We start from the raw sequence: 113601 nt of genomic DNA on the forward strand, positions 1-113601 counted from the left end.
CGGGGTATCTGGTACCCCGACGTGCGCCTGGGGATTGGGGGTACACACACCAACCCAGCGCCCACCTTCCTGCCGTCTCCGATTTCGGTGCTGATAGTGACCAGTCGGCCAGGGATACATATACTTAGGGGATCGTGAGTTTCTCATAGGCTGATAACGATTTCAGACCTGATAATCAGCAGGGCGCAGAACGTATACAGCGGCCACTTGAAGCAGTGCCGTCTGGCGATTTCGTTCAGCCAAAACCGGGGCAATAACGATTATGGCCACAGAATCGGACGGACACGTGCGGGAGATGGGGTCTCGCTCGGCGACGATCGTCGACCCGCGCGCACGTTCGACGGAGGCTACTACACCGACACCTGGGAAATGGGAGCGCAGTATCGACGCGCGATCGTGGCCAGCGCGCGCAACGATTGTGACTCAGGCGAGTCGATCTCGTTCGATCCCGAGCGCCCACGCCGCGTCGGCGGAGATCGTGACCGATCGATCGCCGACCGTGACCGGCGCACCGGCGGCGTCTTCGAGCAACGCCGCCAGTGACTCCCGATAGGACTGTGGGCGGTCCTCGATAATCTGTACTTGTGCGCTCTCTCGATCGCCGTACCCACGGTTTGCGATGTAGGAATGGGCGAACATCTCGCGGACGTCTTCCGGTGCGCCGTCCAGGTACCAGGGGAGCGTGATGTCGTCGAGTTCCGACTTCTTGCCGATCGGCGCGCCCAAGACACTTGCTCGTCGGTTGCGTGATGGGCTGGATGGGCTATGGACGTCCGAGTCTCGACGTCGTACAGCCGACTCGCCGGCACGAACAGCCCGTCACGCATCGGCCTCACCTCACAGCGGTGGGCCTGATCGCGATCGTCGCCGAAGACCCGGCGGAATCGATCGGTGACGTGGGCCCCGCAGTGGAGGCACGTCCTGACGGTAGAGCCCGGTTGGAACTCTACCGACATCACGAACACCCCCGGAGAGCGACCGCTGGTCGGTGTGAGAACGGCGGACGCAAAACGGCAAAATCGGCCGCTTTACGTATGTACCGTATGGGATCGCCCGGATTTGAACCGGGGTCACGGGCACCCAAGGCCCGAAGTATACCAGGCTAACCCACGATCCCGTACCCACCGTTTCGCCCGGACGCCATAAAGGGTTTCGTTACGCCGGAGCTACAGTGGGCAACCCTTTACCCGCCCAGACCGTACAGTCCAGTATGGTTACCGGAATCGAAATCCTTCTGCTGGTTCTGGTCCTCGCGTTCGTGCTCGGGGCCTCGACCATCATCGAGACCGTCCGCCCCTTCATCGTCAACGCGGTCGTCGGCCTGCTGGTGCTGTTTCTCGCACAGGTGGTCTTCGGCCTCTCGGTCGCCGTCACCCCGATCGCGCTCGTGATCGTCGCGATCGGTGGCGTCCCCGGCTCGGTGCTGGTGATCCTCCTGTCGCTGTTCGGGATCGCGTTCGTCCCCTGAGACGGTCTGCTGTACCGATGTGCCGGTGCAACCGCAAGGCGGTCGCGGTCGCACTGGAACTGACGTACAGTAGTCCGTACGACGCGATCGATCGGCCGGGGACCGCGATCGCCGGCGGCGTCCCCGCGCGACGACGTACTGTTAAGACGATCGAGTGCAGTGTCGGTGATATGAACGCCGACGGACAGGTCCCGCGGAACGAATCGCTGTCGCCGGCCGACTGGCCCACGGCGGCGGAACGACGCTACGCCGAGTTACAGATCGCGCTGGCGGACGAGTACGGCGTCGAGATCGAGTCGCGGGTCGTCGACACCGACGACGCCGGTCGCGTGCACTATCTCGAGGCCGGGGATCCCGCCGGCGAACCGGTCCTGTTGCTTCACGGCAGTTCCACGTCCGGTGCGACGTGGCTGCCGATGGTGCCCGCGCTCGCCGACGAGTATCGCCTCCTCCTCCCCGACAGGCCGGGCCGCGGGCTGTCCGCCGCGCCGAGCTATCGCGATCGGGAGCTCCGATCGTTCCTCGCGACGTACCTGGTCGACCTCCTCGACGACCTGGACGTGGAGCGACCGCACGTCGTCGGCAATTCGCTCGGCGGACTGCAGGCGTTCCTGCTCGCGCTCGATCACGACCGCGTCGATCGGCTCTGTCTCGTCGGGGGACCCGGCGGCGTGACCCGCGAGTTCCCCCTGAGCTTCCGACTGCTGACGGTCCGGGGGGTCAACCGCCTCCTCTTCTGGCTGGCGGGGCGCGGCGATCCGGTCGAGACCACGAGAGAGCGGATCGCGAACGGCATCGTCGGGGATCCGTCGGCGATCACGGAGACCGACTACGAACTCTGGGCGGCCAACGACGAGATTCCGGGGAACGCGACGAGCCAGCGCTCGTACTCCACGACGGCCGGGTCGTTCACCCGCATGCACCCGATCTTCGACATCAGCGACGAGATCGTCACCATCGATCGGCCGACGTGTTTCGTCTGGGGGAGTGCGGACGCGTTGTTCGCTCCCGAGATCGGCCGACCGATCGCCGAACGGATGGCCGACGCGTCGGTTCACGTCCTCGACGGCCACGGCCACGTCCCGTTCCTGGAACCCGGTGACGAGACCGGGACGATCGTTCGGGCGTTCCTCGACGGCGAGTAACCTCATTCGCCGAGCAGGTCCGCGATGTCCTCGTCGGTCGCCTCGGTGATCGAGCCGGGATCGGTCTCGATCGCGGGTTCGTCGTCCCACGCGGAGAGGATGTCGGCCACCTCTTCGTCGGTCGCCTCGGGCAGTGATTCCTCGGCCGTCTCGTCGGCGACGACGGCGTCGAAAATCGTCCCGAACGTCGAGACGATCCGGTCCTCGTGGTGGGTCGGGTCGAAGTGAAAGTGCGCGTAGGCGTCGACGCTCGAGAGCCGCTTCGTGAGGACGTGGGCGAACTGGAACACCTTCTTCGGCGAGGTGTGACGCAGGAGGGCGTCGAGCGAGTCGAAACAGACCGCGATGTCTTCGCCGTCGTCGTCCCAGTGCTTGCAGAAGCGACTGACGGCGACGCCGATCTCCGAGAGATCGGTCGGATCGGCCACCGAGTCGGTCACGATCGGCCGGGAGAAGTCGGGGCCGTCCGCCCCCTCCATGAATACGTCGCCGACCACCAGAAAGCCGATCTGCTCGTCCTCGTTCGGGTAGGGCTGTTTGGGATCGTCGTCGGCGAACGAGACCTTGAGCCGGGCGGAGCCGTCGTCGTGACACAACTCCGCACAGGCGTCCGGCTCCTGGTGGCTGGGGTGGACGAGCAAGACGTTCGCTGGGGGATCGATCGTTCCGGGGGTACTCGGCTCCATGCTGGTCTGAGGGGATTCGCGCCCGCGTTGTCCCGAGAATGTCGGGTCTCGGCCTTTATCCTTCCGGCCACGATCGGGTCACGGAACGCGGTTCCGGGCCGGACTCGCGACGGCACCCGCGATCACGGGCCAGCCGGCTACAGCTCTTCGTCGCGCAGCTCCAGGTCCGCGATCAGGTCGTAGGGGTGGGCGTCCTTCCGGATGCCGTCCAGCAGGGTGAACGCCTCGCCCGGATCGAGGAAGTGTTCGGTGACGACGCGCCCGAGCGGCGTCGGCTCGAAGCCGTCGATGAAGTCGTACTGGAGCAGTTTTCCGATCGCGTGTTTCGTCGGGACGTCGCCGAGCATCCGATCGTTGAGCGCCTTGGCCGCCTTGCCGGCGACGGTGACGTTCGCGAGGGTCTCCTCGACCGCGGCGTCCTCGTCGTAGTGGGTCATCACCGACTCCATGTCCCCCTTGAGGAGTTTGAACGCGACCTCGTCCTCGGTCATCTCCATCGAGTTGTGGTAGGCGCAGTCGGGTTCGACGAGGACGTACACTTTGCCCTCGTCGTGGTAGTCGGGTCGGCCCGCGCGGCCGAGCATCTGCTCGAACTCCTGGACGGAGAGCCACTCGATCCCCATCGCCAGCGAGTCGAAGACGACCTGCGACGCCGGGAAGTCGACCCCGGCCGCGAGCGCGGCGGTGGTCACGACGGCCGCCAGGTCCTGGTTCCCGAACTGGCGTTCGACCGTCTTCCGGCGCCCGTAGTCCAGCCCGGCGTGGTACGGTGCGGAGGAGTACTCGAGTTTCCGGGAAATCTCGTGACAGCGCCTGCGGGAGTTCGTGAAGATGATCGTCTGGCCGCGATACCCCTTCGAGGACTCGGTGTCGAACTCGCGCTTGACGAGTTTGTTCTCGATCCGCATCTTCTCCTGCCCGTCGGCGAACGTGACATGGCGCTCGATCGGAACCGGGCGCTCCTCGAACTCGATGAGTTTCGACTCGAGGGCCCCGGCCAGCTGTTCGGGGTTGCCGACGGTCGCCGAGAGGTAGACCCACTGGGCCCCGCCGTAGTCGTCCCGGCGGCTGGCCCGTTGCTCACGGGTCGCTTCGCTCCCCGATCGCTCGTTCCGCGGCTCTCCCTTCGCTCGTGCCGCGCGCTGCTCGCAGGTGTACTTGAGCCGCGAGATGAGCCCGTCGAGGCGGTGGCCCCGCTCCTCCTCTTTGAGCGTGTGGACCTCGTCGATGACGACGGTTCCGATGTCGCCCATATCCTTGCCCGTCCGCAGGGCGTGGTCGATCCCCTCGTAGGTGCCGACGATCACGTCGGCGCTGGGATCGAACTGGTTGCCGTTGTCCGAGATTCGGCTCGCACCCACGCGGATGGAGACGTCGACGAGGTGGCCGTACTCGTCCTGGAAATCCTCGTACTTCTGGTTCGCGAGCGCGACCAGCGGCACGAGAAAGAGCATCTTCCCCTTGCCGTTCAGCACGCGATCGATCCCGGCCATCTCGCCGACCAGCGTCTTCCCGGTCGCCGTCGCCGACACCACCATCTGGTCGTCGCCCTCGAAGAGGCCGTTCTCGACGGCGAGACTCTGGACCGGAAGCAGGGTCTCGAACCGGTCCTCCAGCAAATTCTGGAGTCCCGGGTGCAGGTTCAGCGAGTCCACCCGGACGGGGTCGACCTCGTCGGTCGTCGCCGAGATGGTATCGAACTTCGTGAGGTCGGGATCGAGCTGTCCTTTCAGGAGGTTGACGATCCGATCGAGGTCCTGGACCTCGAGCATGAGTTCTTCGAGGCGCTCCTTGGCCGCGCCGGTGACCTGTCCGCTGCCGGAGTAGGTCAGCTGTCGCTCGAGTTCCTGGCGCGCGCAGTCCCGGCAGATCCAGTCCTCGTCGTCCTTGACGGCGGTCTCGGTGGTGATCGGCGAGTACCGGCCCGCGGAGGCGCAGTAGCGGCAGGTCCGGACCGCCTTGGCCTTGTCCTCGAGCTGGTAGCCGGCGAGCATCTCCCGCAGTTCCCGTCGCCCGGCGGGCGAGGTCTGTTCGGAGATGCGGATCCGCTTCGCCCGGCGGGCGAGTTCCACGAACTCGTCGGGCTGGCGGGGCTCCTCGCTCGAGCCCTGTTTCAGCCGGAACTTCGCTGGCCGCGGTCCGGCCGAGGTCTCCGAAAGCCCGAGTTTCGCACGGAACAGCCGCTGTCCGTCACGTTCGACGACGACGAGGTAGTCGTCACCCGTCTCGTGACAGAAAATCGTCTCGACCTCCTGGACCTGCTTCGACACGGCGACGAGTATGGCGGGACGGTATTTCAGCGATTCGGACTCCCGCGACGATCGGCCGACGATCATCGGCGAACCGCTGATCGCCCGTTCGCCCGTCGCGATCGTGGACCGATCGACGGCACCGATCGTCCGCAGCCGGTCGGCGATTTCGCCACCGCGGCGTCGCCGGTCTCGTCGTCACTCCCGGAGGCGATCTCGAGGTCGGACGTTCGACCGGAGCTGGCGCGAGACGAACTCATCGTCGAGCAGCGTTTCCGGCCCCGTCAGGTGAACGATCGGGCAGTTCTCGATTCGAAGCCATTCGTCGCTCCGGTCGCCCGCCGCGGTCACGGTCTGACGCGTTCGCGGGAGCCCGTTCGCCCGCCGCTGATCGGTCGACTCGCGCACGGTCGAGCACTCGAGCGAGTCCGTGAACCGTTCGGACGGGACGAGGTCGTACCGTGTGAGCGATCGATCGAGTTCCCTGAGCGTCTCCCGGTACTGCCGTGCGGCCTCGCACGCCCGGTCCGCCGCCTCGTACGATGCGAAGCTCGTGTCCGTGACCGGTTCCGGAACGACGCCGGTGTCCTTGCAGGTGACCTCGAAGTCGCCGTCCGGCACCGATAGCTCCTCGATCAGTTCGTGCGTCCGCTGTAGCGTTTCACCGACGTCGGCTTCGTCGGCGGTCCCCGTTTCGGTTCGCTCCATCGATCAGAAGTCGCCGGTGACGATCTCGGCGACGGCCTGCGGGTCGAACAGTTGCTCGTCGACGTCGTAGACCTGTTCGGCCGCGCGCTGGGTGACGACGAGGTTCGTGATCGGTCCCTGGTAGAGCGGACCGCCGCGGTAGACGTCGCCGTTCTGGACGGCGGTCAACTCGCTGGCGACGTCGTCGGCTTCCATCTGCGAGACGATGTCGTCCTGGAACTCCGTCGCGGTCTTCGCTTCCAGTCCGCGGAACAGGACGACGTCTGGATCGATGTCGAAGAGGGTCTCGTAGTCGACCGCGCCGCGCGTGGTGTGAAAGTCCCGCACGTCGGTTTCGGCGAACGCGTCGCGGACGCCGAGGTCTCGCCACTGCTTGAAACTCGTCCCCTCGCCGATCAGGTACGGGGAGAACGATCCCATGTCGCCCTCGGTGGCCCACATGATGGCCACGCTCGGTCGGTCGCCCTCCGGCGGCACGACGTCGGCGACGTTCGACTGGAACTCCTCGTGGAGGCTTTCGAAGGCCTCGTACCGCGCCTGTTCCTGGAAGACCGCCGCCAGCTTCTCGAAGGCCTCGTACAGCGAGAGGTAGTCGTAGTCGTGCCAGTCGTAGCCGGTCGAGAAGATGCTGTTGCCGAAGAACGGCGTCCCCGTCGCTTCGATCCGGTCGATGTCCTCCTGACTCCAGCTATCGGTCCGGCCGATGACGAAGTTCGGGTCGATGACGAACACGTCCGCGTCCGCGCTCAGTTCCATGAACTCCTCGGGGCTCAGTTCGCCCTCCCAGAGCGACGTCATCCCACTCTTGTCGACGCTCACGCCCGGGATGTCGTCGTAGTACTGGGTGTGATAGCGCGAGGTCAGGTACACGCCCTCGGGTGGCTCCTGTCCCAGCGCGATCCCCATATCGGCCCAGCTGCCGTTGTTGGCGACCCACGTCTCCGGGACGGCGGGGAACTCGACCTCTCCCACCGGCTCCATCGTCACGGTGTACGGTCCGGCGTCCGACGACCCGTCGTCGCCGTCGGTGTCGTCGGTACCGTCGTCGCTGATACAGCCGGCCAGCGCAGTGACGCCGGCGATCGCGCTCCCCGTCCGAAGGACGGTCCGTCTCGTCCAGGTCCGTTCGTCGGTCATCAGGTTTTAGGCTGACCTAAAAGTTTAAAATCCTTCCGAATTCCGTCGGTCAGATCACCGATCGGGCAACGCTCGCCTGGGGAGGACCTGTAGTTCGGGTTCGTACTGGACGGTGGCCTCGACGCCGAACACGTCGGCCAGTAGCTGTTCGGTGACGACGTCCTCGGGCGGCCCCCAGTCGTACAGTTCGCCGTCGCACATCGCAACCAGGTAGTCGGCGAACCGGGCGGCCTGCGCGATGTCGTGGAGGACGACGGCCACGGTGACGCCTTTCTGCTCGTTCAGCTGGCGGATCGTCTCGAGGACGCGGAACTGGTGATGTACGTCGAGAAACGTCGTCGGCTCGTCGAGCAACAGGACGTCCGTGTCCTGGGCCAGAACCATCGCGATCCAGGCCAGCTGCTTCTGTCCGCCACTGAGCTGGCCGAGTTCGGCGTCCCGGATCCCGTCGATTCCCGCCAGTTCGATCGCGCGTTCGACCGCCCGGTGGTCCTCGTCGTCGACGCCGTCGAAAAAGCTCCGGTGGGGATAGCGGCCGTGATAGACGAGGTCCTCGACGGTGATCGAGCCGAGCGAGTCGTTCTCCTGGGAGAGGACGCCGAGTTCGCGCGCCAGTTCCTTCCGATCGAAGTTCCGGAGGTCGTCGCCGTGGATCCGGACGGTCCCCGCGTCCGGATCGAGGTGGTTCGAGAGCGCCTTCAGGAGCGTGCTCTTCCCGCTCCCGTTCGGGCCCACGAGCGCGGTCACCGCTTCCTCGGGGACGTCGAGGCGCGCGCAGTCGACGATCGTCTCGTCGCTCGTCGGGTAGCTGAGTTCGAGCCCGTCGCCGACGAGCGCGCTCTCGACCGCGACGCCGTCGCCGTCGGTGATCCGTTCTCGCGTCGTTCGTCGCTGGTTGCCGGACATCAGAGTTCACCCATCGACTGCTGTTTGCGCATCAGGTAGAGGAAGTACGGACCGCCGATCAGGCCGGTGACGACGCCGACCGGCATCTGGGTGCCGGACAGCGCGAGCCGCGCGCCGACGTCGGCCGTGACCATCAGCGCCGGGCCGGCGAAGACGCAGCCGACCAGCAGCCGCCGGTAGTCACCGCCCACCGTGTTCCGGACGATGTGCGGGACGACGAGTCCGAAGAAGCTGACGACGCCCGCGACGGCGATCGCCGCGCTGGCCGCCAGAATTGCGACGCCGGAGAGGAAAAACCGGATCCGTTCAACGCGCATCCCGAGCGATCGGGCGGTGCTCTCGCCGAGCATGAGGACGTTCAACTGGCGCGCGCCGGCGAGCGCGATGGCGACCGACACGATCGCCGGCAGGATCGCGATCCGGACCTCCCCCCAGCCAGTCCCCGTGAGCGATCCGGTGAGCCAGGCGATCGCCGTCTGCACGACGCCCAGGTCGTCCGCGAAGAAGAACAGTCCCTGCTGGAGCGACTGGAAGACCATGTTGACGATGACGCCCGCGAGCACGAGTCGGACGGGACTCGTCCCGCCCTTCCAGGCGATCGTGTACACGATCACGAACGCGATCGTGCCGCCGAGGGCCGCGATCAGCGGCAGAAACGGCGAGAGGCCGCTGAAGACGATGAGCGTCGCGAGAACGGCGAAGCCGGCCCCCGAGCTAACGCCGAGCACGAAGGGGCTCGCCAGTTCGTTGCGCGTCACGGCCTGGAAGATTGCGCCGGAGACCGCCAGCGTCGTGCCGGTGATGACCCCCACGAACACCCGCGGCAGCCGGAGGTGCCAGACGACGACGCTCCCCGGGTCCATCTGGGGCGATTCAGTCCCGAAGAGGAACGCCGACCAGGCGTCGAGATTGAACACCACTGCGGGATCGAACACCGCCGCCCAGGTCTCGGCGATCGTCATCGAGTACTCCCCGAAACTCACCTGCACGAGACCGGCGAGAACGGTGACGATCGTGCTCGCCAGACAGAAGAGGACGAGCCTCGCGGTCACCCATCCGTTCCGCCCCCGGACGGACGCGTGCTCGCCGACCGACTTCGCTTCGACCATCTTCGTTTAGGTATCCCTAAAACGCATAAAGTAGTTGCGGTCCCAGGGCACTGCGACAACGAATAGCGAGGATCGATCGGCCGCGACGGTGCCGGTCACGCGCGTCGCGAGGGGTCGGGACACCACCGGTGTATGCGACACGCCGTTCGGACGGTCGTCACTCGAGCAGTTCGATCGCGTCGTCCCCGTTCGGCACGGCACAGAGGAACGCGCCTCTCTCGTCGCCCTCGTTGCGGTACCAGTGGACCGTGTCCGCCGGAATGAGCAGGGAATCGCCCGCTTCGACCGTCCGCTCTTCGTCTCCGATTCCGACGGTGTACTCGCCCTCGAGCACGTACTGCTCGTGTTCGACGGCGTTCGTGTGCTTCGGGACTTCGGCGCCGGCCTCGAGGACGAACCGCCGGATCGCGAAGTTCGGCGCGCCGTGTTCGTCGGCGATCAGGACGCCCTTCTCGAGTCCGTCGGCAGCGTCGACCGTCTCGTACTCGATCTCGTCGCTCGATCGGATCAGTGGTTCGGACATACCTGTCCGTGGGTGACGCGGCTACTAAACGTTGTACGGCTCCCGCCGGCGCCGTCGCTCGGGAGCGTAAAATACTGCAGTCAAGTGCCGATACCGTTACGAATTCCGCCTTACAGGCGCTCGACGTTCGTCGCGCGCGGGCCCTTGGGGGCCTGCTCGATGTCGAACTCGAGCTCCTGTCCTTCTTCCAGGTCCGGGCCGCCGATGTCTTCCATGTGGAAGAACACGTCGTCGTCCGCGTCCTCAGTTTCGATGAATCCGTAGCCGCCAGTGTCGTTGAAGAAATCAACGGTTCCTTTCGCCATTGCTTCTAAAGGGAACAGCCGGACACTGATAAACCCACCGACTCGGCTCAGACTCCCTATTCGGGAATCTGACGCCTCGTTACGCCGTTTTCATCGAAAATCGATCGTTCGCGTGTGGAGTCAGACTCCGTCGCCACCCTCCAGCCGATGGACCGTCACCGAGACGAAATAGACCAGCATGAAGAGGACGAAGCCGCCGACGAGACCGGCGAGTTCGCGCGACCCGACCCCGTCGGGATTGACGATCGCCAGGGCCGCGAGTCCGACGCAAAACACCGCGATCGTGAAGACGCCGATCGCGTAGTAAAACCCCGTATCCGACTCGAGAAACTCCCTCATACCGCATTCTATCGGCGGCGGCGTCAAAACGGTACCGACCGCGCGCCGACGATCGAGTGGGTCGTCCCGATCGTCGGCCCGGGGTATTATATCACTGCGCCCCGGTACCGAATGTCATGGATGGCGTTCTGAACGAAGCCACGAACGAGGTTCACAAACACGAAGCCGGCGAGTCGGACTTTCGGACGCGCTGTGGCTCGGCGGCACACGTGTCTCACGATTCCCTGCGGCTGATCTCGATCGAGCGAGCGACGCGCGAGTCCGCCGCCAGCAGGTGCAGCCAGTGTTTCGGTGACGGGACCCAGCCCTGAAGCCGACGCCGGGTGATCGTTCCGACGCCGGGTGACCGGATCGAATCCGATGAACGGACCGCCGTACCTCAGTTTCGACACGACCGCGAACCGCTCTGCGGTCGTGTCGGGGAACTCGATCCAGTAGATCGTCTCAGGAACGAAGCCTGCGAACCGCCGGCTCGTACGCTTCGGGGAGTCGATCGGCGATCCGATCGGGGTCCGTCTCGCCGTTCAGGTTGACGAGGTACGCCCGGCCGTACTCGTCGTCGTAGACGCCCTGGAAGTCGTAGACGAAGCCGTAGACGTCGACGTTTGCCGGGACGTCCTCGGCGTCCCGGAGGAACTCGATCTGCCGATCGACGTTGTACTCGACGAGTCGGTTGATCACCGTCTCGTCGTCCGCGTCGGTATCGATCGTGCCGCTCTCTATGGCGTCCTCGACGACCGGAACGAGCAGGTCGACCCACTTGTCGACGCCCTGCGGTCCGGGACGATCGCTCCCGGTCGCGACCCCATAGGCGGCGGTCACCGCGCCGCAGCCGGTGTGGCCGACGACGGCGACCGTCTCCGTTCCGGCGTGGTGGATCGGGTACAGCAGGCCGCCGTTGACGACCGTTTCGCCGTCGATCTCGTCCCAGACCTGGTTCCCGATGTTGCTCGGCGTGAACACCGTACCCGGTTCGTCGGCGTCCCACATGCCTACCTGCGGGACCCGCGAGTCGGAACAGCAGATCGACACGACTTCGGGTTCCTGCCCGTCCTGAACCGCCGCGAAGTGGTCTTCCGGGAGCCCGTCGGCGTGGCGCTCGTTCCCGGCGAGCAACTCGTGCAAGACGCTCTCCTCGTGGTCCGTGCCCATACGGGACTCTCCACGCACCGGATTCAAAGGCGTTACTTTTCACTCACGTTTCGCGACGGTTCCCGATCGTCGCGGCCGTGATCCGATCGAACCGCCGCCCCGTCCCATGGGTCGCCCGAGGCGATCGGGTTCCGGGATACCAATCTTCACCTGTGCGGGACGCGACGACCGAGTATGGCGACCACCAGACAGTGGCGACTCGAGAGCCGTCCCGTCGGCGAACCCACCCACGAGAACTTCGACCTCGTCACGATCGATCGGCCCGAGCCCGGACCGGGCGAGGTGCTCGTCAGGACGCTCTACCAGTCGGTCGATCCGTACATGCGCGGGCGGATGCGCGACGCGGAGTCCTACGCGGAGCCGTGGGACGTCGGCGACCCGATGAAGGCGGGCGTCGTGGGCGAGGTCGTCGAGTCGCGCTACGACGGTCTCGAGGCGGGCGACGTCGTCACGGGCGAACTCCTGTGGGCCGAACACGCAGTCGCACACGGCGACGACCTCCGGCAGGTGAACCCCGATCACGGCCCCGTCTCGACGGCGCTCGGCGTGCTCGGAATGCCGGGCGTGACGGCCTACTTCGGCCTGCTCGACGTCGCGGAACCGACGCCCGGCGACACGGTCGTCGTCTCCGCCGCGGCCGGCGCGGTCGGCTCTGTCGTCGGCCAGCTCGCCCGACTCAACGGCGCGCGCGTGGTCGGCACGGCCGGGAGCGACGAGAAGATCGCGTGGCTCACCGACGACCTCGGCTTCGACGCCGCGATCAACTACAAAGATACGGACGACCTCGCGGGGGCGGTGGCCGAGGCCTGTCCCGACGGGATCGACGTCTACTTCGACAACGTCGGCGGGCCGATCACCGACGCCGTCTGGCCCCTGCTGAACGTCCGCTCGCGCGTGGCGGTCTGTGGCCAGATCTCGATCTACAACGCGACCGAGGTGCCGACCGGTCCCCGCAAACTCGGCAAACTCATCGAGTCCCGCGCCCGCGTGGAAGGGTTCCTCGTGCGCGATTACGAGGGCCGCTGGGGCGAGGCCCTCGATCGGCTCTCGACGTTCGTCCGCGAGGGCGACCTCCACTACCGCGAGAACGTCGTCGAGGGCTTCGAGAACGCGCCCGACGCGTTCATGGGCCTGTTCGAGGGCGAGAACGTCGGGAAGCAACTGGTCGAGGTCGCCGAGTACGAGGACTGACCGGAACGGGAACTATTTCAGGGGCCCGACACGACGTCCGTCACTGGTGAGTGGTGTTCTCGATGACTGGGACTGACGTTGAGACGATCACGGTCGTAGACGATCGAACGGTCGCGTACGCGACGTACGGCGATCCCGACGGCGCTCCGCTCGTCTTTCACCATGGGTGCCCCGGTTCGTCCCGACTCGGCGCGTTGCTCGGGGAACCCGCCCGAAAACGGGGCGTTCGCGTGATCGCACCGAGTCGGCCAGGATACGGACGGTCAGATCCGGACCCGGACGGGACGCCGGCGACCTGGGCGGCCGATTGCGAAGCGCTGGTGAAGGCGCTCGGCCTCGAGTCCGTCGCCGTCGCCGGCTTCTCCGGAGGCGGTCCCTACGCACTGGCAGCGGCCGATCGGCTCTCCGAGCGGGTGACTGCCGTCGGCGTGGTTGGAGCACCGGTCCCGGGGTCCGGCGAGGGTCCGTTCGGGAGGCTCGTCGACTTTCCCAGACTCCTCGGGGTCGCGTTTCGCGTCGGTACGTTCGTCGCTCGGGTCCGCGGCGACGGCTTCGTCGTCGACCAACTGACCGACGAGTCCGTCGACGACGGCGTCGCGCGCGTCGTCGGTGGCGACTTCCGTGCCGGACTGGCGTCCGGCCCCTCCGGCGCGGTCCGCGAGAGTCGATCGCTGGCCGGCGACTGGACGCTGCCGTCACCCGACGTCGATGGTCCGGTACGGGTCTGGCACGGGAGCGCAGACGAGAACGTCCCGATCGGTCCGGTTCGAACGGCGTACGAGGATCGTGCCGGCGTCGCGTTCCACGGCGTCGACGCCGACCATCTCGCGTCGCTGCTCTCGGTTCGCGACGACGTCGTCCGACTGGCCGGCTGACCGGACCGCCCTTCAGTCGGTCAGTCCGTACCCGGTCTGGAACAGGTAGACGTCGATCGCGAGCACGATGACGGTACATGCCGTGAGTACGCCGAGCGAGACCAGCGGCGCGAACTCGGTGTAGGGACCGGGCAGGATGCCGACAGCGATCAGGTCCGAGTAGCCCAGCAGGCCGTACCGGACGCTGTCGACCATGTAGACCATCGGATTCAGCAGGGAGAGGTTCACCTGCCAGGCCTGCTCGAACGTCTCGAGCGAGTAGAAGACCGCGCCGAAGAACACCAGCGGCCGGAGGATGAACTGGTTCATCACGGTCAGGTCGTCGAAGTCCCTGGCGACGAGGCCGCCGACGATACCGAACCCGGCGAACAGGGCCGTGACGACGACCATTGTGGCGACGAGGTAGAGGCCGTGCTCGATGCTGATCGGTACGAACAGCCGCCCGACGGCGGCAATGATGACGCCGACGACGAGTCCCCGCACCGCGCTGGCACCGACGTAGGCGACGACCATCTCGGCGTACGACAGCGGCGAGGTCAGGGTCTCGTGGATGTACTCGTTCCACCGGCCGTGAAAGATCGAGAACGAGGCGTTCTCGAAGGCGTTGGAGATCGCCCCCAGTACGATGAGCCCGGGGACGATAAAGAGGATGTAGTCGTAACCCGCGATCTGATCGATCCGGTTGCCGAGGATCACCCCGAAGACGGCGAAGTACAGCACGTTCGTGATCGCCGGCGGCATGAACGTGTTCTTGGGCCGACGGACGAACCGCAGGACTTCGCGCCGGAAGAGCGCGCGGAAGCCGACCGACAGCATCAGGCGACCCCCTCCTGTTCTCGCGTCCGTTCTTCGCCGCTCGTCGCGGTGTCACGACCGCCGTCCCCGTCGCTATCGTCCCCGCTCTCCACCGAGGACCGGGTGACGGTCCGATCGTCACGCTCGGTCAGATCGACGAAGATTTCCTCGAGCGACGTTCGAGAGATCTCGAGGTCGGCGATCTCGTATCCGCTCGCCTCGAGGTCGTTGAGCAGTCGCGGCGCGGTCGAACCGCCGTCGTCGACGCGGACCTCGAGCCGATCGCCCGAGAGCGTCGTTTCGTGTGCGTACGGGCCGAGGTCGGGTGCGGTCGCCGGCGGGGACTCGAGGCGGACGTCGACGGTGTCGGTCCCGCGTCCTTTCAGTTCGTCCGGGGTCGCGACGGTCACCTTCCGACCCTCGTTCACGATCGCGACGCGATCGCAGAGCCGTTCGGCCTCCTCGATGTAGTGCGTAGTGAGAAGAATCGTCGTCCCTTCCTCGTTGAGTTCGGTCACCAGTTCCCAGAGGTCGTGACGAAGCTGGACGTCGACGCCCGCAGTCGGCTCGTCGAGAATGAGCAGATCGGGGTCCGTAACGAGCGCCCGCGCGAGCAGGAGTCGGCGCTTCATCCCGCCGGAGAGCCAGTCGAACCGCTCGTGGCGCTTGTCGTAGATCCCGACGCGTTTGAGGGCCTCGTCGGCGCGATCGGCGGCCTCCGCCGTCGGAATCCCGTGGTAGCCGGCCTTGTGCATCAGCACCTCCTTGATCGGGAAGAAGCGATCGACGTTGAACTCCTGTGGCGCGAGCCCGATGGCGTCGCGGGCCTGCTGGTACTCGTCCTCGACGTCGTAGCCGAAGACCCGCGCCTCGCCGCCGGTCTTGCGGACGAGACCCACCAGCGTGTTGATGAACGTCGTCTTCCCAGCCCCGTTTGGGCCGAGCAGGCCGAAGAACTCGCCTTCCTCGACGGTCAACGATAGCTCCTGGAGGGCGCGGAGATCGCCGTACTCCTTCACCAGATCGACGGTCTCGATGGCCGGTGGCATCGGCCGGGAGTCGGCCCCGCCCGCGGTTAACGATGTCGGACTCGGAACTCGCGGTGTGGGTCGTGGCGAGCGTGTACAGTTCCGGGGGCGACGACGCTCGTACGGACTGCCGTCCGTCAGTTCCGACGCACCCGCGACGCGTCTGCGGTTGCGCCGGTATCTCGGTCCAGCAATCCGTCTCAGTCCGCGGCCCGCGGTCGTCCGGTCAGGTTCTCGGCACCGCTCTCCTGGACGATGTTCAGGGCCGTCATCAGGTCCGATCGCGAGATCAGCCCGACGAGGTCGCCGTCCTCGTTGGCCTGCGAACCGAACCGATCGTCCCCCCGATCGACGACCAGCAGTCGTCCGATGTTGTCCCTTTGCATGCGCTCGATCGCGGTCATCGCGTCCGAGTCGGCGGTGATCGTCTTCAGGTCGGTCGTCATCACGTCCGCGACGGTGAAAGCGTCGCGCTCGACGGGGTCGATCTCGCGGGCGTCGGTCAGCGTCACGAGGCCGACGAGTCGTTCGTCGCCCATCGAGGTGTCGATGACCGGGTAGCCGGTGTGACGCTCGGTGAACATCCGCTGGATCAGGTCCGCGACCGTCGTGTCCGGTTCGACGGTGTGGAGATCGACCGCGGGCGTCATAATGTCGCTGACGGTGACGTCCTGGAAGGCGGCTTTCATCGTCACCTGCTGGGCCTCGCTCGAGGCGGCGATGTAGACGAAGAAGGCGACGCCGATGAGGATGATGTTGAACGCGAGCAGGCCGAACAGGCCCATGAAGATCGCGAACAGTTTCCCGATGCTGGCGGCCTGCTGGGTCGCCTTGGCGTAGGGCTGTCCGCGGGCGAGCAGCGCCCGGAGGATCCGGCCGCCGTCCATCGGGAACGCGGGGATCATGTTGAAGATCGCGAGCGCGACGTTCAGGACGGCGAGATAGCCGAGCACGAACCGCGGACCGCCGAGTGACTCGGGCGTCACCGAAAAGAGCGCGAACGATCCGATCCCGACCAGCACGGAGACGATCGGGCCCGCGATGGCGATGGTGAACTCCTTTCGCCAGTCCTCGGGCATCTCCGAGAGGGCGGCGATTCCGCCGAACAGCCAGAGGGTGATGGAGTCGATCGGGAACCCGTACCGCTGGGCGGTCAGCGAGTGGCCGAGTTCGTGGAGGACGACCCCGACGAACAGGCCGACCGCGGCGGCGAACCCGAGGACCCACGGCATCGATCCGGCCGTGATGGATCCGACGTCGATCCCCGCGGCGAGGAACTCGTTTAGAATCTCGGCGACGTCTTCGATCTGGGCCCCGATGAGGTACGCGAACAGCGGGAGGACCAGCAAGAACGTGAGGTCGAGTTTGATCGGGATGCCGAACAGGGACCCGATCCGGAAACTCTTCATCATGTCGAATGCTATCGGTGGCGGAACCTTAAACACGCTGCTGCCACGGCCGGGGACGCCACTCCGTACGCCGCCAGTACCGCCGGTCAGTATCGTAGTCGCTATCACGCCGTTTCCCGTTCCGCTCGTTCTCGAAACGTCTGGGGCCGTCACCACGCTGCGATCGCCACGATCGCCGATCGGGGGGCGTGGCCGACCGCTGTCGGGCGATTTCCGCCCGTTCGTTCTCGAAAACGATCGTGATGTTTCAAATCGTGTAATAATATTCTTTATATGCTCTCGAAACGCCGTATCCATCACGATCGTTACTGATTGTTATCGCCGATACTCGGCTCCGAACTGCCTCCGGATGATCGCTCCCCTCGATCGTGTTGCCGATACGTAACGATGGAAAGGGCGATAGCTAAAGCCTTTACAGCTATAATACTCCTTCCTCATGCCGTGCGGTGTCCTGTCACGAGCCTGTGATAATTGCTCTCAATGCATATTAACACAATTATATCCTCTAGCCAATATCCACGTGATGCTACATAGATTTATACGGTAGATCGTGGTCGATGCGGGTACGATGATGGAACAAGAACTCGCAACTGACCACCTCGACCGCCTTCCCACCGAACTCGACTCGCCGCAGGCGAAACTCGTCTACCTCTATCTCGACGCGACCGGGGGCTCGACCGTCGCCGACCTGAAGGAGACGCTGGCGATGCAAAAGATCGCGATCCTGAGTGTTCTCGCGTCGCTCTCGAAGCAGGGCCTCGTCGCGAAAGAGGGCGAGACGTACGTCCCGATCGAGTGAATCGATCGCGGCTCCCGGCTGGAGACCGCCGGTCGGCGATCGACCGTGACCCCGATCCGATCGCGGCCCGGTTCGGCCCCCTGTCGACGCCCCACACGGCGACGCGGCGCTTCGAAGCCTTTATCCGAACGGTAGGCCTCCGTTTTCGTAAGTAACCACAACCATGTCCGACAAACCCGCCTCAATGTACCGGGAGATCAGTAAGCCGGCCTACACGCGCCGCGAATACATTACTGGAATCCCCGGATCGAAGATCGCACAGCACAAGATGGGCGACATCGGGGCCGACCCCGAGGACTACCCCGTCCAGATCAGCCTCGTCACCGAAGAGGAGGTCCAGATCCGTCACGGATCGCTCGAGGCCTCCCGTCTCTCGGCCAACCGGCACATGCTCAAGAACGCCGGCGAGGGCAACTACAAGATGATCCTGCGCAAGTTCCCCCACCACGTCATCCGGGAGAACAAGCAGGCGACGGGTGCGGGTGCGGACCGTGTTTCCGACGGGATGCGCCAGGCCTTCGGGAAGATCGTGGGCACCGCGGCCCGCATCGACGCCGGCGATCGCATCTTCACTGTCTGGTGTGACGTCGACGACGCCGAACACGCCAAGGAAGCGTTCCGCCGCGCCTACAACAAGATCACGCCGCCGTGCCGCGTCGTCGTCGAGAAGGGCGAAGAGAAACTGATCGCATAAAACGAAGTTTTGCTCTGTGGGCGCGGCGAAGCCGCGCCCTCGGCAAAAATTCGATTAAAAGCCTCTTTCCGCTCACTCGTTCCTGGTAGTCACTCGTTCACATCAGTCGTCGGCCCGCTCGCTCTCTGCGATCGCTCGCGATCGGTGACGGTATGATCGCCTGCCTTTCCCCGGATCGCGCGCCTCTCGCGTCTGCTCGAGCCGTGCTCCCGGCCGTTGTCCTGCGCTGTCTCCACGCGTCTCGACTATAGTAGCCACTGAAACGATTTACACACTGATCGCAAAGCTGTCCTGCGATCAGGTGTGCATTGACTTTCAGTGGCTACTATAGCTTTTTGCCCCTCCCATCCCGAGTCCCGGGTATGATCGATCTCGCGGTCGCGAACGACCAGGAGACGTTCCAGCGAATGCGCGAGCCGCTGTCCGATCGGGGCATCCGGGCCCACCACGTCCCCCTGAGCGAGCGGACGGTGCCGCTGGGCGAGGACGCCCCGTGGTCGGCGGACGACTACGACGTCGGGTTCGTCTACCCGGGTCGCATGATGGAGGGTGGCGTGGGCGACGCGATTCTCGACGTGCCGTGGCTCAACGATCGCGACGCCGTACTCACGTCGCGGAACAAGGCCGAAGTGATCGCGCGACTCGATCGGGCCGGGCTTCCGGTGCCGGAGTCGGTGTACGTCTCGAACGACGTCGGCGAGGACGAACTCGCGCGGGTCTTCGATCGGTTCGACCCGCCGGTCGTCGTCAAACCGAACTCGACGACTCGCGGGGTGGGCGTGGCGAAGGCCCACGACCTCGATTCCTTTCTGGGCATCTGTGATTACCTCTCGCTGGTGCACGACTACCGGGCCACCGGCGATCGATCGTTTCTCGTCCAGGAGTACCTCCCCGACGCGACCGACTACCGGGTGATGCTGGTCGAGGGCGAGTACGTCGGGGCGGTCGAGCGTCGCCTCCCCGAGGACGCGGTACGGGAGGGCCAGTGGAAACACAACGTCCACCGCGGGGCCGAGGCGACCGGCGTCGACCTCCCCGCGGCGTGGCGCGAAATCGCCGCGGCCGTCGCGGCCGAACTCGAGATTCCGTTCCTCGGCGTCGACCTCCTCGTGACGGACGACGCCGTCGTGGTCAACGAGACGAACGCCCGGCCGACGATCGATACCGCCACGAAGTACGAACCGGACTTCTACGATCGGCTGGCAGGGGCGATACGCACGGCTTCGGAGCGGTAGTTGGAGTCGAAACGACGGGACTGCGACCGCGACGCGACTGCGTTACTCGAGACTGATTCCGGAGGACTGTTCGGCCGGGTCGAAGACGACTTCGAGGACGCCGTTGTTGTAGGTCGCGGCGGCGGTGTGTTCGTTGACGCGTTTCGGGAGCGAGACGCGTTCGTCGTACTGGCGGTGGCTACTTTCCGCGGAGATGGTCAGGGTCTTACCGTCGCACTCGAGTTCGATGTTGTCCTTCTCGACGCCCGGGAGGTCCGCCACCACACGGACCTCGTCGTCGGTCTCGTGGATCGAGACGTGGGTGTCCATCCCGAAGCCGTTGTCCACGTTGCTCGAGGACTCGAAGTCGACGTTGTCGGCCCCGTTCATCATCTCGTTCATCATCCGCTCGATCTCGCGAAACAGATCGTCGAAGGGTTCGTCGCGGTCGTCTCGGCGCATGCTCGTCACTAGTGGACCGTGGTGCAAAAACTTTCTGTCGTCGCTAGTTGTTATCGGCGGGTCCGATCGACGACTCCGTCACGGATTTCGTCGGCGGGATCGATTCCGTTCGATCGCGAGTCTCGTCGGCGGGATCGATTCCGGTCCGCCGGAATCCGTGACAGGATCCTGGCAGTTCAGAGTCCGACGCCGAGGGTCTCGTTCGTCGTCTCGATACTCTCCGCGGCGTCGGCCGCGCCGAGGACGGCCCGGATCGCGTCCACGTTCTCCGGCACGACGTCGCTCTCCTGGTGGATGCCCTGGAACAGGTACAGGTCCCGGCCGACGGTCGAGATCGACTCCTCCCAGATCGCGTTCTCCCAGATGTCTCCCCGCGGGCGACCCGCGTCAAGCGCGTACTCCTTGAGTTTGCCGCTGCCGTCGATCGACATCCGCTCGGGGATCAGGAACAGGCGCGATTCCTCGGCGAACAACTCGCGGACGTCAGCGGCGTCGACCTCCTCTTCGAGGGTGACGTTCAGGCTGTGCATGTGCATCAGCGTCGCGGGCACCTTCATCCCCAGCGTGTCGATGTCGAGGTCCGGGAAGATGGTCTCGACGTCGGGCCCGTGGTGGGAGGGGATCGTCACCGGGTTCGGCAGGATGTCGTTGATCGGGCCCCGGGAGGTCTGGCCGGGGTCGCCGCCGCGACGGACGAGCGTCGCGCGGACCTTCTCGACGCCGTAGGCCTCCCGCAGGGGAGCGACCACCCGCGAGAGCCCGGTCGTGTTACAGGAGACGACACGGACGTGGTCGGCCCCGGTCGCGTCCTCGTAGTTCGATCGGGCGTTGAAGCTGACGTCCGCGACGTCGGCGTCTTCGCCGCCCTGGTAGAGCGCGGGCGTGTCGTACTCCTCGTAGAGCGATTTGTTCTCGGCACCGATCCCCGACGGCGTGGCGTCGACGACGACGTCGGCCTCGGCCACGAGGTCCTCGACCGGGCCGGCGATCTCGAGCCCCGCCTCGGCGAACAGTTCCGCACGTTCCTCGACGGCCGCGTAGAGCGGGAACCCCTTCTCGACGGCCGTTTCGGCCTCGAAGTTGGGGCGGGTCTTCGCGACGCCGAGGGCCTCCATGTCGGGCTGTTGTCGCACGGCGTCCGCGACGCGTTTGCCGATCGTCCCGTAGCCGTTGACGGCGACCTGAATCATGTATCGGGGAGTCCACTACCGAGGGGGATAACCGTTTCGAGGCTTCGCGATCGATTTTAACTCGCAGGAGAGTTTTACGCGGGTTCTCGTACACGTTCGGCCGCTCTCGAATCGCCGGTACCGGTGTTGAACTTTATACGATATCGCGCCCAGAAAGACGGGCATGGTCGAGGTCGACTGGGAAACGGACAGGCGTGAGGGGGTGACGTTCGTGACTGCCACCGTCACGAACACGCAGACGACGCCACAGCGCGTCCGTCTCGAGAGCCGTCTCGACGGGCCGACGTGGCCGCCCCGACGGGACGGGGTCACGGCACCCGAGTGGCGCGACGACGTCTGGGAAGCGACCGTCGAACCGGGGCACCGTCGCGGCGTCGGCTTCGCGAGTCCGGCAGCGCCGACGGACCCGCCGGTCGAGATCGTCGACGTGGCCCGCGAATCGGACGATACGGAGCGGACGGCCGACGAGGTGCTCGCCACGCTGGACGAGTGGGCGCCGACCAGCGACGTGCTCACGCCGGGGCCATGATCGTCGCCGTCACCGGCGGGAAGGGCGGCGTCGGCAAGTCGACGGTCTCACTGAACCTCGGACGGGAACTCGACGCCGTGGTCGTCGACGCCGACCTCGCGACGGCCGATCTTCCTCGGGGGAACGGCCCCGACCTCCACGACGTCCTCGCGGGACGTGCGAACCCGCTCGCGGCCGTCGAGCGGATCGGCCCGGTCCGATTTCTCCCCTGCGGTCGCACCCTCGCCGGTGCCCGCGCGGCCGATCTGACGGAACTGACACGCGTCGTCGATCGCCTCGAGCGGGAGTGTGGCCGCGTCGTCGTCGACTGTCCGGCGGGGCTGGCACGCGACGTCGGCATCCAGCTCGAGAGTGCCCACGTCGCGGTGCTCGTGACGACGCCCACCGAACCCGCGCTCGTGGACGCACTCCGGGTCCGAGAGGTCGCCCTCGATCTCGACACGCCGATCGCGTCGGTCGTCCTCAACAGGGCCAGTTCGGGCGAGAACGAGTCGCTCGCGGCCCGCGTCGAACGGGAACTCGGGGCCACGACGGCCGTGATCGAGGAGCGCCCGGCCGTCGACGAGGCCATGGCACAGTGGCGACCGGTCCGTGACGTCCACCCCGACTGTGCGGCGATCGAAGCCTTCGAGACCGTCGCCCGCGCGATCGAACGGTGCGAACGACGGCTCTCCGGCCGGATCGGCGTGCTCTAACTCCGTTGCCCCCGTTTCGATCGACCTGCCGATCGTCGGACCGGTCGCTCAGTCCGACTCGGCTCCCGTTTCGATCGACCTGCCGATCGTCGGACCGGTCGCTCAGTCCGACTCGGCTCCCGTTTCGATCGACCTGCCGATCGTCGGACCGGTCGCTCAGTCCGACTCGGCTCCCGTTTCGATCGGTACCGGTTTCGGTCCCTCGAAGTCGAGTTCGATCGTCTCCGTGAACGTACTGTCGGCGCGGAACTTCGGGATCGAGAGGTAGTGTTCGACGTCCGTCCCGAGCCCCGGCGCGACCGTATGCAGGTCGAAGACGGCGTCGACGGCGTGGACCGTCGCCGATCGGTTCGCGGGCCGATCGGACCCGTTCAAGCAGTGTAGCAGGGCGACGCTACCGGTCTCGACCATTCGTTCTTTCAGTTCGTTCAGGAAGCTGACGTACTCGAACCGGTCGTGGCGCTCCAGCGGGTCGACCGGGTCGACGACGAGCGTCGCGCCGTCGGGGAGCTTCTCGATCATTTCCGTCGCGTCCTCGAGCGCCGTCGCCCCGCCGACGTGACGGATCGTCGGATTCCCGGTCTCGACCGACGCCGACTCGATCGCTCGGCTGACGTTCGCCGCCGTCCGCTCGGTCGAGAGGTACAGCGTCCCGCGCGGCGCGGTCGCCTCGTAGCAGAACTGCTCCGACTGGCTCGCCGGTTCGGCGGTCAGCCCCACGACGGAACCGGGTGCCAGACCGCCGCCCAGTCGCCGATCGAGGGCGTCGGTTCCGATCTGGAGCAGGTCGTCGTCGTACTCCGGCGGCGTCCGATCGGTCGCGTTTCGCGTCTGGAGCGTCTCGACGATCGTCTCGTAGGCCGTCGTCGCGTCCCCGTCCGTCAGCGGCGATTCGGTCTCCGGGACGACGCCCAGAACGGGGACGTCGACCCACGACTCGACCGCCGCTGGCACCTCGTCGCACCTGTTCAGCACCGCCCCGAGTACCGGCACGCCGAGTCGACGCGCCATCTCGACCGTCGTTTCGGCGGCGGTGAGGCTCCGGTCGCTATCGGTCGTGACGACGATCACGCCGTCCGCCGCCGACAGCGGTTCGACCACGTCCGGCCCCGCTCCCGACGGACAGTCGACGATCGTCTGTACCGAGTCGACCTCCGCTCGTTCGAACGCCGCCTCGAAGTCGAGATCGTCGGACGATTTCGGTGCCGGGACGATCCCCGCACTCGACGTGCGCGGGCTCGTCTGTGCGACCGCTCGAACGGACGTGTCGGCCGTCAACGCGGCGAGCGTCGGCTCGCGGTCGACGCCCCCCATCACGTGCAGGTTCGGCAGTTGCCGATCGGCGTCGATCGCGACGGCTGGCGTCCCCGTTCGCGCGAACCCCTCGGTGAGGCCGAGCGTCGTTACCGTCTTCCCACACCCGCCTTTCGCACCGGCGATGGCGATCATGTCGGGATTGGTGCGCCCTCCTTTTTGAACCTGTACACGCCGCTGTCGCGATCGCCAGCGCTGTCGCTCGTGATCGATCGATGGCGGATTCTACGGGTTCCGCTCACCGGTCCGGCGATCTACCTGCCCCTGCGGTACCTCCGGTCCGGCGTCCCCTTCAGCCGTAGTTCTTCAGTTCCGTCGCCGTCGATCGGATCGCCATCCGGGAGACGTTCGCGAGGTCGGCGACGTCCGTCTGGGTGACGTCGACCCCGTGATCGTAGGCTGCCCGGTAGATACAGGCGGCCGCGACCCCGCTCGGATTCTTCCCGCCCATGCGCCCGCTCTCGAGCAACCACGTCGCGTACTCCCGGGCACGGTTCTCGACGTCAGCCTCGAGATCGAGTCTGGAGGTGTACCGCGGCAGGTACTCGACCGGCGAGATCGGGCCCACCGGCAGTCCGAGCTCCCGGTTCAGCGCGTCGTAGGCCGCTTTGAGTTCGTTCTTCTCCGCGCGTGCCCGTTCGACGACCTCGTCCATCGTCCGTGCGATCGACTGGACGCGACAGGTCGCGTACACCGCCGCCGCCGAGAACCCCTCGAGCGATCGTCCACAGAGGAGGTTCTCGTGCTGTGCCGACTCGAAGAGCGTACAGGACTGTTCGCGAACGGCGGTCGGCAGCGACAGCGAGGAGACCAGCCGACGGATCTCGGTGAACCCGTAGGCCTTGTTTCGTTCCGCTTTCGACGAGAACCGCGCCCTGTTGTGCTGGCGGCGCATCCGGACCAGCTGTCGCTGGCGGTTCCCCGTCACCTCCGTTCCCGTTCCGAACCCGATCTCGGTCGACAGGCCCCTGTCGTGGCGCGACCGCTCCAGCGGGGCCCCGGTCCGGCGTCGATCGGACTCCTCGTCCGCGTTGTGCCACTCCGGGCCCCGATCGAGACTGTCCTCGTCGACGACGAGCCCGCAGTCCTCACAGACGATCTCGGTTTCCGACACGCGAATGCGTCCACCACACTCGTCACAGCCGTTCGCACGTGTTCGACCTTCCATAGCTCCCCCCCAACAGTTTCTGTTAGCTATCATACCTTTCTCTTCTTAAATCTTGTTGGAGAAGACAAAAGATAACATATTAGGACAATTATATTCTCTCACACGTTACGGTGGTACAGTTACGGACGTGTTCCGACATTTTACCGTCCCGAGTGGTCCCCGTGGGCGAGTTCGAACCGGGTCGCTTCGCCTCGTCCCCGGATCCGTCCACCGGCCGAGTGATCCCCGTCGTTACAGCGCGATCTCGATGATGCTGACGGTGAGGGCGTACAGCACCATCGACGAGACGAGCGCTCGACCGATGTGGTAGCCAAAGAGCGCCCGGTCCATCCCGTACCGGAGCGCGAGCGAGAGCGGGACCAGGATGAAACACAGGAGAACGAGGTAGACGCCGACGACGATGCCGAGTGACTCGGCCGGGAACGCCGCGGCATCGATGTCGGCGGCCCCCATCATATCTTCGGTCGAGATCATCGCGGCCATTCCGACGGTCGCCCCGGCGACCAGCGGCCCGAAGTACGCCGCCGTGTTGTCGAGCGTGCTCGTGACCTGTTCGAGGCTCCGTTTGGTCTTGCCCTCGACCTCCTCGAGTTCTTCGAGGTGGTCGGCCATCGAGACGATCGCCCGTCCCGCCGGTTTCCCCTCGTTGGAGGCGATCGCGAGCAGGGCGGCCGTCCCCCGGGACCGGGGGCTCGGGACGTCCCTGAGCGCCCCGTACTCGCCGAGGAACGCTTCTTCGACGCCCGTGTGGAGTCGCCGCTGGACGCCGGCGGCGTGGGCGAACACCTCGCCCGTCTCGGCGGGGACCCGTTCGGCCGCGAGTTCGATCGCCGATTCGACGGACTCGCCCTCGGCGACCTGGCGGCCGACGATGTAGAGCGCGTCCGTGAGGTGTTCCTCGACGTCGCGGACGTAGTGTCGAACCTCGAGGATCGGCCCGAAGATCGCGAGCAGGCCGGCGCCGAGGCCGAGGCCGAGGCCGACGATCGGCGCGAGATGAGTGGGACCGACCATCGTCACGACGGCGTAGCCGCTTCCACCCGCGACGATGCCCCACAGGCCACGGAGCCAGAGCCGATCGGGAACGTCGGGGTGGTCGTGGCTCACCTTCGGCGGCGGGAACGCGACCGGTCGCCGGACGAGTATCCAGAGGCTTGCGACGACGAGACTTCCGGGGAGGACGACGTTGTAGAGGAAGACGAAGATCCAGATATTGACCGAAAAGCCGACCACCGGAACGGCGGGAACGAGTGCGATCAGCGCCAGCGGGATCATGATCCCGAACGCGAACAGTCCGGTCGTCGGGGCCCGAATCGAGGCGGTGAAGTCCGCCATCTGGTTGCGCGTACCGGTGAGGACGGCCGAGAGCGATCGATCGAGCGTTCGGACTCGCTCGGCCTCCGGCGCGTCCTGGGCGGTCGCGAGCAGATGCGCCGACCGGCGCAGTGCGGGGAACCACTCGGCCCACTCCTCGGCGAACGACAACAGCCCCGCGTCCGAGGTCCCCATCGCGCGATCGATGTGCGCGTCGAGGCTGTCCGACAGCGGTCCGTCGCCCGTCTCCGCGGCGAACCGGACCGCACTCTCGAGTGCCGGCTGGACCTGCATTCGCAACACGGCTCGCCCGATCAGGTTCGGCGTGTCGCCCAGCGCCTCCGTCCGGCGGAACGCCGCCTGCAGGTGTGGGAGCGAGTGGATCGCCTGGATCGCCGCGACCGGCGTCACGAGCACGAAAAACAGGACGAACGAGAGCGGGGCGGGCGTCAGCAACAGCGGGAGCGGTACCAGCGCACCGACGATGCCGGCCCCGTACCCCGCGCGAACGATCGTCTCGTCGTCGTGTGGCGAGTCGACGAACGAGAGCGAGTCCACGAGGTCGTCGCTCCCCTCGACGTCGTCGGGATACAGCGCGGCCAGGTTCCGGATCAGGGCGGTCGACAGGGTCATCGATCACTCGCGCCCCCGATCGGCGTACACCGCGGCGACTTCCCGCGGACTCGTTCGCCCGTCGTCGGCCAGTCTCGACAGCACATCGGCGCGTTCGGCGACCGCCGCCCGGACGTCGGCGTACTCCTCCTCGGGCCCGGTGAGTCGTTCGACGATCCGGCTCTCCCCGCGATCGATCCGGCCGGTCGGGGCGGCCGCGTCGCCGTCGAGTTCGTACAGCGACTCGAACCAGATATCGTCGCCGTTGGCGATCACCTCCTCGATCCTGGCGACCCGCCGCTCGCGACCGGTCGGCGTCCGGTAGGCCTGGACGGTCACGACGAGGTCCGTGGCTCCGAACGAGGACGGTTCGACCCGAAGATCGGAGACGACGCGCTCGTAGACCTCGTCCGCGCCGTCGCCGTGGATCGTGCCGAGCACGGCGTTCGCGTTCGCACCCACCCGCATCGCCTCGTAGAGGACGCGGGCTTCCTCACCCCGGATCTCCCCGACGACCAGGGCCCCGTCGCCGAGACGGAGCGCGGTCCGGAGCGCCTCGGCGGGCGAGATCTCCGGGCCGTCGCCGGACCCGGTCCGGAGCGCCTGGACGTCCCGATCGACCGACTGGAGCGGGTCGACCGGAAGTTCGGGCGTGTCCTCGATCAGGACGGTCCGGGTGTCCGGCGTCAGTTCGTACAGCAGGGTGCCCAGCAGCGTCGTCTTCCCCGACCCGCGGGTGCCGGCGATCAGCGCGGCGGCGTTGCGCTCGATCGCCACCGAAAGGAACGCCGCGACCGCCGCGGGCATGGTGCCGTTCGCGACGAGGCCGGGCAGCGTGAACCTGTCGTCGGCCTCCTCGCGGAACGCGAAGGCGACCCCCTCCGCGACGGGATCGGTGACGCCGGCGACGCGGACCCCGGTGCCGTTCTCGAGGGCGGCCGTCGCGTCGACCGTCGGGTTCGCCCGCGAAAAGGCCCGCCCGCTGGTCCGGCGGACCCGGGAGGCGAGCGCTCGTGCCCCGTCCGGCGTCAGGTGGACGTTCGTCGTCATCGACTCCCCGTCGACGACGACCCGGATCGGGTTCCGCGATACGGGGGAGGTCACGTAGACGTCCGTCACCCGCGGATCCGCGAACAGATCCTCGAGGATTCCGTAGCCGCTCGTGTGTTTCGAGAGGATCTTCGTCAACAGCGGATCGGCAGATTCGTCGGTCGCGTGCTCGATCGCCCGGGACGCCGCGCGATCGCCCTCGACGTATCCCTCCGCGATGGCCTCGTACCCCTCGACGAGATACCCTCGCTCGGTCTCCGAGAGCGTCCTGTCTACCACGTCGAGCGCGTACAGCGGCACGCTGTCCGTCCGAGCGTAGATCCGCGCCTCGCTCCCCGTTTCGAGCGACTGCACGTCCCGGAGCCTGGCGTCCTCGTCGATCCCCTGGTCGATGAAGTAGTGACCGATGGTGAGGCCGACGGTCGAGGTCAGGGCCGATCCGTAGCCGTCGATCCCGCGCGCGACCGCGTCGAGCCCCGACTCGACTGCGATGTCCGCGACCGGCCCGATCTGGGTCTCCAGTTCCGCGGCCACCTCCAGGGGATCCTGCGCGGCGGCCGCGGCGAGTCGCTCGTCGCGATCACCCAGCAGTTCGACGAACCGACCGGCCGCACCGAGAAGTTCGACGCCTCGTTCGCCGTACCGTCGTTCGATGCCGTTCGATCGCGTGACGATGCCCGTCGCCTCGCGGTCCGTGAGCGCGTCGACGACGGTGTGCCGACACACCGCCGCCGTCGCGAGGTCACCATCGCACTCGCCCGCGTCGACGACGAGCAGCCCGTCCTCGAAGGAGACACGGCAGGCACACGGCCCGTCGGGTTCGTCGTCGTCCAGAAGATAGCCGAGCCCGAGTTCGTCGATGACCGATCGAAGGGTACTCGCCACCCCGTCCTGAGACATGTCGATACTGGCAGCCCGTTCCGGTTTAAAATTATACACGCCGGGCGACGACGATCGGGTCGCCGTCCTCGTCTTCCAGCAGGAGCAATGCGAGGCGCTGCTCCCCGGTCCCGCCGAGTTCGGTCGTCTCGTTACCCTCGGGATCGTTCCAGACGATTTTCTCGTCGACGACCTCCTCCCGGGTCGTCCCGTCTTCGAGCACGTAGCGCGCGTGCGTGTAACTCCCGTTCTCGTGCGGCACGAGTTCGAAGTGGTCGACCCCTTTCGTGGTCAGCGTACTCTCGGGGAACGTCACCTCGACGACGCGCTGCGGATCGGGATGGCCCTGGGGGGTCACCTCCTCGTTGTCCGCCAGCGAGGTCGCGGCGTCGTCGATGGCCGCGATCCCCGCGTCGAGCTGGCGCTCGCTGTTCATCCTGGCTCCACTGTCGACGGCAGGCATCGCGACCGCCAGGAGCGCCACCGTCAGCATCGCGGCGAGGACGTATCGGATCACGGCAACCGGGCGCGAAGTGAGGCGAACAGGCCGGACGAGTCGTCCTCGTCACCGTCTCCCGCCTCGGTCGCGTCGTCACTGGCCGGGTCGCGGTCCTCGGTCACCTCCTCCGCGTCCGATCCCGACAGCCGTCGTTCGATCGCCTGCTGGACGGCCGGCCCGCTGGCCGTCCCGTCCGCCGTGTCGCCGCTCCCGGACGCCGACTCGTCGGTCGCCCCCTCGAGGAGTCTCCCGGCAGTCCCCTCCGCGTCCGCCGTCTCGCCGAAGGGGCCGTCGTCCGCCGCGGCACTCTCTGGCCCCGCTCGGCGCGTGCCGATCCCCCGCGCCTGCTCCGTTCCGCCGGTACTGCCGCCCGAGGGGTGGTCGTCACCGGCGCGTTCCAGTGCCGGCGGGTCCGTCTCCGTGCGGTCCACCCCGGCTGTCCCGTCGTCACCGCCGAGATCGACGGTCTCACGGCCCTCGAGCGCCCGTTCGAGGTCGTCGATCCGGTACTCGAGTCGATCGACGGCGGCGATCGCGGCGTCGGCCTGCTTTTCGACCCCCTCGTTGACCGACTCGACGTTCCCGACGAAGCCGTCGACCGCGTCGACCGATCCCTCGAGTTCTGCGATCCGCCGCTCGTGTTCCTCGAGCCGGGTCTCGAGCCGTTCGAGATCCCGGGTGAGGGCCGCGAGATCGGCGAGTTCGTCGAGTGCGACGTCACCGTCGACGACCGCCCGCTCGACCGCCGAGAGTCGCTGCTCGATCCGCTCGATGTCGCTCATGCCGGGTGTGGCCGACTCATCGTATTTAAACATCACCTCCGGTGGTGCCGCCCGTCCAGGCCCCGGATCCGGTGCGATCGCAGGACGGTCGCGGTTGCACGGTACCTCGGTTCGGCAGATCCTCTCATACGGATCGTTGTACCGTGTTACCGGTGACCGCCGCCCCGGTCGGGCGATCACCGGTAACGAATCACAACAGACCGTATCAATCGTCCGCGACGACGACGTCGCTCGCACTCGGGCTGTCACCGCCGTGGGGCGTGTCCCGCGGTCTGACCTGTGCCGAGTGGATCGTCTCGGTCGCGTCGTCGATGATGACGACTTCGCCGGGCTCGTCCGGTAGCCGATCGGCGTCCGACAGCGAGACGTTCATGTACGTCGGCTGGGCCGCCTGGAGCGCGTCGAGGTCGTCCTGGGAGGTCAGCCGGTGGGAGAGCAGGACGTCGGACTGGGAGATGCCCACCTCCGGGACCGCACTCGGGCGCTGGGTCGCGGAGACGAGGCTCACGCCGGGGGCACGCCCCCGGGTCAGGATCGTCCGGAGCGCGGGTGCGGCAACCCCCCCGAAGAACGTGTGGGCCTCGTCCAGCAACAGCCACGGCAGCCGATCCATCGTCTCGTCTACGCGTGCGCGGTACAGGGCTTCCCCGACGCCGCGACAGACGGCGTTCATCGGCGCAGAATCGAGCCCGGAGACGTCGACGATCGTCACCTCTCCCCCGCCGAGTTCGGCCGCGTCGATCCCGTCCGCGTCGAAGACGCCCCACGCCTCCGCGAGCCGCAGGTGGTTGTCCGCCGCGCGTTTGTCGGTATCGGGGGCGTCGCTCGATTCGACGTGATCGCGCATCCCGTCCATCGTCGATTCGTTCTGTGCGGCCCCCCAGACCAGGCTCCCGGCACCGCTCTCCGGGGAGAGCCCGAGCAGGGAACACCACGATCGCGGATCCAGCGACGACGGCGTGACCGCCGGGTCGTCGATCACCGTCGCCGGAACGCCCTCGCCGGGCGTCGTCTCCGCGAGCGTGTCGAACACGCCCATCGGATCGACGATCACCGGCGCCACGCCGTGGGCCCGCGCGAGGTCTTCGGCGAGTACGCCCATCGTGTAGGACTTCCCGTATCCCCGCTTCCCGACTATCAGCATCGCGTGCGGCCCGTCGAAGTCGAGGTGCAGGTCCGCCCCCTCGCTCCCGTCGCGGGCCCGGTAGGCACCGAGGTGGCCGACGGGCCCGCTCTCTACGTCGTCACCGCGTCCGATTACGAAGCTCACACCGACCTTCGACCCGCCTTCGTTTTTGAACCTTTGGTCCAACATTTAAGTCAGAAGGCGGGACCAAGGAGGGGCATGGTGCCGAACACACTGCTGTCGGACGACTCCGACAGGCCGGCCCGTTCGCGATCGTTCACCGAGGACGATCGCGCGATCGAAGGCTTGCCGATCCGGCTGGTGATCGCGCTCGTGGTCGGCGTGGCCGCGCTGGCATTGATGTTGAATATGCTGGGGACGATCGGGACTGTCGGTGATACCGAGGTGACGGCTGAAATCGACGATACCGATCAGGTAATCGAAGCTGGCCAAAAGCAGGACGTCACTATTGACGTTATCGACGAGAACGGAAACGAGGTTGAAGATGCGACAATCATCGTGACTGCTGGTTCAGCCCAACTCAATGGACCTGCAGATGAGTACACTGGTAGTAGTTCTAATTCGGCAGATGTGACTATCGACCCTGACCTCCGTGCTGATCAAGACAAGGGTACGCTCGAGATAGATGTCGTTCCTCCCTCCGATAGCAATTACATTGACGAACAGCCTAATGCCGAAATCGTCGTCGTCGATCGTTAATACGGATCTAAAAACATATAGTGAAAATAATAACTTAATATGAAAAAACAAACATCAGTGCGGATTCTACTCTGCTTCGGATTGATCGTAATTGCAGGTACAGTTTTCTTCGCAGGTTCTGCCGCTGCTACGGCATCACTCGAAGAAATGAACGGTGATGGGACGGAGGATGATCCGTATATAATCACTGATGTCGAAGAACTACAAGCAATGAATGAGAACCCGGACGCCCACTACGTTCTCGGGAATGATGTTGACGCGAGTGAAACCGAGACGTGGGACGCAGGTGCCGGGTTCGAACCGATCGGTGACGAGTCACCTTTCGACGGTTCGTTCGACGGTCAAAATCATACAATTACTGGACTGACGATTGATCGACCATCGGATAATAACGTTGGATTGTTCGGCCGGACGACTGGAACAATCAAGAACGTCTATCTCGAAGATATCGACGTTCGCGGTGGTGAACGGAATACGGGTACGCTCGTCGGAGAAAATGCAGGTGATGTCAAAGAGGTTTCTGTAACTGGTAGCGTCAAAGGAGAAGGTCGAGAGGTCGGTGGTTTAATTGGTTTCCTGGAGGATGGGGATGGAACAGTTGAGCGCTCAGGAGCAGATGTGGACGTTTCTGGAGAGAACGCCGTTGGTGGACTGATCGGTGGGATATCCTCTTGGAAGGACTATACGATTACAAATACGTACGCAAAGGGAGACATCGAAGCATCTGACGGGAGGGCTGGTGGTCTTGTCGGGTTCATGAGAGAAGGTGATACCATTCGGATAGCATATGCTACGGGAGACGTGACTGGAACTGAAGCGGGCGGCATCGCGGGTGCCAATGGCGGATTTGGGCACGACGGCGGTACGATCAGTACAGCATTTGCTACTGGTGAGTTGAGTGGTGATGAAATAGGCGCAATCAATGGAACTGGTCGATCCTGGCACTCTGGAACGTATTCAGATACGTTCTGGGACAGGCAAACTACTGGTGTTATTGATGGACAAGGCACTGGTTCTGGTCTCACAACTGCCGAAATGACCGGTACTAAGGCCGAAACAAACCTAAATGGCTTTGGCTTCGGGACCTTCTGGACTCTGACGGACGAGTATCCTGTTCTCGAGTGGCAGGTCGAAGCTGTCTCCGTGTCACTCTCAGATGATACTGTTGGAGCTGGTGAACAGACAAGCGTGACGGTGACGCTGACACTGGACGATGGTTCGACCGTCACCGCCTCCGAGGTCGCCGATTACGACGCTGGTGGCATCGTTGACGTCGATGCTGGCGTCGTCGATGCCCAGCAGCAGGGAACGGCTGAGATAACTGCCACGATCGCTGGTGAAAGCGATACTGCCGAACTCGAGATCACAGAACCTCCAAAGATCGAACTCGCCGAGTCCGAATTCGACGCCGACGCGATCGTCGAGGGAAGTACCGTGACAGCGTCAGCGACCTATAAGAACGACGGCGGGCCTGGAAGTCACACCGCCGAACTGATCGCCGATGGCGAGGCCGTCGACACACAGACCGTCTCACTCGACGCCGACGAGGAGACGACGATCGAGTTCGAGTGGACGCCCCACGGTGCGATCGGCACGGAGTACGACCTCGCGATCGACGACACCGACGTCGGTTCGATCAGTGTCGTCGAACCTGGAACCGTGACGCTCGAGGATGCTCGATTCCCCGATCGGGTCGGCTCCGGGTCACCCTACGAGTTCACGGTCGACCTGGAGAACGAGGCCGACGAGACGGTGATCGACACCATCACCTACGAACTCGATGACGAAGTCGTCGCTACGGAGTCGGTTACAGTTGAACCGGACGGCTCGGAAGCGATCCTCGGTCACGAGACCGATACCGACGTCGGGTTGACGATCGCCCACGCCGTGACGGGTCACAACGAGACGATCGAAGGCACGAGCGACGTCACCGACCCACCGGAGTTCGAAATCTCCGACATCGAGACGCCCGACGAGCTCGAAGCCGGCGAAGAGTTCGACCTGACGGTGACGGTGGAGAACACCGGCGGCGTCGAGGGGACCCAGACGGTCACCGTATCGGATGCCGAGGGTGAAGTCGCCAGCGAAGAACTGACAATCGAATCGGCCGCGAGTGAGACGATTACGGTGTCGCTGAGCGACGACGGGACTGGCGGGTCCGAGTTCAGGGTCGCCACTGAGGACGACGAAATGACCGAAGCCGTGACGATTACGGAGGCCGACGACGGGACGGACGAGCCGGACGACTCGAACGATTCGGACGGGCTCCCTGGCTTCGGAGCTCTGACGGCCACGCTGGCTCTCGTCGCCGTACTCGCGCTACTCGGCGATCGACGCCCGGACCAATGACGGTGCTCTTCGTGACGCCAGTCGAGATACTCACCGGGGTGTCGGTCGGCCTGCTGTTCGGGGTCGTCGTCGCGCTACTCGTCGGCGGGACCAGTTTCGCGAGCAAGTATTTCGCCGACGAGGGGCCGCCGCCGATCGCCGGCGGTACGGTCACCGCGGTGGTCACTGCGGGCGCGCTGTACGCGGTGGACGTCGTCGACCCGAGTACGGCCCAGTTAGGGCTGTATCTCGGCCTCGGACTCGTACTCGTGCTCGGACTGTACGCCACGACCTGTGGAACACGGCTCGCCGCCGACCTGCCGCGTGATGCCGCCGGCCCGATCGAGCGGACCAAGCCGCTCGCCGCGGAGGCGATCGACGCCGTCGACGCGATGGGACAGGTGACGATCCGATCGAGCGGTGGCGTCCGCGAGTTCGAGGGGTATCCGCCGCTGGGACCGGACCTCCGGGCAACGCTGGAGGATGGCGCGTGGCGATTCCCCGCGGATCTGCCGCTCTCGGAACTGGAGACGCGACTCGAGGACAGGCTCCGGACGACGTACGACCTGGAGGCGGTGTCCGTCTCGGTGGACGGCCGGGGTCGGGCGACGATCACTGCGGCACCGCCCGCCAGCGGCGTCGCGAAGGAGGTGCCCGACGGCTGGCGTGCCGTCTCGATTCGCGCGTTGCTCCCGACGGGGCTTGCCCCGGGCGACGACGTCCTCGCAGTCACCGACTCGGGGGCCGTCTCCGGGACGGTCCTCAGTGCCACCGTCGACGCGTCCGCGGCCGACCACGAGTCGCCCGTGGGAGCCGACTCGGACGACCCTCGTGCCGATCGGTCCGGGGCTGACGGGGCGTCACACGCAGCCGATACCGTGGCGAGCGGGGGCGACGGACGCGTGACCGTCGCCGTTCGGACGACTGACGCGGAGGTCCTGCTTTCCGCCGAGCGGGCGCGGATCGCCGTCACGCCGCGGGGGACGACCCACGAGTTCGACGCGATTTCGCTGCTCGACCGCGGCGATCCCGTGATCGGGAAGGTGACGCTGACCGATCCGATCCTGGATGCGGTGGCCGACGACGAGACGTCGCTCGAGGTGTTCGCAGTTCGCCGGACGGACGCGAGCGACGACGAGTCGATCCACGAGCACGAGTGGCAGTTCGAACCCGATCGGGAGGCAGTCGCCGTCGGTGCGGAGGCGTTCCTCCTCGGTACCGACGCGACCGCGTTCGGCCCTCGGTCGGATGGACGGGATCCGGCGGCGCTGGAGGTGAGTCACTGAGATGTCGACCACGATCGCAGCGATGGCAGTCGAACCGCTACAGAACGGGGCAGGGATCGCCGATCCGACCACGATCGAATGGACTCGAACTGCCCTGCTCGGCATCCTCGGCTACGGCTTGCTGGCCGGCGTCGGTGCGCTCTCGCTCGCGTTCGGCTACCGGGCACTGACCGTCCGACAACTGCCGATCGGGCCGGCCGTCCTCGTCGGGCTCGCGCTGCCGGCGGGCTGGCTCACGGGCGAAGCACTTCGTCACGGGACGGTCATCGCCGACTCGCCGCTGGTCCACTACGCGACCGGTTCCTACGTCCTCGGCGTACTGGTCGCCGGGGGCGTCGTCGCCGGCCTCGGCCACCGGCTGGGGGATCACCTCGCGCGCGGGACCTACGAGATCACGGCGGTAGACGCGAGCGGGCCGGTCGCGGATCTCGTCCAGTCGGCCGGCCTCGCCGTCGCCGTCACGCTACCCGCGTCGATCGACGACGCGGAGGGGTATCCGGCCGTCGACGAGGCGGTCAAACGGGACCTCGCGGACCGTGACCTCCAGTTCCCGAGCGGCCTGTCGACGTCGGCGCTCCGGTCGCGACTGGAGCGCCGGCTCGAATCCGATTACGACCTCGGGTACGTCCGCGCCGAACTCGCGGCGGACGGCGGCGTGGCCGCGCTCACGATCGGCGCTCGACGGGCCGGCATCGGACCAACGCTGGGGCCGGACCGGGTCGCCGTCGCGATCGCGGGCGATCCGTCCTCGCGGGCGAGCGCTGGCGATCCGGTCGAAGTCTGGACGGACGACGACGGCTCGAATCGGCTCGTCACGACGGGGACGCTCCGGGCGAGCGCCGACCCGGTCACGACGCTGATCGTCGACGCGGACGACGCGGAGGCCTTCGAACCGGGCGATCGCTACCGGCTCACGACCCGTCCCGAGACGCCGGGTGACGCCCACGCGCTCGTCTCGGCGATCCGGACTGCGGACGAGACGGTCACGGCGACCACGGTGGCGGCCGACGGGCCGCTCGAGAGCGAGTTCGCCGGCTGGGTGTCGGGGACCGTCCTCGCGATCGATCGGGAGGGCGAGGAACTGTCGCTGCCGGCGGACAACGAGCCGCTGGAAGCCGGCGACACGATCTACGTCTTCGGGACGCCGGCCGAACTCGCGGACCGCGACGGAAGTGGGGAGTCGTCGGCAGGTCCCGAGACACCGGAAGCGACGCCCGGGGCGGCCGACTGACCGATCGACCGCCGGAAGGCAAAGCATTTCGGCCCACTGGGGCCACTGTACGTGTATGTCCGAACTCCGACCCGCCGCCGAGACGGCCCTGGGCCAGTGTCTGAATCTCGAGTCCGGCGAATCCTGTGCGATCGTCACCGACGACGAACGGGAGCCGATCGGCGAGGCGCTGTACGAGGTGGCGGCCGAGATCACCGACGACGCAGTCGTCGTCCGCTATCCGCCGGGCGAGACCCACGGGGCGGAGCCGCCGGCCCCGGTCGCGGCGGCAATGGCCGACGCCGACGTCGTCCTCGCGCCGACGACGAAGAGCCTGAGTCACACCCGAGCGCGCACCGAGGCCAACGAGGCGGGTGCGCGCGTCGCCACGCTGCCGGGGATCACCGAGGACGTCTTCACGACGGGTCTGGAGGCCGACTACGAGTCGATCGAGGCCCACTGTACGGACGTCCGAGAGCAGGTCGCCGACGCCGACGACGTCCGCGTCACTGCGCCCGCGGGCACGGACATCACCTTCGACGTCGCCGACCGGGAGTGGCTCGCGGACACCGGCATCGTCCACGAGGCGGGGATGATGTCGAACCTGCCCGCGGGCGAGGTGTTCGTCAGCCCCGAATCGGCCGACGGCCGGTTCGTCGTCGACGGGACGATGATGCCCCACGGTCTGCTCGACGAGGGCGAGACGCTCTCGTTCGAGGTTGAAGACGGACTCGTTACCGACGTCTCGGACGACGACATCCGCGAGACGATCGAGGCCGCCGCGGACGAGGTGGGCGACGCCGCGTTCAACCTCGCGGAACTCGGGATCGGGACGAACGTCGCCGTCACGGCCCTCGTCGGCTCCGTCCTGCTCGACGAGAAGGCCGGCGGGACGGTCCACATCGCGATCGGCGACGACGCGGGGATCGGCGGCGACGTCGAGGCGCCGATCCACCTCGACGGGATCGTGCGGGAGCCGACGGTCTACGCGGACGGGGACGAAGTGGCGCTTCCGCGTGCGGAGTGATCCCGAAGACGGGTTCAATCGCCTTTTTAGTGCGTGGCGTGTACGACGTCCCATGACCGACATTCCGGATCGCGTTCCGACGTCCTGTCCGTCGTGTTCGCCGGACCTCGAGACCGTTCACGAGGTCCTGACGGCCACGGAAGGCGGCGGCACCGTAACCGTCCGCTGTAGCGAGTGTGGCCACGTCCACAAAATCCAGCCCGAACGAGAGCGCGAGGTCACACTCGACGTGGTCGTCTCCCAGGAGGGCGAGTCCTTCACCGCGAACGTCACCACGCCCGAAGACGAGACGATCGAAACCGGCGACGAGTTCATCCTGGAGACCGAGGAGGTGCTCTCGACGGTTCGCGTGACGAGCGTCGAACTCGACGAGCACCGGCGGACCGAGGAGGCCGTCGCCGAGGACGTCGAGACCGTCTGGACCCGCGAGGTGGACAACGTCGCGGTCAACGTCACGGTCCACCCGAAGGACGGGTCGCGGGACGACAGCCGATCCATTACGGTTCGGGTCCCCGGCGACTACGAGTTCGAGGTCGGCGAGATCGAGACGTTCGGCGACGACGAGTTCGAGATCGACGCGTTCGTCGTCCGCGACGACGCCTCGGGCTACGATCGCGATCGGTACGAGATGGAGGGCGATACCGTCCTCGCGAAGGATGCGAAGCGGGTCTACGCCTACGATCAGACGACCAGCGCCTGGTCGGCCTGGTAACCGAGAATCGTTTCGTACTCTCGCCGGCACTCGCGCCCCACAGCCTATTGTACTCGAGCGACTAGCTGTAGCGACGCTATGTTCGGCTTCGGCGACTCCGATCCCGACCCCGGCGACTACGAGGCCGCCCGGAAGCGGATGGTCCGGTCCGTCGCCTCGCGCGTGGCGGACGATCGCGTTCTTGAGGCCCTCGAGTCGGCCCCGCGCCACGAGTTCGTCTCCGAGGATCGCCGTGGCGAGGCCTACGCGGACCGCCCGTTACCGATCGGGGACGGGCAGACGATCAGCGCACCGCACATGGTCGCGGTCATGGCCGACAAACTGGCGCTCGATCCCGGCGAAAACGTGCTCGAGATCGGGACGGGCTGTGGCTACCACGCCGCGGTGACGGCCGAACTCGTCGGTCCGGATCACGTCTACAGCGTCGAGTACAGCGAGGACCTCGCCGCGGACGCCCGGGAGACGCTCGCCGAGACGGGGTACGACGACGTCTCCGTCCGGGTCGGCGACGGAGCGGACGGCTGGCCCGAGCGCGCCCCCTACGACGCCGCGTACCTCACGTGTGCGGCCCCGGAGTTTCCCGCTCCCGTCGTCGAGCAGGTTCGATCGGGCGGTCGGCTGCTCGCCCCGATCGGGACCGGGTTCCAGTCGCTGGTGCTGGCCGAGAAACTCCCGGACGGCTCGCTCGCTCGGAGCGAACACGGGGGCGTGCGGTTCGTTCGGATGCGCTGACGATTGCGCAAGCGCGCCATTGATTACGGCCGGCGCGATAGCTGGCGTATGGACCCCGCGGTACTGCGCGAGGACCTGATCGACGGCCTCGCCGCACCCCCCCAAGAACGTCCTGACGGACGACGGCGTCGCCGTTGCGATGCGGGACGTGCCACGCCACGCTTTCGTCGACGACGAGCGGACGGCCTACGCCGATCGGGACCACGAGATCCTCGGCACCCGCGTCCTCGCCCCGAGTACGGTCGCCCGCTTGCTCCAGGCGCTCTCCCTGGACGGTGACGAGGAGGTGCTGATCGTCGGCGCTGGCGTCGGATACACGGCGGCCGTGGCAGCCGAACTCGTCGGCGAAACGAGCGTCCACGCCGTCGACATCTCCCGCCCGCTCGTGATCGAGGCACGGAATAACCTCGCGGAGGCGGGCTACGACGGCGTCCTCGTCGACTGTCGCGACGGGGCCGCGGGTCTCCCCGAGTACGCGCCCTTCGATCGAATACTGCTCGAGGCCGCGGCGGTCGAGCCACCGCGGGCCCTGCTCGACCAACTGCGCGAGGGCGGTCGACTCGTCTTTCCTCGTGGAACGCAGACCCAACGGCTCGAAGCCGTCACTGCGGACGGCGAGACCGAATCGTTCGCCGCCGTTTCCTTCGATCCGTTGCTCGTGGAGGGCGAACAGTCGGGCGCCGTCGAACGCAACCGGATGGCTCGCGAAGATCGCGAACACGCGACGCGTCGCGCCGAAACCCGCCGCGGCTGGGAACACGAGTGGATCGAGTGGGACGACGCGATCGATTCGGCGTCGCGCCCGCGCTGACGACGCGGTACTGTCGTACCCTTGTTCCGGTCTCTCGTCGACGGCGCGACCGATCGCGACGGCTGTCGTTCCGAACCAGTGAGACCGACGAACAGCCGCGTCGCTGGCGAACTTGTGTCGGGGGGAAAGTGGGGGTGGGGGATTGGGGGGTGGCGACAGTCTATCTCAGATCGCCAGTTACTGGTATGCGGTGATGGGGGTTAAATATAATCTCTAACTGTTTGGGTGGCCAGTGCGTGTCGTACTAATTAATTAGAACCGCCGTCGAACGCCAGCGTCACCAGCTTTCGTTCGGCGGCCCGCAGGTGATAGTGGTACGTCGGCGGGGACACGTCGAGGGCGTCCGCGAGATCCTCCCCGGTACTCTCGCGGGGCCACTCGAAAAAGCCGCTGTAGTGGGCCGCCTGTAGCGCCTCGAACTGTTTGTCGGTAAGCCGCTCCTCGAGATAGGTGTCGAGCTGGCGGGCCGAGCGCGTCCCGGTCGTCTCGCGCCTGGCGTCGAGTTCGGTATCCGGATAGCTGTTCTGGAATCCCTCGATCAGCGATCGGGTCTCGACGTGCTGGGGAACCTCGAGGACGAGCGTCGTCGTGCCGTCCTCGGCCGTGGCTTCGCGCAACTGCACGTCGTACGTCCGCAACACGTCGAGAAACGGCGTCGACGAGAGCGTCAGTTCGAACAGCGTCTCGTCCTCGCCCTCGGAGACGGCCGAGAGCGTCTCGACCGACGCCCACTCCGCCATGACCGGCCCGAGTTCCGCCGTCGACGGAACGCTCACGAAGACGACGACCTCGTCGTCGGCCCGATCGATCACGCCCTCGAGCGTGATGGGGCCGCTGATCCGCTCGGAGAGGCGGTTGACGAGCAAGCGCTCGTCGTAACTCGTCAGTTCGAGTTCGACGCGGCTGTCGGTGAGCATCGCCCGCGTCTGCTCGACCGATCGGATCGCGTGGCCGATCGTCTCTCCGAGTTCGCCGAGCACCTCGCGCTCGCTGTCGGTGATCGCGTCGACGCCCGGCACGTGGACGAGCAGGGCCCCGTACCGCCGTTCGTCGTCGACGAGCGGCACCGAAAGCACCGTCTGGTAGCCGTACGTGAGCGCGTCCTTCCGCCGGGGGCTCCAGTCGTCGGCCTCGAGGACGTTGCGGACCACCTGGACCTGCTCCGTGGCGAGCGTCTCCTTGACCAGTCCGACCTCGGGAGCGCACTCCCCGTCGTCGCGGATCCGATCGACGTAGGCCGCGTCGACCCCCGCCCAGGCCGTCGGCGTCGGCGGGTCGTCGTCGTTCGTCGCGATCCAGGCGAACAGGTACCGATCGGTATCGGCGAGTCGATCACACACCCGCCGCTCGATCTCGTCGCGCGTCGAGGCCTGGGCGACGCCGTGGTTGATCTCGCGGACGATCTCGTTCGTGTGGTTGAGCCGAGTCAGCTCCTCGTTCTGGGCGGTCAGGGTCCGATCGTGCTCGCGGAGCAACTGCTCGCGCTCGGCCCGATCGAGCGCGGCCTCCGTGTTGGCCGCCAGGATGTGCAACAGTTCGGTCATCGTCTCGTCGAAGCCGTCGACGTCCTCGGTGCCCGCGACCAGCACGCCGTGAGTCCCGAGGGGGGCGATCAACTCGCTCCGGCTCAGCGTCTGGGCGCGCTCGACGCCCGTTCGCTGGACGTCCTCGTAGTACGCGCTCTCTCCTTCCGAGAACACCTCCCAGACGAGTCCCTCGCCGCGCTCGAACGTCATTTCGGGATCGACGAGTTCGCGCGACTCCCGCATCGACGCGGCGTGGGCGAGCACCCCGTCGGTCGGCTCGAACGCGTAGGCCGCAGCGACCGCCACGTCGAGGATGTCGCCCGCGGTGTCGACGGCCGACTGGTAGATCTCGTCTTTCGTCTCCGCCCGCATCAGGTCCCGCGTCGTCTCGTGGAGCGTCGTCAGCGTCCGTTCGTACCGGCGCTCGCTCTCGCGCAGTTCCGTCTCCGCGCGGTACTGCGAGACCGCGTTCGTGATCTGGTTCGCCAGCAACGCGTACTGCTCCTCGCCCGACTCCTTCTGGAAGTACTGCGTGACGCCCGCGGCGATCGCCTCGCTGGCGAGTTCCTCCGATCCCCGGCCCGTGTACAGGATGAAGGGCAGGTCCGGATCGTCCTCCCGGATCCGCTCTAACAACTCGAGACCCGACAGGGACGGCATCTCGTAGTCACTGACGATACAGTCGACGTCGCGCCGGTCGAGCACCGCGAGCGCGTCGTCGGCACTCGTTGCGGCGACGGCCTCGATCGCGTCGTGTTCGCGTTCGAGCATCGATCCAGCGAGATCGGCGTATCCCGGTTCGTTGTCGACGACGAGAACGGTGATCGGCTGTGACATGGGTTTCGTGTCGATGGTCACCGATCGGAACCGCCGATCGGTGAGGCGTCGATATCGGTACCAGTCCGATCGGGATACTAATATGTTAGTACTCGATCGTGCTGAATCGAGAGTGGCGTCGAACGAGAGAGGGATCGACAACTGGCAGTTCGATCGGCCACCGTTCCGCGGTTGCGGTTCTCGTTATCGCTCCGGGATTTTGCCGTCGAATTCGTAGTCGGGTGCCCAGTTGATCGATGGATGGTCGATACTGGCTTCGAACCGGAGTTCCATCTTCTGCTCTGTCGCGTCCTCGATCGGGATCCAGTACAACTGCTCTCGATCCGGACATCGGACGATGAACGCGTCGATCACGTCGTCGTACGTCTGTTCGTGATACCTACCGTCTCTCGTCGTTTGCGAGTGCGTATTGAAGCGAATCGTCTCGGCTTTGTTCTGCCACGCCGTTTTACACTGGATACGATAGAGGCGATCGCTATCGTCGACGACGAGATCGTATTTGTCGTTGTCACCGAACGGTACCGAGACGGTGTATCCGTCCGCAATGAGTGTCGCCACGATCTTCGCTTCCGTTTCGTCACCGAGGGTCTTCGGATTAGCCATACAACTCCCGACGATCTGGGACCGTGCTGTGTCAAAAACCCGTGGACGCGGCGGCACACTCGTACCGTCGATGGACGACTGCTGACGTGCTGTCGCTTGCGAGCCGAGTGGGCGGACAAACGTCAGGACGAAAACCCATCCGTGTTGGTTTTCGAGACACAGCGACTCGCTTCGCTCGTCGGACACTCCTCGCTCACGAATCGGCGTCGGCAGAAAGCGCCCGGAGCGGGATTTGAACCCGCGTCACAACCGTGACAGGGTTGTATGATGGGCCACTACACCATCCGGGCTTGCAACTCCTGCTTTCCCGGTGACGGTATTAAGGGTTTTGTTCCAGTGACGCGCTCGTGTTCTTCCAGTCATTTCTCGTCATCGGTACTATTCGATCGCAGTCATAACCCCGACGTGAGGAATCCGACACGTTTCGGAATACCCGCTGCCAGTATACCGATCGCTCGTGAGTATCGGAATCTGAAAAGCGCCCGGAGCGGGATTTGAACCCGCGTCACAACCGTGACAGGGTTGTATGATGGGCCACTACACCATCCGGGCTTGCAACTCCTGCTTTCCCGGTGACGGTATTAAGACTTTCCAATCGATCCCTCCGTGGTACGGTGAATCGGGCCACGATCGATTCCCTGACGCACCCGAAAACCGTGTCATCAGTCCGCACGACCCACAAGGAATTTAACCGATAGCCGGCTACCGTAGAACGTGACAGTCGATTCCGGTCAGGTTTGCCCGGCCGGATAGCCACGCTTCCCGGTCGAGTTAGTAACCCTTAACTGCCTGCCACCGATACCTGCCTGTAGTATCTCGTGACAGCCGCTTCTCTCCCGATAGCCGACACGCACACCGACACAACATGGTAGACGTAAGCCAACACGAACTCGTCCCGGAGCACACCGTTCTCGAGGAGGACGCGCTCGAGGAGGTGCTCTCCGAGTACGACATCGACCGTACAGACCTGCCCAAAATCAAGCGCAACGATCCCGCCCTCCCGGACGAGGCGGAGATCGGCGACGTCATCAAGATCGTCCGGAACTCACGGACAACCGATCAGGCAGTCGTATACCGACTCGTGGTGGAATAAATGGCAATGGAACTCGATCGAGCGAAACGACGGGACATCTCGCGGGAGTACTTCTCGAAGGAACGACTCGCCGAACACCACTATCGATCGTTCAACGCCTTCCTCAACCGCGGCATGCAGGAGGTCGTCGACGAGAAGGCGACGATCGACACGGACATCGGCGACAAGGAAGGCGAGGAACCGGTGCACGTCGAACTGGGCGACGTCCGCGTGGTGACGCCGCGCGTTCGGGAGGCCGACGGCTCCGAAGAGTTGCTCTACCCGCAGGAGGCGCGCCTTCGAAACATCACCTACTCCGCGCCGGTCTTCATGGAGATGTCGATCGTCAAGGGCGAGGAGGGCGACCAGCGGGTCGTCGACTCGACCGAGACGAAGATCGGGCGGATGCCGATCATGGTCGGCTCCGAAAAGTGTAACATCGCCGGCTTCTCCGACGAGGAACTGATCGAGATCGGCGAGGACCCCGCCGACCCCGGCGGCTACTTCATCGTCAACGGTTCCGAGCGGGTGCTGATGACGAGCGAGGACCTCGCGCCGAACAAGATCCTCGCGGAGTACGACACCAAGTACGGCGACGAGATCCAGGTCGCGAAGACCTTCTCCCAGCGTCGCGGGTATCGGGCGCTCGTGCTCTGCGAGCGGACTCGAAACGGACTGCTCGAGGTCTCGTTCCCGTCGGTCTCGGGATCGATCAACTTCGTGACGCTCGTGCGCGCGCTCGGCCTCGAATCGGACGAGGAGATCGTCCACAAGGTCTCGAACGACCCCGAGGTCGTCAAGTACATGCTGGAGAACTTAGAGGAGGCCGAGGTCCAGACCGAGGAGGAGGCGATCGAGGCCCTCGGGAAACGGGTCGCCTCGGGCCAGGGGAAGAACTACCAGCTCAAGCGCGCGAACTACGTGATCGACCGCTACCTCCTGCCGCACCTCCACGAGGAGGGCGTCGACGAGGAGGACGTCCGGATCAACAAGGCCCACTACCTCTGTCGGATGGCCGAAGCGTGTTTCGAACTCGCGCTCGGGCGACGCGAGGCCGACGACAAGGACCACTACGCGAACAAGCGCCTGAAGGTCTCCGGCGACCTGATGAAAGACCTGTTCCGGACCGCGCTCAACAAACTGGCCCGGGACGTCAAGTACCAGCTCGAGCGCGCCAACATGCGCAACCGACAGCTCTCGGTGAACACGGTCGTCCGATCGGACGTCCTGACCGAGCGACTCGAGCACCCGATCGCGACCGGAAACTGGGTCGGTGGCCGATCGGGCGTCTCGCAGCTGGTCGACCGTACCGACTTCATGGGCGTGCTCTCGCACCTGCGCCGGCTTCGATCGCCGCTCTCGCGGTCCCAGCCTCACTTCGAGGCGCGGGACCTGCACGCGACCCAGTGGGGTCGCATCTGTCCCTCCGAGACGCCGGAGGGGCCCAACTGTGGGCTGGTGAAGAACTTCGCGCAGGCGATGGAACTCTCCCAGAACGTCGAGGACGAACAGGAACTCAAGCGGGAACTGGCATCGATGGGGGTCCAGGGCATTCCGGGCCTCGAAGGCATCGAACGATCGACGGCGGACGACTGATACACCATGAGCAGCCAAGAACGAGAAGCCAAGGTATACGTCAACGGGTCGCTGGTGGGGACACACCCCGATCCGCACGAACTGGCCGAACAGATCCGGGAAGCACGACGCATCGGCGACGTCAGCGAGATGGTCAACGTCTCGGTGAAAGAGCGCACGCGCGAAGTGATCGTCAACGCCGACGCCGGTCGCGCACGGCGACCGCTGCTGGTCGTCGAGGACGGCGAACCGCGCATCTCCGACCAGGAGATCGAGGCGCTCCGCGAGGGTGACCTCGAGTTCGAGGACCTCGTCGACCACGGCTACATCGAGTTCATCGACGCCGAGGAGGAGGAGGACATCTACGTCGCCGTCGACGAGGACGACCTGAACGAGGATCACACGCACCTCGAGATCGACCCGCAGCTGATCTTCGGGATCGGTGCGGGGATGATCCCCTACCCCGAGCACAACGCCAGCCCGCGCATTACGATGGGTGCGGGGATGGTCAAGCAGTCGCTCGGTCTGCCGAGCGCGAACTACCGCATCCGGCCGGACACGCGCCAGCACCTCCTGCACTACCCGCAGCTCTCGATGGTCAAGACCCAGACCACCGAGCAGATCGGCTTCGACGATCGACCCGCCGCCCAGAACTTCGTCGTCGCCGTGATGAGCTACGAGGGGTTCAACATCGAGGACGCGCTCGTCATGAACAAGGCCTCGGTCGAGCGGGCCCTGGCTCGATCGCACTTCTTCCGCACCTACGAGGGCGAGGAACGGCGGTATCCGGGCGGTCAGGAGGACCGCTTCGAGATCCCCAGCCAGGACGTCCGCGGGGCTCGCGGCGAGGAGGCGTACACCCACCTCGACGAGGACGGTCTCGTCAACCCCGAGACGACGGTCGACGAGAACAGCGTCCTGCTCGGGAAGACGTCCCCGCCCCGGTTCCTCGAGGAACCGGACGACATGGGCGGGCTCTCGCCACAGAAGCGCCGCGAGACGTCGGTAACGATGCGCTCCGGGGAGAGCGGCGTCGTCGACACCGTCACGCTGATGGAGGGCGAGGACGGCTCGAAGCTCTCGAAGGTCTCGGTGCGCGACGAGCGGATCCCCGAACTCGGGGACAAGTTCGCGTCCCGGCACGGCCAGAAGGGGGTCGTCGGCCACCTCGCACCCCAGGAGGACATGCCGTTCACCGAGGAGGGCGTCGTGCCCGACCTCGTCCTGAACCCACACGCCCTGCCGTCGCGCATGACGGTCGGGCACATCCTCGAGATGATCGGCGGTAAACTCGGCGCGATGGAGGGCCGTCGCGTCGACGGGACGCCGTTCCTCGGCGAGGACGAGTCCGCGCTCCGCGAGGGACTCGAGGATGCCGGCTTCGACTCCGCCGGCAAGGAGACCATGTACTCCGGGATCACCGGCGAGAAGATCGAGGCCGAGATCTTCGTCGGGATCATCTTCTACCAGAAACTCTACCACATGGTCTCGAACAAGCTCCACGCCCGATCGCGCGGGCCGGTGCAGGTGCTGACCCGCCAGCCGACGGAGGGTCGCGCCCGCGAGGGCGGGCTCCGGATCGGGGAGATGGAACGCGACGTATTCATCGGCCACGGAGCCGCGATGACGCTGAAAGAACGACTGCTCGACGAGTCGGACCGCGAGTTCATCCACATCTGTGGCCAGTGTGGGATGAGCGCGGTCGAGAACGTCGAACAACGACGGGTCTACTGTCCGAACTGCGACGAGGAGACCGACATCCACGAGATCGAGATGAGCTACGCGTTCAAGCTCCTCCTCGACGAGATGAAGGCCCTCGGTATCGCACCGCGACTCGAACTCGAAGACGCCGTCTAGAACTATGCAAAACGGGACACCAAAAGACATCGGCAAGATCAACTTCGGGCTCATGGAGCCCGAGGAGTACCGGGAGATGAGTGCGACGAAGATCATCACCGCCGACACCTACGACGACGACGGCTTCCCGATCGACATGGGGCTGATGGACCCCCGGCTGGGCGTCATCGACCCCGGCCTCGAGTGCAAGACCTGCGGGAAGCACTCGGGTTCGTGTAACGGCCACTTCGGCCACATCGAACTCGCCGCGCCGGTCATCCACGTCGGCTTCACGAAGCTCATCCGGCGCCTCCTGCGGGGGACCTGCCGCGAGTGTTCGCGGCTCCTGCTGACGGAGGACGAACGCGACGAGTTCCACGACCAGATTACGGAATCCCGGAAGCTGAGTCGCGACCTCAACGACGTGACCAAGGCCGCGATCCGGCAGGCCCGCAAGAAGGATCGCTGTCCGTTCTGTGGCGAGATCCAGTACGACATCGACCACGAGAAACCGACCACGTACTACGAGGTCCAGCAGGTTCTCACGAGCGAGTACTCCCAGCGCATCGCCGGCGCGATGCAGGGCGACGAGGAGGAAGGCGTCGAGCGAACGACGCCTGACGAACTCGCCGAACAGACCGAGATCGACCTCACGCGGATCAACGAGATCCTCTCGGGGTCGTTCCGGCCGCGCGAGAGCCAGCGCAAGGCGATCGAGAAGGCCCTGGACATCGACCTCACCGAGGAGGACACGAACAAGTTGATGCCCTCCGACATCCGCGACTGGTTCGAGGACATCCCGGACGAGGACATGGAAGTGCTGGGGATCGATCCCGAGCGCTCCCGGCCCGAGTGGATGATCCTCACCGTCCTTCCCGTCCCGCCGGTCACTGCGCGGCCGTCGATCACGCTCGACAACGGCCAGCGTAGCGAGGACGACCTCACGCACAAACTGGTCGACATCATCCGGATCAACCAGCGGTTCATGGAGAACCGAGAGGCCGGCGCGCCGCAGCTGATCATCGAGGACCTGTGGGAACTGCTCCAGTACCACGTCACGACGTTCATGGACAACGAGATCTCGGGTACGCCGCCGGCGCGACACCGTTCCGGCCGCCCGCTCAAGACCCTCTCCCAGCGGCTGAAGGGCAAGGAGGGCCGCTTCCGTGGCTCGCTGTCCGGGAAACGCGTGAACTTCTCCGCCCGAACCGTCATCTCGCCGGACCCGACCCTCTCGCTGAACGAGGTCGGCGTTCCGGACCGGGTCGCCAAGGAGATGACCCAGACGATGAACGTCACCGAGCGTAACCTGGAGGACGCCCGGCGGTTCGTCGCGAACGGTCCCGAAGGCCACCCGGGCGCGAACTACGTGCGCCGACCCGACGGCCGCCGGCTGAAGGTGACCGAAAAGAACTGCGAACAGCTCGCAGAGAAGGTCGAGGCCGGCTGGGAGGTCAACCGACACCTCATCGACGGCGACATCGTCATCTTCAACCGTCAGCCGTCTTTGCACCGGATGTCGATCATGGCCCACGAGGTCGTGGTCATGCCGTACAAGACGTTCCGGCTGAACACCGTCGTCTGTCCGCCGTACAACGCCGACTTCGACGGCGACGAGATGAACATGCACGCCCTCCAGAACGAGGAGGCTCGCGCGGAAGCGCGCGTGCTCATGCGTGTCCAGGAACAGATCCTGAGTCCCCGCTTCGGGGAGAACATCATCGGGGCCATCCAGGACCACATCTCGGGGATGTACCTCCTGACCCACGACAACCCCCGGTTCAACGAAACGCAGGCACTCGATCTGCTGCGTGCCACTCGGATCGACGAACTGCCGGAGCCGAGCGGCATCGACGACGAAGGAGTCCCGTTCTGGACCGGCTACGACGTCTTCTCCGAACTCCTGCCCGACGACCTCAATCTCGAGTTCACGGGCACAGTCGGCGACAAAGTGGTCATCGAGGACGGCCAACTCGTCGAGGGGACGATCGCCGAGGACGAGGTCGGCGAGTTCGGCGGCGAGATCGTCGACCAGATCACGAAGGTCTACGGCAACACCCGCTCGCGGATCTTCATCAACGAGGTCTCGACGCTCGCCATGCGGGCGATCATGCACTTCGGGTTCTCGATCGGGATCGACGACGAGACCATCCCGGAAGAGGCCCAGGCTCGCATCGACGAGACGATCGAGGACGCCAACGATCGCGTCGAGGAACTGATCGAGGCCTACGAGCGGGGCGAACTCGAGTCCCTGCCGGGCCGAACGATCGACGAGACCCTCGAGATGAAGATCATGCAGACGCTCTCGCGTGCGCGTGACAATGCCGGTAACATCGCGGAAGAGCACTTCGAAGAGGACAACCCGGCGGTCGTCATGGCCTCCTCGGGGGCGCGTGGCTCGATGCTGAACCTGACGCAGATGGCCGGCTCGGTCGGTCAGCAGGCAGTCCGCGGGGAGCGGATCAATCGCGGCTACGAGGACCGGACCCTCTCTCACTACAAGCCGAACGACCTCTCGGCGGAGGCCCACGGCTTCGTCGAGAACTCCTACACCGGCGGCCTCACCCCGCGGGAGTTCTTCTTCCACGCGATGGGTGGTCGCGAGGGGCTGGTCGACACCGCAGTCCGAACCTCGAAGTCCGGCTACCTCCAGCGCCGTCTGATCAACGCGCTCTCCGAACTCGAGACCCAGTACGACGGCACCGTTCGCGACACCAGCGACACGATCGTCCAGTTCGAGTTCGGCGAGGACGGCACCTCGCCGGTCAAGGTCTCCTCCGGCGACGACAACGATATCGACGTCGAACGGATCGCCGATCGCGTGCTCGACTCCGAGTTCGCGTCCGAAGAGGAGCGAGCGGAGTTCCTCGGCACCACACAGGAGCCGACCAACCTCTCGGAGAAGGCGGACGATCGTCGCTTCTACGAGGGTCCGGAGGTGACCTCCGATGACTGAGGTCGACTACGACGTCGACGACGACACGATCGCGGTCGTGGAGGACACCAATCTCCCCCGGCGACTCAAAGACGAGGTCTACGAGACGCTCGAGGGCCGGGGCGACGCCACCGTCGAAGACGCCGACGAACTCGCGAAGGCCGTCGAGGCCCGGTACGTGGACACTCGCGTCGATCCGCTCGACCCCGTCGGTACCGTCTCCGCCCAGTCGATCGGGGAACCGGGGACCCAGCTGACGATGAACACGTTCCACTACGCGGGGGTCGCGGAGATCGACGTGACCCAGGGGCTTCCCCGACTCATCGAACTGGTCGACGCCCGGAAGACCCCGGACACGCCGATGATGACCGTCCACCTGGAGGACGAGTACGCCACCGAGCGCGAGCGGGCCCACGAGGTCGTCTGGAAGATCGAGGCCACCAAGATCCTCGCGCTGGGTGACGTCTCGACGAACGTCGCGGACATGCGCGTCCAGATCTCGCTCAACGACGACACCCTCCGCGAGCGGATGATCACGCCGGAAGAGGTCGCCGAGATCATCGAGGACCACCTCGGCGTGAGCACGGTCCAGCAGGGGACCCAGATCCAGTTCGGCCCCGAGGAGCCGTCGTATCGCGACCTGCTCCAGCTGGTCGAGGAACTGCGCGACATCACGTTCAAGGGGATCGAGGAGGTTTCGCGGGTCGTCATCCGCCGCGAGGAGATGGACGACGGCAGCGAGGAGTTCGTCCTCTACACCGAGGGGTCGGCCTTCGGCGACGTCCTCGAGATCGAGGGCGTCGACGCCTCCCGGACGACGTGTAACAACATCCACGAGATCCACCGCAACCTCGGTATCGAGGCCGCCCGCGAGGCGATCATCGAGGAGACGAACAACACGCTGGCCGAGCAGGGGCTGGACGACGTCAACGTCCGGCACCTGATGCTCGTCGCGGACATCATGACGAATCGTGGTGAGATCGAGTCGATCGGCCGTCACGGCATCTCGGGCTCGAAGGAGTCCGTACTCGCCCGTGCCGCGTTCGAGGTTACGGTCAACCACCTGCTCAACGCCGCGATTCACGGCGAAATCGACGACCTGGACGGCGTTACCGAGAACGTCATCGTCGGCAAACCGATCAAGCTCGGGACCGGCGACGTCGACCTCCGGATGGGCTCGACGAGTTCCGGCGGCGGACAGGCCGACTGATCGATGGGCGTCCGGCTCACCGACGACGCTCGCCAGTATCTCGCGGCGTTCGAGGACGCGACGGGCGTCGGCGGAACGGACTGCATCGTCGACGACGCGGCTGGCGACGGGACGACCCGGCTCCTGATCGTCGTCGCGAGCGACCGAATGGCCGACGCGATCGGACCCGGCGGTCGCACGATCCAGCAGTTCGAGGAGCGCGTCGACGCACAGGTCCGTCTCGTCGAGGCTGCCGACGACCCCGAAACCTTCGTCGCGAACACGCTCGCGCCGGCGGCCGTCTACAACGTGACGATCAGCGAAAACGACGACACCGTCGCCTACGTCGAAGTGGCCGAGGAGGATCACGGCGTGGCGATCGGACAGGGCGGCCGCACGATCGACGCCGCACGCACGCTGGCGGCTCGTCACTTCGGGATCGACGACGTGCAGTTGATCTGAGCGGTCGATCGCTCTCCCGGTTCTTCGTTCGGAAACCTCAGGGCGTCCGAGCGTCGCTAACGTCCGCTGTGACCGTTATTTGATCGAGCGAGACGCCCGCAGAATCGGCGAGCGAGGTATCTAAAGCGCTCTCGTGCCGTAACGCCCGACTCGAAACGGGCCGCTTAAGTGGCTTCGACGGATAACGACGCTCATGGCAAACGGCAAGTACGCCGCGCGCAAGCTCAAGAAGGACCGCCAGGAGCAGCGGTGGTCCGACTCGGACTACGCGCGCCGCGCCCGTGGACTTCGCGAGAAGTCCGACCCACTCGAGGGCGCCCCGCAGGGACGAGGTATCGTACTCGAAAAGGTCGGCATCGAAGCCAAACAGCCCAACTCGGCGATCCGAAAGTGCGTCCGGGTGCAGCTGATCAAGAACGGCAAACAGGTCACCGCGTTCTGTCCCGGTGACGGCGCCATCTCGTTCATCGACGAACACGACGAAGTCACCATCGCCGGTATCGGTGGGGCGAAGGGTCGTGCGATGGGCGACCTCTCCGGCGTCAACTACAAGGTCGACAAGGTCAACGGCGTCGCGCTCAAGGAACTGGTCCGCGGTAACGCAGAGAAACCGGTGCGATAACTATGGCTGCAGAAGACCAACCGGATCCTGACGCCCCGGCAGGCGGTGCCGACGTCTCCGCGAAGCTGTTCGGCACGTGGGAGATCGGCGAGATCGAGTACGGCGATCCCTCCACCGAACGCTATATCACGGTGACGCCGATCGCTCACACCGCCGGCCGCCACGCCAGCAAGCAGTTCAAGAAGTCCCAGGTCTCGATCGTCGAGCGGTTCATCAATCGCTTGATGCAGACCGAGGAGAACACGGGCAAGAAACAGCAGTCGCTCAACCACGTCCGCGAGGCGTTCGAACTCGTCCACGAGCGCACCGAGGAGAACCCCGTTCAGGTGCTCGTGACCGCCGTCGAGAACGCCGCCCCGCGCGAGGAGACCGTCCGCCTGAAGTACGGTGGCATCTCGGTCCCCAAGGCCGTCGACGTCGCCCCCCAGCGACGCGTCGACCAGGCCCTGAAGTTCCTCGCCGAAGGCGTCTACAACGACTCGTTCAAGACGACCACGCCCGCAGCGGAAGCGATCGCCAACCAGCTCGTCGGCGCGGCCAACTACGACGTCCAGACGTACGCGATCAGCCAGAAAGAAGAGAAAGAGCGCGTCGCGGCGGCTGCACGCTAACGCGGTTCTTATTTCATTTTCTGATGATCGATAGTGAGCGACTGCTCCAGTTCACAATTCGGTCGTTTTTATCTCCTTGCTCCACCGCAGTTCACTGTCCAAGAGGACCGGGAAATCACCGCTCTCAAGGAAGTCTACGAGTTGACGTTTCGTGACGGGAGTTTCTCCAGCGTTGCCCGGAAATAGATGATACGCGTCGACCGGTTCGATGCGAGGGCGGTGTATCCCACCGAGGGTGGATAGCTCCGTTATGTATGTGTGGCAGTCGATCGTTCTCTTACCTAATTTTCGTTTGATGATTCCCAGCAATGGTGATCCGGATTCTGGTTGTGAAACTGTTGTTTTCCCTGCCCCGATAATTTGATACTGCTGTCCACCAGTGCGGACCGTTCGTGTGATATCCATTGTCGCATACATCGGAAAGCCGTGACTCAGGAGTTGAGCAACGATACTCCCCACCTCGACAGCCTCCCGATTTTTCACATCATCGAGCGTTACGATCCCTGCCTGGCTACCCAATTCGATGAGTTGGCGGCCTTGACGATAGGATTGACATGCGTTGAGGAAGAAAGCTGTCGCGCCAACGGTATCGATCTTCGATGCGTCTATCTTTCCATTTGAACACCGAAAGCCCTCTCGATCGATGTGCCCGATATAGTGAAGGAAGTCGCTGTTTTTCGCCAGAATATCTCCGAATTCGTCCTTCGTCAGGTTGTGATGGAGCGTAACCTCTAACGGGAACCGATCTCGTTCTTCGTATTTGCTGTGTACGCTCACGAATTCGCTGTTCATTTTTGGATCGTTACAAACGACCTCTATTTTGATCGGCCCCGATCGGGGAGATCGGTCGAGGCTGTGTCGGAATGCCGATAACGGCGACCGACCCATAACCGTTGAGGACCTGACCGTGTTCCAGCGTTGATGAGCAGTCGCGCGAGTTTCCTCGTGCAAAACGTGGGAAGCAGATTTGTTCGAGAAGGTGTCGTCTTGGGTGGTATAAATCACCGATAGTTCTTCGACGAGGTGGGGAAGAAATTTCACGTTCTTCTCATTTTCTTCCAGTTTAGTTGTAACAGGCCAGGTTGGGAGATACGACATGACCGTCTCGAACGGTTCTTTGAGGTAGATCTCTGTTCGAGAGGCCAGTGATTCATTATATGTTTCCTCGATATCAAATTCGAGGTGTGGTTCCACAACCTGTCGCTCGTACAATGGTCCTGGACCTTCGCCCTCGGTTCGAACGATACAATCCAAGAAAAACACCTGTCTCAGTACCCGTTCGACTGTTGATTCGAATTCGTCCCCATTCCCGAGTCGGAACGAATATCCTGTTGGCGTTCTGAGTAGGGGTTCTGCTCCGGGAACCACTTTCGCCCCGAGATAGTATGCAAGCGGCGCAACGACGAGTACGTGCCTGACATCTGACGGTATCTCGATCGTGATGCCCGTTTCCGGACGCTCGAATTGATCCGGAATATTTAGTTTGTTGCCGAGTTCGATAATCGGTGGATGGCCCCTGAGCGTGGCGTACGATCGTTCGACTGACGTCGTTTTAAGTGCGGAACTGAATAACGATACTGCCTTCATCAAATCTGATGGATCCGTCGTGGTTTTGATCGTCCCTGCTGGGTTCGTATGAAACGATCGGGCACCGATAACTACCTCGGTAGCACTTCCGAACGAGATTTCGCTGTCTTCGCTTCCAAAGTCAATATCCATAGAACTATCGACAGCAAAGTACACCTTCATCCCTGAAGAAATGTCCAGAACGTATCTATCGTCGGGGAGGGAGAGTGATTGGTTTGGGTTTACTTCCGCAATTAATACCCCCTCATCGTTGTGTACGTAGATCGACTCCTTCGTCAGTACCGTCAATGAGTTCGTAATAATCTGTCTCGTTGTATCCACTGGATACGGTATCTTACGGCCCCTGGACGGTACAGGTTCTACCTTTTTTGGTGTCAGGAGTCGTTGTCTGATCCGTTCGATCGGATCGATAATTTCTAACCCATCTGAAGTATTTTCAATCGTGGCCTTCATATTCTAACACCTATTGTCAATAAGATTATTAAACACGAGTCATATGTTAGTATTATGCTCTCCGATAGTGGTTATATTGTTGGAAATCAAACCGGTTGGTTGCAGTTACTCGATCACATTTAATAGCACCTGCCGACCAGTACTGGTACGAGACGTGGTGCTGGAATCTACTATCCATCTATTCGTCGTCCATCCGGACTTGACACTTGAGGATCCAGATGTGCTCGATCGTCGTATGGATTTCGAAATTTCCGACGCTGAGTTCGACAAATCGATCCTAGACCAGATCGACGAGAGTTACGATGTCGTACTCCTTGATTGGAATCTCGAGATACCCGATGCACGTGGTGTACTGGATATCGTTCGACAACGTACTCCCGACACACGGATTCTTGCATTGATGTCGGACGTCCCCTCAGAAGACCCGATCGATCGCGGTGCCGACGAATTCCTTGTCCAGCCGGTCTCGGACGAAACGCTATACAGGACGATCGAGCGACTGGCTCTGGAAAAGGAATACGAGGAATCGATGAACGAACTCTTCCGACTGGCGACCGAGCGAGCCCTGCTCCAGACGGAGCGAGATTCGGACGCCGACGTAACCGATCAGTACGTGTCCGTTACTCAGGAACTGCAGGAGTGTAGAGACCGTGCAGCATCGATCCGGGAGGAACTCTCGCTTGAGGAGTTCGATCGGGCACTGCGCCAACTGCTCGACGAGTGAAAGGCCGTAATTTACGAATTCCCTTTCTGAGGTCTGGATTTCCGTGTCTAAGGGGCTGTTCTATTATCTCATACGTTTCGATCGGTTAACACACGGAATAATACTATTATTGCTATATATGATATATTAAAATAAATTGATTACGGGCGCGTTCCATGGGTAGAACGTACCATGACGGACTTAACTCAGTACCTGAAGAATCACCCGCGAATGATCGGTGTGCTGTTCACCATGATGTTAGTCTTGTCCCAGGCAGGGACTGTTGCAGCAATTAATAGTTCTTATCACGGTCCCTAATCGATTCAACTGTTTTTATAAACATATCGCTCCAGATCATTTCGCCATTATACACGACAGGTACATCATCGACAGATAATAAATCAAGTACTTGACTAGTTGCAATAGAGAGGTTTTTTGTATTACCCGGGTTTATATAATGTGTGTTTATTGACTCTATATGTGGTACGAACACTCCTCCCTTTCCAGAACTAGGTGTAAGGTACGTATCCATTTCGACTTTCCACATGTTATTCTCCCGAGAAACTAAACAAATCGCTGGTTCTCCCCTTCTTGATTGGGCTATCCTTGTAGCCCCACTGCCTACAATGTGATATTGTTCCGCCATCACGTTCTTCCTCCGAGCAATATCTAAAGATGCATAAATAGGAAACCCTTGATTTAACAGCCGTGCGATTGTCTTGCCGACACTAATGGCCCCGCTATTAACAACATCAGTGAGTGTTACGATTCCTCCGATACTCCCTTTTTCTATAAGGGTTAGCCCCTGATCATGTGATTGGCATGCGTTGAGTAAGAACGCTTTTAGGCCGACGCTGTCGAGTGATTTGGCGTCGAACTTTCCGTTCGAACACTGAAATCCATCTGTGTCGATGTGGCCGATGTAGTGGCAAAAATCGCTCTCCTGGGTGAGAATCCGTTCAAATGCGTTCTTCGTTAGATTGTGATGAATAGTCACATCAAACGGAAGTTCTTTGTGATTACCATAGAATTTGTTTACCGTCTCGAGTTCTTCGTTCATCTTCGAGTCGTTACAGACCACATCGATCGAGATGGGATCGTCTTTCGGCGTTCGCCCGATATCGTTCTGGAATGCTGTCAAGGGAGTCGTACTCGAGATCGGTGACGAATTCGTTCCGTTCCACCGCTGTTGCACCGTTGAAGTTTCCGATCCCCCGTGAGGGTGGGCTAGTGTGTCTGTTCCTCTGGTCGAGTGGCGAGTTTGACTCCCACTACCTCGTGTAAACGCTTCGATCGCCTGATTCTGGGCCTCGACCCGTGGCTTCTTGTCCCGAGTTTCGTCTCTCCCGTCCAGTTTTACGATCGAGAGATCGTCAGCGATGAACGGAAGAAATTCGATCGTTTCGCTCGGGGAATCGACCCGCGTCTCGAGTTGCCACTTCGGAAGGTGTGGTTCTAGGGAGGACACAGGTTCGTCGAGATACATCGCAACCTGTTCCGAAAGCGACTTCTCGTACGCAATTCCGGGGTCGAAGTCGAGAATCGGTTCGACGGCTTCCCGTTCATGGAGGGACAGCGGCGTCATCCCCTCGGTTCGAACGATGCAATCAAGCAAGAACAGTTGCTTGAGCGTTCGTTCTACGGTTGATTCGAATTTACCATCGGTCTTGAGCGAATGCGTGTACCCCGTTTCGGTGATGAGCTTCGGCTCCGGGCCGGGCGTGACGGTCGCTCCGAGATAGTATGCGAGTGGAGTAACGACGAACACGTAGCCCAGTTCCGGTGGTACTTCGATACGAATCCCCGTCTGTGGCCGGTCTATCGTAGCAGGAATGTGCAATTCCTCTCCCTGTTCGAGTTTCGGCGGATGTCCTCGAAGCGTCGGGTACGATCGCTCCGGCGTCGTCGTTTTGAGAGCCGATCCGAACGCAGACACTGCTTTCATTACGTCCGTGGGCTCTCTCGTCGTGGTAATCGTCTCCGCAGGGCGCGTGTGATACGATCGGGCACCGATGATCGCGTGGGTCCGATCTTCGAAGGAGATGTACGTTCGATTGGTATCGGAATAGATGTGAAGTCCGCACGTTATATTCACATACACTTTCATCGAGGCGGAAAGGTCGAGCGTATATTCCCCCTGACGAAACGATCGCTGTTCGTTAGGTTGGACTTCGCCAACCATGGATCCGTCCGCGCTGCGAATATAGATGGTCTCCTTCGTCGATAGCGTGAGCATTTCCGTCGTAATTCCGACCGCTGCATCGATCGGATACTGGATTCGATCGCAATCGACAGCAGTCGGTGTCACCGGCTCGTGGGTCGTGAGCCGGTACCGGTGGCGTTCGATCGGGTCGATAATTTCGAGGCCGTCCTCGATCGGTTCGAATTTCGGGTTCATTGGAGTGGGGAGTGAGAGCGCAGAGTCGCAGTCACGAACCGGCCGTCGAGATAGTGAACTCGCATGACCGCTGGTGAGATAGCTGTTACGTCTCGGGTGCGGTGAGCCACCCGGAACAGTGGCCACTGTCCGGGAGGGACCATCGCTCCTGGAGGCAGTTGTTCCGATCCTGGAGTTCGACGAGGACGTCGAACAGCGGTTTCAGGACCGGGACGACGTCGGCGTCCGGCTCGACGGGGAGCAGGTAGTGGACCATTCCATCGACGTCTGTCACGCGGCCGTTGATCAGGTGAACGAACTTGAACACCTGTTCGGTGCTGTAGTCCTCGAGCAGCGGGAGCAGGGAGTCGACGCCGACCCGGAGTTCGCTCGGTTCGAAGCCGTCGGCGTCGGTTTCGAAGTCCTCGATCGCGCTCGAGATGGCGATGCCGAGGTCGCCAAGGGTGTCCGCGGTGGTTCCGTCGTCGTCGATCGCCGGCGGGGTGTGGTCGTCGATCGGTTCGGAGGCGACGGCGCTACGCGTCTGGCTCCCGTAGGTGACGAACCGGAGTCCGTCCGAAATCGAGGGCTCACTCACGAGCGAGTGATGATCACCGCTGCTCGTCGAGACGAGCACGCGGCGGCGGTCACGTTCGGACGCGTGTCCCAGCAGGCGTCGGGAGGCGCTCCGCTGATGCTCGGGGCGGACGGAGCCGACGACCAGGACGCTCGCACCCCGTCGTTTCAACTGTGACAACTCTTCGGTGAACGAATCGTCGGTCGGCTCTTCCTCGCGATCCTTGGCCGAGAACATCAATTGTATGTTCCACTCGTTAGCCGTGTCAAACATTAAACGTTCGGGTCGAGGGGGACGGCGGACCGATCGGGCAACGGACCGCTTCGAGGGTTCGAGCGTGGGCTTCGGTCCTAATCGGCCGCGGACTCCACACCGCCGACGTAGGATCGGGTCGCCTCGACGAGCACCTGCCGGTAGCTGCTCGTGTCGGGGTCGCGCGCGAGTTCCCGGAAGCGGCGGTTGAACTCCCCGAACGGGACCTCCGGAGCGTCCATCGCGGCCGCGTGTGCGATGTCGTACAGTCGGTGGCCGTCGTCGACGAGGTCGTGACGTTCCGCGAGTGCCAGCGCGAACGCCGCGTTGACGGCCGTAATCTCGGGATCGGCACCCGGGGAGATCCGTTCGAGGCCCGGCCGCGGCGGCGTTCCGGGCCGATCGGCGACGGCCGCCGCGAGACTCGATTCGAGAAAGGAGAGGAGCTTCTTTCCGGGGCCCACCGAGAGGGTGATGTCGTCGGCGTAGATGTCTTTCATGTGGTTGGCGATCTGGTAGCAGTGGGTGAGCTTTCGCCGTTCGACGGATTTGCCGGCGAGCGCGAGATAGAGGACCTCTTCGGTCGACTGGGTGTGGGAGGGATGTTCCTGTTCGTACCTGGCCATGTGGGCGAACTCGTGGAGGACGAGTTCCGGGGCCATCGCGGAGGAGGCGGCCTGCCGCGAGATGTTCAGGACGTGGTGGTCGTCGTAGTGGCCGGCCCAGGTGCGTTCGTCGGGGTCGTCCCGCAACTGGATCTCGACCGGGAGCGTCAGATCGTGTTCGGTTTCGAATCGGTCCCGGGCGCTGAGAAACGGCGCGGTCGGGCCCGGTCCCTGGACGTGGACATCCATGCGTACCAATACCAAGTTCCCTCGAAGTATGTCTCTTACGCCCGGTATCGGTGGCCGCAACTGGCCCGGCGAGCCGTCGCCTATCGGACCCCGTCGAGAACCGTCTCGGTGCGTGGCATTCACTCACGTAAACTGGACATTCCGACGCCCCAACGGGGAAATTCGCTGAATTCGACCGGAGACGAAACACTACCCTTTTGACCCCGCTACCGGTATTGGGGGGTATATGGGCCGACGCAAGAAGATCGTCCAAGAGTGTGAACGGCTGATGGACGAACCGGAGAACATCCGGAACATCGCCATCGCCGCTCACGTCGACCACGGGAAAACGACGCTTTCTGACAACCTGCTGGCCGGTGCCGGCATGATCTCCGACGAGACTGCCGGCGAGCAGCTGGCGATGGACACGGAGGAGGACGAACAGGAACGCGGGATCACGATCGACGCGGCGAACGTGTCGATGACCCACGAGTACGAGGAGACCAACCACCTCATCAACCTCATCGACACGCCGGGCCACGTCGACTTCGGTGGCGACGTGACCCGCGCGATGCGCGCCGTCGACGGTGCGCTCGTCGTCGTCGACGCCGTCGAAGGGGCCATGCCCCAGACCGAGACGGTTCTCCGACAGGCGCTCCGCGAGGGCGTCAAACCGACCCTGTTCATCAACAAGGTCGACCGCCTCATCTCGGAGCTCCAGGAGGGGCCCGAAGAGATGCAACAGCGCCTCCTCTCGGTCATCCACGACGTCAACGAACTCATCCGCGGGATGACCCAGGACATGGACGACATCGACGACTGGACCGTCTCCGTCGAAGACGGCACCGTCGGTTTCGGCTCCGCGCTGTACAAGTGGGGCGTCTCGATGCCGTCGATGCAACGCACCGGGATGGACTTCGGCGATATCATGGAGATGGAGCGCAACGACCAGCGCCAGGAACTCCACGAGCGCACGCCGCTGTCCGACGTCGTGCTCGACATGGTCTGTGAGCACTTCCCGAACCCCGTCGACGCGCAGCCCCGACGTATTCCGCGGATCTGGCGCGGCGACGACGACTCCGAACTCGCCGAACAGATGCGCCTCGTCAACGAGGACGGCGAGGTCGTCTTCATGGTCACCGACATCTCGATGGACCCACATGCCGGCGAGATCGCGTCCGGTCGCGTCTTCTCCGGCTCCCTCGAGAAGGGACAGGAGCTGTACGTCTCCGGGACCGCGGGCAAGAACCGCGTCCAGTCCGTCGGCATCTACATGGGTGGCGAGCGCGAGGAAGTCGAGGAGGTTCCCGCCGGGAACATCGCCGCCGTCACCGGTCTCAAGGACGCCATTGCTGGCTCTACGGTCTCAAGCGTCGAGATGACGCCGTTCGAGTCGATCGAGCACATCTCCGAGCCGGTCATCACGAAGGCCGTAGAGGCCCAGAACATGGACGACCTGCCGAAGCTCATCGAGACGCTGCGGCAGGTGTCCAAGGAGGACCCGACGATCCAGATCGAGATCAACGAGGACACGGGCGAACACCTGATCTCCGGGCAGGGTGAACTCCACCTCGAGGTCATCACCCAGCGTATCGAGAAGAACCAGGGCATTCCGGTCAACACCGGCGAACCGATCGTCGTCTTCCGCGAACAGCCCCAGGAGGCGAGCGACCAGGTCGAGGGCATCTCGCCCAACCGCCACAACCGGTTCTACATCTCGATCGAGCCGATGACGGACGAACTCGTCGAGACGATCAAGCTCGGCGAGGCGTCGATGGACATGCCCGAGCAGGAACGCCGTGAAGCCCTGCAGGACGCCGGCATGGACAAGGACACGTCCCAGAACGTCGAACACATCCACGGGACGAACATCCTGATCGACGACACGAAGGGTATCCAGCACTTGAACGAGACGATGGAACTCGTCATCGAGGGGCTCGAGGAGGCCCTCGACAACGGTCCGCTCGCCAACGAGCCGGTCCAGGGGACGCTCATGCGTCTGCACGACGCCCGACTGCACGAGGACACCATCCACCGCGGTCCGGCACAGGTCATCCCCGCGACCCGCGAGGCCGTCCACAAGGCGCTGATCGACGGCCAGATCAAGATGCTCGAGCCGATGCAGGACGTCCGCATCGACGTGCCCAACGACCACATGGGTGCCGCCTCCGGCGAGATCCAGGGTCGTCGTGGCCGCGTCGACGACATGTATCAGGAAGGTGACCTCATGGTCGTCGAGGGTATCGCGCCCGTCGGCGAGATGATCGGCTTCGCTTCCGACATCCGCTCCGCGACCGAGGGCCGTGCCTCCTGGAACACCGAGAACGCCGGCTTCGAGGTCATGTCCGACTCGCTCCAGCGCGAGAAGATCATGGAGATCCGCGAGCGCAAGGGCATGAAGCTCGAACTGCCGCCGTCGATCGACTACATCTAGAACCGACCTTTTTTCCTCTCGGGTTCGCTCCGCTCACCCTCGAGCAAAAAACCTCGACCAAAAAACGCCGTTCGCGTCTTCGACGCTCATGGATGTAAACGGTGTACTCCACCGCCTCTCGCCGCTCGTATCAGTATCAACTACTTGGTTACTCGATCGGGTCCTGCCGCTCCATCATCCCCAGCGCGCGGTAGGTGATGACCGGTTCGTCGCGCTGGTTGTGGCCGATCGTCTCCATCGTCACGTTCCCGATCGACGGATACGTCTCGTTGGGTTCTTTCGCGACGACCTCGGTCTCGACGGAGAGCGTGTCGCCCGGGCGGAGCGGCTGAATCCACCGGAGGTCGTCGACGCCGCGCGCGCCGGCGAACTGGCGATCGTCCATGTGCCGGACGTTCTGGCGCATGCAGAGACAGGCGGTCTGCCAGCCGCTGGCGACGAGGCCGCCGAGAAAGGAGTCTTTCGCGGCCTCTTCGTCGAGGTGAAACGGCTGGGGATCGTACTTCTGTGCGAACTCGACGATCTCGTCCTTCGTGATCTCGTAGCTCCCGCAGTCGATCGTTTCGCCGACCGCGATATCCTCGTAGTAGCGGGTCATACGTGAGGACGCTCACCGATCGACATAAAATATTGTGCGCCACGGGACGGTCGCAGTCCCGGACCACTACGCAAATCCGGGGCCGTCGTCACGGGCCGCGAGCGGACCGCTCACGCCGCGAGTACCCGCGCGAAAAACGGGAGCATCGCCCCGTATCCGAGCAGCGCGAGCCACCAGGGAAAGAGGATCAGCATCCCGAGAGCGAACAGGATGCCGACGACCGAGGCGATTAGTTTCTGACGAATATCGAGATACATACTCGTGTGTATAGACAAGAATTCATAACGCTTTCGCAGAATCATAGTCGGATCGGGGGACGCTCTCGCCGATCGGTGACGGGACGAATACCTTCTTGATCGTCAGCGATCGAGTCGGACGCGGTTCGTTACTCCCGATCGCCGGCACCCAGCGCGGCCTCGCCGACCTTCTCGTGGCCCTCGATGACCTCCTGGCCGTCCATGTACGGACGGAGGGCCTCGGGAATCGTGACGGTGCCGTCCTCGTTCTGGTAGTACTCGAGAATCGCGACCATCACCCGCGGGAGCGCGAGCCCCGAGGCGTTGAGGGTGTGGAGGTACTCGGCCGATTCGTGGCGCTCGGGCCGGTAGCGGAGACCGGCGCGACGGGCCTGGAAGTCCTCGAAGTTCGACGCGCTCGAGACCTCGAGCCAGCGGCCGCCTTCCTCGGGGCCGTCGTCCATGTCGTCGCCGGGTGCCCAGACCTCGATGTCGTAGGTCTTCGCGCTCGCGAAGGTCAGGTCACCGGTACAGAGTTCGAGGATGCGGTAGGGGAGGCCGAGTCGTCGGAGCACTTCCTCGGCCTCGTCGAGCAGGCCCTCGAGCCGGTCGTAACTGTCCTCGGGTTCGACGAAGTTGACGAGTTCTACCTTGTTGAACTGGTGGACGCGGACGATCCCGCGCGTCTCGGTGCCGTGTTCGCCGGCCTCGCGCCGGAAGTTCGGGGTGTAGGCCTGGTGTTTCAGCGGGAGGTCGTCCGTGAGGAGGATGTCGTCGGCGTACATGTTGGTCACTGGCACCTCCGCGGTGGGGCAGAGCCAGAGGTCGTCGTCCTCGTACTCCTCCTCGTTGCTACCGCCGAGTCGGTACGCGTCGTCGGTGAACTTGGGGAACTGGCCGGTTCCGCGCATGGCCTCGCTCTTGACGGGAACCGGCGGGAAGAGGTCGACGTAGCCCTGTTCGCGGTGGATATCCATCATGAACTGGATCAGGGCGTGCTCGAGGCGGGCCCCGTCGCCCTTGAGGAAGTAAAAGCCCGAGCCGGTCGTCTTCGCGCCGCGGGCCTCGTCGATGACGTCCAGTTCCTCGCCGAGGTCGTAGTGGGGGGTTACGTCCGCGGGCAGGTCGCGAAGGTCGTCGAACCCCCAGCGCCGATCCTCCACGTTGTGGCGTTCGTCGACCCCCAGCGGGACGCTCTCGTGGGGGATCTGGGGGACCTCGAGCATGCGCTGGTCGAGGTCGTCCTTGAGTTCGGCGGCCTCGCTCTCGACGTCCTCGACCTCCGCTTTGAGCTCCTTCGATCGGGCGATCGCCTCCTCGCGTTCGTCGTCTTTCCCTTCGGCGACCAGTTTCCCGATCCGTTCGGTGATCTGGTTGCGTTCGTGGCGCAGTTCGTCGCCGCGGGCCTTCAGTTCCCGCCAGCGTTCGTCGAGGTCGCGCAGTTCGTCGAGGTCGACCTCGGCGCCCCGGTTCTCGAGGGCGTCGCGTACCTCGTCGGGGTGCTCGCGCAGGTAGCTCCGGTCGATCATCGCTCGTGGCTTCTTTGCGCCCGTCCAAAACCGTGTCGGAAGCTCTCGTGTGGGTCGTGCGTGAGACGGTCCGGGAAACGTTTTTTTGCCGAGCACGGTTCAGTTGTCGTATGGACCCGCTCGAGGGCGAGGCGTCGGTACCGATCGAGTACGAGCCGGTCAACGTCAAGGACCTGCTCGTCGAGATGAAGGACACGGCGGAGCTGTTGATCGACCTCTCCTACTCGGCAGTGCTCCACTCGAGCGAGGACATCGCGACGGAGGTCCTGCGGCTCGAAGAGCAGATGAACGTCCTCGAGATGCGGGCGCGAATGGGGCTGATGATGGCGACGCGAAGCCCGGACGACGCCGAGCGACTCGCGCCGGTGCTCGGCATCGTCGCCGCCGCGGATGCGATCAGCGACGCCGCAGGCGACATCGCGAAGGTCGTTCTCGAGGACATCGGGCTCCCGGAGGCGATGCGGGCGGCCCTGCCCGAGGCCGTCGAGACGCTCGTCCGCGGTGTCGTCGCCGCCGACTCGCCGTACGCCGATCGGACGCTCGAGGACATCGACCTCGAATCGGAGACAGGGGTGCGCGTGATCGCGCTCCGCCGGGGCGACGACTGGCTGTTGAACCCCGGCCCGACGACCGTCATCCGGCCCGAGGACGCGGCGCTCCTCCGGGGGCCGGACGTCGCGATCGGCGACGTCTTCGAGACGCTGACCGGGACGGACTACGAACCGCCGACCACGGCGGCCTCGGACGTCGCGGATCTGGAGCGGGCGGTGGACACGATCGTCCACATGAAGAACCTCTCCGAACTGGCGGTCGACCTGGCCTACAGCGCCGTCCTGTTCGACAGCGAGGCGCTGGCCGAGGAGGTCCGGAACTTAGAGGTCGAGGTCGACGCCCTCGAGTCGCGGTTCGAGGCCTGGACGCTCCGGGCGGCCGCGGACGCGTCCGACCCGGTCGCCCTCCGCGGGTTGATCCACCTGGGCAACTCGACGGAGGTCATCAGCGACGCGGCGGTCGACATCAGCGAGGGGGTCCTCCGCGAGATCGAGGTCCACCCCGTCGTGGGGATGGCCGTCGAGGAGAGCGACGAGATCATCACGCGCGTCGCGGTCGAGACGGGGAGCGGCCTCGACGGGACGCCGATCGTCGACGGCCTGCCCGAGACCGAGTCGACGATGTCGGTGATCGCGATCCGCCGGCCCGAGGAGGGGTGGTTGCTGGTCGGCGACGCGGACGCCGAGATCCAGGGCGGCGACGTGCTCATCTCGAAGGGGACCCGGACTGCGGCGGCCGCGTTCGAAGAATTGGCACAGGCCTGAGTCACCGTCCCGGTCTCCCGGCCGCCCGGGTTCGGGGCCGACGATAGCCCGTGTTTGCGGTCAGAAATGACCGCTGACGGCGCTTCTGACAGCGATCGAATCCGGCGTACCGCTGTCGGAACCGACGTCAGTGATGACGGCCAGCATCTGTTTGTCAGACCCGGCAAGTGACTCGAGGCGATCGCGCAGTTCCGGAACTAACAGAACAGTTCGAACGTCAGTGAACTCCGGATGGCCTCACCTGGGCTTTCGCGTTGTTCTTCCTGTCGCTACTCCTCGTCAGCGATACTGTGGGTGACGTTCTCACGGTTCCGGGACCGCGTCGTTCCAGAACGGTTCGTCCTTCCAAATACCAATATTATAAGAATTATTAACTATGCCTCGCCGAGAATCGCTCGATGACGGAGAACCAATCCGACTTATCCTCGAATCACTCGCGGCGTAAATTCATCCTCGGCAGCAGCTCTATCGGGCTGGCTGCACTGGCGGGCTGTTTCGAGGGTGATGACGATTCCGCTCAGGCCGGCGCCGGTCTCAGCAGTGGAGGTGGATCCGGCGAAGCGAACGATCCAATGCTTTCGGACAGTTTCGACCCGGAAAACCCCGGGTGGGAGGACAACAACTACCTGCTCTCACAGGTCGTCGAGAACGATTACATTCGGGGTCGCCGGGCAAACCTCGAATCAATGGCCAGTCGCGACGTCGACGAGGTCCCGCATGGAAACCCCGTGACGGAACCGCCGACGGACGAGAGCGAACTGGTCGACCCCGATCCGCTCGTGTTCGTCGACCAGCCCGGCGAAGAGGGCGAAGCGCAGTTCCAGGACAACGTCCAGGACCTCCTCGATCGCCTCGAGGAGGCGACCGGCAAGACCGTCCAGTGGGAGCCCGTCGATTCCTACGCTGCGACCGTCGAGGCGTTGCGATCCGGCCGGGCGCACATCGGCAACGTCTCTACGGGGACGACTGCGTTCGCGGTGAACCTTGCGGACGTCGTCCCGTTCGCCTGCGGCGTCCAGTCGGACGGCCAGTTCGGCTATCGCCTGCTCGCGATCACTCGATCGGACATGGACGACATCCAGAGCGTCGAGGATTTCCCCGAGTTCGACGTGACACACACCGAGCCGGCCTCGAACTCCGGTCACCAGGCGCCGTCGGCGCTGTTCGATCAGTACTTCGATGTCACCCCGGAGGAGGATTACGAGGTCCAGTTCTCCGGGGGCCACGACCAGTCTGCGATCGGGATCTCGGCCGGAGACTACGACTGTGGACCGATCTGCAGCACGTGTATCCAGGATCTCGTCGAGTCGAGAGACGACATCGACTTCGAAGACTACAAAGTCGTCTGGGCGAGCGATCCGTTTCCGCCAGGACCAATGGTTCACCGGTACGACCTCGAGCCGGACCTCGTAGCGGACATAAAGAGCGTCTGGCTCGACACCGACTGGTCGGGAACCGGCTACGAGGAGTCGACCAACTACGCCGAGTTCGTCGAAATCGACTACAGGAGCGTCTTCTACGACATCATGGTCATCCAGCGGTACAACGGCGTCGAGTACGAAAGCGGCAACCTCTGATCGACGATGCTCAGAACAGAGAACCTCGGGAAAACCTATGCAACTGGCGACGAGGCGCTGAAAGACGTGTCCGTCGAGATCGGTGGCCGGGAGGTCGTCGCGATGATCGGCCCCAGCGGGGCCGGCAAGAGCACGTTCGTCCGGTGTATCAACCGGCTCACCGAGCCGACCGCCGGGACGGTCACCCTCGACGGGACCGAACTCACCGCACTCGGCAAGAAGGAGCTCAGGAACGCCCGCCGGGACATCGGGATGGTGTTCCAGGAGTATAACCTCGTCGAGCGGCTCACGGTGATGGAAAACGTCCTCTCGGGACGACTCGGCTACGTCTCGACCTGGAAGGCGTTCAGACGCAACTTCTCGCAGAAGGACGTCCAGCGTGCGTACGACCTGCTCGAACTGGTCGGCCTCGACGACATGGAGAACAAGCGCGTCGACGAACTCTCGGGCGGACAGCGTCAGCGCGTCGGGATCGCGCGTGCAGTCATTCAGGAGCCGAAGATCATCCTCGCCGACGAGCCGACCTCAAGCCTCGATCCGGAGACGTCCCGCGACGTAATGCGGCTGTTGACTGATATCGCGGTCGATCGAAACATCCCGGTGCTCATCAACATTCACGAGGTCCACCTCGCCGAGCAGTATGCCGATCGCATTCTCGGCCTGCACGACGGGAACCTCGTCTTCGACGGTCGGACGGCGGAGTTGACCGGCGACGCGAAAGACGTCATCTACAGGGACGAGGGGATGCCCGAGGCACCCGCTGCCGAAACGGCGGCCGATACGGCCTCGACGACCGACAAACCAACCGATCCCGTGCCCGTGGAGGAGTAATCGATGTCGACGGAGGAGTTCACCTGGACTCGCCCGACGGCGTTTCGGAGCCACCGGACCAAGTGGGCCGTCTACCTGCTCACGCTCGGGCTGATCGGGTGGTCGCTCGCGGGGCTCGCGATCACGCCCCAGCGGTTCGTTCAGGGTGTCGGTTACGGCCTGGAGCTGATCGACTCGATGCTGCCGCCAGCGACCGGACAGAGCGATACGATCCGCCTTCGTGACGCCATGATCGAAACGGTCGCGATGGCGATGATCGCGACCGCCTCGGGGATCATCATCAGCCTGCCGGTCGCTTTCGGCGCGGCGGAGAACCTCTCGCCGCGGCCAATCTACTACCTGAGTCGGGCGATAATCAGCATCTCGCGGGCGATCGACGGGCTCATCGTGGCGATCATCGCGGTCGTCGCGCTCGGGTTCGGCCCGCTCGCGGGGATCGTCGCGATCAGCTTCAAGACGATCGGCTTCTTTTCGAAGCTGTTCGCGGAAGACATCGAGGACATCGACATGAAAAGCGTCGAGGCGATCCGTGCGACCGGTGCGTCCCCCCTGCAGGCGATCGTCTACGGCGTCGTCCCGCAGGTCATTCCGCGGTTCGTGGGGCTGGCCGTTTACCGCTGGGACATCAACATCCGCTCGTCGACGATCGTCGGGATCGTCGGCGCGGGCGGGATCGGCGTACTCCTCAACCGCGCGTACGCGCGGTACGAGTACGACTACGTCGCCGCGATTCTGATCGCGATCATCGCCGTCGTGCTGGTCGCCGAACTGGTCAGTGCGGTCGTCAGACGGAGGGTCCAGTGATGGCGAGCGCAACGCGAACCTGGAGCCGCTACGAGGGCCGCGCCCGGGCCGTCCGGATCGGTTTCGCTCTCGTCGCCGTCGTCACGGTAATCGGCTCGTGGGCCTGGCTGGCCGAAACGAGCAACATGTCCCTGCAGTACGTCTCGACCGCGCCCGAGCAGCTCGCGGACCTGTTCGGCCGGATGTACCCGCCGGACTGGGCGTACCTGCCGAACGCCGTCGCGCCGCTGGCGGAGACGATCCGCATCGCGGTCGTGGGAACGATCGCCGCGGTGATCATGGCCGCCCCGGTGGCGTACATTACCGCCGAGAACACGACGCCGAACAAGGCGACGTTTCTCCTCGGAAAACTCATCGTCACGGTCTCGCGCTCCGTCCACGTGATTATCTGGGCGCTGTTGTTCGTCATCATGTTTGGCCCCGGCGCGCTCGCAGGGACCGTCGCGACCGCGGTTCGATCGATCGGCTTCGTCGGCAAACTACTCGGCGAGGAGATCGAAGAGATCGACTTCGGACAGGTCGAAGGCATCAGAGCGACCGGCGCATCACCGCTGAAGCTGCTGTTGTACGGGATCATCCCGCAAATAAAGCCCGCTCTCGTCGGCATCTCGGTGTACCGCTGGGATATCAACGTCCGCGCGGCGACTATCCTCGGTTTCGTCGGTGCGGGCGGGATCGGCGTCCAGCTGTTCGAGGCGATCGACTCGTTCGCCTGGCGTACCGTCTCGGCACTGCTCGTCGCGATCCTGGGTATCGTGTTGGTAAGCGAAGGGATCTCCGCCTACGCGCGGAAGAAAGTACGATGAGATGGACACAATGACGATGCGACACTCCACGATCGGCAACGAATCGAACACCTCCGCCGTGCTCTTCGATATGGACGGCGTGATCCTGGAAGGACACGGTACCGACTCGATAGTTCACAGCCGCGCCCTCGACGACGTGCTCGCCGCCCGGAAGGTAACGGTTCCCGATCACCTCCGACCGCCGCTCGAGCGGTTCGAGTACACCGACGAGTTCGTCGCCGCCTGTGAGACGATCGGCGTCGAGGCCGACGAGTTCTACGCGCTGCGCGAGGAGCACAGCGCCCGACGATCGATCGATCGCATTCAGTCGGGCCGGCGGACGCTGTACGACGACGTCGACGTCCTCGAACGCCTCGCGAGCGATCGCGACATCGCGCTCGTGAGCAACAACTACGACCCGACGGTCTCGTTCGTCGTCGACCACTTCGGTCTCGAGGCGTTCTCGTTCGTCAGGGGCCGTGACATCGGCGTCGAGGGGTTCCATCGACGGAAACCTGAGCCCTACTATCTTGAGCAGGCGCTCGGGGCTCTCGACGTCGACGACGGCGTCTACGTCGGCGATCGCGAGACGGATCTTGTCGCCGCCGAGCGTGCGGGGCTCCGGCCGGTGTTCATCCGCAGGGAACACAATCGATCGCTCGAACTCGAACACGAGACGGCCGTCGAGATTCAGTCCCTCGACGAGCTGCGGGACCTCGTCTGACGTGACGACGGAAACGAGCGGAAGACTCGCGTCGAGACGCGGTGTTCTCGCCGCTGGTGTGGGTGTAACCGCGGCTCTCGCGGGCTGTTCCTCGATCCGTCGGCGTGACGTCCGATTTTCGGCGACGTCGCGCTTCAGTGCCTACGCGTACTCGTCTCCGGTCACGACGATCGACCTGTTCGAAGCGGGGCCGCCGTTCTACGCGACGGTGCTCCCGAGCGAGTCAGCACTCGAGCGGGAACTCGACGCCGACGCGTTCTCCGAGGGTCACGAGCACTGGTTCGATGAAGCGGATTTCGACGAGGAGTTCGTGACCCTGTTTGCGTCCCGGCGTTTCCTCGTCGAACCGGGCCGCAACAGTGGTGATCTCGTCACGACGAGGTTCACCGAGCCGGAAGCGGTATTTCGAGTCACCGTCGACTCCTGGCCGAAGTCTACGGTCCTCGACGATCCGCCGAGGGTATTCGTCGAAACGAGACGCCACTCTCGGAACGGGGACGATCCACCTCGGTCGGTGTCGGTCAGGTATTCGATGCCTACGCAGTAACTCGTCCGGATACCACCGCGAGCACGCGCCGGCGAGAACGATGTTTGCGTTTTCACACTGATCGACCCAGGACCCCGGCGTGATCGGTCGATCGTCAGAATCCGAGTACGAGCGCCGAGACGCCGATGAAGATGACCATCCCGAAGACGTCGACGACGTTCGTGACGATCGGGATCGTCGTGTCGTCGGGGTCGATCCCCAGCCGGTAGGAGCCGTAGGTCGCGAGGAAGCTACAGACGACCGCGATCACGGCCACCGAGAGCCCGCTGCCGAGCGAGATGACGAGCAGCGTCGGCAGGCCGAGCGTCGATCCGACGACCCGTCCGAGCAGCCACGCGCCGAGCGCGAGGGCGGTGAAGATGGTCGCGGCGAGCGCCAGGATCGCGGCCACGTTGGCCCACAGTTCCCGGTCCCGCGGGGCGAACGTCGTCGTCCCCAGGTGGAGGCGGGTCGAGAGGCGGGCGCTCAGGATCGCGCCGAGATTGCCGCCGGTCCCCACCATCGTCGGGACCATGATCGCGAGGACGGCGTACCGTTCGAGCAACTCCTCGGCACCTTCGAGCGTGATGCCCGCCCAGAGGACGATGATCGAGAGGACGACGAGCAACGGAAACTGGTTGCGGACGATTCGTTTCCAGTCCCACGCCCCCAGCGACTCCGTGGGGCCGCGGGACCCGGCCATCAGACGATCACCTCGACCAGCCTGACCGAGAACAGCATGAACAGCATGCCGAAGATGTCCCCGAGCGTGGTGACGATCGGGCCGACGAGGTTGTCGGGGTCGTAGCCGGAGGTGTAGCCGGCGAAGATCAACGCGAGCAGGCCGAATATCAGCACGACCGAGGTCAACACGCCGGCGAGCACCATGATCCCGACGAGTTCGTACAGGGCCGCGACCTCCCAGCCGAGAAGCAACAACGCGAGCCACGTGATGACGCCGATCACGATCGAGATCCCGATCGCGTTGACGAACGAGGCGAGAACCGCGTTGACGAGTCGATCGTTCATCTCGAATCGCGGCTCGAGCAGCCCCTGGTGGAGTCCGCTGGAGATCCGTCCGCCGAGCGCGGCGTAGACGTTTCCGCGGGTCGCGAGAAAGACCGGTACCATCACGAGCAGGCCGGGAAAGCGCGCGACGCTTTCGACGATGCCCTCGAGTACGAGACCGGAGAAGAGGCCGCCACCGAGCGCGATCACGAGAACGGGGAGCGCTTCGCGATAGATCGACCAGAAGTCGCTCCGGACGCCCATATCTGTACCTTTCGAAGTCCCCTGTTAAAATTACCGGGAACCGCCCATCGCGGTACGCGCGTGGCTCGAACGTGGCCAGTCGACGTGTCCGTTCTCGGCCCGACGACGACCCGACTTGATCGCCGGTGCGCCCCTTATCGCTGCGCCGACAGGCCGGATCCGTCCCGTCGCTCTCGCTCGAGCGTGTGACAGCCGTCGACCAGCCGGTCGGGGAGGCGATCGGCGGTCTCCTGGAGGGACGTCACGACGCTCGCCACCTCCTCAAACCGGGGGCCGCGAGTCGCCCGCAGTGGGTCGGCCTCCCACCTGACATAGCCCGAATCGGACAGCATCGGCAGGTGGCGATGGTGTAATTCGACGGATACCGTCTCGCGATCGACGGCCCGGTTGGGTCCGATCGCGGCGTCGGGGAGGGACACCCACTCGTCCGTCGACACGTCGAGAAGTCCGAGGACGAGTTGCCGTCGTGGCTCGGCACGGAGTGCGTCGAACACGCGGTCCCATCGGTCGACGACCCGGTTCTCGGGTGGAAGGGCTCGGTTTGCCATGGGTTCCCATACATCGTCTGAACCATAATGGTTGTGGTGGTATACCATACCAATACCCGTGCCGCGAGAACTGAGACTCGTGCCGGTCGGCGCAGGAATCGAAAGGAAAAGACCCAAGGTTAGACTCCATCTAAATCTGGCAATGGCTGACGCTGCGGCGGGGGACGGCGGCCGGGACGGGTTTGCGAGGGCCTCCTGGGTCAACGTCCTCGGCAACGCCGTCAAGATCGTCGTCGAGGGTGCCGCGGGGCTCACGTTCGGAAGCGTCGCGCTGGTCGCGGACGCGGCCCACTCGATCGCGGACCTCGTCGCGAGCGTCGTCGTCCTCGTCTGGGGGCGGAGTTCTTACGACGAACCCGACGACACCCATCCTCACGGGCACGAGCGGATCGAGCCCCTGACGGCGCTGTTCGTCGGCGCCGTCATCGCGCTTCTCGGGCTGAACCTGCTGTACGAGTCCGCCCAGGGGCTCGTCTACGGCGTCGAGGTCCGCTTCAGCCCCCTGTTGTTCGGCGCGCTCGCGTTCGCCCTCGTGGACATGTACGTCGTCTACTGGTACACGATGCGAGTCAACGAAGAACTGAATTCGACCGCGCTCCGGGCACTCGCCACGGACTGCCTGAACGACATCTACACCACCCTCGCGGCGGTCGTCGGCATCATCGGCGTCCTGCTCGGTCAGCCGTTGCTCGATCCGATCGCCGGCGCGCTCGTCAGCCTGCTCGTCGTCTACCAGGGGATCGAGATCGGGAGCGAGAACGTCGACTACCTGATCGGTGCGGCCCCGCCCGCCGCGAAGCGCGCGGAGATCACGGGGGCGCTCCGTGACCACCCCGACGTCCGGGGCGTTCACGACCTCGCGGTCTTCTACGACGGCACCGCCCTCGAGGTGGAGGTCCACGTCGAGGTCGACGGCGACATGCCGTTTCGCAAGGCTCACGACATCGAGTCCGAACTGGTGAGTCGACTGCGCGCGCTCGAGGACGTCGGGGACGCCCACGTCCACCTCGATCCCTCGGGCATTGGCGAGTGGAAGGACGGGGTCGATCGGATCGACGGGGGAATCGACGATCGGTGACCGGAATCTCGCGGCCACCCGTCGACCATCTCGGATCGGTTCGCGATTACCGGTTCCGGTTCGATCTGTTCGTCACCGTCTCGCTTCGCCGCGAAATCGCGCTCGTCGTACGGCATCGAATTCAAACACTACTATAGTTTATAGAATGGTAAACACTCGATATGTGGTTGGTGGTATAGTTATGAAATAATTATATTTAATTGCCAATTCCAGCATCTCTTCGACGCACACTCCTATCACGGACGATCGATCACGCGCTCACGATCGGGATTCGAGTGTCGGCGGCAAACGGTGTTTAGTCGTCCGTTCCGGTTCTATAGGGCCTTTTGGCCGCTGAGGTAGTTCTGGATGACTACCTGCCACCGTACACAATCAAAATGGTCTGCTGGGCGGATCTTGGCGGCGAAATCGGGGCTTTGGACATCGATTCAACGATGCGTCTCGCCTCTCACTGGACCGGCGCCGATAGCGGGTAGCAACGGTAGCTGACGTCCTGTCTCGTTATATAATACACCATATATTTATGTAGAAGTATCAGATATCGTATTATCTAGAACTATCCTAAGAAAAACCTACTATGGGTTTATTACGTGGTACGTCGTCGGTTCGTCGTACTGAACCGTGCCTTGCAACCGATCCGGAGCGATTTCTCACGCAGCATTCCTCGTTCGGTTTCTCGGGTCCGTTGCCGAATGCTACGCTCGATGCGTCACCCGGTCTCGTGGCCAATCGACGGCCAGGTACTCGGGTCCGACGATATCGGATCTTCAACTATCCACACGAGAAATTACAGAGGTACGAGTGTAGCGAGGGATTACAAAGGTACGTTTGTAAATACATCTCGCGACTGTGAACCGATCAGCTAGTCGATCATTTCTCACCGACTTCCTGCAGGCTGGTTCGATCGGTTCCCCTCACCGGATCGGCCTCAGACCGGTCCAAACGGTCGTTGACCGTCTTTTCTGTCCGATATCGCACGTTCGTAACGTAGTGACGGATCGTCCCGACACGGACTGACCGGCCGCGCTATCGCTGGGGTCCGTCCCGAATGCGACTTTCCGCTACCCGTTCGTTCCCGACCGTCCGAGATGGTCGATACTGTGATTCAGACTCTCGAAATCGTGTATTTTACTCGATTAGAAACGTAAGTATAAGTCTCCGTTCGGAACAGATTACGACGATGTCGATTTCGTCTCTGACTTGCCTCTTGAGACGCGCTTCAAGCGATCGTTATTCGAGGCCGATCGGTATTGTCGGATAGAATTAAGTGGGATGAGACCATTTATCGTGACAGAAATGACCACGAACGATCGGATCCCGATCAAAACTACCGGGACGGCGTTCGACCTGCTCGAGGTGCTCGCCAGGGAAGGGGAGACGACGTTACCGGAACTGGCGGGGCACCTGGAGATGCCGACGAGCACGGTTCACGATCACCTGCTCACGCTACAGAAACTCGGGTACGTCGTCAAGACGGGAAACGCATACCGCGTGAGCACGCGCCTGCTGAATATGGGGGAGTCAGCACGCCGGAAGATGAAAATCTTCCCGCCAGCGAAGAAGGAGGTGGACAAACTCGCCGCACAGACGGGCGAGCACGCCGCTCTCGGGATCGAGGAGAACGGCCAGACCGTCCTGCTCTACATCTCGAAAGGCGAGGACGCGCTCAACCTCGGCGTCTCCGAAGGGTTCCGGATGGCGATGCCGACGAACTGCCTCGGCAAGGCGATGCTTGCGTTTCTCCCGGACGATCGGGTCGAGGAGATACTCGATCGTCACGGGTTGCCGGAGATCACGGACAACTCCCTGACGAGTCGCGACGAACTCTACGAGCAACTCGACCTGATCCGGGACCGCCGGTACGCGACGGACGTCGGCGAGCGCGTCGGCGGCGTCAACGCCGTCGCCGCGCCGATCGTCACCGAGGACACCGTCCGCGGCGCGCTCGCCATCAGCGCGCCCGCCAACCGGATGGAGGGCGATCGGTTCGAGATGGAACTCCCGAACCTGTTGCTCCAGTCGACGAACGTCGTCGAGGTCCAGTACACGCTCGGCGAGTGACGCCGGTCGGCGCGGCCCACTCTCGATCCGCACGCATCTTTATTATCGAGTGGCAGGAACTCCTACGGGAATCATGGCGAAGACCGGTGCGGAACTAGCTGCTGAATCGCTCGCCGATCTCACGGAGCGGGTGTACGGGCTGTGCGGCGGTCACATTCAGCCGATCTGGGACGCAGTCGCCGATACGGACGCGTCGATAATCGACACGCGCGACGAGCGGGCCGCCGTCCACGGCGCCCACGCCGACGCGGAAGTGACCGGCGACCTCGGCGTTGCACTCGTGACCGCCGGACCCGGGTTCACGAACGCGCTGACGGGAATCGCGAACGCCAGCACGTTCGGTACCCCGCTCCTGATCGTCACGGGATACCCGCCCGTCCCGCAGTTCGACCGGGGGGCGCTCCAGTCGATCCCACACCGCGACATGAGCGAGGCCGTGACGGTGACCGATCGGACGGTTTACGAGGCCGATCGGGTCCGGGAGTACCTGTTCGAGGCCGCGGCGGCGGCGCTCGACGAGCGCGGCCCCGCGGTCGTCGAAATCCCGACAGACGTCCTCCGCGCGACCGCGACCCGGGTCCGGGACCGGCAGGTACCGACGGGGCCGACCGACCCCGCGGCCCCCGAAGACGCAATCGCCGGAGCGGCGGACGCGTTACGGGACGCCGATCGACCCGTGGCGGTTCTGGGGCGGGGATCCCGGGACGCGGCGGCCGAGATCCGCGCGTTCGTCGAGTCGACGGCGGTGCCGGTCCTCACGACGGCCGGCAGTAAGGGGGTCGTCCCCGAGTCGAACGACTACTGCGTGCCTGGGGCGCGGGGCGACGCGATGGGGGAAGCGGACTGCTATCTTCTCCTCGGCAAACGCCTCGACTTCACGCTCGGGTACGGGAGTCCGGCGGTCTACGGCGACGCGACGTTCGTCCAGGTCGACGTCGACGCCGACGCCCTGCGGCGGAACCGGACGCCGGACGTCGCCGTCCGGGGAACCGTCCCGTCCGTCGTCTCCGCTCTCACCGATCGACTCGACGGGCCGCTGGGCGTTCCCGGGTGGGCCGAGGGGTTGCAGACGACCCACGAGGATCGTGCGGCGCGCCTGACCGAGCGGAAGACGGCGGACGATACGCCGATCCACCCCTACCGGGTCTGCGGGGCGATCGAGCGCGCCATCGACGACGACGCGATCGTCATCTGCGACGGCGGGGACGCGCTGTCGTTCGGGCGCGTCGCGATCCCGACCGCGAACCCGCGTGGCTACCTCGATCCGGGTCCACTCGGGTGTCTCGGTGTGGGACTGCCGTTCGCCATCGGCGCGTCGCTCGCCCAGCGGGAGACCGACGTCGTCTGTTTCACCGGGGACGGATCGCTTGGGTTCAACCTGGCGGACCTCGAGACGGCCGTCCGCCAGGAGGCCGACGTCACGATCGTCGTCGCGAACAACGCCGCGTGGAACATCGAACGGTACGATCAACTGGAGAACTACGATCGGGAGGTCGGCAGCGAACTCGGCCACGTCGCGTTCGACGAGGTGGCGGCCGGCCTCGGCGCCGACGGCGTCTCCGTCTCGGATCCGGCTGCGCTCGACGAAACCGTCGAACGAGCGGTCGAAACGGACGGGCCGGTCGTCGTCGACGTCCCGGTAGACACCGAAGCGGTGAGCCCGGACGCCGCGAACGGACTGGCCCGAGTCCCGGAGTACCAGCCGCTCGACGCCTGGGACGACGCGGAGCGGGAGTACCGCCAGGGATGACCGGCCGACAGTCGCTCGCGTGCCAGGAGACGTGAGGTCGCCGCGCGTCGGAGCCGACTCGATCGCCGTGTGCCCCGCACCCAAACTTATAACCCGTCTCAACTGAATCAACACGTAAGGATGAGTTGGCCAACCATACCCACAGCAGACGCTCGTCCGGATCTGGAGTCGCCGTACTGGGACGAGCACCAGGAGACGCGACCGCCGGAGGAACGCCGCGAGGCAATCCTCGAGAAGCTAACCGAACAGGTCCGGTACGCGTACGACAACAGCGAGTTCTATCGCGAGTTCTACGCCGACGTCGACGTCGATCCGCGGAACATCACGTCCTTCGAGGAGTTCGAACAGCTCCCGATCCTGCGATCGGACGACATCAAGCAGGAACAGAAAGAACACCCGCCGTTCGGGCGACTCCTCTGTATCGACGAGGAGGACATCACCCGAATCTACGGCACGTCGGGGACGACCGGTCGCCCGAAAGTCTTCGGGATCGGCGAGGACGACTGGGAACGGATCGGCGAGTGGCACGCGCAAATCCTCTGGAGCGTCGGCCTCCGCCCGGACGATCGGGTCATCATCACGAGTCCGTTCATCCAGTACCTGGGCTCGTGGGGCGCGCTCGCGGGCGTCGACCGGCTGGGCTGTACGACGTTCCCGTTCGGTGCGGGGATGGAGGGCCAGACCGAGCAGGCGGTAGAGTGGATCGCCGACCTCCAGCCCGACGCGCTGTACGGGACGCCGTCGTACGCGCTGTACCTCGGAGAAACCGCCCAGGAAAGCGGCTACGACCCGGCCGATGATTTCAGCTTCGACGTCATGTTCTTCTCCGGGGAACCGGGTGCGAGCGTCCCGTCGACGCGTCGGCAGATCGAGACGATGTTCGACTGCGAGGTCATCGATCAGGGGAGCATGGCCGAGATGACCCCGTGGATGTCGAACTCCGGGTGCGAGCACCTCAAGAACGGGATGCACATCTGGAACGACATCGTCTACACCGAACTGCTCGACGTAGAGACGGAAACGCCGCTCGATTACGGGGCGGAGGGCGTGCCGACCTACACCCACCTTGAGCGGACCTCGCAGCCGATGATCCGCTACTGGAGTGGCGACATAACGCGCTGGGAGCGACACGACGTGACCGATTGCGACTGCGGCCGCACGTATCCGACCCTCCCCAAAGGTATATACGGCCGCGCGGACGACATGTTGGTTATCCGGGGAAAAAACGTCTTTCCCTCGCAGATCGAAGATCAACTCCACGCGCTCGACGACTTCGGCGACGAGTTCCGCGTCGTCGTCGAGCGGGAAGGAACCCTCGACACGCTCCGCCTCATCGTCGAACTCGCGGACGGTGCCCAGACGACCGCGGACGAGTTCCAAGACGTCGTTCGGACGGCGATCAAGTCGGAAATCGGCGTCACGCCGGACGTCAACGTGATCCAGCAAGGCGAACTCGAACGGACGCAGTTCAAGGCCGATCGAGTCAAAGACGAGCGCGAACTGGCAGTCGAAATTTGAGGTCTACACGATAGAAGCCCGAAAATGAGCTCAGAGACGCACGAAACAGACGACGATCGAATTCCGGACGAACCGAACGGGATGTACGATCCCGAAGAAATCGACGGCGACGGATCGATGTTCGACGAGGACCGATTCAACGAGTTCCTCGCCGCCCGGGACGACTGGGAGGCGAACACCCTCGACGAGTGGCTCGAGGGGCATCCCGAGCGCAAGGAGGTGTTCGAGACGCTGTCGGGGTACGAACGCCAGCGCCTCTACACGCCGGAGGACGTCGAGGACCTCGATTACGAGTCCGACCTCGGCTTCCCGGGCGAACCGCCGTTCACGCGCGGGGCCTACCCCACGATGTACCGCGGCCGCCACTGGACCCACCGCCAGATCGCGGGGTTCGAGACGGCCGAAGAGACGAACGAACGGTACAAGTACCTGCTCGAGCAGGGGCAGACGGGGCTGTCGACCGACTTCGACCATCCGACGCTGACCGGCTACGACTCCGACGATGATCACTCCGAGGGCGAGGTCGGTCGCATCGGCGTCGCGATCGATACGCTCGACGACTTCGAGGACCTCTTCGAGGACATCCCTCTCGACGAGGTCTCGACGAGCATGACGATCAACTCGCCCGCGCCGATCCTGCTCGCGTTCTACGTCGCGCTCGCGGACCAGCGCGGGGTCGATCGAGAGAAACTCCGCGGGACGATCCAGAACTCCATTTTCAAGGAGTTCATCGCGCAGAAGACGTTCGCGCTCCCGCCGCGACCGAACATCAAACTCGTCGAGGACGTCATCGAGTACTGTACCGAAGAGGTGCCGAACTGGTACTGGGCGAACGTCAGCGGTTACCACACCCGCGAAGCCGGGGGGACCGCCGCACAGGAGGCGGCGTTCACCATCGCCGCGGGGATGGGCTACATCGAATCCGGTATCGAGCGCGGCCTCGATCCCGACGACTTCGCGCCGCGGATGTCGTTCTTCTACGTCTCCCAGACCGACTTCTTCGAGGAGATCGCGAAGTTCCGCGCGGTCCGGCGCATCTGGGCCCGTATCATGGAAGACCGCTACGGTGCGGAGAGCGACGCCGCGCGGCGGATGCGATACCACGTCCAGACGGCCGGCGAGAGCCTCACCGCCAAACAGCCGATGGTCAACATTGCCCGGACGACGATCCAGGCCCTCGCCGCGGTGCTCGGCGGCTGTCAGTCGCTGCACACGAACGGGTACGACGAGGCGCTGTCGATCCCGAGCGAGGACGCCATGCGGATCGCATTGCGAACCCAGCAGGTCATCGCCCACGAGTCGGGCGTCGCGGATACCATCGATCCGCTGGGCGGCAGTTACTACGTCGAGAAGGCCACCAGGGACATGGAAGAGCGCGTCCTCGAGTACCTCGCGGAGATCGAAGAACTCGGCGACGGAAGCATGCGTGAGGGGATGTTGCGCGGCATCGAGACCGGTTACTTCGAACAGGAGATCGTCGACTCCTCCTACGAGTGGGAGAAGCGAAAGGCCGAGGGCGATCTGAAGAAAGTCGGCGTCAACTGCTTCACGGAGGGTGGCGACGACACGGAGATCGAACTGTTCCAGGCCGACCCGGAAACCGAGGAGCGCCAGAAAGAGCGCCTGCAGCGGGTCAAAGAGGGGCGCGACGACGAACTCGTCGAGGAGCGGATCGACGCGCTCCGCGAGGCGGTCGAGAACGGCGAAAACGTCATGCCCTACCTCGTCGACGCCGCGAAGGCGTACGCAACCGAGGGCGAGATGATGGGCGTGCTACGCGAGAAGTACGGAACCTACGAAGATCCAGGAGTGTTCTAACATGGCAGCAACCGATAGCAACGAGACGGAACGAACTGTGCGCGTACTGATCGGCAAACCGGGTCTCGACGGCCACGACAGAGGGGCGAAAGTCGTCGCCCGCGCGTGTCGCGACGCGGGCTTCGAGGTCATCTACTCCGGGCTCCGCCAGTCGCCCGAGGCGATCGTCCAGACGGCCATCCAGGAGGACGTCGACGTCCTCGGACTGAGCATCCTGAGCGGCGCCCACGACACGCTCGTCCCGAAGATAATCGACCTGCTGGAGGAGAAGGGCATGACGGACGTCCTGGTCCTCGTCGGCGGTACCATCCCGGAGGTCGACAGGGACGACCTCAGGGAACAGGGCGTGGACCGGGTCTTCGGGCCGGACACGGACATCAACAACATCGTCGAGTACGTCGATCGAGAGGTATCGACGTGATCGCCCGGAGGCATCGTCGACAGCCATGACCGTCTCCACGCCGCCCGTCGAGAACCTCGACGACGACCTGCGATCGCTCGTCGACGGCGTGCTCGAGGGCGATCAACTCTCGCTCTCGCGACTGATTTCGCGCATCGAGAACGACGCGCCGGGCTACCGCGACGCGGTGAAGGTGCTCCACGAGCACACGACCGGCACCAGAACGATCGGCATCACGGGTCAACCCGGCGCGGGGAAATCGACGCTCGTGGACAAACTGGTCGACGCGCTGCGCGAACGCGGTCTCACCGTCGGCGTCATCGCCGTCGACCCGTCGTCGCCCTACTCCGGCGGGAGCGTCCTCGGCGATCGCGTCCGCCAGACCTCGCGCAACGAGGATCCCGACGTGTTCTTCAGATCGATGAGCGCACGCGGACACGTGGGCGGCCTCGCGGCCGCGACGTTCGACGTCGTCCATGCTATGGACGCCTACGGGAAAGACGTCATCCTCGTCGAGACCGTCGGGGCCGGACAGAACGAGGTCGAGATCGTCCGGGCCGCGGACACCGTCTGCGTCGTCGCGCTCCCCGGTGCCGGCGACGACGTCCAGGCGAACAAGGCGGGTATCCTCGAAATCGCAGACGTCTTCGCCGTCAACAAGGCCGACTACGACGGCGCGAAGCGAACGGCTCAGGAACTCCAGCAGATGATCCGGATCGGTCGCGACCTCGAGCGAAGCGACGCGGGCGATCCGGCGGACGATCCGGACACCTGGGTGCCGTCCGTCGAACTGACGGTCGCGACCACCGGCGACGGGATCGCGGACCTCGTCGAAGCCTTCGACGACCACTACGCGTTCCTCCGAGAGAGCGGCGAACTCGAGGAAACCCGTTCGCGGCGGTTCGAACAGGAGGTGCGAACGCACCTGCAGAACGAACTCGAGGACCTGGGCGACGCGATGGTTGCGGCCCACCGCGACCTGTTCGCGGACGACGTCGATCCGTACACCGCCTCCGAGGAACTCGTCGACCCCTTCCGTCGCGCCGTCGAGGGCCACCTCGAAGACGGCTAACCCCGGGAACCCGAACTACTTTTGCGAAACGGTCCGTCCTGTCAACCGGTGTGGCCAGATGAGTGATTCAACTCCGGAGCCCTACGATCGGACGGTTGCACACGAACGGGACGTCACCCGGTACCGCCACTCGTATCCCGACTTCGACTACGAGACCCGCATCGCCGACCTCGCTCGCCGCCTCGAGTCGACCGACGTCGACGCGGCGGTCCTCTCGAACTACGTCGATCTCGCGTACTATGCGGGTACCGGGCAGCCGGCGAATCTCTACGTCCCCGCCGGCGATCCCGATCGCGCCCGCCTGTTCGTTCGACGGGCGGTGGCGTTCGCGAAGCAGGAGGGCGGCCTCCCCGAGGATCGACTCGTGGGAGGCGGTCTCACCGCACTCGCGGACTACGTGGACGCGGTCGACGCGGTGGGGCTTCCCCTCGATGCGATTCCGGCCTCGCTCGCGTCGAAACTCGCGGCCGTCCTGGGGGCCGAGCCGATCGACGTTTCCGACGTCGTCTCGACCCAGCGGGCGGTCAAGGAGGAGGGCGAAGTCGAACTGCTGACGGCGGCGGCCGACCTCTACGAGGTGGCCCACGAGGCGATCCGCAGACGGGCGGCACCCGGCGTGACGGAGAAGGAGGTCGCGGGTGAGGTGATCGGCTCGCTGGTGAGCGCAGGAATGGACGATCGTGTCTTCTTTCGGCGATGGGACGCTCGACTACCGGCGGCCGGACTGATCGCCGCCGGCGACACGCTCCCGCTCGTTTCGGGTCACGCGATGACGGTAACCGGGACGGGTACGAGCCGGACCATGCCCTGGGGACCGTCGAATCGGTCGCTGGACGCCGGGGATTTCCTGGTGGCGGATCTCGCCCTGAACTGGGCGGGTTACCACGGCGACGTCGCCCGGACCTACGTGATCGGATCCGCGACGTCCGCACAGCGGGAGTGGTACCGAACGGTCCGCGAGATACACGAGGCTGCCAGGGCGAGTATCGAACCCGGCGTGCCGGCCGAAGAGCCGTACCTCGCTGCGCACGAGCGCGCCGAGGATCTCGGCGTGGCCGACTGGCTGTGCGGGTACGCGGAGATGCAGGCCCCGTACGTCGGCCACGCGATCGGCCTGGAGGCGGACGAAGAACCGACGCTCGTCCGGGGCAACGAGACGGAACTGCGCGAAGGCATGGTCCTGACTATCGAGCCGAAGCTGATACACCCGGACCGCGGAACGGTCGTGATCGAAGACGACTACCTCGTGACGGCCGACGGAACCGAGCGTCTCTCGACGACGACGCGAGAACTGACCGAAATTCCGGTCGAACGAACCGCACCGTAACCGCCCCTCGCTGCCGTCCGATCCTCACGGTCAGGTGTCTCTCCCCGTCGGATCACTTTTCGCCGTCGATCGGATTTCCCTCCTCGTCCACGGTGTACGTGTCGCCGTTGATGATCGCGGGCGAGTGGACGAACATCGCCCGAAACGTCTCGTCGGCGTCGTCCGGGTTTCGCGGATAGTGCGGCACGCCCGGCGGGATGAATACGAGGTGCTCGTCGGCGTGACACGGGACCGGGTCCCCGTCGACGACGATCTCGCCGCGACCGTCGAGCCCGTAGAAGGTTTCGCCGCTGTAACGGTGGACGTGCCGTGTCACAGACTCCCCCGGATCGACGTGGATGATTCCCTGGTCGAACATCTGGGTGTCCTCCTGGTCGGTGTTCATCAGGAACTGGATCCCGATCCCCAGTCGATCGCGCACCGGGGGGTCGTCGACGTCGTAGAGTTGATACGGTTCTGAGTGGTCCATTGCGGATCGTCCTGCGATACGAACCGGATCGTAATAAGATCCGACCCCGCCCTGCGTCGAATCTCCGATATGAAATTTTATTTGGACTATTACAAACGTATTTGTGTAACGCGGCGTATGACTTCGAACGTTGCGTTTCGACCGATCACGGACCGATTGCCGGCGTCGGGAACGTCGATGGACGATCGAGCAGTAGGTCCCTGGTGTTCTCCTCGGAATTCGTCACGCATAGCAGTCACCGAAAGTCAGCACACACCCGATCGCACGATGACCGTACGATCGATGTGCAATCAGTTACAGGGGCTACGAGACGGCGACAGTGTCGTCCACTGCCACGGTCGCGTCCGGGATTCGGGCCGGTCCGGTGCCGACTCCCGGTGTATTTCTGCCGGGTCACCACTGCCGTGGGTTTCGTTCGATAGTAGCCACTGAAAGTCACTGCACACCTGATCGCAAGGCGGCTTTGCGATCAGTGTGAATCGTTTCAGTTGCTACTATAGCGGCCGGGAGCGTCGATCCGCGGCCCGCGATCGGATCCGTTCGCCGTCAGCGGGTACGCTGATAAACGTGTTCCGTGTAGGTTTCCCCGCCGATGACCGTCTCCTGTTCGTCGACTTTTTCGAAGCCGAACTCCTCGTAGAACGCGTTTCCGGGTTCGTTCCCGGCGAGAACCATCGCCCGTACGTCGTCGACGCCCCGGGTCAAAAGCGCATCCCGTGCGCTCGTCAGGAGCGCGCTCCCGACGCCTCGCCCGCGGGCATCGGGGGCCACGTACACCCGGAGGATGTACCCCGTTCGTTGCTGCCGGATGGCGTGTGCGAACCCTACCGGTTCGTCGTCGAGCTCCGCGACCAGCACGACCGCGTCGTCTTCCGCCAGTTCGGCCTGTATCCGATCGGGATCGTACCACTCGTCGATACCGTCCTCGATCGCTTCGCGGTTGAGGATGTCCGGATAGTCGGTCCTCCACGATGTCTCTGCGATCTCCCTGATCGCGTCGACGTCGGTCGCCGTCGCGCGCCTGAGTTCCATACTCGTACACATATTATGACTCGTGTTAACATGTTAAGTCTTGGCATCCGGTTCCTGACCGGTTTCGTCGGGCGCGGACGGGCTGCCGAGAAACTGGTTCGATCCGCTATCGTTACAAGCGAGCAGTGAGTTGCGTTTAGATATGCTACCGGAACACACCCGGAAGATCACCGCGGGCGGTTGCGAGGACCTCTACTGCGTCGACGTGAACATGTTCGACGTCGAGGAGTTCGGGGCCGTCTACGTTCTCGACGCCGATCGACCGACCATCATCGAGTCCGGAACGGGACGCAACTACGAACGCGTCCTCGAAGCACTGGACGCGCTCGATATCGACCGCGCCGACGTCGAGGTCATCGCACTCACCCACGTCCACCTCGACCACGCCGGTGGCGCCGGATACTTCGCGGAGGCGTGTCCGAACGCGACCGTGAAAATCCACGATATCGGGACGTCGCACCTTGCCGACCCCGAGCGGCTGGTCGAAGGAACCAAACGCGCCGTCCAAGAGCAGTGGCAGTACTACGACGATCCGGTTCCGATTCCCGACGATCGGATCGACGCGATCGGCGACGGCGACGTCATCGATCTCGGCGATCACCGGCTCGTGGTACACGCCGCGCCCGGGCACGCACCCCACCAGGTCGTCTTCGAACATCCGGAGAACGACGCGGTGTTCGTCGCTGACGCCGCGGGACTGTGGGCGCCCGACCCTGGCGTGCTCGCCCCGACCAGTCCGCCGCCGAACTTCCAGTTCGAGCAGTGTCTCGACGATGTCGACACGCTCGAATCGCTCTCTCCGTCGACGATCCTGTACACGCACTTCGGCGCCCGGACGGACGTCGCCGACGCGCTGACTGAATACCGGGAGGTCCTCACGGCGTGGGTCGAGGACGTTCGCGAGGCGCGGGCCGAACTCGAGGACGACGACGCCGTGATCGAGCACTTCGTCGAGCGGACGTCGCTCGACGACGTCTGGGGCGATCACAAGGCGTACCCGGAGGTCCGGATGAACACCCGCGGCGTCCTGCGATACCTCGATTCGCAGGCGGACTGACGCGGCCCCGATCGATCGACCGACCCGTCGGACTTCGTCGGATCCCGGTTCGTCGGCCGCCGGTCGATCGGTGTCGGACGCGTCTCGCCTACCGGCTGGCGACGTCCCGGCGGTCTGCTATTCGATTCCGATGTACTATTAATTATATAAATTAACGGTCGGATGGGTTATACTCTCCAAAAATTTTAATAGCCGATGATTGTATTGCGTTACCATGGCACGAAGAGGTGACCACGTTCGACGTCGTGACGTGTTGAAAGCGACAGGCGCAGCAGGGGTGGGGGGACTTACCGGATTGGCCGGCTGTTCCGCGAGTCCGGGTGACGGTGACGGCGAGTACGATGGCAGCATCCACATCGGAGCCGTCGAACCGTTTAGTGGCGTGTACGCTAACCTCGGGGAGGCGGAAGTCCAGGGGGCCGAACTCGCGATCCAGGACCTCGAGGAGGAGTTCGACGTCGACATCGAGATGTCCGAGGCCGACACCGAGGTCGATCCGGACGTCGGCGTCCGTCGGATCGAGGAACTCACGACGCAGGACGGGATCGACGTCGCGTTCGGCGGCGTATCGTCCTCGGTCGCGATCGCGATGGGCCAGTGGGCCTCGCGCAACGACCTCGCGTACATCGCGTCGGGGAGCCACTCGGACGCGACGACGGGCGAGGACTGCGGCCAGTACATGTGGCGGACGGCGAGTTCGAACACGATGCTCGCACGAACCGCCGGCCAGGCGATGGCGGAGCACGCCGATTCGTGGGCGCTCATTTACGCCGATTACACCTGGGGACAGACGGCTCGAGACGCGGTCACCGCCGCGCTCGAAGAGAATGGCGCCGAGGTAGTCGACACGATTTCGGCTCCGCTGGGGGCGGACGACTACACCTCGGCCCTCAATCAGGCCGAAAGCTCCGGCGCCGAGGCGATGGGCAATATCACCGCGGGGGCCGACACGACGCGCCTGTGTCAGCAGTACCTCGATAGCGGTCTCGCCGAGGAGATGAAGACCGGCGGCGTGTTGCTCGAGGACGAGGTTCTGTGGTCGCTCGGTCCCGAAGGCGTCTCGCAGATGGGCGTCTGGGCGACCGTCTGGGGACCGAGCGTGCAGTCCGGGCAGATGGAGGAATTCGTCCAGCGCATCCGCGACGAGTACGGAACCACCGCCTATTCGCGCCACTACCTCGGGTACCAGTCGGTCGACCAGCTCGTTCGCGCCGTCGTCCGAGCCGAGTCCGTGGCGGCGGAGGACATTCGCCAGGAACTCGACGGGCACGACTACACCGACGTTGGGCTACTTGACGGCACCCAGCAGTGGCGAGAGTGCGACCACCAGAACGTAAAACCGACCTACGCGGTTCGGGCCAGAGACGCGGACGACATGGTCGACGAGGACGGCGAGCGCATCTGGTTCGAAACAGTCACGGAACAACAGGGCGAGGACGTCATGCGATCGTGCGACGAAACCGGCTGCAGTTCCGACTGGACGTAGACGCCGATCGGGTATCGGTCTCTCGTTCGGGTGACCGTAACAACTAACCCTCTCGGTTCTGCATTCATGTGAAAAGGACTCATGGCAAGTACTACACTAGCAGGGAAACGGTGGACGGAACGGACCGTTGCCACGATCACTGGCATGAACACGGTCTGGAAGGTGATGTATCTGCTCCTCGGGCTGTGGATCCTCCTCACGGCCGCGGTCAGCCCGGGGCTGTTCGCAACGCAGTTCGTCAGCGGGCTCGTTTACGGGATGATCCTGGTGATGATCGCCCTCGGACTGTCGCTGATACTCGGATTGATGGGGGTGATCAACTTCGCACACGGGGCGTTCTTCATGTTCGGCGGCTACGTCGCGTTCGCCGTCGTCGCACAGCTCGGACTTCCGTTCTCGGTTGCGCTGATCGTCGCACCGATCACCGTCGGCCTCCTCGGCGTGGTGATCGAGCGGTTCCTCCTCAGGCGGCTGTACGGGACGGAACCGATCAACGGGCTGTTGCTCACGTTCGGGATCGCCCTGATGCTCGAGGAGGCGGTCCGGTACACGTGGGGAAGCGCCCCGCTCGGGTACTCCGCGGACGTCTTCGAGAACCCGGTTCCGCTACTCGTGACCAACGTTGCGGGGATCCGGATATTCACGACGATCGTCGGCATCCTGTCCGTGATCACGATCTACCTGTTGATCGTCCGGACGGATTTCGGCCTCTCGATCCGCGCTGGCGTCCAGGACCCCGAAATGACCGAACTCGTCGGCGAGAACCTGCCGGTGAAGTTCACGCTCCTGTTTTTCATCGGCTCAGCGCTCGCCGGCCTGGCCGGTGTCCTCCGCGGGGCGGAGACGGGAATCGATCCCGGGATGGGATCACTGTTCATCATCCTGGTGTTCGTCGTGATCGTCGTCGGTGGGATGGGGAGTTTCTTCGGGAGCGTCGTCGGCGGCCTCCTGATCGGGACGGCGATGTTCGTGGCACCGACGATGCTGAACGCGCTCGCGACCACGACCGGGCTCCCGTGGCTCTACCTGCCCGGTGCCCGGCGGGTCGTTCCGTTCGTCGTGATGATCGTCGTGTTGCTCGCCAGACCGCGTGGCCTCTTCGGCGAGGAGGGGTTCCTCGAATGAGTCCCGCTCGCCCGTCGCGCACTGGTCGGATCCCACACGCAAACCACAGCTCGATTCGCACGTACCAATGAGCAAGAAGACATCAACGAGGGCGGAACAGTTCAAAAATCTCGTCAACGGGTCGATTACGGTACCCGAACGCCAGGTCGACCTGCTCGTCGTCGGCGCGCTGGCGGCGCTCGCGATCGCGATGCCGACGATCGCGGGCGTGCTGATGGGGTACAGTGGGGTCGCATCGAACGTCCTCATCTGGATGTTGTTCGCCGTCGCGTTCAACCTCCTGCTGGGCTACACCGGCCTCCTCTCGTTCGGGCACGCCATGTTCCTCGGCGGAGCGATGTACGTCGTCGCGATCGTGATGAACCAGCTGGGCCCGGTGATGATCGTCCTCGCGATCCCGCTGGCGCTCGCGCTCGCCGGCCTCGTCGCCTACGGGATCGCCCGGCTCATCGTCGAGAAGGGGGAGATTTACTTCGCACTTCTCACGATCGCGTTCGGCGAAGTCGTCTGGTACATCGCGAACTCGGACCCCGGCGGCCTCACCGGCGGCGACGACGGCATCGCGAGCGGGCTCCTGCCGCCCCTCGTCGAGTCGTACCGCGGTCAGCTGAGCGTCTACCTCGGGTCGTTCGCTGTAGACATCTACTGGCCGGTCGCAGCGGTGTTCGTCGTCGCGACGTACCTGTTGTTCCGGATCGTCCGATCGCCGTTCGGACGCACCCTCCTGACGATCCGCGAGAACGAACAGCTCGCCCGGAGCATCGGCGTGAACACGCGGCGCTACAAGATCCACACCTTCGTCATCAGTGCGGTCTTCAGCGCCCTTGCCGGCGTGTTGCTGGTGATCGTCAACCAGAACGTCGCGACGAGTTACCTCTTCTGGGAGACCAGCGGCGAGGTGGTGATGATGACGATCGTCGGCGGCATGAGTAGCTTCGCGGGACCGATCTTCGGCGCGTTCCTCTGGTACCTCGGTGCGGAGTTCCTCAGCGGGTGGCAAGCCATCGGCGGCCTGCGACACTACTGGCAGTTCGGTTTCGGGCTGTTGTTCGTGGCCATCATCCTGATCGACCCGCGAAACGGCGGCTGGGGGGCGCTCAAGAACAGTGTCCGCTGGGCGGTCAACAAGTACTTCGGAGGGAACTAGCATGAGCACACCACCACAATCTGACGCGGAGCCGATCCTCGAGACCCGCGGACTCACCAAGAAGTTCGGCGAGATCATCGCCAACGACGACATCTCGATCGACGTACGGAACGACGAACTCCGATCGATCATCGGTCCGAACGGTGCCGGAAAGACGACGTTCTTCAACCAGATCGCCGGCGTCCTGCCGTCGACCGAGGGTACCGTCCACTTCAAGGGACGGGACGTCACGGACGAACCGATCGAAGAACGAGCCCAGCTCGGTCTCGGCCGCGCGTACCAGAGCAACGAACTGTTCTTCGAACAGACGGTTTTCGAGAACGTCCGCGTCGCCGCCCAGACAGCAGAGATCGGCGAGTTCAGCTTCGACGTGTTCTCTCGCGCCCGGAACTTCAAGGCCGACCGGGCCGAGGAACTCCTCGAGCGGCTGTACCTTTCCGACGAGCGGAACACGGAGGCGAGAAACCTCTCGCACGGCGATCAGCGCCGTCTCGGGATCGCGATCGCGCTGGCGACGGAGCCCGATCTACTGTTGCTCGACGAGCCAACGAGCGGGATGGGGCCGGAGGCCACCGAAGAGACGGCCTCGCTCATCAAGGAGCTCCGGGACGAACTCGACATCGCGATCGTTCTCATCGAACACGACATGAGCGTGGTGATGGGGATCAGTGACCGGATCACCGTCCTCTACGACGGTTCACACGTCGCGACGGGCGATCCGGAGACGATCCGGGCGAACGAGGAAGTACAGGAGGCGTACCTTGGCGGTATGAAAGAGGAGGAGCTAGAACTATGACTCTCGTCGAAATCGAAGACCTCTGTGCAGGGTACGGCACCGGACAGGTGCTGTTCGACGTATCGATCGACATCGAGGAGGGGGAGATCGTCTCCCTGCTCGGACGCAACGGTGCGGGCAAGTCGACGACGATGCGGTGCGTGGCCGGTGCGGAGCCGCCCCACGTCCTGGACGGCAGCATCCGGGTCAACGGCGAGGACATCACCGACACCAAGACGTACAAGCGCGCCAACAAGGGCATAGGCTACGTCCCGGAGGAGCGTCGCGTCTGGCCCGGCCTGACCATCACCGAAAACATCCGAATGGCCATCAACAACACGACCGATCCGCTGGATATGGACCGGGTGCTGTCGTACTTCCCGCGACTCCAGGATCTGGAGGACAAGGCGGCACGAAACCTGAGCGGCGGCGAACAGCAGATGCTCGCCATCGCCCGCGCGCTGGCGAGCAACCCGGACGTCATGTTGATGGACGAACCGAGCGAAGGGCTTGCACCCTACATCGTCCGTGACGTAGAGGAGGTCATCACGACGCTGAACGAGGAGGAAGGGCTCACGATATTCCTCGTCGAACAGAACGTCGTCATGGCGATGGACGTCAGCGATCGCCACTACTTCATCGACCAGGGGCAGATCGTCGACGAGATGACGCCGTCGAAACTCAAAGAGCGCCCGGAGGTCCGCCAGAAGTACCTGAGCGTGTAGCGGATCGGCGGGAGCGACGCGTTTTCGAGTCGCTTTTTCTCAGTTCGGTCGCGTTTTCGAGACGATCGTCCGATGTCGGGCTCCCACGAGTCGGTTCTGGCCCGTGAAAAAGAACGTCGGAGTCCGATCGGTTCGGCGATGACCGGACGTTACGCGGCCGTCAGTCGTCCTGTGCGGCCCACGCGAGGAACAGTTCCTCCTTCGAGGTGAGCCCCTCGTCCGGGAGCGCGTGTTCGGCGACGTAGCTGCTCGCCTCGTGTTCGTTGTCCCACATCGCCTGGTGGGCCGTCGGGAGGTCGTCCCAGTCGACGACCTCCGGCTCGGTCAGGTCGATCTCGCCGGCGTCGATCGCTTCGTTCAACTGTTCGACCTCGTAGGCGTTGCTCAGGTGCGTCCCCAGTATCTCGGCGGTCGGCATCAGCACGTCCCGCTGGCGCATCCACACCTGCGGCGCGTACATCGAGTAGCGATTGTCCTCGAGGTCCTCGCTGTAGACCACTGTACCGGTGTGTGGCTTCGTGAGCATGGTGCTCACGAAGAGCGCGTCGTGGTCGGCGCGCTCGAAGACGACGTCGGGGTAGCCACGCGGGTTCTTCGGCGTCCGGAGGTGTTCGCCCACCGCCCGTCCGAGCGGCTTGAACACCTCGTCAGTGAACTGCTGGACCGTCCGCCTGAACGTCTCGGGGTCCTCCTGTGCGTCCGGCAGGTCGGGGAGCGTCTCCGGCCAGCGGAAGTCGTCTTCCCGGCGTTTCAGTCCCTCGATGCTGACGGTTCCTTCCACCGCGTCGCCGTAACCGAGCGACTCGACGAACTCCTGCTGTTCGTCTGTGTACGTGACGACCGCGATGCGTGCGCCCGCCTCCCGGGCGTCTTCGATGGCGCGCAGTCCCGTCTCGTCGACGACGTCGTCGTCACCGGTATCGGTGCCGTAGTAGACGAGCACCCCATCACCGGAGCGGACCGCCGCGCGTTCGAACATCTCGCTCGGCGTTGACGCCCCTGGCTTGCCGAGGAACGTCAGGTAGTAGCCGGTCGACGCGCCGTAGAACGTGAGCTTGCCGCCCTCGCCGAGTAACTGGAACGTTCGCGGGAACGACAGTTCGCCGGCGTGGCTCACGGCGTAATCGGCGCGCTCGCCGCCGTGCTGTTCCTCGAACGCCTCGACGAACTCCCGGCCGTTCTCCTTCCACTCGTCCCACGTCTCGGGGTCTTTCGGGATCGGCCCCCAGATATCGTCGTACGGGTCGTCGGTCCGATCGATCGCGTCCGCACCGAGGGTCTCGATGCGTTCGGCTCGCTCGTCGCTCGAGCACAGGCCCGTGACCGCGACGTCGTTGCGAGTCGCCAGCTTCGTCGTTTCCCAGCCGGTGCCGGTCGAAGCGCCTTCGACGAACATGGACGTCCGGGGGTCGATGTCGAGCGTCGTGAACAGCGCTCGCCAGACGGTCCCCGTCGCGAGGACGTACGCGCCTGCCTGCTCGATCGTCGCCTCCTGGGGGATGGGGAGGACCTGCGGCGCCTGTGCGAGCATGAACTGCTGGTGGCTCCCGTTGGGGCCCTCGTATCCCTGAATGGAGAACCCGGCGTACATGGGGTCGAGCCCCATCGTCGGGGACAGCAGGTCGCTCTGCCCCGAGTAGATCGTCACCAGGTCGCCGACCGCGATTCGGCCCTCGCGTTTGACCGCCTCGCCGGCGTCCACGACGAGCGCGACGCCCCCGCTCCCCGTGATGTGGTAGTCCTGGTCGTGGGAGTCGAACTGACTTACCGGAACTCCAGTGATCGCCCAGATGTCGTTGAAGTTCACCTCGCTCGCGAGGACGTAGACCAGCACCTCGTTCGGTCCGGGCGCTTCGACCGGCACGATCTCCTCGACCTCCGCCTCGTCCGGATCGCCGTGGGCGGCTTCGCCGGTTTCGTCGTCCTTGACGACGGCCTGGGCGTACTGGTAGTCCGGAATCTCGTCGACCCCTGGGAAGAAGGGTTCACCCGGCGGAAGCAACTCGCCGGCTTCCTGAAGCGTCTCGATTTCGTCCGACGAGGGGCTCTTTCGCTCCCGGGTCGGCAGCGGTTCACTCGCGTTGTCGAGGAACTTCTCGATTCCCGTTTTTCCGCCGACGGGATCGACGACGGCCTCGGCGAAGTGCGTCGCTTCGCTCTCCAGTCCGGCCTCGATCCCCTCCTCGAACCCGGTCCGGATCGCCTCGATCGCGCGGTCGAACGCCTTCGATCGACCCTCGCTCACGTGCTCGCACTGGGTCCGATTGCGCTCCACGATCGGATCGTCGAGCACGTCCGCCGGGAACTCGCCGGGTTCGTTCCAAGCCGATCGCTTCCGCAGGCGCCGATCGCGAGCGTCTGCGAGCACGCTTCCGTCGTCCGCGATGTGCTCGCGAGCGAGTTCGGACGCCCGTGCGCGGGCGGTCCGATCCGTCTCGAGTTCGTCGACGAGTCCCATCTCGTGTGCAGTCTCGGCGTCGACGTTCCGACCGTTGGTGATCATCTTCACCGCGTCCCTGACGCCCTCGGCTCTGCGGCTCTCGCCCAGCAGGCGCGGCAGTCGCTGCGTCCCGCCGTATCCCGGAACGAGGTTGAGATTGAGTTCCGGTTGGCCGAACTCGGCGTCCTGATCCGCTACCGAGTAGTGGGCGGCGAGTTGCAGTTCGTTACCGCCCCCGAGGGCCGATCCGTTCACCGCGGCGACGACCGGAACCGATAGCTCCTCGATCCGACGGAACGCCTCGTGGGCCTTGTTCGGGAACGAGATGGCCTCGTCGAACTCGTGAACTTCATCCAGGAACTGCTCGATGTCCGCTCCGGCCACGAAGTTACGCGGGCCGGCGCCCGTTATCACGACCGCGCCGACGTCCTCGCGGCGATCGAGGTGCTCGACGACGGTGTTGAGTTCGTCGAGTGCGCGCTCGTTGAGCGCGTTCACGGGCGGGTTGTCGATCGTGACGGTCGCGATCTGTTCGTCGGCGTCGGCGCCCCGGACGGCGTTGTACTGCACCGTCACGTTCCGGTACTGTTCGAGGATCTCCTGTTCGGCGGCGAGGTCCTGGCGCCGTCGCCACTGCTCGCACTTGGGCCGGACGTGGTCGATCGATTCGGGATTCTTCAGCGTGGTCGTGTCGCCGATGTCGTCCCCGTTCAGCATCGCCGTCAGCATCCGGCGCATGTACTTCCCGGAGCGGGTCTCCGGGAACTCCTCGACCTCGATGAACGTCTCGGGAATCGCCGTCACGCCCTTCTCCTCCCGGACGAGACGGGCCAACCGCTTCTCGGCCTCGTTCGTCAGTCGCTCGTTAGGCTTGGTCTGGACGAACGCGACGGGCGTCAGTCCCTTCTCGTGGTGGTCCGCACCGACCACGACCGCGTTCGCGACGGGGGAGTCGGGGTTGACCTGCTTGTCCTGCAGGATCGCTCCCTCGATCTCCTCGGTCCCCATCCGGTGGCCCGACACGTTGATGACCTCGTCGGACCGTCCGTGGAGGCTGAACGATCGGTCCTCGTACTTCTTCGCGAAGTCCCCCTGGAGGTAGGCGTACTCGCCGTCCTTCCGGACCCAGTAGACGTCCTCGAACCGCTCTGCGTTCCCGCTCCAGTTCTCTTTCCAGCCGTCCGGATCCCAGTTCTCGAGGTCGCCCCAGACGTACCGCATCAGGTACGGGTAGGGTTCCTCGATGATGATCTCGCCTTTCTCTTCGGTCTCCGCCTCGCGCCACGTGATCGATCCGTCCGGGTGTTCCTCTTCTTTGACCCAGACGTTGCCGAAGATCCAGGGCAGCGGGTAGTTGTGCGCGTCCGGTCTGAGTTCGAAGTCCTCGTTGCCGAAGAAGTGCGTCCAGGCGATGCCGCCGTGTTCGGTGGCCCAGTAGGAGTTGATGTACCACTCGCAGATCTCCTCCATGCCGAACTCCTGGACCGCCGGACTCACCGGTTCGGCACAGAACGTCGCGACGCGTAGCGAATCGGTGCTCCACTCGCGCACGTCGCTCACGCTCTCGTCGTCCTCCATGATCCCCTTGAGGAAGGTCACTCCCGCCTTGAACACCGTCGCGCCGTACCGCTCGATGACGGAACTGAACCGGCCGGCGTCGGGGTAGACGGGTGCGCCCTCGAGCAGGATGCTCGTCGTCCGGGTCGACAGCGAGGCACTGATGAGGTAGGACTGGCCCGTAATCCAGCCGGGATCGGCGATGACGAACATCGTGTCCTCCCCCGGGACGACGTCGAACGAGACCTTCATCGTGTGGGCGATTCCAGCCGTGTAGCCGCCGTGGACGTGCACGACCCCCTTCGGCTTGCCCGTCGACCCGCTCGTGAAGATGACGAACAGTGGATACTCCGCGTCGACCGGCACGGGACGAGCGGTCGCCCACAGCGCCCGCACCAGTTCCCGGTCCGGGAGGTCGTACAGGTCCCCCATCGTCTCGACGTCCGCGCCGGCGTCGCGAGCGTTCGCCAGCACGTCCGCCTGCGCGTCGTCGATCAGGTCCGACGACCAGTCGTCGCGGTCGTGCATCTGGATCTCCTGGCCCGTGTGCTCGACGACGACGACTCGCTCGACCCGTTCGCCGGAGTCGACCAGCGCCCGAGCGATCTCGGTCCGGATTTCGGACTTCTCCTCGCCCGAGAGGTCGTCGAACTCCACCAGCGCGTTCCCGACACCGCGCATGGCCTGGCCCCGATCGACGGTCGCTTCGCCGGCGATCGCCTGGTCGACGCCCTCGAGAATGGCGTTCGCGTGGTGGTCGTCGACGTCGAGGTCGACGAGCGTCCGCCCGACGATATCCGTCACCGTCTCCACGGGAAGGTACTCGTCGAGCGCGGGATCGGCGTACTGTTCCTTGTACGGAACGACCTCCGCGTTCCGGTAGCCGCCGTCGCTCGTGATCAACACGTCGGCACCGAGTCGCGCGATGCGATCGGAGAGCGTCTTGTCGCTGAACCCGCCGAACACCGGCGTGTAGACGATCCCGAGACGCTTCGCCGCCTCGGTGTAGTAGATCTGCTCCATGATGTTCGGCATGTTCAGCGCGATCCGATCGCCCTTCTCGAGCCCGAGGTTCCGAAGCACCTGGGCCGCGGAGACGACGTTCACGAGGAGTTCGCGCCGGGAGATGTCCTTCGACACGACCGGTCCGCCGCGCCCGTCGTTCTTCGACTGGTCCCACCTGTCGCCCTCGAAGTGGAACGCCGTCTCGTCGCCGTGGCCGGCGAGGACGTGACGATCGATCTCGTTGAAACAGGCGTTGGTGAGGCCGCCAGAGAACCACTCGTACTGGGGCGGCGACGAGTCGTCGAACGCCACGTCCCACGGTTCGTGAGATTCGGCGTACTCCCGTTCGACCGACGAACCGGTCCCGTCCTCGTATCCGGTCCAGGTTTCCTCGTCGTCGCTCCAGGACAGCCACTCCCCGTCCGACTCGTGGTACCAGTGCAGTTCACGTTTCGCGATCGAACCGTGAAATTCGCCCGGATCCTCCTCGACTCGCTCCCGCATCGCCTTCCAGTCCTCGCCGGTCCGAATCGGATTCGATCGAATCGATCTGTCGATACTTGACTCTTCTCCGGCGAAATTCGAACCCGCCATTGTACGAGTCACATCATGAACCTGCTAGGCAAAGAGTATTTCGTGAGACAATCTCTAGGAGGGATCTTTCCGGGCCGAGAACGGTCGTCTATCGCGACTGCTGTTCGATCGCTGCCCGGTATCGCCGGCGATACGTACCCGATCCATCGATCCGACCGGCCGTCCGCGAGTGCCGTTCGCCAGGTTCGCAACCGATCGACCGGGATCACGTCCGCTCCGGACCTCCAGCGCCGGTACACGACGTCCGCGTACTGGACGGCCGGTCCACCGTCGGCGGTCGGCCCACGTTCGAACCGACCGTCGGCGCACGTCGGCACCGACGGAAGTCGAACTCCGGCGTCCGATCGATTGGCGGTGTATTCGACATATACAATCACCTATACTAAGAACTATCTAACTACACTTTGACTATAAAATATTGTCTCATATCTACGGCCGATCGGCTCGGCGTTCTCGGTCGGAGTCGTACCATCGACGACTGCGTCGTCGATCGGTATCGCTTTCGACTCGCTGCCGAGTTACTGGAGGTGCCTCTCCTCTAACCAGCGATATTGTCCCTTCTGTCCATTAAACGCGCTATTCCGTTCGCGTTCTCCGGACGACAACGATCCGGATCGTACTCCTGTCGATCGAACACCTCCCCCTTCGCTCGGACCGTTCTCTCTCGTGTCTGGACTGGTGTTCTCCCGACTAGATCTCTGGTAACGTATTTCTACCATTTCTGAATGTATAACGTAGAATTGGTAGATCGCGATACTCGATTTCGACGACCGCGGAACGAATTCGCGGTTCCGGTCACGTGTCCCGTTCCGCGTGCCGTCGATCGCTCCCGCGACGACACGTATCAAATTATCGTCGCAACCGAGCGTCGATGCACACCTGATTGCAGGACAGATTTGCGATCGATGTGTAAGTCGTTTCAGTTGCGACTATTATCTATTGAATTGACATTATGCGCTATTGCTGTTCTTTCACGATTGTTCCCGATCGCGCTCTCGCTCAGTCCTATCGTCCGAAAGCGCACGTCTCCGGGATGTGATAAACGGGACTACAGGTGCGATCAGTTTCATCACGTTTTATCGCTCGGGAGGTACTGTCACGCGTATATGAACTGGCGGGACGCCGAACGGGAGTACGAGGACGAGGTGACCGGGGAGACGACGCTCGGACGGATGTTCGAGAACGCGGCCGAGCGCAATCCGAATCGCCCGGCGCAGAAGTACAAGGGTGGCGTCTACGACCGATCCCTGACCGAGTCGGTGCTGCCGGCCGCTTCGCCGGGGGAGTTCCGGCCGATATCTTACACGGAGATGCGTGGAATCGTCCGCAACCTCGCGGCGGGCTTTCGCGACCTCGGCGTCGAAACGGGCGATCGCGTCGGCATCTTCGCGAACACCCGGATGGAGTGGGCGCAGTCTGACTTCGCCCTGCTCTCGGCGGGCGCGGTCGTCACGACCGTCTACACGAGTTCCTCGCCGGATCAGGCGCGGTACCTGCTCGACGACCCGGACGCGAGCGGGGTCGTCGTCGAGAACGAGGAGATCCTCGAGCGCGTCCTCGAAGTCGAGGACGATCTCAACCTCGAATTCATCGTCTCGATGGACGAATTCGACGGCTACGACGATCGCGACGACGTCATGACCCTGGCCGACGTCCACGATCGGGGTGAGGCGGCGTTCGACCTCGAGACCTACGAGACGTGGGTCGACGAACCCGAGATGGACGATCTGGCGAGCATGATCTACACCAGCGGGACGACGGGCAAGCCGAAGGGGGTCGAACTGACCCACGCGAACTTCCGCTCGAACGTCACCCAGATCCGCAAGCGGTACGGCCCACGGCCCGACAAACCGGACGACGTACCGGTGATCGACGAGCGGGTCCAGTCGGTGTCGTACCTGCCGCTGGCCCACGTCTTCGAGCGGACCTCGGGCCACTTCCTGCTCTTCGCCAGCGGTGCCTGCGTCGCGTACGCGGAGGATCCGGAGACGCTCCAGGAGGACTTCGGCACGGTCCAGCCGAACACCGCCACCAGCGTCCCGCGGGTCTACGAGAAGATCTACGACGCGATCCGCGAGCAGGCCAGCGAGTCGTCGGTCAAGAAGCGCATCTTCGAGTGGGCGACCGACGTCGGGGTGGAGTACCAGCAGGCCGACGACCCCGGCCCGATCCTGGGGGCGAAACAGTCGCTCGCCGACAAACTGGTGTTCTCGACTGTCCGCGAGGCGCTCGGGGGCAACATCGAACTCCTGATCAGCGGCGGCGGGAGCCTCTCGCCGGAACTCTGTCGGCTCTACCACGCGATGGGGCTGCCGATCTACGAGGGGTACGGACTCACGGAGACGGCGCCGGTCGTGACGGTCAACCCCCCCGAGGAGCCGAAGATCGGCACCATCGGGCCGGCGCTCCCGGACGTGGAGTTGCGGATCGACGAGTCCGTCGCCGACCAGGAGGCCTTCGACGACCCCGGCGAGGTCGGCGAACTCCTCGTCAAGGGACCGAACGTCTTCGAGAGGTACTGGGAACGGCCCGGTGCGACCGATCGGGCGTTTACGGAGGACGGCTGGTTCCGCACCGGCGACATCGTCCACCTGCGGCCCGACGGCTACGTCGAGTTCCGCGATCGGGCCAAGCAGATCATCGTCCTCTCGACGGGGAAGAACGTCGCGCCGGCCCCGATCGAGGACGCCTTCGCGGCCAGCGAGCGCGTCGAGCAGGCGATGGTCGTCGGCGACGGCGAGAAGTTCATCGGCGCGCTCATCGTCCCGAACACGGAGCACGTCCGCGAGTGGGCCGCCGAGGAGGGGATCGACGTCCCCGACGATCCCCAGGCGTTGGTCGACCACGACCGCGTCCGCGAGTACATCGAAGCGGAGGTCGATCGGGTCAACGAGGACTTCGAGAAGCACGAGACGATCAAGCAGTTCGAACTCGTCCCTCAGGAGTTCACCGAGGAGAACGACATGCTGACGCCGACGATGAAGAAGAAACGCCGGGTCATCATGGACCGGTTCGAGGACCGGGTCGATCGGATCTACGCCGAGGCGTAACCGGCCCCTTCGGCTGTCGGCATCGATCGAACGAGATCCCTTCCGCCGTCGGCGCCGATCGGCCGCCCGCCCGTCGCGATCGGACGGTTTCGATCGTCGCAATCGTCCGCAAGCGTCGGAACTGTTATCCGTGTGATGGTGGCGGGACCCGGACAACATGGCGTTCGTTGCCGAGGTGACGGTCCCGCCGGCGGCGGTCTCGTTCGGCCGCGTGCTCGATCGTCACGACGACCTGACCCTCGAACTCGATCGCGTCGTCCCGACCCAGCACGGGCGCATGCCGTTCGTCATCGTCCGGGCCGACGATCGGTACGACCGGATCGAAGGCGACATCCGCGCCGATCCGACGGTGCGGCGTCTCGAATCGATCGAACGGTTCGAGGACGGTCGGCTCTACCGAATCGAGCGAAACGGCACGGTCGGGGCGTTCGCACGCGCGATCGTCGAGTCGGGGGCCACGGTGACCAGCGGGGTCGGCGCGGGGGAGGCGTGGTCGTTCGAACTCCGCTTTCGCGATCAGGGGCGGGTCGAGCAATTCCAGGCACGCACCCGGGAGAACGACGTCGACCTCGAACTCGATCGGCTGCGGACGACGCTCGAGGTCGATCCGGCGTCCCGGTACGACCTCACGGAGAAACAGTACGAGACGCTGGTGACGGCCGTCGAGTCCGGCTTCTTCGAGACACCCAGGCAGGCCACCCTGGCGGAACTCGGCGACGAACTCGACGTCTCGAAGGCGGCGGTTACCGGTCGACTCCGCCGCGGACTCACGAACCTCCTCTCCCAGACCGTCGTACAGTGTGCCGAACGGGGAGCGTGACCCGCCGTGGGCGGCGTCCGATGTACCCTGTGATAAACGTCCGAAGCGGTGAAGACGCAGTTTCATCGCCGGACGACGTGTAGGGGACGGTGTGAGTCCCCCGTCCGATCCCCGGCACGTCGAGGCTGATCGTCCATGACTGGATCGCGTGCGCCCCGCGAGGAGTGGCCGATCCGTACCGCGGTGAGGGACGACGAGGACCCGTCGATGGCTGTGCTCCGGGCCGTCACCGAGGCGTCAGGCGGCGATCCGACCGAGACCGCCGTCCTGTACGACACCGTGGATCCGGCGGCGCTCGATCGACTGTTTTCCGACACGAACCGATCGACGCGGCGCGGCGTCGTGCGGTTCACGTTCGCAACGTACGACGTTCGACTCGTCGACGGAGAGGTCGTCGAACTCCGCGAGCGGTCCTGACCGTGCGTCGTCGGCCCGACAGTGCCGGACCGGCGGCGTCGGTATCCAGCAGTGCCACGGCAGCGTCGCCGCTGGTAGTGTCGCGGGGGCTGCGGCTCACGGCACTGCCGCCATCCCCTCCGAGGCCGTCGTTCACTCCTCCAGACCCGGATTCCCGGTTCGCCGAACCGTCCGGGACGGACCCCTAATTTAATGACACGCCCGGGACATGGTAGAACGACCCATGGAACGGCAGCACGCGGAACGGGACTTTTCGAGTGAGGTGCTGGGGATGGAGCCGATCGGGCGGCTGTTCGACGCGACCGTCGAGCGAAACGCGACGGGGACCGCCCAGCAGTACAAGGGCGGCGTCTACGATCGGAGTCTCGCGGGGACGGCGTTCGAGCCGGCACCGACCGGCGAGTACGCGAGTCTGACCTACGAGGAGATGGGCGACATCGTGCGCTCGCTGGCGGCGGGCTTTCGATCGCTCGGGATCGACGCGGGCGATCGCGTCGGCATCTTCTCGGATACCCGGATGGAGTGGGCGCAGTCTGACTTCGCCCTGCTCTCGGCGGGCGCGGTCGTCACGACCGTCTACAAGAGTTCTTCGCCGGATCAGGCGCGGTACCTGCTCGACGACCCGGGTGCCAGCGGGGTCGTCGTCGAGAACGAGGACCTGCTCGAGCGCGTCCTCGAGGTCGAGGACGAACTCGACCTCGAGTTTATCGTCTCGATCGACGACCCCGGCGACGAATACGCCGATCGGGAGGGAGTCTACACGCTGGCGGAGGTGTACGAGCAGGGCGTTGCGGCGTACGATCCGGAGACGTACGACGAGTGGCTCGAGGCGGTCGACGTCGACGACCTCGCGAGTATCATCTACACCAGCGGGACGACCGGTCAGCCGAAGGGCGTGAAACTCACCCATCGAAACTTCCGGACGAACGTCAACCAGATCTACCGGCGGTACGGCCCGCGGGACGACAAGCCCGACGACGTGCCGGCGATCGATTCGGAGAGTCGACTCGTCTCGTACCTGCCGCTGGCCCACGTCTTCGAGCGGACCTGCGGGCACTTCATGATGTTCGCCGCCGGGAGCACCGTCGCCTACGCGGAGAGCGTCGACACGCTCCAGGAGGACTTCAGCCTCGTCGGGCCGACGGGGGCGACCAGCGTTCCCCGCGTCTACGAGAAGATCTACGACGCGATCCGCGAACAGGCCAGCGAGTCGCCGCTCAAGGAGCGCATCTTCGAGTGGGCGACCGACGTCGGCCGCGACTACCACCGGGCCGACAACCCGGGTGCGATCCTCGAACTCAAGCGGACGATCGCGGACAAACTCGTCTTCAGCCAGGTCAAGGAGGCGCTCGGCGGGAACGTCGAGTTCCTCGTCAGCGGCGGCGGCACGCTCTCTGCGGACCTCTGTACCCTCTATCACGGGATGGGGCTGCCCATCTTCGAGGGGTACGGGCTCACCGAGACCGCACCCGTCGTCTCGACGAATCCGCCCGAGAACGCGAAGATCGGCACGATCGGCCCGCCGGTCGTCGACTGCGAGGTGGCAGTCGACGAGACGGTGATTCCGGACAGCGAGACGATCGACACGCTCGGCGAGACCGGGGAGCTCCTGGTGAAGGGGCCGAACGTGTTCGAGGGATACTGGGAGAAGCCGCGGGCGACGGACGAGGCGTTCACGGACGACGTCCCCGGAAGCGACGCGACCGGGGAGTCGGAAGACTCGTCTTCCGGACGGTGGTTCCGGACCGGCGACATCGTCACCATCCGCCCCGACGACTACATGGTCTTCCACGAGCGATCGAAACAGCTCGTCGTCCTCTCGACGGGGAAGAACGTCGCGCCGGCCCCGATCGAGGACGCCTTCGCGGCGATCGACGTCGTCGAGCAGTGTCTGGTGGTCGGCAACGGCGAGAAGTTCGTCGGCGCGCTCATCGTCCCCAACTTCGAGCCGCTTCGGCGGCTCGCCGACGAGGAGGGGATCGACCTGCCGGCCGATCCCGAGGCCGTCTGCGAACACGACTGGGTGGGCGATCGCGTCGAGGCGGCCGTCGCCGAGGTCAACGAGCGGTTCGAGGCCCACGAGACGATCAAGGAGTTCCGCCTCGTCCCCGTGGAGTTCACCGAGGACAACGACATGCTGACGCCGACGATGAAGAAGAAGCGCCGGGTCATTCTGGACGCCTACGAGGACCAGGTCGCGGACATCTACGACGAGGGCGAAACGCGGGAGAAGCAGACGGCCTGATCCGGCCGGCCGCGTCGATCGTTTTCGTTCGCGATCGAGGCTACTCAGACCACGAGCCAGACCACGGTAAAGAGGATGAGCACGCCGCTGATGTCACAGACGTTGGTGACGACCGGGATCGTGGTGTCGTCGGGATCGTAGCCGAGCCGATAGGAGGCGTAGACGGCGACGGAGCTGACGACGACGACCCAGACGGCGAGTAGCATCCCGCTGACGATCGTGACGAGCAGGAGCGTCCCGAGACCGAGCGTCCCGCCCAGGGCGCGGCCGATCGCCCACGAGGCGATCCCGAGCAGGACGAACACCGTCGCGGCCAGCCCCATGACCGCCCCGACGTTCGCCCGGATGGCGGGGTTGTCGGGCGAGAACTCGAGGGTCCCGAGGTGGAGCTGCGTCGAGAGCCGCGCGCACATGATCGAGCCGAGGTTGCCGGCGGTCCCGATCATCACCGGCACGAGGACCAGCAGTGCGGGGTTCGCGAGCAACTCCTCTTCGAAGCTCTCGAGGACGGTTCCCGAGACCATCTGCAGGACCGAGAGGGCGGCCAGCAGCGGGACGAGCGTCGTGACGATGTTGCCGACGGTCCAGTCGCCGATCGGGTCGTCCAGATCTTCGCCGTGGAGGACGTCGCCGCCGGCGCTCACAGCACCGCCCCCGCGACGGCGATGCCGATCAGCAAGAACGCGACGCCGAAAACGTCGCCGACGGTCGTCACGACCGGGCCGATAATGTTGTCCGGGTCGAGGCCGCGCCGGTAGCCCTTGAAGATCACGGTGAGCAACACCCCGAGCATCGCGAACGCACTCAGCAGGGCTGCGATGACCAGGACGACGACGAGTTCGAGCAGGCTTCCGTCCCGCCCCAGCGCGAGCAGGACGCCCCACGCGAGGACGGCGATGAAGACGGAGACGATCATCCCGTTCAGGAACGAGGCGACGATCGCGTTCCTGAGGCGGCCGTTCCACTCGAAGTGCGGGTCGATCAGCCCCTGATGGAGACCGCTCGAGAGGCGGGCCCCGAGCGACCCGTAGACGCCGCCGCGAGTCGCGAGGAAGGCGGGCAACAGGAGCAAGATTCCGGGGACGCTCTCGATCCCCTCGCGCATCGTCTCGGTACCGAGCAGCGTGCCGGCGAACAGACCCGCCACGAGGCTGACGAGGATGACCGGCAACGCCTGCCGATAGACGTCGAGGGCGGTGTCGTGGCCCAACATCTGTCCGTAGGTCCGTCCCCGTCCCATTAAGTATTGATCCTCGGACGGGCGGTCGATCCCCGTCGACCGCGATCTCGTTCCGCCGGTTTCCGTCGATCGCGTCGTTCGTCGTCGATCGGTTCCGCGGTGGATCAACCCCGTTCCCCGACGCTCTCGATCAAAATCCGTAGTAGACGTGGGCGAGGTGGCCGTCCGGACAGCGGGCCGTCAGCCGTCGCCGCCGAGCGTCGGCGTCGATCTCGGTTTCGAGTGCCGGATCCGGACCGGTGGTGATCCCGAAGACGCTCGCTCCCTGTGGCATCCCGACCCGCAACGGTGCGTCACAGACCGGGCAGTCGGTGTCGGCCCACTCTCTCATGCCAGCCCGTCCGACTCGAGAGATATTCGCTCTTGACCCTAACAACCCAGTCGATCCGTGGGATCCTGTGGGAACGGCCCTGTCGCCGTGGCGATCGTCGGAGCTGATCGTCGCCGTCCGGTGAACGTCGCGGTTCGATGAACCGATACCGATTTGAGGTCGGGCCTGTCACGTACTGACACATGAAACACGTACGGGGACCGCTGTGTTCGATCGACGTCGGCGACCGAACCGGTTCGACGGAACCGATCGACGACGTCCTCGAGACGTACGTCGGCGGCCGGGGGCTGGGGACGAAACTGGCCCACGATCGGATCCCGTTCGACGCCGATCCGCTGGGACCGGACAACCGGCTCTACTTCGCGACGGGGCCGCTCCAGCACTCGACGATGAGTTTCACGGGCCGGATGTCGGCGACGGGCGTCTCGCCGCTCACTGACGGATTGCTCTCCTCGAACGCTGGTGGCTTCCTCTCGCGGAACTTCACGGGAACGGGGTACAGCGCCGTCGAGGTGACTGGCGCGAGCGACGACCTCGTGATCGTCCACGTCACCGACGAGGGAATCGAGTTCGAGGCGGTCCCGGACCTCGAGGAGGCGACCGTCCCGGAGACCTGCGAGTACATCGAGACGGAGCACGGGCTGGGCTCCGAACACACCGTCGTCGTCGGTCCCGCGGGCGAGAACGAGGTCCGCTTCGCCTCGATCATGACCTCCGAGGAGCGGGCGTTCGGCCGGGGCGGACTCGGCGCGGCCCTGGGCGCGAAGAACGTCAAGGCGATCACCTTCGACGGCGACTCGACCCGCGGGGTCGAGATTCCGCCGCTCCAGACCGACGTCCACCGGGAGGCGGCCCAGGCCGACCATCCGATGAAAGAGTCGGGGACGACCTCCGTCACCGAGTACGCCAACATGGTCGAGGCGCTGCCGACGCGGTACTTCTCCGAACTCTCCTTCGAGGGAGCCGCCGACATCGGCGGCGACGCGGTCGCCGAGAAGAAGTACGAGAAGGGGACCTGCTCGGCGTGTGCGTTCGCGTGCAAGCTTCCCACCCGGGACGAGGAGACCGGCCTCGAAACCGAGGGGCCCGAGTACGAGACGGTCATGTCGTTCGGGTCGAACGCGGGCGTGGACGACGTCGTCGACGTCATGAAGTCGAACAAACTGTGTGACGACCTCGGCCTCGACACGATTTCGGCGGGCGACGTCGTCGCGGCGTACCTCGAGAGCGAGGACGAGTTCGGCAACGCCGACCTGATCCACGAGACGGTGGAGAAGATCGCCTACCGCGAGGGGATCGGCGATCGACTCGCGGAGGGGATCGATCGGATTCACGACGACCTCGGCGTCGAGAACTGGTCCGTGAAGGGCATGGAGTTTTCCGCCCACGACGGGCGCACCCTGAACGGACAGGGACTGGCCTTCGCGACCTCGAACCGCGGGGCCGACCACATGTACGCCGAGTTCTACCCCTACGAGTACCCGCTGGTCGACGCCGAGAAGGCCTTCGACAAGGCGGGACTCGACGGCAAGCCGCCGAAGATCGTCGAACTCGAGAATATCAACGCGATCAAGGACAGCGCCGTCCTCTGCAAGTTCTCGCGGGACTTCGTGGACGAGGACCGCCTGACGACGCTGCTCGACGCCGACTACGAGGACCTGCTCGAACTCGGCGGTCGCGTCGTCTCGCTCGAACGCCACTTCAACAACCAGCGCGGCTTCGACGAGCGCGACGATCGGCTCCCGTACGAGTTACCCGACTTCGAGTCCGCCCTGCAGGAGTACTACGACGAACGCGGCTGGAACGAGGACGGGACCGTCCCCGAGAGCGCGGTCGAGAGCGACACCGCGGCACCGGCCGACGACTGATCGGTACCCGACGGCGATCGCTCACTCGCGCCGATCGGACTCGTCCGGTTCGTCGTCCGGCGAGAGCCGATCGTCCCCCCGGGACCGCAGCGGCGCGTCGTCGGCCCGCGAGGGGTGGATGTTGAAGTTGTTCCCCCGGTACGGGTCGCTTTCGGGATCGTAGGACAGTTCGCTCCGCTCGAAGAGGTAGATGAAGAAGCCGAAGATCGGGATGCAGAACGTGATCGCCGTCCACTTCTCGCGGGGCTCGAGGCCGACCCGATCGGCATCGTAGTAGGTGAACGCGGTGAGCCCGAGGTGCCAGGCCAGCGGAACGCCGACGATCGCCGCCAGCAGGAGCGTGCTCATACCCGTCCTACGGCCCGTGAATACTAAACTGACCGGCCTCGTTGGAACCCTCAAAAGACGATAGATTTCGGCGGTCGCGCTGAATAGAAAGCGCGAATATTGCACGAGATTCAGCTCGATCTGCGAAAGTGGTGATCGTTTCGTGCAGCCTCAGGATGAATCGCTGGATGAAAGCGCTGAACCTACAACAATTGTTCCGATGAACAGAAAGATGACACTGACCCAGAACCCATCCGCGCTCTGTGAGTGGAAAGAGTAAACCAGAACCCAGATGCTAACCAATGTCGTTTGAACTCCGAGAAGACCCTCTTTTATTGCATCCATACATCAGTGAGGGTGAGAATGTGTTAAAAGTTTGTTTATCATACTCCGCAGCCATATATTGTGCAATATCCAGGATCTGTTGGCCGGATGGTTCGCCAGAGTTGGTGTGAAATAAACTGAACTGGCCTGCTGCACTCATGCTCTGTATCTCGCACACTGTTCCTATCAACTGGCAAGGATTCCAACAGAGCCAACTGACCGGCTGTATGACGGTCCGTGATCGGATACGGCGATGATAGCGGCCGCTGTAAACACCACGAAAGCCCTCCCGTGGTGTTCTCGATCGACTCGGTACCGCAACTCCGTCTGCTGTCGATCGTGAGCTGCAACCGTCCCGTCGCTACGACGACGAAAACCGGAAAACCGAAGCAGAAGGCCCTAGTTGACGTCGAACTCGATCGCCGCACCTTGCCCGAAGCCGACACAGAGCGTCGCGAGGCCGAGGCCGCCGCCGCGCTTCTGGAGTTCGTTGATCAGCGTCACCGGCAGGCGAGCGCCGGAGGCACCGAGCGGGTGGCCGATCGCGATCGCGCCGCCGTTGACGTTGAAGATCTCGGGGTCGATGCCGAGTTCGTCGCGGGAGTAGATCGACTGGCTGGCGAACGCCTCGTTGAGTTCGACGAGATCGTACTCGTCGATGTCGCGGCCGTTGCGCTCGAGCAGGCCACGCGTGGCGGGCACCGGCCCGATTCCCATGACGGTCGGGTCGACGCCGGCGACGTTGTTCTTGCCGATTTCGGCCATGATCTCGAGGTCGTGTTCCTCGGCGAACGCCTCGCTCGTGACGAGCAGGGCGGAGGCCCCGTCGGAGATCTGCGAGGCGTTACCGGGCGTGACCGTGCCGTCGGACTTGAAGACGGTCGGCAGTTCGGCGAGCTTCTCGGCGGTGGTGCCCGGGCGAATGCCCTCGTCCTCGGTGACGGTGCCGTCCTCGGTCTCGATCGGGACGATCTCGTCGTCGAAGCGACCCTCCTCGGTCGCCTCGGCGGCGCGTTGCTGGCTCCGGGCGGCGTACTCGTCCTGCTCCTCGCGGCTGACGCCGTACTCCTCGGCGACCTTCTCGGCGGTCATCCCCATCTGGAGTTCGCCCATGTTGTAGAGTTCGGCCATCTTGGGGTGGACGTTCGGGGTGTTCTCGCCCATCGGGACGCGACTCATCGACTCGACGCCGCCCGCGATGATCGCGTCACGGTTGCCCGCGGCGATCGCGTCGGAGGCGGAGATGACCGACTGCATGGAGGAGGCACACCAGCGGTTGATCGTCGTCGCGGGGACGTCCTCGCCGAGTTCCGAGAGGAGGGCGATGACGCGGGCCATGTTGTTGCCCTGTTCGCCGCGCTGCTGGGCACAGCCCCACATCAGGTCGTCGACGTCCTCGCCGGTGAGTCCGGTCTCGGCGAGGATCTCGTCGATCAGCGGCACCGACAGGTCCTCGCTCCGAACGTCAGCGAAGACGCCGTCTTCTTTCCCCTGTGGGGTTCGCACTGCCTCGACAACGACAGGTGTCTGTGACATACAGTACCGAATGTCCCTCATTAACTTAAATCCGGTACAACTCCCTGGAGCGGGCTGGCGGTTTACAGGCTGTCGAGGCGAATGCCACGGGGCTTGACCCCGAGGCGGTTCACGATCATCTCGAGGCTGAAATCGGCGTTTTACCTTGCGGTGTCTCCTTATCACAGTGATACGTTTTGCAGACCATGCGTGATCGAACCACACTGATCGCGGTCGCCCTCGCGGCGTTGCTCGTCGGGTCGGCGATCGGCGTCGGCCTCACGGGCGTGTTCGACGACACGAGCGCCGACGCGGCCGGGGACGATCGGTCGGGATCGCCGCTCGAGGAGCCGTCCGCGGCGACCCTGTCGACCTTCGAATCCGACGAGGCGTTCGCCGACTACTTCGACGACGATCGATCGGGACTCGTCCGGCCGGTCGGACCGACCGTCGCTCGAGCAGGCGGTGACGACGTCGCGGTCGAGGAGGATATGGACGCCGCGAACGGAGCGGACGAGGCGGATTCCGGCGGCGACGCTGGCGGCGGAACCGGCGGCGAACCGCGCCACTCCGAGACGAACGTCCAGGAGGCCGCGCTCGACGAACCGGACGTACTGAAGACCGACGGCGAGTCGGTCTACTATTCCGACGTTCGCTACACCCCGCGGTGGGACGAGACGAGTATCGTCGACGTGAGCGACCCCGCGGACCCCGAGTCGATCGGCTCGATCCCGCTCTCGGGGACGCTGTTGCTCGCGAACGACACGCTCGTCGTGCTCGGCCACGACCAGGTCGCCGGCTACGACGTGAGCGACCCTGCCGACCCCGAAGAGCAGTGGCGCAAGGACCTCGAGGCCCGGATCGACACCGCCCGCCTCTACGACGGCGACCTCTATCTCGTCCTCGTCGATCGACCCGGGAGCGATCCCTGTCCGATCGAGCCGTTCGGGGACCGCGCGATCGAGTGCACCGACGTCGTCCGTCCCGACGCGCCGGCCGACGCGGACGTCGTCTACACCGCCATGCGCGTCGATCCCGAGACGGGGGACGTCGACAGCGAGGAGAGCGTGATCGGCTCGCAGTCTCACTCTGCGACCTACGTCTCCGAGGAGGCGATCTACCTCTCGTACACGCGATCGACCTCGGAGTACGACCTGCTGCGATCGTACCTTCTGAGCGAGAACGGCAGCGAGGTGGTCGACGAGACCGTCCGCGATCGGGTGCGGACGCTCGACGGCCTCGACATCTCCGAGCGAGCGAAGTCGGTCGAACTCCGCGAGATCCTCGACGGCTGGTACAGTGGGATGGACGACACGGACCGCAGGGAATCTCAGCGGGCGTTCGACGAGGGCCTGGCGGCGTACGTCGCGGACAACCAGCGGGACCTCACCCGGACCGGGATCGTCAGGATCGACATCGACGGCGACCTGACCGCCGACGGGAACGGCGAGGTGCCCGGCTACCCGCTGAACCAGTTCTCGCTGGACGAACACGACGACCACGTCCGCATCGCGACGACGATCCCCCGGAGCCACGGCGTCGACTCCGAAAACGACGTCTACGTCCTCGATTCGGACCTCGAGACGGTCGGCTCGGTGACGGGACTCGGCGTCGACGAGCGGGTCTACTCCGTGCGCTTCGAGGGCGACGAGGGCTACGTCGTCACCTTCCGCGAGATCGACCCGTTCTACACGCTCGACCTCTCGGACCCGACCGATCCGATCGTCGAGGGCGAACTCAAACTGCCGGGCTTCTCCGAGTACCTCCACCCGCTAGAGGAGGACCTCGTGCTCGGCGTCGGACAGGAGGATCGACAGCCAAAGCTCTCGCTGTTCGACGTGAGCGATCGCGACGACCCGATCGAGCGCGACTCGGTGATCCTCGACGACGAGCGCTACAGCGACGTCAGCCGGACCCACACCGCCTTCCTGCAGGACGAGGCCCACGGCGTGTTCTTCGTCCCGGGGAGCGAGCACAGCTACGTGTTCGGCTACGAGGGCGGCGACCTCGACGAGGTCGCCCGCGTTGACGTCGGCGGCCACGGTACGCGCGCGATGTACGTCGACGACTACCTCTACATCTTCGGCGGGGACGAAGCGGTCGTCCTCGACCAGACCACCTGGGAGGAGGAGACCCGGATCGACCTGTAGCGATCGAACGCCCCGTTCCTGCGCCGGTCCGACGGTATCGATCGCGATCGAGGGGGCAGGACTGACAGTCCCGACCGAGGGGAATCCTTTTGCCGTCCGTTTGGCAATGCCAGTCCATGGACGGAGACGAGCACCTCGATCGGCCGACCGACGACCGACCCACGGGGACCGATCGGGACGGAGCGGACCAGGACGGCGACGGAGACGATCGGGATGGAGACGCCGACGATCCGGAACCCGACTCGATCGACGGACGACCGGATGCGACGGATCGGGCAACGACGGATCAGGCCGGGACGTCTCCTGCCCCGGACGAGAACGGAGACGCGGCCGCGAACGGCGGCGCGACGGAAGCCGCGTCGGCCGACGACGAAGCGGGAACGATGCCCGGCGTCCCGGATCCCGACCCCGAGGAGTCGGACGTCCCCGAGGACGTCCGGAAGTACGCCCGGTTCAAAAAGATGGACGGGGCCCAGTACGATCGGGTCAACGAGTTCCTGCGCGATCGGACCTACGTCACTGCCCGCGAGTGGGCGATCGCGCGCCTCTGTTCGGACTTTCGCACCGAAACCGGCGTCGAGATGACCAAGATCGGCGAGAACCTGCCGGAACTCGTGCCGTTCATGACGGACACCTACACGCCGCAGGCGGTCAACCAGGCCCGCTCCTCGTTCGAGGAGAAGGTCCGGAAGGCGGGCGCGACCTTCCTCTACGGGGCGATGTGTGACTTCTTCACCGCGGAGGAACTCGACGACGTGATGTACGAGTCGACCGAGGTCGCGAAGTTCCTGCTGGAGGTCGAGGGCGTGGACCTCTCCGTCGAAGAGGAACTCGAGGCCGAAGAACGGATCTCGTCGGTGATGCGCGAGGTCCGCGAGGCGAGCGAGGAACTCCGCGAGCAGGAGACCGAATAACGCGCTCGGCAAACGCCGATGGCGATCCGTGCCGTCGCCGGTTCCGTGCCCCCTGTTCCCTGTCGAGAGGTTCGCGGTCGGTGACCCGACCGGACCGCCACCAGCACGAGAGGTATCCGTCCCCGAATAGTATAGATTTTCCTACTGGTTTCAGAACGATGAATGCGCAGACGGCCGTCGTGTCGGCGGCGGTCGCGCGGTCTGCTGGCCGATGCGGTTACTCTTCGCTCTAGGCGCGAACGTCCGACTCCTCGACGAACAGCGACGGATCCTCGTGGGAGAAGACGATCCACTCCGCGGCCGAGTCCGGCCGGACGTGGACCAGCAGTTCCTCCTCGTACAGCGCCCGCTCGAGGACCGACCGCGCCGCCGAGATCGAGTACGTCAGCGGGACGATGACCGCGGTCTCGGTCGTCTCGTCGCGCTCGACCGCGATCGCGAATCGCCGATCGGCACCGTCGGCCGGGAGGTAGTACACGTTCGCCGACTCGAAGCCGCCGCCGTCGCTCTCGACGAGGGACTCGACGAGATCGTACTCGTCCGGCGACACCGTGAC

Annotated in this window: 100 protein-coding genes, 3 tRNA genes and 2 pseudogenes (1 of these 105 cut by a window edge); 57 read left to right on the forward strand and 48 right to left on the reverse strand. The window is 64.6% G+C overall.

The features are described from left to right. Nucleotides 1–423: 423 nt before the first annotated feature. The 3 genes and pseudogenes from MUN73_RS04340 to MUN73_RS04345 all read right to left on the reverse strand — a co-directional run bounded on the left by MUN73_RS04340 (nt 424) and on the right by MUN73_RS04345 (nt 1117). Nucleotides 424–726, reverse strand: coding sequence for a hypothetical protein (locus MUN73_RS04340; protein ID WP_250139623.1), 303 nt, complete (start codon nt 724–726; stop codon nt 424–426). Nucleotides 727–839: 113 nt separating this feature from the next. Beyond that, a pseudogene (locus MUN73_RS22755) lies at nt 840–956 on the reverse strand (DUF7563 family protein); the annotation flags it as partial. Between the two features lie 88 nt (nt 957–1044). Continuing rightward, nucleotides 1045–1117: transfer RNA gene (locus tag MUN73_RS04345), tRNA-Pro, on the reverse strand. A gap of 93 nt (nt 1118–1210) precedes the next feature. Between MUN73_RS04345 and MUN73_RS04350 the strand changes: the two genes are divergently transcribed. After that, nucleotides 1211–1468, forward strand: a complete 258-nt coding sequence (locus MUN73_RS04350) for a pro-sigmaK processing inhibitor BofA family protein (protein WP_250139220.1) — start codon at nt 1211–1213, stop codon at nt 1466–1468. Nucleotides 1469–1485: 17 nt separating this feature from the next. Beyond that, nucleotides 1486–2613 (forward strand): alpha/beta fold hydrolase, encoded by a 1128-nt coding sequence (locus tag MUN73_RS04355; RefSeq protein ID WP_250139221.1) that lies wholly within the window; start codon nt 1486–1488, stop codon nt 2611–2613. Between the two features lie 2 nt (nt 2614–2615). Here MUN73_RS04355 and MUN73_RS04360 read toward each other — a convergent pair whose 3' ends face one another. The 9 genes from MUN73_RS04360 to MUN73_RS04400 all read right to left on the reverse strand — a co-directional run bounded on the left by MUN73_RS04360 (nt 2616) and on the right by MUN73_RS04400 (nt 10575). Continuing rightward, nucleotides 2616–3299: a DUF7504 family protein gene (locus MUN73_RS04360; RefSeq protein ID WP_250139222.1), complete on the reverse strand. Its 684-nt coding sequence runs from the start codon at nt 3297–3299 to the stop codon at nt 2616–2618. Nucleotides 3300–3436: 137 nt separating this feature from the next. Beyond that, nucleotides 3437–5569 (reverse strand): DEAD/DEAH box helicase, encoded by a 2133-nt coding sequence (locus MUN73_RS04365; protein ID WP_250139223.1) that lies wholly within the window; start codon nt 5567–5569, stop codon nt 3437–3439. 177 nt (nt 5570–5746) lie between these two features. Beyond that, nucleotides 5747–6256, reverse strand: a complete 510-nt coding sequence (locus MUN73_RS04370; protein ID WP_250139224.1) for a DUF7552 domain-containing protein — start codon at nt 6254–6256, stop codon at nt 5747–5749. 3 nt (nt 6257–6259) lie between these two features. Further along, the gene (locus tag MUN73_RS04375; RefSeq protein ID WP_250139225.1) at nt 6260–7393 is read right to left on the reverse strand and encodes an ABC transporter substrate-binding protein; all 1134 of its coding nucleotides are present in this window, start codon (nt 7391–7393) and stop codon (nt 6260–6262) included. Nucleotides 7394–7447: 54 nt separating this feature from the next. Continuing rightward, the gene (locus MUN73_RS04380; protein WP_250139226.1) at nt 7448–8299 is read right to left on the reverse strand and encodes an ABC transporter ATP-binding protein; all 852 of its coding nucleotides are present in this window, start codon (nt 8297–8299) and stop codon (nt 7448–7450) included. Further along, the gene (locus tag MUN73_RS04385) at nt 8299–9408 is read right to left on the reverse strand and encodes a FecCD family ABC transporter permease (protein WP_250139227.1); all 1110 of its coding nucleotides are present in this window, start codon (nt 9406–9408) and stop codon (nt 8299–8301) included. Before MUN73_RS04385 ends, MUN73_RS04380 begins: the two co-directional genes overlap by 1 nt. A gap of 157 nt (nt 9409–9565) precedes the next feature. After that, complete coding sequence (locus MUN73_RS04390) at nt 9566–9931, reverse strand: cupin domain-containing protein (protein ID WP_250139228.1); 366 nt, start codon at nt 9929–9931, stop codon at nt 9566–9568. Between the two features lie 110 nt (nt 9932–10041). Next, nucleotides 10042–10236, reverse strand: coding sequence for a cold-shock protein (locus tag MUN73_RS04395; RefSeq protein ID WP_005554588.1), 195 nt, complete (start codon nt 10234–10236; stop codon nt 10042–10044). A gap of 120 nt (nt 10237–10356) precedes the next feature. After that, the gene (locus MUN73_RS04400) at nt 10357–10575 is read right to left on the reverse strand and encodes a hypothetical protein (protein ID WP_250139229.1); all 219 of its coding nucleotides are present in this window, start codon (nt 10573–10575) and stop codon (nt 10357–10359) included. A gap of 116 nt (nt 10576–10691) precedes the next feature. Here MUN73_RS04400 and MUN73_RS04405 point away from each other — a divergent pair, with 116 nt between their 5' ends. Next, the gene (locus MUN73_RS04405; protein WP_250139230.1) at nt 10692–10886 is read left to right on the forward strand and encodes a hypothetical protein; all 195 of its coding nucleotides are present in this window, start codon (nt 10692–10694) and stop codon (nt 10884–10886) included. Between the two features lie 133 nt (nt 10887–11019). On the opposite strand, the gene MUN73_RS04410 is transcribed toward MUN73_RS04405, so the two are convergent. Then, nucleotides 11020–11727 (reverse strand): carbonic anhydrase, encoded by a 708-nt coding sequence (locus tag MUN73_RS04410; RefSeq protein WP_250139231.1) that lies wholly within the window; start codon nt 11725–11727, stop codon nt 11020–11022. A 174-nt stretch (nt 11728–11901) separates the two neighbouring features. On the opposite strand from MUN73_RS04410, the gene MUN73_RS04415 reads away from it, so the two are divergent. Further along, complete coding sequence (locus tag MUN73_RS04415; RefSeq protein WP_250139232.1) at nt 11902–12918, forward strand: NADP-dependent oxidoreductase; 1017 nt, start codon at nt 11902–11904, stop codon at nt 12916–12918. A gap of 62 nt (nt 12919–12980) precedes the next feature. After that, nucleotides 12981–13793: an alpha/beta hydrolase gene (locus tag MUN73_RS04420; RefSeq protein WP_250139233.1), complete on the forward strand. Its 813-nt coding sequence runs from the start codon at nt 12981–12983 to the stop codon at nt 13791–13793. A gap of 12 nt (nt 13794–13805) precedes the next feature. On the opposite strand, the gene MUN73_RS04425 is transcribed toward MUN73_RS04420, so the two are convergent. The 3 genes from MUN73_RS04425 to MUN73_RS04435 all read right to left on the reverse strand — a co-directional run bounded on the left by MUN73_RS04425 (nt 13806) and on the right by MUN73_RS04435 (nt 17025). Beyond that, a complete protein-coding gene (locus MUN73_RS04425) occupies nt 13806–14609 on the reverse strand; it encodes an ABC transporter permease (protein ID WP_250139234.1) in 804 nt (267 codons plus the stop codon). Further along, nucleotides 14609–15637, reverse strand: coding sequence for an ABC transporter ATP-binding protein (locus tag MUN73_RS04430; RefSeq protein WP_250139235.1), 1029 nt, complete (start codon nt 15635–15637; stop codon nt 14609–14611). Before MUN73_RS04430 ends, MUN73_RS04425 begins: the two co-directional genes overlap by 1 nt. A gap of 179 nt (nt 15638–15816) precedes the next feature. Next, on the reverse strand, nt 15817–17025 hold the full coding sequence (locus MUN73_RS04435; RefSeq protein WP_250139609.1) for a site-2 protease family protein: 1209 nt from the start codon (nt 17023–17025) through the stop codon (nt 15817–15819). A gap of 568 nt (nt 17026–17593) precedes the next feature. On the opposite strand from MUN73_RS04435, the gene MUN73_RS04440 reads away from it, so the two are divergent. From MUN73_RS04440 to MUN73_RS04450, 3 genes are all read left to right on the forward strand, one after another. Further along, complete coding sequence (locus MUN73_RS04440; protein WP_250139236.1) at nt 17594–17824, forward strand: MarR family transcriptional regulator; 231 nt, start codon at nt 17594–17596, stop codon at nt 17822–17824. A gap of 163 nt (nt 17825–17987) precedes the next feature. After that, nucleotides 17988–18518 (forward strand): 50S ribosomal protein L16, encoded by a 531-nt coding sequence (locus MUN73_RS04445; RefSeq protein ID WP_250139237.1) that lies wholly within the window; start codon nt 17988–17990, stop codon nt 18516–18518. Nucleotides 18519–18880: 362 nt separating this feature from the next. Further along, nucleotides 18881–19753, forward strand: coding sequence for an ATP-grasp domain-containing protein (locus MUN73_RS04450; RefSeq protein WP_250139238.1), 873 nt, complete (start codon nt 18881–18883; stop codon nt 19751–19753). A 42-nt stretch (nt 19754–19795) separates the two neighbouring features. On the opposite strand, the gene MUN73_RS04455 is transcribed toward MUN73_RS04450, so the two are convergent. Together MUN73_RS04455 and MUN73_RS04460 are read right to left on the reverse strand one after the other, a co-directional pair. Beyond that, nucleotides 19796–20194 carry an Hsp20/alpha crystallin family protein gene (locus MUN73_RS04455; RefSeq protein ID WP_250139239.1) on the reverse strand — a complete coding sequence of 133 codons (399 nt, stop codon included), beginning with the start codon at nt 20192–20194 and terminating at the stop codon, nt 19796–19798. Between the two features lie 176 nt (nt 20195–20370). Continuing rightward, nucleotides 20371–21384, reverse strand: a complete 1014-nt coding sequence (locus MUN73_RS04460; protein ID WP_250139240.1) for a type II glyceraldehyde-3-phosphate dehydrogenase — start codon at nt 21382–21384, stop codon at nt 20371–20373. Nucleotides 21385–21547: 163 nt separating this feature from the next. On the opposite strand from MUN73_RS04460, the gene MUN73_RS04465 reads away from it, so the two are divergent. Next, nucleotides 21548–21913, forward strand: a complete 366-nt coding sequence (locus MUN73_RS04465) for a DUF7857 domain-containing protein (protein WP_250139241.1) — start codon at nt 21548–21550, stop codon at nt 21911–21913. Continuing rightward, on the forward strand, nt 21910–22608 hold the full coding sequence (locus tag MUN73_RS04470; protein ID WP_250139242.1) for a MinD/ParA family ATP-binding protein: 699 nt from the start codon (nt 21910–21912) through the stop codon (nt 22606–22608). Before MUN73_RS04465 ends, MUN73_RS04470 begins: the two co-directional genes overlap by 4 nt. 156 nt (nt 22609–22764) lie before the next feature. Here MUN73_RS04470 and MUN73_RS04475 read toward each other — a convergent pair whose 3' ends face one another. From MUN73_RS04475 to MUN73_RS04505, 7 genes are all read right to left on the reverse strand, one after another. Next, nucleotides 22765–24057, reverse strand: coding sequence for a DUF7125 family protein (locus tag MUN73_RS04475; RefSeq protein WP_250139243.1), 1293 nt, complete (start codon nt 24055–24057; stop codon nt 22765–22767). 157 nt (nt 24058–24214) lie between these two features. Then, the gene (locus MUN73_RS04480) at nt 24215–25090 is read right to left on the reverse strand and encodes a transcription initiation factor IIB (protein ID WP_250139244.1); all 876 of its coding nucleotides are present in this window, start codon (nt 25088–25090) and stop codon (nt 24215–24217) included. A 231-nt stretch (nt 25091–25321) separates the two neighbouring features. Further along, nucleotides 25322–27037, reverse strand: coding sequence for a type II secretion system F family protein (locus MUN73_RS04485; RefSeq protein ID WP_250139245.1), 1716 nt, complete (start codon nt 27035–27037; stop codon nt 25322–25324). Nucleotides 27038–27040: 3 nt separating this feature from the next. Then, nucleotides 27041–28966 carry a type II/IV secretion system ATPase subunit gene (locus MUN73_RS04490; RefSeq protein ID WP_250139246.1) on the reverse strand — a complete coding sequence of 642 codons (1926 nt, stop codon included), beginning with the start codon at nt 28964–28966 and terminating at the stop codon, nt 27041–27043. Between the two features lie 31 nt (nt 28967–28997). Continuing rightward, nucleotides 28998–29462: a DUF7311 family protein gene (locus MUN73_RS04495; protein ID WP_250139247.1), complete on the reverse strand. Its 465-nt coding sequence runs from the start codon at nt 29460–29462 to the stop codon at nt 28998–29000. Beyond that, nucleotides 29459–30226, reverse strand: coding sequence for a DUF7310 family coiled-coil domain-containing protein (locus MUN73_RS04500; protein WP_250139248.1), 768 nt, complete (start codon nt 30224–30226; stop codon nt 29459–29461). Before MUN73_RS04500 ends, MUN73_RS04495 begins: the two co-directional genes overlap by 4 nt. Nucleotides 30227–30431: 205 nt before the next feature. Beyond that, complete coding sequence (locus MUN73_RS04505) at nt 30432–31496, reverse strand: ATP-binding protein (RefSeq protein ID WP_250139249.1); 1065 nt, start codon at nt 31494–31496, stop codon at nt 30432–30434. A 75-nt stretch (nt 31497–31571) separates the two neighbouring features. Here MUN73_RS04505 and MUN73_RS04510 point away from each other — a divergent pair, with 75 nt between their 5' ends. From MUN73_RS04510 to MUN73_RS04545, 8 genes and pseudogenes are all read left to right on the forward strand, one after another. After that, entirely contained in the window at nt 31572–32072 is a 501-nt protein-coding gene (locus MUN73_RS04510; protein WP_250139250.1) for a DUF7382 domain-containing protein, read from the forward strand. Nucleotides 32073–32111: 39 nt separating this feature from the next. Further along, nucleotides 32112–34421 carry a CARDB domain-containing protein gene (locus tag MUN73_RS04515; RefSeq protein WP_250139251.1) on the forward strand — a complete coding sequence of 770 codons (2310 nt, stop codon included), beginning with the start codon at nt 32112–32114 and terminating at the stop codon, nt 34419–34421. After that, nucleotides 34418–35686, forward strand: a complete 1269-nt coding sequence (locus tag MUN73_RS04520) for a DUF8167 domain-containing protein (RefSeq protein ID WP_250139252.1) — start codon at nt 34418–34420, stop codon at nt 35684–35686. Before MUN73_RS04515 ends, MUN73_RS04520 begins: the two co-directional genes overlap by 4 nt. A gap of 1 nt (nt 35687) precedes the next feature. Continuing rightward, on the forward strand, nt 35688–36917 hold the full coding sequence (locus MUN73_RS04525) for a TrkA C-terminal domain-containing protein (RefSeq protein WP_250139253.1): 1230 nt from the start codon (nt 35688–35690) through the stop codon (nt 36915–36917). A gap of 55 nt (nt 36918–36972) precedes the next feature. Next, nucleotides 36973–37923: an aminopeptidase gene (locus tag MUN73_RS04530; RefSeq protein WP_250139254.1), complete on the forward strand. Its 951-nt coding sequence runs from the start codon at nt 36973–36975 to the stop codon at nt 37921–37923. A gap of 52 nt (nt 37924–37975) precedes the next feature. Continuing rightward, complete coding sequence (locus MUN73_RS04535) at nt 37976–38635, forward strand: HVO_0476 family zinc finger protein (protein ID WP_250139255.1); 660 nt, start codon at nt 37976–37978, stop codon at nt 38633–38635. Nucleotides 38636–38713: 78 nt separating this feature from the next. Further along, on the forward strand, nt 38714–39367 hold the full coding sequence (locus MUN73_RS04540) for a protein-L-isoaspartate(D-aspartate) O-methyltransferase (protein WP_250139256.1): 654 nt from the start codon (nt 38714–38716) through the stop codon (nt 39365–39367). A gap of 48 nt (nt 39368–39415) precedes the next feature. Further along, nucleotides 39416–40178, forward strand: a pseudogene (locus MUN73_RS04545) (protein-L-isoaspartate O-methyltransferase family protein). Between the two features lie 248 nt (nt 40179–40426). Here the strand turns inward: MUN73_RS04545 and MUN73_RS04550 are convergent. The 4 genes from MUN73_RS04550 to MUN73_RS04565 all read right to left on the reverse strand — a co-directional run bounded on the left by MUN73_RS04550 (nt 40427) and on the right by MUN73_RS04565 (nt 43696). Next, nucleotides 40427–42541, reverse strand: a complete 2115-nt coding sequence (locus tag MUN73_RS04550) for a bacterio-opsin activator domain-containing protein (protein ID WP_250139610.1) — start codon at nt 42539–42541, stop codon at nt 40427–40429. 183 nt (nt 42542–42724) lie between these two features. Then, nucleotides 42725–43144 carry a group I intron-associated PD-(D/E)XK endonuclease gene (locus MUN73_RS04555; RefSeq protein ID WP_250139257.1) on the reverse strand — a complete coding sequence of 140 codons (420 nt, stop codon included), beginning with the start codon at nt 43142–43144 and terminating at the stop codon, nt 42725–42727. Nucleotides 43145–43361: 217 nt separating this feature from the next. Further along, nucleotides 43362–43434: transfer RNA gene (locus MUN73_RS04560), tRNA-Asp, on the reverse strand. Between the two features lie 189 nt (nt 43435–43623). Continuing rightward, nucleotides 43624–43696, reverse strand: a tRNA-Asp gene (locus MUN73_RS04565). Nucleotides 43697–44009: 313 nt separating this feature from the next. Between MUN73_RS04565 and MUN73_RS04570 the strand changes: the two genes are divergently transcribed. The 8 genes from MUN73_RS04570 (at nt 44010) to MUN73_RS04605 (ending at nt 53446) form a co-directional block, all read left to right on the forward strand. Continuing rightward, complete coding sequence (locus tag MUN73_RS04570) at nt 44010–44237, forward strand: DNA-directed RNA polymerase subunit H (RefSeq protein ID WP_250139258.1); 228 nt, start codon at nt 44010–44012, stop codon at nt 44235–44237. Next, nucleotides 44238–45812 (forward strand): DNA-directed RNA polymerase subunit B'', encoded by a 1575-nt coding sequence (locus MUN73_RS04575; RefSeq protein WP_250139259.1) that lies wholly within the window; start codon nt 44238–44240, stop codon nt 45810–45812. It begins immediately after the preceding gene. Between the two features lie 6 nt (nt 45813–45818). After that, nucleotides 45819–47648, forward strand: a complete 1830-nt coding sequence (rpoB, locus tag MUN73_RS04580; RefSeq protein WP_250139260.1) for a DNA-directed RNA polymerase subunit B — start codon at nt 45819–45821, stop codon at nt 47646–47648. 4 nt (nt 47649–47652) lie between these two features. Continuing rightward, nucleotides 47653–50583, forward strand: a complete 2931-nt coding sequence (locus tag MUN73_RS04585) for a DNA-directed RNA polymerase subunit A' (protein ID WP_250139261.1) — start codon at nt 47653–47655, stop codon at nt 50581–50583. Further along, complete coding sequence (gene rpoA2 / locus MUN73_RS04590) at nt 50576–51772, forward strand: DNA-directed RNA polymerase subunit A'' (RefSeq protein WP_250139262.1); 1197 nt, start codon at nt 50576–50578, stop codon at nt 51770–51772. The genes MUN73_RS04585 and rpoA2 overlap by 8 nt, the downstream gene beginning before the upstream one ends. A gap of 3 nt (nt 51773–51775) precedes the next feature. Beyond that, nucleotides 51776–52213, forward strand: a complete 438-nt coding sequence (locus MUN73_RS04595; RefSeq protein ID WP_250139263.1) for a NusA-like transcription termination signal-binding factor — start codon at nt 51776–51778, stop codon at nt 52211–52213. A gap of 193 nt (nt 52214–52406) precedes the next feature. Next, nucleotides 52407–52835 (forward strand): 30S ribosomal protein S12, encoded by a 429-nt coding sequence (locus MUN73_RS04600; protein WP_006671958.1) that lies wholly within the window; start codon nt 52407–52409, stop codon nt 52833–52835. Between the two features lie 2 nt (nt 52836–52837). Then, the gene (locus MUN73_RS04605; protein ID WP_250139264.1) at nt 52838–53446 is read left to right on the forward strand and encodes a 30S ribosomal protein S7; all 609 of its coding nucleotides are present in this window, start codon (nt 52838–52840) and stop codon (nt 53444–53446) included. Nucleotides 53447–53497: 51 nt separating this feature from the next. Here MUN73_RS04605 and MUN73_RS04610 read toward each other — a convergent pair whose 3' ends face one another. Next, nucleotides 53498–55486: a hypothetical protein gene (locus MUN73_RS04610; RefSeq protein WP_250139265.1), complete on the reverse strand. Its 1989-nt coding sequence runs from the start codon at nt 55484–55486 to the stop codon at nt 53498–53500. Between the two features lie 235 nt (nt 55487–55721). Here MUN73_RS04610 and MUN73_RS04615 point away from each other — a divergent pair, with 235 nt between their 5' ends. Further along, the gene (locus MUN73_RS04615; RefSeq protein ID WP_250139266.1) at nt 55722–56210 is read left to right on the forward strand and encodes a HalX domain-containing protein; all 489 of its coding nucleotides are present in this window, start codon (nt 55722–55724) and stop codon (nt 56208–56210) included. Nucleotides 56211–56381: 171 nt separating this feature from the next. Then, nucleotides 56382–56507 carry a DUF7503 family protein gene (locus tag MUN73_RS22760; protein ID WP_425492715.1) on the forward strand — a complete coding sequence of 42 codons (126 nt, stop codon included), beginning with the start codon at nt 56382–56384 and terminating at the stop codon, nt 56505–56507. On the opposite strand, the gene MUN73_RS04620 is transcribed toward MUN73_RS22760, so the two are convergent. The 3 genes from MUN73_RS04620 to MUN73_RS04630 form a co-directional block, all read right to left on the reverse strand. Further along, the gene (locus MUN73_RS04620; protein WP_250139267.1) at nt 56482–58587 is read right to left on the reverse strand and encodes a hypothetical protein; all 2106 of its coding nucleotides are present in this window, start codon (nt 58585–58587) and stop codon (nt 56482–56484) included. The two genes, MUN73_RS22760 and MUN73_RS04620, sit on opposite strands and share 26 nt — an antisense overlap. Before the next feature lie 85 nt (nt 58588–58672). Then, on the reverse strand, nt 58673–59380 hold the full coding sequence (locus tag MUN73_RS04625; protein WP_250139268.1) for a DUF7504 family protein: 708 nt from the start codon (nt 59378–59380) through the stop codon (nt 58673–58675). A 113-nt stretch (nt 59381–59493) separates the two neighbouring features. Further along, nucleotides 59494–60249, reverse strand: coding sequence for a DUF5781 family protein (locus tag MUN73_RS04630; protein WP_250139269.1), 756 nt, complete (start codon nt 60247–60249; stop codon nt 59494–59496). Nucleotides 60250–60475: 226 nt separating this feature from the next. Between MUN73_RS04630 and MUN73_RS04635 the strand changes: the two genes are divergently transcribed. Further along, complete coding sequence (locus MUN73_RS04635; RefSeq protein WP_250139270.1) at nt 60476–62662, forward strand: elongation factor EF-2; 2187 nt, start codon at nt 60476–60478, stop codon at nt 62660–62662. Between the two features lie 148 nt (nt 62663–62810). On the opposite strand, the gene MUN73_RS04640 is transcribed toward MUN73_RS04635, so the two are convergent. From MUN73_RS04640 to serS, 3 genes are all read right to left on the reverse strand, one after another. After that, nucleotides 62811–63260 carry a MaoC family dehydratase gene (locus tag MUN73_RS04640; RefSeq protein WP_250139271.1) on the reverse strand — a complete coding sequence of 150 codons (450 nt, stop codon included), beginning with the start codon at nt 63258–63260 and terminating at the stop codon, nt 62811–62813. A 110-nt stretch (nt 63261–63370) separates the two neighbouring features. Further along, nucleotides 63371–63517, reverse strand: coding sequence for a hypothetical protein (locus MUN73_RS04645; RefSeq protein ID WP_250139272.1), 147 nt, complete (start codon nt 63515–63517; stop codon nt 63371–63373). A gap of 128 nt (nt 63518–63645) precedes the next feature. Continuing rightward, the gene (serS, locus tag MUN73_RS04650) at nt 63646–65025 is read right to left on the reverse strand and encodes a serine--tRNA ligase (protein WP_250139273.1); all 1380 of its coding nucleotides are present in this window, start codon (nt 65023–65025) and stop codon (nt 63646–63648) included. A gap of 110 nt (nt 65026–65135) precedes the next feature. Between serS and MUN73_RS04655 the strand changes: the two genes are divergently transcribed. The 7 genes from MUN73_RS04655 to MUN73_RS04685 all read left to right on the forward strand — a co-directional run bounded on the left by MUN73_RS04655 (nt 65136) and on the right by MUN73_RS04685 (nt 71609). Continuing rightward, entirely contained in the window at nt 65136–66341 is a 1206-nt protein-coding gene (locus tag MUN73_RS04655) for a potassium channel family protein (protein ID WP_250139274.1), read from the forward strand. A 398-nt stretch (nt 66342–66739) separates the two neighbouring features. After that, nucleotides 66740–67918, forward strand: coding sequence for a phosphate/phosphite/phosphonate ABC transporter substrate-binding protein (gene phnD / locus MUN73_RS04660; RefSeq protein WP_382181501.1), 1179 nt, complete (start codon nt 66740–66742; stop codon nt 67916–67918). A 6-nt stretch (nt 67919–67924) separates the two neighbouring features. Continuing rightward, nucleotides 67925–68749 (forward strand): phosphonate ABC transporter ATP-binding protein, encoded by an 825-nt coding sequence (phnC, locus tag MUN73_RS04665; protein ID WP_250139276.1) that lies wholly within the window; start codon nt 67925–67927, stop codon nt 68747–68749. Between the two features lie 3 nt (nt 68750–68752). Continuing rightward, nucleotides 68753–69553, forward strand: coding sequence for a phosphonate ABC transporter, permease protein PhnE (gene phnE, locus MUN73_RS04670; protein ID WP_250139277.1), 801 nt, complete (start codon nt 68753–68755; stop codon nt 69551–69553). Next, the gene (phnE, locus tag MUN73_RS04675) at nt 69553–70359 is read left to right on the forward strand and encodes a phosphonate ABC transporter, permease protein PhnE (RefSeq protein WP_250139278.1); all 807 of its coding nucleotides are present in this window, start codon (nt 69553–69555) and stop codon (nt 70357–70359) included. Before phnE (MUN73_RS04670) ends, phnE (MUN73_RS04675) begins: the two co-directional genes overlap by 1 nt. A 10-nt stretch (nt 70360–70369) precedes the next feature. Continuing rightward, nucleotides 70370–71062, forward strand: a complete 693-nt coding sequence (locus tag MUN73_RS04680; RefSeq protein ID WP_250139279.1) for an HAD family hydrolase — start codon at nt 70370–70372, stop codon at nt 71060–71062. Between the two features lie 58 nt (nt 71063–71120). Further along, a complete protein-coding gene (locus tag MUN73_RS04685; protein WP_250139280.1) occupies nt 71121–71609 on the forward strand; it encodes a hypothetical protein in 489 nt (162 codons plus the stop codon). 94 nt (nt 71610–71703) lie between these two features. Here the strand turns inward: MUN73_RS04685 and MUN73_RS04690 are convergent, their stop codons facing one another. The 3 genes from MUN73_RS04690 to MUN73_RS04700 form a co-directional block, all read right to left on the reverse strand. Then, nucleotides 71704–72291, reverse strand: coding sequence for a magnesium transporter (locus tag MUN73_RS04690; RefSeq protein ID WP_250139281.1), 588 nt, complete (start codon nt 72289–72291; stop codon nt 71704–71706). After that, complete coding sequence (locus tag MUN73_RS04695; RefSeq protein ID WP_250139282.1) at nt 72291–72860, reverse strand: magnesium transporter; 570 nt, start codon at nt 72858–72860, stop codon at nt 72291–72293. The genes MUN73_RS04690 and MUN73_RS04695 overlap by 1 nt, the downstream gene beginning before the upstream one ends. 134 nt (nt 72861–72994) lie before the next feature. Continuing rightward, entirely contained in the window at nt 72995–73408 is a 414-nt protein-coding gene (locus MUN73_RS04700) for a hypothetical protein (RefSeq protein WP_250139283.1), read from the reverse strand. Nucleotides 73409–73550: 142 nt separating this feature from the next. On the opposite strand from MUN73_RS04700, the gene MUN73_RS04705 reads away from it, so the two are divergent. The 8 genes from MUN73_RS04705 (at nt 73551) to MUN73_RS04740 (ending at nt 84432) form a co-directional block, all read left to right on the forward strand. Beyond that, nucleotides 73551–74486 carry a cation diffusion facilitator family transporter gene (locus MUN73_RS04705; protein WP_250139284.1) on the forward strand — a complete coding sequence of 312 codons (936 nt, stop codon included), beginning with the start codon at nt 73551–73553 and terminating at the stop codon, nt 74484–74486. A gap of 1296 nt (nt 74487–75782) precedes the next feature. Beyond that, complete coding sequence (locus MUN73_RS04710) at nt 75783–76547, forward strand: IclR family transcriptional regulator (RefSeq protein ID WP_250139285.1); 765 nt, start codon at nt 75783–75785, stop codon at nt 76545–76547. A 73-nt stretch (nt 76548–76620) separates the two neighbouring features. Then, the gene (locus tag MUN73_RS04715; RefSeq protein WP_250139286.1) at nt 76621–78297 is read left to right on the forward strand and encodes a thiamine pyrophosphate-binding protein; all 1677 of its coding nucleotides are present in this window, start codon (nt 76621–76623) and stop codon (nt 78295–78297) included. A gap of 120 nt (nt 78298–78417) precedes the next feature. Next, nucleotides 78418–79815 carry a phenylacetate--CoA ligase family protein gene (locus MUN73_RS04720; protein WP_250139287.1) on the forward strand — a complete coding sequence of 466 codons (1398 nt, stop codon included), beginning with the start codon at nt 78418–78420 and terminating at the stop codon, nt 79813–79815. Between the two features lie 117 nt (nt 79816–79932). Beyond that, a complete protein-coding gene (locus MUN73_RS04725) occupies nt 79933–81633 on the forward strand; it encodes an acyl-CoA mutase large subunit family protein (RefSeq protein ID WP_250139611.1) in 1701 nt (566 codons plus the stop codon). Between the two features lies 1 nt (nt 81634). Then, on the forward strand, nt 81635–82054 hold the full coding sequence (locus tag MUN73_RS04730; RefSeq protein WP_250139288.1) for a cobalamin B12-binding domain-containing protein: 420 nt from the start codon (nt 81635–81637) through the stop codon (nt 82052–82054). Between the two features lie 25 nt (nt 82055–82079). After that, a complete protein-coding gene (gene meaB / locus MUN73_RS04735; protein WP_250139289.1) occupies nt 82080–83105 on the forward strand; it encodes a methylmalonyl Co-A mutase-associated GTPase MeaB in 1026 nt (341 codons plus the stop codon). 58 nt (nt 83106–83163) lie between these two features. After that, on the forward strand, nt 83164–84432 hold the full coding sequence (locus MUN73_RS04740; RefSeq protein WP_250139290.1) for a M24 family metallopeptidase: 1269 nt from the start codon (nt 83164–83166) through the stop codon (nt 84430–84432). Between the two features lie 52 nt (nt 84433–84484). On the opposite strand, the gene MUN73_RS04745 is transcribed toward MUN73_RS04740, so the two are convergent. Both MUN73_RS04745 and MUN73_RS04750 read right to left on the reverse strand, forming a co-directional pair. After that, on the reverse strand, nt 84485–84901 hold the full coding sequence (locus MUN73_RS04745; protein WP_250139291.1) for a cupin domain-containing protein: 417 nt from the start codon (nt 84899–84901) through the stop codon (nt 84485–84487). Nucleotides 84902–85447: 546 nt separating this feature from the next. Continuing rightward, a complete protein-coding gene (locus tag MUN73_RS04750; protein WP_250139292.1) occupies nt 85448–85933 on the reverse strand; it encodes a GNAT family N-acetyltransferase in 486 nt (161 codons plus the stop codon). 142 nt (nt 85934–86075) lie between these two features. On the opposite strand from MUN73_RS04750, the gene MUN73_RS04755 reads away from it, so the two are divergent. From MUN73_RS04755 to MUN73_RS04780, 6 genes are all read left to right on the forward strand, one after another. After that, nucleotides 86076–86990, forward strand: a complete 915-nt coding sequence (locus MUN73_RS04755; RefSeq protein WP_250139293.1) for an MBL fold metallo-hydrolase — start codon at nt 86076–86078, stop codon at nt 86988–86990. A 214-nt stretch (nt 86991–87204) separates the two neighbouring features. Beyond that, complete coding sequence (locus tag MUN73_RS04760; RefSeq protein ID WP_250139294.1) at nt 87205–88476, forward strand: ABC transporter substrate-binding protein; 1272 nt, start codon at nt 87205–87207, stop codon at nt 88474–88476. A gap of 81 nt (nt 88477–88557) precedes the next feature. Then, complete coding sequence (locus MUN73_RS04765) at nt 88558–89601, forward strand: branched-chain amino acid ABC transporter permease (RefSeq protein ID WP_250139295.1); 1044 nt, start codon at nt 88558–88560, stop codon at nt 89599–89601. Nucleotides 89602–89668: 67 nt separating this feature from the next. Next, the gene (locus MUN73_RS04770) at nt 89669–90748 is read left to right on the forward strand and encodes a branched-chain amino acid ABC transporter permease (RefSeq protein ID WP_250139296.1); all 1080 of its coding nucleotides are present in this window, start codon (nt 89669–89671) and stop codon (nt 90746–90748) included. A gap of 1 nt (nt 90749) precedes the next feature. Then, a complete protein-coding gene (locus MUN73_RS04775; RefSeq protein ID WP_250139297.1) occupies nt 90750–91544 on the forward strand; it encodes an ABC transporter ATP-binding protein in 795 nt (264 codons plus the stop codon). Continuing rightward, the gene (locus MUN73_RS04780; RefSeq protein WP_250139298.1) at nt 91541–92248 is read left to right on the forward strand and encodes an ABC transporter ATP-binding protein; all 708 of its coding nucleotides are present in this window, start codon (nt 91541–91543) and stop codon (nt 92246–92248) included. The genes MUN73_RS04775 and MUN73_RS04780 overlap by 4 nt, the downstream gene beginning before the upstream one ends. A 160-nt stretch (nt 92249–92408) precedes the next feature. Here MUN73_RS04780 and MUN73_RS04785 read toward each other — a convergent pair whose 3' ends face one another. Beyond that, nucleotides 92409–97754: an AMP-binding protein gene (locus tag MUN73_RS04785; RefSeq protein ID WP_321575754.1), complete on the reverse strand. Its 5346-nt coding sequence runs from the start codon at nt 97752–97754 to the stop codon at nt 92409–92411. 1196 nt (nt 97755–98950) lie between these two features. Between MUN73_RS04785 and MUN73_RS04790 the strand changes: the two genes are divergently transcribed. The 4 genes from MUN73_RS04790 (at nt 98951) to MUN73_RS04805 (ending at nt 104376) form a co-directional block, all read left to right on the forward strand. Continuing rightward, nucleotides 98951–100894, forward strand: a complete 1944-nt coding sequence (locus MUN73_RS04790) for an AMP-dependent synthetase/ligase (RefSeq protein ID WP_250139300.1) — start codon at nt 98951–98953, stop codon at nt 100892–100894. A 157-nt stretch (nt 100895–101051) separates the two neighbouring features. Next, nucleotides 101052–101714 (forward strand): helix-turn-helix domain-containing protein, encoded by a 663-nt coding sequence (locus tag MUN73_RS04795; protein WP_250139301.1) that lies wholly within the window; start codon nt 101052–101054, stop codon nt 101712–101714. 135 nt (nt 101715–101849) lie between these two features. After that, nucleotides 101850–102131 (forward strand): HalOD1 output domain-containing protein, encoded by a 282-nt coding sequence (locus MUN73_RS04800; protein WP_250139302.1) that lies wholly within the window; start codon nt 101850–101852, stop codon nt 102129–102131. A gap of 223 nt (nt 102132–102354) precedes the next feature. Then, on the forward strand, nt 102355–104376 hold the full coding sequence (locus MUN73_RS04805; RefSeq protein ID WP_250139303.1) for an AMP-dependent synthetase/ligase: 2022 nt from the start codon (nt 102355–102357) through the stop codon (nt 104374–104376). Between the two features lie 44 nt (nt 104377–104420). On the opposite strand, the gene MUN73_RS04810 is transcribed toward MUN73_RS04805, so the two are convergent. The 3 genes from MUN73_RS04810 to MUN73_RS04820 all read right to left on the reverse strand — a co-directional run bounded on the left by MUN73_RS04810 (nt 104421) and on the right by MUN73_RS04820 (nt 105947). Continuing rightward, a complete protein-coding gene (locus MUN73_RS04810) occupies nt 104421–105020 on the reverse strand; it encodes a magnesium transporter (protein WP_250139304.1) in 600 nt (199 codons plus the stop codon). Then, nucleotides 105017–105589: a magnesium transporter gene (locus MUN73_RS04815; protein WP_250139305.1), complete on the reverse strand. Its 573-nt coding sequence runs from the start codon at nt 105587–105589 to the stop codon at nt 105017–105019. The genes MUN73_RS04810 and MUN73_RS04815 overlap by 4 nt, the downstream gene beginning before the upstream one ends. Nucleotides 105590–105746: 157 nt before the next feature. Then, the gene (locus MUN73_RS04820) at nt 105747–105947 is read right to left on the reverse strand and encodes a hypothetical protein (RefSeq protein ID WP_250139306.1); all 201 of its coding nucleotides are present in this window, start codon (nt 105945–105947) and stop codon (nt 105747–105749) included. A gap of 182 nt (nt 105948–106129) precedes the next feature. On the opposite strand from MUN73_RS04820, the gene MUN73_RS04825 reads away from it, so the two are divergent. Beyond that, nucleotides 106130–107815, forward strand: a complete 1686-nt coding sequence (locus tag MUN73_RS04825; protein WP_250139307.1) for an aldehyde ferredoxin oxidoreductase C-terminal domain-containing protein — start codon at nt 106130–106132, stop codon at nt 107813–107815. Between the two features lie 21 nt (nt 107816–107836). On the opposite strand, the gene MUN73_RS04830 is transcribed toward MUN73_RS04825, so the two are convergent. Together MUN73_RS04830 and MUN73_RS04835 are read right to left on the reverse strand one after the other, a co-directional pair. Beyond that, a complete protein-coding gene (locus tag MUN73_RS04830; protein ID WP_250139308.1) occupies nt 107837–108163 on the reverse strand; it encodes a hypothetical protein in 327 nt (108 codons plus the stop codon). A 702-nt stretch (nt 108164–108865) separates the two neighbouring features. After that, a complete protein-coding gene (locus tag MUN73_RS04835) occupies nt 108866–110002 on the reverse strand; it encodes a thiolase family protein (protein ID WP_250139309.1) in 1137 nt (378 codons plus the stop codon). A 185-nt stretch (nt 110003–110187) separates the two neighbouring features. Between MUN73_RS04835 and MUN73_RS04840 the strand changes: the two genes are divergently transcribed. Beyond that, complete coding sequence (locus tag MUN73_RS04840; protein ID WP_250139310.1) at nt 110188–112131, forward strand: beta-propeller domain-containing protein; 1944 nt, start codon at nt 110188–110190, stop codon at nt 112129–112131. A gap of 116 nt (nt 112132–112247) precedes the next feature. Continuing rightward, nucleotides 112248–113045, forward strand: coding sequence for a DUF5806 family protein (locus MUN73_RS04845; RefSeq protein ID WP_265339098.1), 798 nt, complete (start codon nt 112248–112250; stop codon nt 113043–113045). A gap of 229 nt (nt 113046–113274) precedes the next feature. Here the strand turns inward: MUN73_RS04845 and MUN73_RS04850 are convergent, their stop codons facing one another. Beyond that, nucleotides 113275–113601, reverse strand: partial view of a DUF7529 family protein gene (locus MUN73_RS04850; RefSeq protein WP_250139311.1) — the 3' portion only. The gene runs 165 nt beyond the window's last position; the window shows 327 of its 492 coding nt (coding positions 166–492); its start codon lies beyond the right edge, outside the window — the gene reads right to left on this strand; its stop codon occupies nt 113275–113277.

The sequence above is a fragment of the Halosolutus amylolyticus genome (assembly GCF_023566055.1).
Classification (GTDB): Archaea; Halobacteriota; Halobacteria; order Halobacteriales; family Natrialbaceae; genus Halosolutus; species Halosolutus amylolyticus.

Excerpts from the sequence above, each read along its gene's own strand:
- MUN73_RS04825 (WP_250139307.1), top strand. The coding sequence starts at position 106,130 with ATGAAACACGTACGGGGACCGCTGTGTTCGATCGACGTCGGCGACCGA.
- MUN73_RS04355 (WP_250139221.1), top strand. The coding sequence starts at position 1,486 with ATGTGCCGGTGCAACCGCAAGGCGGTCGCGGTCGCACTGGAACTGACG.
- MUN73_RS04510 (WP_250139250.1), top strand. The coding sequence starts at position 31,572 with ATGGTGCCGAACACACTGCTGTCGGACGACTCCGACAGGCCGGCCCGT.
- MUN73_RS04720 (WP_250139287.1), top strand. The coding sequence starts at position 78,418 with ATGAGTTGGCCAACCATACCCACAGCAGACGCTCGTCCGGATCTGGAG.
- MUN73_RS04380 (WP_250139226.1), bottom strand. The coding sequence starts at position 8,299 with ATGTCCGGCAACCAGCGACGAACGACGCGAGAACGGATCACCGACGGC.
- MUN73_RS04620 (WP_250139267.1), bottom strand. The coding sequence starts at position 58,587 with ATGAACCCGAAATTCGAACCGATCGAGGACGGCCTCGAAATTATCGAC.
- MUN73_RS04370 (WP_250139224.1), bottom strand. The coding sequence starts at position 6,256 with ATGGAGCGAACCGAAACGGGGACCGCCGACGAAGCCGACGTCGGTGAA.
- MUN73_RS04755 (WP_250139293.1), top strand. The coding sequence starts at position 86,076 with ATGCTACCGGAACACACCCGGAAGATCACCGCGGGCGGTTGCGAGGAC.
- MUN73_RS04410 (WP_250139231.1), bottom strand. The coding sequence starts at position 11,727 with ATGGGCACGGACCACGAGGAGAGCGTCTTGCACGAGTTGCTCGCCGGG.
- MUN73_RS04725 (WP_250139611.1), top strand. The coding sequence starts at position 79,933 with ATGTTCGACGAGGACCGATTCAACGAGTTCCTCGCCGCCCGGGACGAC.
- rpoB (WP_250139260.1), top strand. The coding sequence starts at position 45,819 with ATGAGCAGCCAAGAACGAGAAGCCAAGGTATACGTCAACGGGTCGCTG.
- MUN73_RS04555 (WP_250139257.1), bottom strand. The coding sequence starts at position 43,144 with ATGGCTAATCCGAAGACCCTCGGTGACGAAACGGAAGCGAAGATCGTG.
- MUN73_RS04845 (WP_265339098.1), top strand. The coding sequence starts at position 112,248 with ATGGACGGAGACGAGCACCTCGATCGGCCGACCGACGACCGACCCACG.
- MUN73_RS04815 (WP_250139305.1), bottom strand. The coding sequence starts at position 105,589 with ATGTTGGGCCACGACACCGCCCTCGACGTCTATCGGCAGGCGTTGCCG.
- MUN73_RS04480 (WP_250139244.1), bottom strand. The coding sequence starts at position 25,090 with ATGGAAGGTCGAACACGTGCGAACGGCTGTGACGAGTGTGGTGGACGC.
- MUN73_RS04690 (WP_250139281.1), bottom strand. The coding sequence starts at position 72,291 with ATGGCCGGGTCCCGCGGCCCCACGGAGTCGCTGGGGGCGTGGGACTGG.
- MUN73_RS04700 (WP_250139283.1), bottom strand. The coding sequence starts at position 73,408 with ATGGCAAACCGAGCCCTTCCACCCGAGAACCGGGTCGTCGACCGATGG.
- MUN73_RS04645 (WP_250139272.1), bottom strand. The coding sequence starts at position 63,517 with ATGTATCTCGATATTCGTCAGAAACTAATCGCCTCGGTCGTCGGCATC.
- MUN73_RS04575 (WP_250139259.1), top strand. The coding sequence starts at position 44,238 with ATGGCAATGGAACTCGATCGAGCGAAACGACGGGACATCTCGCGGGAG.
- MUN73_RS04350 (WP_250139220.1), top strand. The coding sequence starts at position 1,211 with ATGGTTACCGGAATCGAAATCCTTCTGCTGGTTCTGGTCCTCGCGTTC.
- MUN73_RS04830 (WP_250139308.1), bottom strand. The coding sequence starts at position 108,163 with ATGAGCACGCTCCTGCTGGCGGCGATCGTCGGCGTTCCGCTGGCCTGG.
- MUN73_RS04640 (WP_250139271.1), bottom strand. The coding sequence starts at position 63,260 with ATGACCCGCTACTACGAGGATATCGCGGTCGGCGAAACGATCGACTGC.
- MUN73_RS04390 (WP_250139228.1), bottom strand. The coding sequence starts at position 9,931 with ATGTCCGAACCACTGATCCGATCGAGCGACGAGATCGAGTACGAGACG.
- MUN73_RS04385 (WP_250139227.1), bottom strand. The coding sequence starts at position 9,408 with ATGGTCGAAGCGAAGTCGGTCGGCGAGCACGCGTCCGTCCGGGGGCGG.
- MUN73_RS04765 (WP_250139295.1), top strand. The coding sequence starts at position 88,558 with ATGGCAAGTACTACACTAGCAGGGAAACGGTGGACGGAACGGACCGTT.
- MUN73_RS04425 (WP_250139234.1), bottom strand. The coding sequence starts at position 14,609 with ATGCTGTCGGTCGGCTTCCGCGCGCTCTTCCGGCGCGAAGTCCTGCGG.
- MUN73_RS04530 (WP_250139254.1), top strand. The coding sequence starts at position 36,973 with ATGTCCGAACTCCGACCCGCCGCCGAGACGGCCCTGGGCCAGTGTCTG.
- MUN73_RS04610 (WP_250139265.1), bottom strand. The coding sequence starts at position 55,486 with ATGAAGGCCACGATTGAAAATACTTCAGATGGGTTAGAAATTATCGAT.
- MUN73_RS04585 (WP_250139261.1), top strand. The coding sequence starts at position 47,653 with ATGCAAAACGGGACACCAAAAGACATCGGCAAGATCAACTTCGGGCTC.
- MUN73_RS04570 (WP_250139258.1), top strand. The coding sequence starts at position 44,010 with ATGGTAGACGTAAGCCAACACGAACTCGTCCCGGAGCACACCGTTCTC.
- MUN73_RS04605 (WP_250139264.1), top strand. The coding sequence starts at position 52,838 with ATGGCTGCAGAAGACCAACCGGATCCTGACGCCCCGGCAGGCGGTGCC.
- MUN73_RS04835 (WP_250139309.1), bottom strand. The coding sequence starts at position 110,002 with ATGTCACAGACACCTGTCGTTGTCGAGGCAGTGCGAACCCCACAGGGG.
- MUN73_RS04520 (WP_250139252.1), top strand. The coding sequence starts at position 34,418 with ATGACGGTGCTCTTCGTGACGCCAGTCGAGATACTCACCGGGGTGTCG.
- serS (WP_250139273.1), bottom strand. The coding sequence starts at position 65,025 with ATGATCGACCGGAGCTACCTGCGCGAGCACCCCGACGAGGTACGCGAC.
- MUN73_RS04435 (WP_250139609.1), bottom strand. The coding sequence starts at position 17,025 with ATGAAGAGTTTCCGGATCGGGTCCCTGTTCGGCATCCCGATCAAACTC.
- MUN73_RS04615 (WP_250139266.1), top strand. The coding sequence starts at position 55,722 with ATGGATTTCGAAATTTCCGACGCTGAGTTCGACAAATCGATCCTAGAC.
- MUN73_RS04595 (WP_250139263.1), top strand. The coding sequence starts at position 51,776 with ATGGGCGTCCGGCTCACCGACGACGCTCGCCAGTATCTCGCGGCGTTC.
- MUN73_RS04430 (WP_250139235.1), bottom strand. The coding sequence starts at position 15,637 with ATGCCACCGGCCATCGAGACCGTCGATCTGGTGAAGGAGTACGGCGAT.
- MUN73_RS04785 (WP_321575754.1), bottom strand. The coding sequence starts at position 97,754 with ATGCGGGAGCGAGTCGAGGAGGATCCGGGCGAATTTCACGGTTCGATC.
- MUN73_RS04415 (WP_250139232.1), top strand. The coding sequence starts at position 11,902 with ATGGCGACCACCAGACAGTGGCGACTCGAGAGCCGTCCCGTCGGCGAA.
- MUN73_RS04795 (WP_250139301.1), top strand. The coding sequence starts at position 101,052 with ATGGCGTTCGTTGCCGAGGTGACGGTCCCGCCGGCGGCGGTCTCGTTC.
- MUN73_RS04445 (WP_250139237.1), top strand. The coding sequence starts at position 17,988 with ATGTCCGACAAACCCGCCTCAATGTACCGGGAGATCAGTAAGCCGGCC.
- MUN73_RS04475 (WP_250139243.1), bottom strand. The coding sequence starts at position 24,057 with ATGATCGCCATCGCCGGTGCGAAAGGCGGGTGTGGGAAGACGGTAACG.
- MUN73_RS04770 (WP_250139296.1), top strand. The coding sequence starts at position 89,669 with ATGAGCAAGAAGACATCAACGAGGGCGGAACAGTTCAAAAATCTCGTC.
- meaB (WP_250139289.1), top strand. The coding sequence starts at position 82,080 with ATGACCGTCTCCACGCCGCCCGTCGAGAACCTCGACGACGACCTGCGA.
- MUN73_RS04745 (WP_250139291.1), bottom strand. The coding sequence starts at position 84,901 with ATGGACCACTCAGAACCGTATCAACTCTACGACGTCGACGACCCCCCG.
- MUN73_RS04540 (WP_250139256.1), top strand. The coding sequence starts at position 38,714 with ATGTTCGGCTTCGGCGACTCCGATCCCGACCCCGGCGACTACGAGGCC.
- MUN73_RS04710 (WP_250139285.1), top strand. The coding sequence starts at position 75,783 with ATGACCACGAACGATCGGATCCCGATCAAAACTACCGGGACGGCGTTC.
- phnC (WP_250139276.1), top strand. The coding sequence starts at position 67,925 with ATGCTCAGAACAGAGAACCTCGGGAAAACCTATGCAACTGGCGACGAG.
- MUN73_RS04625 (WP_250139268.1), bottom strand. The coding sequence starts at position 59,380 with ATGTTCTCGGCCAAGGATCGCGAGGAAGAGCCGACCGACGATTCGTTC.
- MUN73_RS04740 (WP_250139290.1), top strand. The coding sequence starts at position 83,164 with ATGAGTGATTCAACTCCGGAGCCCTACGATCGGACGGTTGCACACGAA.
- MUN73_RS04440 (WP_250139236.1), top strand. The coding sequence starts at position 17,594 with ATGATGGAACAAGAACTCGCAACTGACCACCTCGACCGCCTTCCCACC.
- MUN73_RS04750 (WP_250139292.1), bottom strand. The coding sequence starts at position 85,933 with ATGGAACTCAGGCGCGCGACGGCGACCGACGTCGACGCGATCAGGGAG.
- MUN73_RS04820 (WP_250139306.1), bottom strand. The coding sequence starts at position 105,947 with ATGAGAGAGTGGGCCGACACCGACTGCCCGGTCTGTGACGCACCGTTG.
- MUN73_RS04515 (WP_250139251.1), top strand. The coding sequence starts at position 32,112 with ATGAAAAAACAAACATCAGTGCGGATTCTACTCTGCTTCGGATTGATC.
- rpoA2 (WP_250139262.1), top strand. The coding sequence starts at position 50,576 with ATGACTGAGGTCGACTACGACGTCGACGACGACACGATCGCGGTCGTG.
- MUN73_RS04780 (WP_250139298.1), top strand. The coding sequence starts at position 91,541 with ATGACTCTCGTCGAAATCGAAGACCTCTGTGCAGGGTACGGCACCGGA.
- MUN73_RS04715 (WP_250139286.1), top strand. The coding sequence starts at position 76,621 with ATGGCGAAGACCGGTGCGGAACTAGCTGCTGAATCGCTCGCCGATCTC.
- MUN73_RS04695 (WP_250139282.1), bottom strand. The coding sequence starts at position 72,860 with ATGGGCGTCCGGAGCGACTTCTGGTCGATCTATCGCGAAGCGCTCCCC.
- MUN73_RS04840 (WP_250139310.1), top strand. The coding sequence starts at position 110,188 with ATGCGTGATCGAACCACACTGATCGCGGTCGCCCTCGCGGCGTTGCTC.
- MUN73_RS04360 (WP_250139222.1), bottom strand. The coding sequence starts at position 3,299 with ATGGAGCCGAGTACCCCCGGAACGATCGATCCCCCAGCGAACGTCTTG.
- MUN73_RS04490 (WP_250139246.1), bottom strand. The coding sequence starts at position 28,966 with ATGTCTCAGGACGGGGTGGCGAGTACCCTTCGATCGGTCATCGACGAA.
- MUN73_RS04630 (WP_250139269.1), bottom strand. The coding sequence starts at position 60,249 with ATGGATGTCCACGTCCAGGGACCGGGCCCGACCGCGCCGTTTCTCAGC.
- MUN73_RS04485 (WP_250139245.1), bottom strand. The coding sequence starts at position 27,037 with ATGACCCTGTCGACCGCCCTGATCCGGAACCTGGCCGCGCTGTATCCC.
- MUN73_RS04550 (WP_250139610.1), bottom strand. The coding sequence starts at position 42,541 with ATGTCACAGCCGATCACCGTTCTCGTCGTCGACAACGAACCGGGATAC.
- MUN73_RS04535 (WP_250139255.1), top strand. The coding sequence starts at position 37,976 with ATGACCGACATTCCGGATCGCGTTCCGACGTCCTGTCCGTCGTGTTCG.
- phnE (WP_250139278.1), top strand. The coding sequence starts at position 69,553 with ATGGCGAGCGCAACGCGAACCTGGAGCCGCTACGAGGGCCGCGCCCGG.
- MUN73_RS04395 (WP_005554588.1), bottom strand. The coding sequence starts at position 10,236 with ATGGCGAAAGGAACCGTTGATTTCTTCAACGACACTGGCGGCTACGGA.
- MUN73_RS04790 (WP_250139300.1), top strand. The coding sequence starts at position 98,951 with ATGAACTGGCGGGACGCCGAACGGGAGTACGAGGACGAGGTGACCGGG.
- MUN73_RS04680 (WP_250139279.1), top strand. The coding sequence starts at position 70,370 with ATGACGATGCGACACTCCACGATCGGCAACGAATCGAACACCTCCGCC.
- MUN73_RS04730 (WP_250139288.1), top strand. The coding sequence starts at position 81,635 with ATGGCAGCAACCGATAGCAACGAGACGGAACGAACTGTGCGCGTACTG.
- MUN73_RS04405 (WP_250139230.1), top strand. The coding sequence starts at position 10,692 with ATGGATGGCGTTCTGAACGAAGCCACGAACGAGGTTCACAAACACGAA.
- MUN73_RS04460 (WP_250139240.1), bottom strand. The coding sequence starts at position 21,384 with ATGATTCAGGTCGCCGTCAACGGCTACGGGACGATCGGCAAACGCGTC.
- MUN73_RS04800 (WP_250139302.1), top strand. The coding sequence starts at position 101,850 with ATGACTGGATCGCGTGCGCCCCGCGAGGAGTGGCCGATCCGTACCGCG.
- MUN73_RS04635 (WP_250139270.1), top strand. The coding sequence starts at position 60,476 with ATGGGCCGACGCAAGAAGATCGTCCAAGAGTGTGAACGGCTGATGGAC.
- MUN73_RS04760 (WP_250139294.1), top strand. The coding sequence starts at position 87,205 with ATGGCACGAAGAGGTGACCACGTTCGACGTCGTGACGTGTTGAAAGCG.
- MUN73_RS04455 (WP_250139239.1), bottom strand. The coding sequence starts at position 20,194 with ATGCGCCGAGACGACCGCGACGAACCCTTCGACGATCTGTTTCGCGAG.
- MUN73_RS04705 (WP_250139284.1), top strand. The coding sequence starts at position 73,551 with ATGGCTGACGCTGCGGCGGGGGACGGCGGCCGGGACGGGTTTGCGAGG.
- MUN73_RS04420 (WP_250139233.1), top strand. The coding sequence starts at position 12,981 with ATGACTGGGACTGACGTTGAGACGATCACGGTCGTAGACGATCGAACG.
- MUN73_RS04465 (WP_250139241.1), top strand. The coding sequence starts at position 21,548 with ATGGTCGAGGTCGACTGGGAAACGGACAGGCGTGAGGGGGTGACGTTC.
- phnD (WP_382181501.1), top strand. The coding sequence starts at position 66,740 with ATGACGGAGAACCAATCCGACTTATCCTCGAATCACTCGCGGCGTAAA.
- MUN73_RS22760 (WP_425492715.1), top strand. The coding sequence starts at position 56,382 with ATGACGGACTTAACTCAGTACCTGAAGAATCACCCGCGAATGATCGGT.
- MUN73_RS04655 (WP_250139274.1), top strand. The coding sequence starts at position 65,136 with ATGGACCCGCTCGAGGGCGAGGCGTCGGTACCGATCGAGTACGAGCCG.
- MUN73_RS04450 (WP_250139238.1), top strand. The coding sequence starts at position 18,881 with ATGATCGATCTCGCGGTCGCGAACGACCAGGAGACGTTCCAGCGAATG.
- MUN73_RS04500 (WP_250139248.1), bottom strand. The coding sequence starts at position 30,226 with ATGAGCGACATCGAGCGGATCGAGCAGCGACTCTCGGCGGTCGAGCGG.
- MUN73_RS04600 (WP_006671958.1), top strand. The coding sequence starts at position 52,407 with ATGGCAAACGGCAAGTACGCCGCGCGCAAGCTCAAGAAGGACCGCCAG.
- MUN73_RS04400 (WP_250139229.1), bottom strand. The coding sequence starts at position 10,575 with ATGAGGGAGTTTCTCGAGTCGGATACGGGGTTTTACTACGCGATCGGC.
- MUN73_RS04375 (WP_250139225.1), bottom strand. The coding sequence starts at position 7,393 with ATGACCGACGAACGGACCTGGACGAGACGGACCGTCCTTCGGACGGGG.
- MUN73_RS04470 (WP_250139242.1), top strand. The coding sequence starts at position 21,910 with ATGATCGTCGCCGTCACCGGCGGGAAGGGCGGCGTCGGCAAGTCGACG.
- MUN73_RS04805 (WP_250139303.1), top strand. The coding sequence starts at position 102,355 with ATGGAACGGCAGCACGCGGAACGGGACTTTTCGAGTGAGGTGCTGGGG.
- phnE (WP_250139277.1), top strand. The coding sequence starts at position 68,753 with ATGTCGACGGAGGAGTTCACCTGGACTCGCCCGACGGCGTTTCGGAGC.
- MUN73_RS04525 (WP_250139253.1), top strand. The coding sequence starts at position 35,688 with ATGTCGACCACGATCGCAGCGATGGCAGTCGAACCGCTACAGAACGGG.
- MUN73_RS04775 (WP_250139297.1), top strand. The coding sequence starts at position 90,750 with ATGAGCACACCACCACAATCTGACGCGGAGCCGATCCTCGAGACCCGC.